Annotated in this window: 97 protein-coding genes, 7 tRNA genes, 1 other RNA gene and 1 pseudogene (2 of these 106 running past the window's edge); 46 read left to right on the top strand and 60 right to left on the bottom strand. The window is 65.0% G+C overall.

What is annotated here, in order from left to right; all coding sequences use genetic code 11:
• A protein-coding gene (locus ACX1NL_RS00975) for an adenylate/guanylate cyclase domain-containing protein (RefSeq protein WP_458898393.1) crosses the window boundary here: on the top strand, positions 1-844 show its 3' portion. Its footprint begins 680 nt before the window's first position; the window shows 844 of its 1,524 coding nt (coding positions 681-1,524); its start codon lies beyond the left edge, outside the window; its stop codon occupies positions 842-844.
• Positions 845-896: 52 nt separating this feature from the next.
• On the opposite strand, the gene ACX1NL_RS00970 is transcribed toward ACX1NL_RS00975, so the two are convergent.
• Together ACX1NL_RS00970 and topA are read right to left on the bottom strand one after the other, a co-directional pair.
• On the bottom strand, positions 897-1,934 hold the full coding sequence (locus ACX1NL_RS00970) for an HNH endonuclease signature motif containing protein (protein ID WP_458898392.1): 1,038 nt from the start codon (positions 1,932-1,934) through the stop codon (positions 897-899).
• Between the two features lie 154 nt (positions 1,935-2,088).
• Complete coding sequence (topA, locus tag ACX1NL_RS00965; RefSeq protein WP_458898391.1) at positions 2,089-4,962, bottom strand: type I DNA topoisomerase; 2,874 nt, start codon at positions 4,960-4,962, stop codon at positions 2,089-2,091.
• 136 nt (positions 4,963-5,098) lie between these two features.
• On the opposite strand from topA, the gene ACX1NL_RS00960 reads away from it, so the two are divergent.
• Positions 5,099-5,725 carry a DedA family protein gene (locus ACX1NL_RS00960; RefSeq protein ID WP_301612575.1) on the top strand — a complete coding sequence of 209 codons (627 nt, stop codon included), beginning with the start codon at positions 5,099-5,101 and terminating at the stop codon, positions 5,723-5,725.
• Between the two features lie 45 nt (positions 5,726-5,770).
• Here the strand turns inward: ACX1NL_RS00960 and ACX1NL_RS00955 are convergent, their stop codons facing one another.
• Entirely contained in the window at positions 5,771-5,974 is a 204-nt protein-coding gene (locus tag ACX1NL_RS00955) for a cold-shock protein (RefSeq protein ID WP_034996968.1), read from the bottom strand.
• 180 nt (positions 5,975-6,154) lie between these two features.
• Here ACX1NL_RS00955 and ACX1NL_RS00950 point away from each other — a divergent pair, with 180 nt between their 5' ends.
• Positions 6,155-8,500 (top strand): DEAD/DEAH box helicase, encoded by a 2,346-nt coding sequence (locus ACX1NL_RS00950; RefSeq protein WP_458898390.1) that lies wholly within the window; start codon positions 6,155-6,157, stop codon positions 8,498-8,500.
• On the opposite strand, the gene ACX1NL_RS00945 is transcribed toward ACX1NL_RS00950, so the two are convergent.
• From ACX1NL_RS00945 to ssd, 7 genes are all read right to left on the bottom strand, one after another.
• On the bottom strand, positions 8,497-8,811 hold the full coding sequence (locus tag ACX1NL_RS00945) for an Rv3654c family TadE-like protein (RefSeq protein WP_458898389.1): 315 nt from the start codon (positions 8,809-8,811) through the stop codon (positions 8,497-8,499). The two genes, ACX1NL_RS00950 and ACX1NL_RS00945, sit on opposite strands and share 4 nt — an antisense overlap.
• A complete protein-coding gene (locus tag ACX1NL_RS00940) occupies positions 8,811-9,080 on the bottom strand; it encodes a hypothetical protein (RefSeq protein ID WP_458898388.1) in 270 nt (89 codons plus the stop codon). The genes ACX1NL_RS00945 and ACX1NL_RS00940 overlap by 1 nt, the downstream gene beginning before the upstream one ends.
• Positions 9,080-9,238, bottom strand: coding sequence for a DUF4244 domain-containing protein (locus ACX1NL_RS00935; RefSeq protein ID WP_228496346.1), 159 nt, complete (start codon positions 9,236-9,238; stop codon positions 9,080-9,082). The genes ACX1NL_RS00940 and ACX1NL_RS00935 overlap by 1 nt, the downstream gene beginning before the upstream one ends.
• A gap of 76 nt (positions 9,239-9,314) precedes the next feature.
• Complete coding sequence (locus ACX1NL_RS00930; protein WP_458898387.1) at positions 9,315-9,863, bottom strand: type II secretion system F family protein; 549 nt, start codon at positions 9,861-9,863, stop codon at positions 9,315-9,317.
• On the bottom strand, positions 9,860-10,603 hold the full coding sequence (locus ACX1NL_RS00925) for a type II secretion system F family protein (protein WP_458898386.1): 744 nt from the start codon (positions 10,601-10,603) through the stop codon (positions 9,860-9,862). Before ACX1NL_RS00925 ends, ACX1NL_RS00930 begins: the two co-directional genes overlap by 4 nt.
• Complete coding sequence (locus ACX1NL_RS00920) at positions 10,600-11,721, bottom strand: TadA family conjugal transfer-associated ATPase (protein WP_269952107.1); 1,122 nt, start codon at positions 11,719-11,721, stop codon at positions 10,600-10,602. The genes ACX1NL_RS00925 and ACX1NL_RS00920 overlap by 4 nt, the downstream gene beginning before the upstream one ends.
• Positions 11,722-12,738: a septum site-determining protein Ssd gene (ssd, locus tag ACX1NL_RS00915; RefSeq protein WP_269952106.1), complete on the bottom strand. Its 1,017-nt coding sequence runs from the start codon at positions 12,736-12,738 to the stop codon at positions 11,722-11,724. It lies immediately after the preceding gene.
• Between the two features lie 179 nt (positions 12,739-12,917).
• Between ssd and ACX1NL_RS00910 the strand changes: the two genes are divergently transcribed.
• Together ACX1NL_RS00910 and ACX1NL_RS00905 are read left to right on the top strand one after the other, a co-directional pair.
• Positions 12,918-13,733 carry an HAD family hydrolase gene (locus ACX1NL_RS00910; RefSeq protein WP_458898385.1) on the top strand — a complete coding sequence of 272 codons (816 nt, stop codon included), beginning with the start codon at positions 12,918-12,920 and terminating at the stop codon, positions 13,731-13,733.
• A gap of 123 nt (positions 13,734-13,856) precedes the next feature.
• Positions 13,857-14,414 carry a phage holin family protein gene (locus tag ACX1NL_RS00905; protein ID WP_458898384.1) on the top strand — a complete coding sequence of 186 codons (558 nt, stop codon included), beginning with the start codon at positions 13,857-13,859 and terminating at the stop codon, positions 14,412-14,414.
• On the opposite strand, the gene ACX1NL_RS00900 is transcribed toward ACX1NL_RS00905, so the two are convergent.
• From ACX1NL_RS00900 to nth, 4 genes are read right to left on the bottom strand one after another with little or no spacing between them, the layout of a single operon-like run.
• Positions 14,404-15,591, bottom strand: a complete 1,188-nt coding sequence (locus tag ACX1NL_RS00900) for a MarP family serine protease (RefSeq protein ID WP_239356003.1) — start codon at positions 15,589-15,591, stop codon at positions 14,404-14,406. The genes ACX1NL_RS00905 and ACX1NL_RS00900 overlap by 11 nt on opposite strands.
• A 10-nt stretch (positions 15,592-15,601) precedes the next feature.
• Positions 15,602-16,300 carry an NUDIX hydrolase gene (locus ACX1NL_RS00895; RefSeq protein ID WP_301612590.1) on the bottom strand — a complete coding sequence of 233 codons (699 nt, stop codon included), beginning with the start codon at positions 16,298-16,300 and terminating at the stop codon, positions 15,602-15,604.
• On the bottom strand, positions 16,301-16,834 hold the full coding sequence (locus ACX1NL_RS00890; RefSeq protein ID WP_458898381.1) for a TlpA family protein disulfide reductase: 534 nt from the start codon (positions 16,832-16,834) through the stop codon (positions 16,301-16,303).
• Positions 16,831-17,604, bottom strand: coding sequence for an endonuclease III (gene nth / locus ACX1NL_RS00885; protein ID WP_181890111.1), 774 nt, complete (start codon positions 17,602-17,604; stop codon positions 16,831-16,833). The genes ACX1NL_RS00890 and nth overlap by 4 nt, the downstream gene beginning before the upstream one ends.
• A 264-nt stretch (positions 17,605-17,868) precedes the next feature.
• Here nth and glxR point away from each other — a divergent pair, with 264 nt between their 5' ends.
• Complete coding sequence (gene glxR / locus ACX1NL_RS00880) at positions 17,869-18,552, top strand: CRP-like cAMP-activated global transcriptional regulator GlxR (RefSeq protein ID WP_034996942.1); 684 nt, start codon at positions 17,869-17,871, stop codon at positions 18,550-18,552.
• Between the two features lie 106 nt (positions 18,553-18,658).
• On the opposite strand, the gene ACX1NL_RS00875 is transcribed toward glxR, so the two are convergent.
• The 9 genes from ACX1NL_RS00875 to ACX1NL_RS00835 form a co-directional block, all read right to left on the bottom strand.
• The gene (locus tag ACX1NL_RS00875; protein ID WP_458898380.1) at positions 18,659-19,195 is read right to left on the bottom strand and encodes a transposase; all 537 of its coding nucleotides are present in this window, start codon (positions 19,193-19,195) and stop codon (positions 18,659-18,661) included.
• Positions 19,196-19,327: 132 nt separating this feature from the next.
• Positions 19,328-20,086 carry an ATP-binding protein gene (locus ACX1NL_RS00870; RefSeq protein WP_092100363.1) on the bottom strand — a complete coding sequence of 253 codons (759 nt, stop codon included), beginning with the start codon at positions 20,084-20,086 and terminating at the stop codon, positions 19,328-19,330.
• A gap of 14 nt (positions 20,087-20,100) precedes the next feature.
• Positions 20,101-21,708 carry an IS21 family transposase gene (gene istA / locus ACX1NL_RS00865; protein WP_458897662.1) on the bottom strand — a complete coding sequence of 536 codons (1,608 nt, stop codon included), beginning with the start codon at positions 21,706-21,708 and terminating at the stop codon, positions 20,101-20,103.
• 62 nt (positions 21,709-21,770) lie between these two features.
• Positions 21,771-22,274 (bottom strand): hypothetical protein, encoded by a 504-nt coding sequence (locus ACX1NL_RS00860; RefSeq protein WP_458898379.1) that lies wholly within the window; start codon positions 22,272-22,274, stop codon positions 21,771-21,773.
• Between the two features lie 23 nt (positions 22,275-22,297).
• Positions 22,298-23,209 carry a hypothetical protein gene (locus tag ACX1NL_RS00855; protein WP_181890113.1) on the bottom strand — a complete coding sequence of 304 codons (912 nt, stop codon included), beginning with the start codon at positions 23,207-23,209 and terminating at the stop codon, positions 22,298-22,300.
• Positions 23,210-23,284: 75 nt separating this feature from the next.
• Positions 23,285-24,097, bottom strand: coding sequence for an MBL fold metallo-hydrolase (locus ACX1NL_RS00850; protein ID WP_269512043.1), 813 nt, complete (start codon positions 24,095-24,097; stop codon positions 23,285-23,287).
• 40 nt (positions 24,098-24,137) lie between these two features.
• The gene (locus ACX1NL_RS00845; protein WP_181890115.1) at positions 24,138-24,593 is read right to left on the bottom strand and encodes a RidA family protein; all 456 of its coding nucleotides are present in this window, start codon (positions 24,591-24,593) and stop codon (positions 24,138-24,140) included.
• The gene (locus ACX1NL_RS00840) at positions 24,594-24,749 is read right to left on the bottom strand and encodes a DUF4177 domain-containing protein (RefSeq protein ID WP_076590059.1); all 156 of its coding nucleotides are present in this window, start codon (positions 24,747-24,749) and stop codon (positions 24,594-24,596) included.
• A 15-nt stretch (positions 24,750-24,764) separates the two neighbouring features.
• Positions 24,765-25,124, bottom strand: coding sequence for a WhiB family transcriptional regulator (locus ACX1NL_RS00835; RefSeq protein ID WP_239307013.1), 360 nt, complete (start codon positions 25,122-25,124; stop codon positions 24,765-24,767).
• A gap of 180 nt (positions 25,125-25,304) precedes the next feature.
• Between ACX1NL_RS00835 and ACX1NL_RS00830 the strand changes: the two genes are divergently transcribed.
• Positions 25,305-27,731, top strand: coding sequence for a penicillin-binding protein (locus tag ACX1NL_RS00830; RefSeq protein ID WP_239307014.1), 2,427 nt, complete (start codon positions 25,305-25,307; stop codon positions 27,729-27,731).
• Here the strand turns inward: ACX1NL_RS00830 and ACX1NL_RS00825 are convergent.
• Positions 27,728-28,177, bottom strand: a complete 450-nt coding sequence (locus ACX1NL_RS00825) for a GatB/YqeY domain-containing protein (protein WP_239307015.1) — start codon at positions 28,175-28,177, stop codon at positions 27,728-27,730. The genes ACX1NL_RS00830 and ACX1NL_RS00825 overlap by 4 nt on opposite strands.
• Here ACX1NL_RS00825 and ACX1NL_RS00820 point away from each other — a divergent pair.
• Both ACX1NL_RS00820 and ACX1NL_RS00815 read left to right on the top strand, forming a co-directional pair.
• Positions 28,157-29,098, top strand: coding sequence for a metallophosphoesterase (locus ACX1NL_RS00820; protein ID WP_458898876.1), 942 nt, complete (start codon positions 28,157-28,159; stop codon positions 29,096-29,098). The two genes, ACX1NL_RS00825 and ACX1NL_RS00820, sit on opposite strands and share 21 nt — an antisense overlap.
• 84 nt (positions 29,099-29,182) lie before the next feature.
• Positions 29,183-29,259, top strand: a tRNA-Pro gene (locus ACX1NL_RS00815).
• Between the two features lie 147 nt (positions 29,260-29,406).
• Here the strand turns inward: ACX1NL_RS00815 and ACX1NL_RS00810 are convergent.
• On the bottom strand, positions 29,407-30,585 hold the full coding sequence (locus ACX1NL_RS00810; RefSeq protein ID WP_286362881.1) for an IS1249 family transposase: 1,179 nt from the start codon (positions 30,583-30,585) through the stop codon (positions 29,407-29,409).
• A 297-nt stretch (positions 30,586-30,882) separates the two neighbouring features.
• Here ACX1NL_RS00810 and ACX1NL_RS00805 point away from each other — a divergent pair, with 297 nt between their 5' ends.
• The gene (locus tag ACX1NL_RS00805; RefSeq protein ID WP_181890119.1) at positions 30,883-31,701 is read left to right on the top strand and encodes a hypothetical protein; all 819 of its coding nucleotides are present in this window, start codon (positions 30,883-30,885) and stop codon (positions 31,699-31,701) included.
• Between the two features lie 216 nt (positions 31,702-31,917).
• Here ACX1NL_RS00805 and ACX1NL_RS00800 read toward each other — a convergent pair whose 3' ends face one another.
• Positions 31,918-35,148, bottom strand: a complete 3,231-nt coding sequence (locus ACX1NL_RS00800) for an alkaline phosphatase (RefSeq protein WP_458898377.1) — start codon at positions 35,146-35,148, stop codon at positions 31,918-31,920.
• A gap of 363 nt (positions 35,149-35,511) precedes the next feature.
• Positions 35,512-36,897, bottom strand: coding sequence for an ABC-2 family transporter permease (locus ACX1NL_RS00795; protein WP_458898376.1), 1,386 nt, complete (start codon positions 36,895-36,897; stop codon positions 35,512-35,514).
• 148 nt (positions 36,898-37,045) lie between these two features.
• On the opposite strand from ACX1NL_RS00795, the gene ACX1NL_RS00790 reads away from it, so the two are divergent.
• Genes ACX1NL_RS00790 through ACX1NL_RS00750 form a run of 9 tightly spaced genes read left to right on the top strand, consistent with a single transcriptional unit; the run spans position 37,046 to position 45,669 of the window.
• The gene (locus ACX1NL_RS00790; protein ID WP_458898374.1) at positions 37,046-39,955 is read left to right on the top strand and encodes a DUF4040 family protein; all 2,910 of its coding nucleotides are present in this window, start codon (positions 37,046-37,048) and stop codon (positions 39,953-39,955) included.
• 3 nt (positions 39,956-39,958) lie between these two features.
• Entirely contained in the window at positions 39,959-40,420 is a 462-nt protein-coding gene (locus tag ACX1NL_RS00785) for a sodium:proton antiporter (protein ID WP_181890123.1), read from the top strand.
• A complete protein-coding gene (locus tag ACX1NL_RS00780; RefSeq protein ID WP_458898373.1) occupies positions 40,420-41,967 on the top strand; it encodes a monovalent cation/H+ antiporter subunit D family protein in 1,548 nt (515 codons plus the stop codon). Before ACX1NL_RS00785 ends, ACX1NL_RS00780 begins: the two co-directional genes overlap by 1 nt.
• Complete coding sequence (locus ACX1NL_RS00775) at positions 41,967-42,404, top strand: monovalent cation/H+ antiporter subunit E (RefSeq protein ID WP_458898372.1); 438 nt, start codon at positions 41,967-41,969, stop codon at positions 42,402-42,404. The genes ACX1NL_RS00780 and ACX1NL_RS00775 overlap by 1 nt, the downstream gene beginning before the upstream one ends.
• A 3-nt stretch (positions 42,405-42,407) precedes the next feature.
• Positions 42,408-42,674 (top strand): cation:proton antiporter, encoded by a 267-nt coding sequence (locus tag ACX1NL_RS00770; RefSeq protein ID WP_458898371.1) that lies wholly within the window; start codon positions 42,408-42,410, stop codon positions 42,672-42,674.
• Complete coding sequence (locus ACX1NL_RS00765) at positions 42,674-42,988, top strand: Na+/H+ antiporter subunit G (RefSeq protein ID WP_269509029.1); 315 nt, start codon at positions 42,674-42,676, stop codon at positions 42,986-42,988. The genes ACX1NL_RS00770 and ACX1NL_RS00765 overlap by 1 nt, the downstream gene beginning before the upstream one ends.
• A 7-nt stretch (positions 42,989-42,995) precedes the next feature.
• Positions 42,996-43,535, top strand: coding sequence for an RNA polymerase sigma factor (locus ACX1NL_RS00760; protein ID WP_239357533.1), 540 nt, complete (start codon positions 42,996-42,998; stop codon positions 43,533-43,535).
• Between the two features lie 24 nt (positions 43,536-43,559).
• Positions 43,560-44,117 carry a YdhK family protein gene (locus tag ACX1NL_RS00755; RefSeq protein WP_239357535.1) on the top strand — a complete coding sequence of 186 codons (558 nt, stop codon included), beginning with the start codon at positions 43,560-43,562 and terminating at the stop codon, positions 44,115-44,117.
• A 25-nt stretch (positions 44,118-44,142) separates the two neighbouring features.
• Positions 44,143-45,669, top strand: coding sequence for a YkvI family membrane protein (locus ACX1NL_RS00750; RefSeq protein ID WP_458898370.1), 1,527 nt, complete (start codon positions 44,143-44,145; stop codon positions 45,667-45,669).
• Positions 45,670-45,793: 124 nt separating this feature from the next.
• Here the strand turns inward: ACX1NL_RS00750 and ACX1NL_RS00745 are convergent, their stop codons facing one another.
• Together ACX1NL_RS00745 and ACX1NL_RS00740 are read right to left on the bottom strand one after the other, a co-directional pair.
• Complete coding sequence (locus ACX1NL_RS00745; RefSeq protein ID WP_458898369.1) at positions 45,794-46,819, bottom strand: aspartate-semialdehyde dehydrogenase; 1,026 nt, start codon at positions 46,817-46,819, stop codon at positions 45,794-45,796.
• 11 nt (positions 46,820-46,830) lie between these two features.
• On the bottom strand, positions 46,831-48,096 hold the full coding sequence (locus ACX1NL_RS00740) for an aspartate kinase (protein WP_458898368.1): 1,266 nt from the start codon (positions 48,094-48,096) through the stop codon (positions 46,831-46,833).
• A 90-nt stretch (positions 48,097-48,186) separates the two neighbouring features.
• Between ACX1NL_RS00740 and ACX1NL_RS00735 the strand changes: the two genes are divergently transcribed.
• The 8 genes from ACX1NL_RS00735 (at position 48,187) to ACX1NL_RS00700 (ending at position 56,309) form a co-directional block, all read left to right on the top strand.
• On the top strand, positions 48,187-49,038 hold the full coding sequence (locus ACX1NL_RS00735) for a DMT family transporter (protein ID WP_458898367.1): 852 nt from the start codon (positions 48,187-48,189) through the stop codon (positions 49,036-49,038).
• 36 nt (positions 49,039-49,074) lie between these two features.
• Positions 49,075-49,491, top strand: a complete 417-nt coding sequence (locus ACX1NL_RS00730; protein ID WP_458898366.1) for a helix-turn-helix domain-containing protein — start codon at positions 49,075-49,077, stop codon at positions 49,489-49,491.
• 1 nt (position 49,492) lies between these two features.
• Positions 49,493-50,053, top strand: coding sequence for a PIN domain-containing protein (locus ACX1NL_RS00725; protein WP_458898365.1), 561 nt, complete (start codon positions 49,493-49,495; stop codon positions 50,051-50,053).
• Positions 50,054-50,190: 137 nt separating this feature from the next.
• A complete protein-coding gene (gene leuA, locus ACX1NL_RS00720) occupies positions 50,191-52,002 on the top strand; it encodes a 2-isopropylmalate synthase (protein ID WP_458898364.1) in 1,812 nt (603 codons plus the stop codon).
• Positions 52,003-52,057: 55 nt separating this feature from the next.
• Positions 52,058-53,293, top strand: a complete 1,236-nt coding sequence (locus ACX1NL_RS00715; protein ID WP_458898363.1) for a hypothetical protein — start codon at positions 52,058-52,060, stop codon at positions 53,291-53,293.
• Positions 53,294-53,307: 14 nt separating this feature from the next.
• Positions 53,308-54,300, top strand: coding sequence for an exonuclease domain-containing protein (locus tag ACX1NL_RS00710; RefSeq protein WP_239357567.1), 993 nt, complete (start codon positions 53,308-53,310; stop codon positions 54,298-54,300).
• Between the two features lie 10 nt (positions 54,301-54,310).
• Positions 54,311-55,597 (top strand): DUF1727 domain-containing protein, encoded by a 1,287-nt coding sequence (locus tag ACX1NL_RS00705; protein WP_458898362.1) that lies wholly within the window; start codon positions 54,311-54,313, stop codon positions 55,595-55,597.
• On the top strand, positions 55,590-56,309 hold the full coding sequence (locus ACX1NL_RS00700) for a type 1 glutamine amidotransferase (RefSeq protein WP_239307587.1): 720 nt from the start codon (positions 55,590-55,592) through the stop codon (positions 56,307-56,309). The genes ACX1NL_RS00705 and ACX1NL_RS00700 overlap by 8 nt, the downstream gene beginning before the upstream one ends.
• A 53-nt stretch (positions 56,310-56,362) precedes the next feature.
• Here the strand turns inward: ACX1NL_RS00700 and ACX1NL_RS00695 are convergent, their stop codons facing one another.
• From ACX1NL_RS00695 to ffs, 6 genes are all read right to left on the bottom strand, one after another.
• Complete coding sequence (locus ACX1NL_RS00695; protein WP_458898360.1) at positions 56,363-57,445, bottom strand: HNH endonuclease signature motif containing protein; 1,083 nt, start codon at positions 57,443-57,445, stop codon at positions 56,363-56,365.
• Positions 57,446-57,561: 116 nt separating this feature from the next.
• Entirely contained in the window at positions 57,562-58,188 is a 627-nt protein-coding gene (gene recR, locus ACX1NL_RS00690; RefSeq protein WP_070845387.1) for a recombination mediator RecR, read from the bottom strand.
• 64 nt (positions 58,189-58,252) lie between these two features.
• Complete coding sequence (locus ACX1NL_RS00685) at positions 58,253-58,627, bottom strand: YbaB/EbfC family nucleoid-associated protein (RefSeq protein ID WP_448231605.1); 375 nt, start codon at positions 58,625-58,627, stop codon at positions 58,253-58,255.
• 39 nt (positions 58,628-58,666) lie between these two features.
• Complete coding sequence (locus ACX1NL_RS00680; protein WP_458898359.1) at positions 58,667-60,847, bottom strand: DNA polymerase III subunit gamma and tau; 2,181 nt, start codon at positions 60,845-60,847, stop codon at positions 58,667-58,669.
• A 10-nt stretch (positions 60,848-60,857) separates the two neighbouring features.
• Positions 60,858-62,138: an aminotransferase class I/II-fold pyridoxal phosphate-dependent enzyme gene (locus ACX1NL_RS00675; protein ID WP_458898358.1), complete on the bottom strand. Its 1,281-nt coding sequence runs from the start codon at positions 62,136-62,138 to the stop codon at positions 60,858-60,860.
• A gap of 19 nt (positions 62,139-62,157) precedes the next feature.
• An RNA gene (ffs, locus tag ACX1NL_RS00670) (signal recognition particle sRNA small type) lies at positions 62,158-62,255 on the bottom strand.
• A 122-nt stretch (positions 62,256-62,377) separates the two neighbouring features.
• On the opposite strand from ffs, the gene ACX1NL_RS00665 reads away from it, so the two are divergent.
• The 3 genes from ACX1NL_RS00665 to ACX1NL_RS00655 all read left to right on the top strand — a co-directional run bounded on the left by ACX1NL_RS00665 (position 62,378) and on the right by ACX1NL_RS00655 (position 64,939).
• Positions 62,378-62,463: transfer RNA gene (locus tag ACX1NL_RS00665), tRNA-Ser, on the top strand.
• A 189-nt stretch (positions 62,464-62,652) separates the two neighbouring features.
• Positions 62,653-63,156 carry a ferritin gene (locus ACX1NL_RS00660; protein ID WP_181889678.1) on the top strand — a complete coding sequence of 168 codons (504 nt, stop codon included), beginning with the start codon at positions 62,653-62,655 and terminating at the stop codon, positions 63,154-63,156.
• Positions 63,157-63,247: 91 nt separating this feature from the next.
• Positions 63,248-64,939 (top strand): alkaline phosphatase D family protein, encoded by a 1,692-nt coding sequence (locus tag ACX1NL_RS00655; protein ID WP_458898357.1) that lies wholly within the window; start codon positions 63,248-63,250, stop codon positions 64,937-64,939.
• A 69-nt stretch (positions 64,940-65,008) separates the two neighbouring features.
• On the opposite strand, the gene ACX1NL_RS00650 is transcribed toward ACX1NL_RS00655, so the two are convergent.
• Both ACX1NL_RS00650 and gluQRS read right to left on the bottom strand, forming a co-directional pair.
• Positions 65,009-68,242: a YPDG domain-containing protein gene (locus tag ACX1NL_RS00650; RefSeq protein ID WP_458898356.1), complete on the bottom strand. Its 3,234-nt coding sequence runs from the start codon at positions 68,240-68,242 to the stop codon at positions 65,009-65,011.
• A gap of 98 nt (positions 68,243-68,340) precedes the next feature.
• Positions 68,341-69,279: a tRNA glutamyl-Q(34) synthetase GluQRS gene (gluQRS, locus tag ACX1NL_RS00645; RefSeq protein ID WP_458898355.1), complete on the bottom strand. Its 939-nt coding sequence runs from the start codon at positions 69,277-69,279 to the stop codon at positions 68,341-68,343.
• Between the two features lie 19 nt (positions 69,280-69,298).
• Between gluQRS and ACX1NL_RS00640 the strand changes: the two genes are divergently transcribed.
• Both ACX1NL_RS00640 and ACX1NL_RS00635 read left to right on the top strand, forming a co-directional pair.
• Positions 69,299-69,940: a queuosine precursor transporter gene (locus tag ACX1NL_RS00640; RefSeq protein WP_458898354.1), complete on the top strand. Its 642-nt coding sequence runs from the start codon at positions 69,299-69,301 to the stop codon at positions 69,938-69,940.
• A 535-nt stretch (positions 69,941-70,475) separates the two neighbouring features.
• Positions 70,476-71,804 carry a zinc metalloprotease gene (locus ACX1NL_RS00635; protein WP_458898353.1) on the top strand — a complete coding sequence of 443 codons (1,329 nt, stop codon included), beginning with the start codon at positions 70,476-70,478 and terminating at the stop codon, positions 71,802-71,804.
• Between the two features lie 76 nt (positions 71,805-71,880).
• On the opposite strand, the gene tgt is transcribed toward ACX1NL_RS00635, so the two are convergent.
• From tgt to ACX1NL_RS00605, 6 genes are all read right to left on the bottom strand, one after another.
• Entirely contained in the window at positions 71,881-73,128 is a 1,248-nt protein-coding gene (gene tgt, locus ACX1NL_RS00630) for a tRNA guanosine(34) transglycosylase Tgt (protein WP_458898352.1), read from the bottom strand.
• Entirely contained in the window at positions 73,125-75,488 is a 2,364-nt protein-coding gene (locus ACX1NL_RS00625) for an MMPL family transporter (protein WP_458898351.1), read from the bottom strand. The genes tgt and ACX1NL_RS00625 overlap by 4 nt, the downstream gene beginning before the upstream one ends.
• Before the next feature lie 108 nt (positions 75,489-75,596).
• Positions 75,597-75,684, bottom strand: a tRNA-Ser gene (locus ACX1NL_RS00620).
• 38 nt (positions 75,685-75,722) lie between these two features.
• A complete protein-coding gene (locus ACX1NL_RS00615) occupies positions 75,723-75,950 on the bottom strand; it encodes a CsbD family protein (protein ID WP_458898350.1) in 228 nt (75 codons plus the stop codon).
• A 76-nt stretch (positions 75,951-76,026) separates the two neighbouring features.
• The gene (locus ACX1NL_RS00610) at positions 76,027-76,458 is read right to left on the bottom strand and encodes a nucleoside deaminase (protein WP_458898349.1); all 432 of its coding nucleotides are present in this window, start codon (positions 76,456-76,458) and stop codon (positions 76,027-76,029) included.
• Between the two features lie 22 nt (positions 76,459-76,480).
• The gene (locus ACX1NL_RS00605; RefSeq protein WP_458898348.1) at positions 76,481-76,963 is read right to left on the bottom strand and encodes a tRNA adenosine deaminase-associated protein; all 483 of its coding nucleotides are present in this window, start codon (positions 76,961-76,963) and stop codon (positions 76,481-76,483) included.
• A 113-nt stretch (positions 76,964-77,076) separates the two neighbouring features.
• On the opposite strand from ACX1NL_RS00605, the gene ACX1NL_RS00600 reads away from it, so the two are divergent.
• On the top strand, positions 77,077-78,018 hold the full coding sequence (locus ACX1NL_RS00600) for a prephenate dehydrogenase (protein WP_458898939.1): 942 nt from the start codon (positions 77,077-77,079) through the stop codon (positions 78,016-78,018).
• Positions 78,019-78,081: 63 nt separating this feature from the next.
• Here the strand turns inward: ACX1NL_RS00600 and ACX1NL_RS00595 are convergent, their stop codons facing one another.
• Both ACX1NL_RS00595 and ACX1NL_RS00590 read right to left on the bottom strand, forming a co-directional pair.
• Positions 78,082-80,295: a hypothetical protein gene (locus ACX1NL_RS00595; protein WP_458898347.1), complete on the bottom strand. Its 2,214-nt coding sequence runs from the start codon at positions 80,293-80,295 to the stop codon at positions 78,082-78,084.
• 183 nt (positions 80,296-80,478) lie between these two features.
• Entirely contained in the window at positions 80,479-85,572 is a 5,094-nt protein-coding gene (locus ACX1NL_RS00590; protein WP_458898346.1) for a carboxypeptidase regulatory-like domain-containing protein, read from the bottom strand.
• Between the two features lie 367 nt (positions 85,573-85,939).
• On the opposite strand from ACX1NL_RS00590, the gene ACX1NL_RS00585 reads away from it, so the two are divergent.
• Entirely contained in the window at positions 85,940-87,118 is a 1,179-nt protein-coding gene (locus ACX1NL_RS00585; RefSeq protein ID WP_458898263.1) for an IS1249 family transposase, read from the top strand.
• A 105-nt stretch (positions 87,119-87,223) separates the two neighbouring features.
• Here ACX1NL_RS00585 and ACX1NL_RS00580 read toward each other — a convergent pair.
• Both ACX1NL_RS00580 and mgtE read right to left on the bottom strand, forming a co-directional pair.
• Positions 87,224-87,299 (bottom strand) — tRNA-Arg (locus ACX1NL_RS00580).
• A gap of 98 nt (positions 87,300-87,397) precedes the next feature.
• Positions 87,398-88,759, bottom strand: a complete 1,362-nt coding sequence (gene mgtE / locus ACX1NL_RS00575; protein WP_458898345.1) for a magnesium transporter — start codon at positions 88,757-88,759, stop codon at positions 87,398-87,400.
• A gap of 137 nt (positions 88,760-88,896) precedes the next feature.
• On the opposite strand from mgtE, the gene ACX1NL_RS00570 reads away from it, so the two are divergent.
• Positions 88,897-91,356 (top strand): beta strand repeat-containing protein, encoded by a 2,460-nt coding sequence (locus ACX1NL_RS00570; protein ID WP_458898344.1) that lies wholly within the window; start codon positions 88,897-88,899, stop codon positions 91,354-91,356.
• A gap of 357 nt (positions 91,357-91,713) precedes the next feature.
• Positions 91,714-91,887, top strand: a pseudogene (locus ACX1NL_RS00565) (helix-turn-helix domain-containing protein); the annotation flags it as partial.
• Positions 91,888-92,043: 156 nt separating this feature from the next.
• On the opposite strand, the gene ACX1NL_RS00560 reads toward ACX1NL_RS00565, so the two are convergent.
• Together ACX1NL_RS00560 and ACX1NL_RS00555 are read right to left on the bottom strand one after the other, a co-directional pair.
• Positions 92,044-92,116 (bottom strand) — tRNA-Arg (locus tag ACX1NL_RS00560).
• A gap of 2 nt (positions 92,117-92,118) precedes the next feature.
• Positions 92,119-92,209 (bottom strand) — tRNA-Ser (locus tag ACX1NL_RS00555).
• Between the two features lie 85 nt (positions 92,210-92,294).
• Here ACX1NL_RS00555 and ACX1NL_RS00550 point away from each other — a divergent pair.
• Positions 92,295-92,792: a hypothetical protein gene (locus ACX1NL_RS00550; RefSeq protein ID WP_311389130.1), complete on the top strand. Its 498-nt coding sequence runs from the start codon at positions 92,295-92,297 to the stop codon at positions 92,790-92,792.
• 66 nt (positions 92,793-92,858) lie between these two features.
• Here the strand turns inward: ACX1NL_RS00550 and ACX1NL_RS00545 are convergent, their stop codons facing one another.
• Positions 92,859-97,442 carry an SdrD B-like domain-containing protein gene (locus ACX1NL_RS00545; protein WP_458898343.1) on the bottom strand — a complete coding sequence of 1,528 codons (4,584 nt, stop codon included), beginning with the start codon at positions 97,440-97,442 and terminating at the stop codon, positions 92,859-92,861.
• A 172-nt stretch (positions 97,443-97,614) separates the two neighbouring features.
• On the opposite strand from ACX1NL_RS00545, the gene ACX1NL_RS00540 reads away from it, so the two are divergent.
• Complete coding sequence (locus ACX1NL_RS00540) at positions 97,615-98,853, top strand: IS256 family transposase (RefSeq protein ID WP_239220099.1); 1,239 nt, start codon at positions 97,615-97,617, stop codon at positions 98,851-98,853.
• A gap of 15 nt (positions 98,854-98,868) precedes the next feature.
• Here ACX1NL_RS00540 and ACX1NL_RS00535 read toward each other — a convergent pair whose 3' ends face one another.
• The 4 genes from ACX1NL_RS00535 to ACX1NL_RS00520 form a co-directional block, all read right to left on the bottom strand.
• The gene (locus ACX1NL_RS00535) at positions 98,869-99,861 is read right to left on the bottom strand and encodes a hypothetical protein (RefSeq protein WP_458898342.1); all 993 of its coding nucleotides are present in this window, start codon (positions 99,859-99,861) and stop codon (positions 98,869-98,871) included.
• A 181-nt stretch (positions 99,862-100,042) separates the two neighbouring features.
• Positions 100,043-100,801, bottom strand: coding sequence for an ATP-binding protein (locus ACX1NL_RS00530; RefSeq protein ID WP_092100363.1), 759 nt, complete (start codon positions 100,799-100,801; stop codon positions 100,043-100,045).
• Positions 100,802-100,815: 14 nt separating this feature from the next.
• Entirely contained in the window at positions 100,816-102,423 is a 1,608-nt protein-coding gene (gene istA, locus ACX1NL_RS00525; protein WP_458897662.1) for an IS21 family transposase, read from the bottom strand.
• Between the two features lie 442 nt (positions 102,424-102,865).
• Positions 102,866-102,953: transfer RNA gene (locus ACX1NL_RS00520), tRNA-Ser, on the bottom strand.
• A gap of 31 nt (positions 102,954-102,984) precedes the next feature.
• On the opposite strand from ACX1NL_RS00520, the gene ACX1NL_RS00515 reads away from it, so the two are divergent.
• Entirely contained in the window at positions 102,985-103,920 is a 936-nt protein-coding gene (locus ACX1NL_RS00515; RefSeq protein WP_181889511.1) for an NAD(P)H-quinone oxidoreductase, read from the top strand.
• Here ACX1NL_RS00515 and ACX1NL_RS00510 read toward each other — a convergent pair.
• Positions 103,917-105,128 carry an aminotransferase class V-fold PLP-dependent enzyme gene (locus ACX1NL_RS00510; protein ID WP_458898341.1) on the bottom strand — a complete coding sequence of 404 codons (1,212 nt, stop codon included), beginning with the start codon at positions 105,126-105,128 and terminating at the stop codon, positions 103,917-103,919. The two genes, ACX1NL_RS00515 and ACX1NL_RS00510, sit on opposite strands and share 4 nt — an antisense overlap.
• A gap of 144 nt (positions 105,129-105,272) precedes the next feature.
• Between ACX1NL_RS00510 and wzm the strand changes: the two genes are divergently transcribed.
• Complete coding sequence (gene wzm / locus ACX1NL_RS00505) at positions 105,273-106,121, top strand: galactan export ABC transporter permease subunit Wzm/RfbD (RefSeq protein ID WP_375713377.1); 849 nt, start codon at positions 105,273-105,275, stop codon at positions 106,119-106,121.
• 17 nt (positions 106,122-106,138) lie between these two features.
• A complete protein-coding gene (gene wzt, locus ACX1NL_RS00500; RefSeq protein WP_181889509.1) occupies positions 106,139-106,945 on the top strand; it encodes a galactan export ABC transporter ATP-binding subunit Wzt/RfbE in 807 nt (268 codons plus the stop codon).
• A gap of 85 nt (positions 106,946-107,030) precedes the next feature.
• Here wzt and ACX1NL_RS00495 read toward each other — a convergent pair whose 3' ends face one another.
• Entirely contained in the window at positions 107,031-107,831 is an 801-nt protein-coding gene (locus tag ACX1NL_RS00495) for an endonuclease domain-containing protein (RefSeq protein ID WP_458898340.1), read from the bottom strand.
• Positions 107,832-108,059: 228 nt separating this feature from the next.
• Here ACX1NL_RS00495 and glfT1 point away from each other — a divergent pair, with 228 nt between their 5' ends.
• The gene (gene glfT1, locus ACX1NL_RS00490; protein WP_301614275.1) at positions 108,060-108,962 is read left to right on the top strand and encodes a galactofuranosyltransferase GlfT1; all 903 of its coding nucleotides are present in this window, start codon (positions 108,060-108,062) and stop codon (positions 108,960-108,962) included.
• Here the strand turns inward: glfT1 and ACX1NL_RS00485 are convergent.
• Both ACX1NL_RS00485 and ACX1NL_RS00480 read right to left on the bottom strand, forming a co-directional pair.
• Positions 108,949-109,377: a GtrA family protein gene (locus tag ACX1NL_RS00485; RefSeq protein WP_311389136.1), complete on the bottom strand. Its 429-nt coding sequence runs from the start codon at positions 109,375-109,377 to the stop codon at positions 108,949-108,951. The genes glfT1 and ACX1NL_RS00485 overlap by 14 nt on opposite strands.
• A gap of 11 nt (positions 109,378-109,388) precedes the next feature.
• Positions 109,389-110,171 carry a hypothetical protein gene (locus tag ACX1NL_RS00480; protein WP_458898339.1) on the bottom strand — a complete coding sequence of 261 codons (783 nt, stop codon included), beginning with the start codon at positions 110,169-110,171 and terminating at the stop codon, positions 109,389-109,391.
• Between the two features lie 25 nt (positions 110,172-110,196).
• On the opposite strand from ACX1NL_RS00480, the gene ACX1NL_RS00475 reads away from it, so the two are divergent.
• From ACX1NL_RS00475 to ACX1NL_RS00465, 3 genes are read left to right on the top strand one after another with little or no spacing between them, the layout of a single operon-like run.
• Positions 110,197-110,433: a hypothetical protein gene (locus ACX1NL_RS00475; protein ID WP_269951660.1), complete on the top strand. Its 237-nt coding sequence runs from the start codon at positions 110,197-110,199 to the stop codon at positions 110,431-110,433.
• Positions 110,434-110,452: 19 nt separating this feature from the next.
• Complete coding sequence (locus ACX1NL_RS00470; RefSeq protein ID WP_458898338.1) at positions 110,453-111,850, top strand: FAD-binding oxidoreductase; 1,398 nt, start codon at positions 110,453-110,455, stop codon at positions 111,848-111,850.
• Between the two features lie 12 nt (positions 111,851-111,862).
• Positions 111,863-112,627, top strand: coding sequence for a decaprenylphospho-beta-D-erythro-pentofuranosid-2-ulose 2-reductase (locus ACX1NL_RS00465; protein ID WP_458898337.1), 765 nt, complete (start codon positions 111,863-111,865; stop codon positions 112,625-112,627).
• Between the two features lie 117 nt (positions 112,628-112,744).
• Here ACX1NL_RS00465 and ACX1NL_RS00460 read toward each other — a convergent pair whose 3' ends face one another.
• Positions 112,745-114,136 (bottom strand): FtsX-like permease family protein, encoded by a 1,392-nt coding sequence (locus ACX1NL_RS00460; protein WP_458898336.1) that lies wholly within the window; start codon positions 114,134-114,136, stop codon positions 112,745-112,747.
• Positions 114,133-114,798, bottom strand: a complete 666-nt coding sequence (locus ACX1NL_RS00455) for an ABC transporter ATP-binding protein (protein WP_269951663.1) — start codon at positions 114,796-114,798, stop codon at positions 114,133-114,135. Before ACX1NL_RS00455 ends, ACX1NL_RS00460 begins: the two co-directional genes overlap by 4 nt.
• A gap of 92 nt (positions 114,799-114,890) precedes the next feature.
• On the opposite strand from ACX1NL_RS00455, the gene ACX1NL_RS00450 reads away from it, so the two are divergent.
• Positions 114,891-115,343, top strand: the 5' portion of a protein-coding gene (locus ACX1NL_RS00450) for a sensor histidine kinase (protein WP_458898335.1). It continues 225 nt past the right edge of the window; only the first 453 of its 678 coding nucleotides appear in the window; the start codon lies at positions 114,891-114,893; the stop codon falls past the right edge of the window.

Here is a 115,343-nt window from a genome sequence, read left to right as displayed (position 1 = left end):
GATTACCGCCGGGATGGCCACCGGTTTTGTGGGCACCGCGCTGGTGATCATGAGCGTGGTCGACCCGATCAAGGAGCTGCAGGGCGCGATCAACCGCGTGCGCCGCGGCGAGCAGAACACACAGGTGGACATCTACGACGGCTCCGAGATCGGCGTGCTGCAGGCCGGGTTCAACGAGATGATGAAGGGGCTGCGCGACCGCCAGCGCGTGCGCGACATCTTCGGCCAGTACGTCGGCGCAGAGGTGGCGCAGAAGGCGCTGGAGGAGATTCCGGAGCTCGGCGGCGAGGAGCGCAAGGTGGCGGTACTGTTCATCGACGTCGTCGGGTCCACCACCTACGCCGTGGACCACACGCCGGAGGAGGTCGTCGCGGCGCTGAACGACTTCTTCGACGTCGTGGTCGAGGTGGTGCACCGCAACAAGGGCGTGATCAACAAGTTCCAGGGCGATGCGGCCTTGGCCGTGTTCGGGGCGCCCGTTTCGCTTCACGACGCCGCCTCGCACGCCCTCCAAGCCGCCCGCGAACTCCAGCGGGATTTGGCCGGGCAAGAGCTGCGCGCCGGCATCGGTGTGGCGTCCGGGCATGTGGTGGCGGGCCATATCGGCGGCTCAGACCGCTTCGAGTACACCGTGATCGGCGACGCCGTCAACGCCGCGGCGCGACTGACCGACATGGCAAAGGACACCCCGGGCCTGGTGCTGACCAACGCCGGGACCCTGCGCGCGGCCAACGAGGTGGAGCAGCAGCGCTGGACGCTGATGAAGTCCGTGGAGCTGCGCGGCCGCGGCAAGATGACGCAACTGGCACGCCCGGTGCGCTCCACCATGGCCGACCGCTCCTAGTTTTAGGCATGCCGATGTGCCCGCCCTTTTGGGGCGGGTTTTCGGTGTGTGGTTAGTCGAAGAGCAGCTCCATGGCGCCCGGGGTGGTCATGGGCACTTTGACTCCGTTGGGCGCGACCCAGTGGATGCGGGCGTTCGGGTTGTCGATGTAGCCGAACGGGCCGTTGCGGTTGTCGGCGTTGACCCCGTTGTGGAAGGGGCAGAGTTCGGCGAGGTTGTCCATGTTGGTCATTCCCCCGTAGCGCCACGCGTTGATGTGGTGGGTTTGGGTGGTCTCTGCGGAGTGTTTGCAGTCGGGAAACGCACACGAGGGGCAAAGCAGCTTCGACATGACCTTTTGCTTGGGGTTGGCGCAGCGCTTTGCGTGGTAGAGGTTGACGGGGCCTTCTTGGGGGTGGAACGCGGCGACTTCGAGTATGTCGCCGAATTCGTGCTCCATGTATTCGGCACCGGTCATGGTGGTGCCGTCGGTGCAGATCAACGTGACCTCATCGCCGGTGCCTGATTGGATGCGGGCCCAGTCGGCGATCGGCACCAGGATGATCGGCCGGAAATTCGCCTGTGGCACGCCTTTGCCGTCGCGGAGGATCGCGATGAGGGCGTCGGCCATTTGGGCCGCGGCGGGGTCGTCGGCGTCGATGAGTTGTCGCAGCAAGTGCTCCAAGTCCGCCAGGTCGCGCTCGTTGTAGGTGAGGATCATGGTGCGCATGCCTGCCTTCGAGCGGGAAAACTTGCACGAGGGTGGGGCGGGTTTGACGGGTTGTTTGATCAGCCGTTTGATCCGTTTTGTCAGGGCCCTGTATGAGCCGCGGTGGCGCACCAGGTCTAAGCGGATGCGCCAGCGCTCGGCGGCCCCTTCGACGGCGAGCAACTTTTTCTCGATGTGCACGAGTTGGTCGACAGGCAGACCATGAGCTGCTTCGAGGGCGTCACGTTGTTTGCGGGTGAACTGGGTCGGGCCAAAGTAGGTGTGGTGCACCCGGGCCAGGTCGCGCACCCGGCCGGTGGGCAGGCCGGCGGCCATAGCTACGTCGCGGTCAAAGTCGGCGAGCACGGCCACGCCTGCGGAAACAAAGTCAGTGAAGTTCATGGCCCAGAAGCTATGGCGGCACCGCAACCCCGACAAGGCCCAAAAATAAATCTGTGGATAACCCCCGCCGATTGTTGACGCCGCAACACAGTAGTCCACAAGAACGCGAAACGCGGTGGCGCAAGCACGCCACCGCGGTATACGTTGCGAAGTTTTAGCGCTTGCGGGCCTTGACCACCCTCTTGGTGGTTTGCTTCGGCTTCGTCGCCTTTTTGGCAGCCTTCTTGGTCGCCTTCTTCTTTGCAGCCTTCTTCTTCGTGGCCTTCTTGCCGCCGCCCTCAGCCTCGCGGGCGCGGCGGGCGGAGAGCAGCTCGTTGGCGCGCTGGTCCGTCATGGTTTCCGGGGTGTCGCCGCGCTGCAGGGACGCGTTCGTCTCGCCGTCGGTGACGTACGGGCCGAAGCGGCCGTCCTTGATGGTCATGGGCTTGCCGGAGACGTCGTTGTCACCGAGCATCTTCAGCGGCGGCTTCGCGGCGGCGCGGCCGCGGCGCTTCGGCTCGGCGTAGATGCGGCGGGCCTCCTCCAGGGTGATGGAGAAGATCTGGTCCTCCGAAGCCAACGAGCGCGAATCGGAGCCCTTCTTCAGGTACGGGCCGTAGCGGCCGTTCTGGGCGGTGATCATCTCGCCGTCCGCCGGGTCCTCGCCGACTTCACGTGGCAGGGACAGCAGCTGCATCGCCTCGTCGAAGGTGACGCTCGACGGCTCCATTGAGGAGAACAGGGACGCGGTGGCGGGCTTGAGCTGCTCGTCGACAAGCTGCGCCATGCGCTTTTCCTTCTGCGCCGCCGCGGTCTTGGTCTCCCAGTTCTTCGCCCGCTTGCCTTCCTCGGCGCGCTGCTTATCCTCCTCGGCGCGCTCCGCGGCGATGACTTCCTCAGCGCGGGCTTCGGCGGTGGCGCGCTCGTCGTCACGCACGAGCTCCGTGACGTACGGTCCGAAACGGCCCTCCTTCGCCACCACGGTGCGGCCGTTGGCGGGGTTGACGCCGAGTTCGCGGCCGGACTGCGGGGTGGCGAAGAGCTTCTCAGCCATCTCCAGGGTGATCTCGTCCGGGGTGGCGGATTCGGGCAGGTTGGCGCGCTGGTACTCAGGTTCGCCGTCCTTTTCGCCGATCACGCGCTCGATGTAGGGCCCGTAGCGTCCGACGCGGACGACGACGGGGCGGCCTTCGGCATCGTCGAAAAGCTTCAGCGAGTTCGCGGCACGCGCGTCGATGGACTCGAGGTTGTCCTCGATCATGTGCTTCAGCCCGCCGCGGCGCGCGAGTGCCTGCGCCATGGATTCGCGCGCGTCGGCGTCGCCGAAGTAGAAGCCGGACAGCCACTTGGTGCGGTCCTGGTTGCCGTGGGCGATCTCGTCGAGCTCGTCTTCCATCGACGAGGTGAAGTCGTAGTCCACGAGCGCGTCGAAGTTGTTCTCCAGCAGGCCCACCACAGAGAAGGCGACCCAGGACGGCACCAGCGCGTTGCCTCGGACGAAGACGTAGCCGCGGTCCTGGATGGTCTTGATAATCGACGCGTAGGTGGACGGACGCCCGATGCCGAGCTCCTCCATCTTTTTCACCAGCGATGCCTCGGTGTAGCGCGCCGGCGGGTTGGTGGAGTGGCCATCTGCCGTGACCTTCTGCGTGGCCAACTCGTCGCCCTTGGCCAGTTGCGGCAGGCGGGTTTCGTTGGCTTGGCGGTCGGAGTAGGCGCGCAGCCAGCCGGGGAAGGTGACGGTGCGGCCGGTTGCGGCGAATTCGCACGCCTCGCCGTCGGCGTCGCCCTGAACGGTGACCTTCATCGAGGTGCCGCGGGCGTCTTGCATCTGGGAGGCGACGGTGCGCGCCCAGATGAGTTCGTAGAGTTTGAACTCCTCGGCGTCCAAAGACCCAGCCAGCTGCCCGGGGGTGGCGAAGCGTTCGCCGGCGGGGCGGATGGCTTCGTGGGCTTCCTGCGAGTTTTTCACCTTGCGGTCGTAGGTGCGCGGCGCATCCGTGACGTAATTGGCGCCGTACAGCTCGCGGGCGGCGGAGCGCGCGGCGTCGAGGCCCTGCTTGGACAGCGAGGTGGAGTCTGTACGCATGTAGGTGATGTGGCCGTTTTCGTACAGCCGTTGTGCAATGCGCATGGTGCGCGCGGAGGTGAAGTGCAGCTTGCGCCCGGCCTCCTGCTGCAGCGTGGAGGTCATAAACGGCGCGTACGGTTTGCGCGAGTACGGCTTCTCCTCCACTGCGGTGACGTGCATGGGCGCGGTGCCCAGCGCGTCGGCAAGCGAGTGCGCCTTTTGCTTATCGACGACCACCGCCTCGCCCTTCAGCCGCCCCCGGTCGTCGAAGTCGCGGCCCTGGGCGATGCGCTTGCCGTCGAGCGCGACGAGCTTCGCGTCGAACGTCTCGTCCTTGTGCAGCTCCGCCACCAGATCCCAGTACTCGGCAGAGATGAAGGCCATGCGTTCGCGCTCGCGCTCGACGATGACGCGGGTGGCCACGGACTGGACGCGGCCGGCGGACAGGCGCGGCATGACCTTCTTCCACAACACGGGCGAGACTTCGTAGCCGTAGAGGCGGTCGAGGATGCGGCGGGTCTCCTGGGCGTCGACGAGCGCCATGTCCAGCTCGCGGGTGTTTTCGGCGGCTTCGCGGATGGCGGATTCGGTGATCTCGTTGAACACCATGCGCTCCACCGGCACCTTCGGCTTGAGCGTTTCCAGAAGGTGCCAGGCGATCGCTTCGCCTTCGCGGTCCGGGTCTGTCGCGAGCAGGAGCTTGTCGGCCTGCTTGAGCTTGGATTTGAGGTCGGTGACCTTCTTTTTCTTGTCCGCGTCGACGACGTAGATGGGTGTGAAGCCGTCCTCGGGGTTGACGCCGAGTTTGGCCCACGGTTCCTTCTTGTACTTGGCGGGGATGTCGGCGGCTCGGCCGGGCAGGTCGCGGATGTGGCCGACGGAGGCTTCCACAATAAAGTCGTCGCCCAGATACTTCTGGATCTTCTTCGCCTTCGTCGCGGACTCCACAATGACTAGGGTCTTGCCACCTTCAGCCACGTTGACTGACACCTCGCTTTGCACAGAGTTATTGCCTAACAGACAACTAGCACACGATTGTGCACCCGGGTAATAGGACTACACTGCTCGGGTGCCCCGGTGCCGTCTACCGCGGGGGCGGAAAGGATGCGTCTACGTGGTCGATTCCCTCATCGATTTCCTGCACACGCTCATGGCGATGCCAGTGTTTTACCCGCTGGTGACTGTGCTTATTGTCGCGGACGCGCTGGCACCCGTGGTGCCTTCGGAGACGGTGCTGAACTTGGCGGGCGCCTTTTCCGCCTCGCGCGGGGTGCCGAATGTGTGGGGCGTGATCGTTGCGGCGACCATCGGCGGGATCATCGGCGACAACATCTGCTTCGCGCTCGGCGGCAAGCTCATTCACCGGGTGGAAGCCTTGGACCCGGAGTCGAAGGCGGGCCAGGCGATCCGCTGGGTGCGCCGGAACATGAACCGCGGCGCGGGCGCGACCATTATCGTCGCCCGCTTCATCCCCTGGGCGCGCTGGGTGGCCACGATTGTGCTGGCGTCGGTGCGCTACAACTGGTTCAAGTTCGTCTTCTTCGACACCGTCGGCGTGATCCTCTGGGCGTTTTTGAGCGTCGGCGTCGGTTACTTGGGCGGGCGCATCCTGCAGGACTACCCGCTGCTCGCGATGCTTCTGGGCGTGGTGCTCGGCTCGTCTGTCGGCTACCTGATTCAAAAGGGCCAGAACAAGCTTGCCGAGTGGCGTGACGTGCGCCAAGGCGTGAGCAACGTATAAAAAACGGGGCTCCGAGCGGTAGCCCCGTCGATAAGCAAAGTGTGCTTAGAGCGCGCGCACCTGCTGCGCCTGCGGGCCCTTGGCGCCCTCGCCGACCTCGAATTCGACCTGCTGGTTTTCTTCCAGGGTGCGGAAGCCGGAGCCCTGGATCTCGGAGTAGTGGACGAAGACGTCGGAGGAGCCGTCGTCCGGGGCGATGAAGCCGAAGCCCTTTTCGGCGTTGAACCACTTCACGGTACCGGTTGCCATGGTGAAACCTTTCAAAAATTTGCGTAGAGATGTCGTCCACCAGGGCCTAACGGGTCCTGGTGCCCGCGTGCACAATCCTCGCGAGCACCGCTTCGGGCGCACACAAAATCTGTGACCGCCACCCAGTGTGCCATGAAGTGCGGGCCTTAGCACTGGGAACTGGCATACTTTCCGGTGATTATGGTTTCCCCGTTTGGCACCGAGCTGCTCGGCGCGCTGAAGCGCCGCCACCCTGCGGCGACGATCACGCATGTCGAGCATGTCCCCGCACGTCAGGCCCGCTACAGCGAGTGGCCTGGGTGGGTGGAGCCGCGGTTGAAGCAATTGCTTATCGACGAAGGCTTCGCTTCCCCCTACCTCCACCAAGCCCTGTGCGCAGAGCATGCGTGGCGCGGTGAGGACGTGGTGGTGGCGACGGGGACGTCCTCCGGCAAGTCGTTGGGCTACCAGCTGCCGGTGCTGACCGCGCTGGCGCAGGATCCGACGGCGTGCGCGGTGTATCTGACGCCGACGAAGGCGCTGGGCTCGGACCAGCTGCAGGCCACGCTGCGGATGGTGCAAGGCGCGGGTCTGGAGGGCATCCACCCGGCGCCGTACGACGGGGACACGCCGACGGAATCGCGCGCGGGCATTCGGGAGCACGCGCGCTACGTGTTCACCAACCCGGACATGCTGCACGCGTCCGTGTTGGGCTCGCACGCGCGGTGGGCGCGGGTCTTGCGGCACTTGAAGTACGTGGTGGTGGACGAGTGCCACACCTACCGGGGCGTGTTCGGCGCGAACGTGGCCTTGGTGCTGCGGCGGCTGCTGCGCATCGCTGCCGCGTACGGGTCTTCCCCGACGCTGATCTACGCGTCGGCCACCGCGGCGGACCCGGCGGGGCAGGCCCGCCGGCTGAGCGGGCGCGAGGCTGTGGCCGTGACCGAGGACGCCGCCCCTTCCGGCGAGCGCACCATCGTGCTGTGGGAGCCCGGTTTCATCGAGGGCGCCGAGGGCGAGGGCGGCGCGCCGGTGCGCTACCCCGCCACCGCGGAGGCGGCATCGGTGTCGGCTGAGCTGTTGCTGCAGGGCGCGCGGACGTTGACGTTCGTGCGGTCCCGGCGCGCCGCGGAGACGGTGGCGATGCGCACCCAGGAGCACCTGTCGGCGGCGGGCCGCGCGGATATGGCCGAGCGTGTCGCGCCGTACCGGGCGGGGTATCTGGCGGAGGACCGCCGCGAGCTGGAGCGCCGCCTGGACGATGGTGAGCTGCTGGGGGTGGCGTCCACGAACGCGCTGGAGCTGGGCATCGACGTCGGTGGGCTGGACGCGGTGGTGATGGCGGGGTTTCCGGGCACGGTGGCGTCGTTTCGCCAGCAGGCGGGGCGCGCGGGCCGTCGCGGGCAGAGCTCGGTGGCGGTGCTGGTGGCGCGCGACGAGCCGATGGACACCTACCTGGTCCACCATCCGGAGGCGCTTCTGGGCAAGCCGGTGGAAAATTCCGTGTTCGACCCAACCAACCCGTTCATTCTGCGCGGCCACGTGTACTGCGCCGCAGTGGAACGGCCGCTGAGCGAGGCGGACGTGGAGGCCTTCGGTGCCCGCGACGTGGTGGACGACCTGACTGCTGCGGGCTTGTTGCGCCGCCGGCCGGCGGGCTGGTTCGCGGTGCCGCAGTTGGACGGCGAGATCACGCCGGAGTCGGCGCACGCTTCGGTGTCGCTGCGCGGCGGTGTGGGCGAGCAGGTGATGATCGTGGACGTCGCCGACGGTCGGCTGCTCGGCACCGTGGACGCGGCGCGCGCGATGAGCCAGGTGCACGACGGGGCGGTCTACATCCACCAGGGCGAGTACTTCGTGGTCCAGGCGCTGGATCTGGACGACTACGTGGCACTCGTGGCGCCGGAGAGGCCGGACTACTCCACGCAGGCGCGCTCGACCACGGACATCACGATCCTGGGTGAGGCCCACCAGCTGGTCAACCCCTCGCCGGGGCTGTGGGTGGCAAGCGTCGACGTGGAGGTCATCGACCGAGTCACCGGCTACGTGGTGCGGCTTTCCGACGGCACCGTCAGCGAACACATCCCCCTCGACCTGCCCGAGCAGCGTCTGGTCACCCGCGCGGTGGCGTACACGATCGACCCGATGGTGCTGGACGAGCTGGGCATTACCGCCGGCGAGATCCCGGGCGCGCTGCACGCCGCCGAGCACGCCGCGATCGGGCTGCTGCCGCTTCTGGCCACGTGCGACCGCTGGGATATCGGCGGCGTGTCCACCGCACTGCACCCGGACACGATGCTGCCGACGGTGTTCGTCTACGACGGCCACCCGGGCGGCGCGGGCTTCGCCGACGAGGGCTTCGCCCGCTTCCACGAGTGGATCGAGGCGACCTGGGAGACCGTGCATTCCTGCGGCTGCGAGGACGGCTGCCCGTCGTGCGTGCAGTCGCCGAAGTGCGGCAACGGCAACCAACCGCTGGACAAGCGCGCCGCGTTGAAGCTGCTCGGCGCGCTAGTGACCATGACGGCTGGTGAAAAGCCACGCTAGGGCCCAGCGCGGGCAGCGGCCTCCGCCCGGCGGCGGGTGGCGGCCACCACGACGTCGCCAGCTGTGACCTCGCAGGAGACCACGCGCGCGCCGTTGAGCTCCGCGGTGCGGTCCGCTGTGGCACAGGCGTCACCGCCCCGGTACATCGCGGTCGCGCCGGCCACGGCGGCTAGGTCCGCCGCGACCCGGGCCCGGTGCGTGTCGGAGGTGTGCACCCCGAGCGCCACCACCGCCAGTGCCAGCGAAACTACTGACGTGATGATGCCGGTGGCGGTGATGGTGGCGGAGCCTTCGTCGGAAAGCAGACGCATCAGAACTCCACCGGGAACACGGCCGTGGCGCGCATGGTGCCGATCGGCGCCGGGACCGAGGCCGCCGCGGTGGCCAGGCCCGCGTTTTCCGTGACGGAGACGTCGCCGCGGGGCGCGGCGTAGTCCACCCCCAAAGCGTGGGCGCGGGCCGCGGCGCCCGCGATGTCCACCGCTGTGATGTAGGCGGCAGCGGTGGCGATCCCGCCCACGATCGCGGCTGTGACCACCACGAGGGCCGACAGCGACAGCGCGGTTTCGACGGTGCTCATTAGCCCGGCGTGTTGCTCAGCGCGTCGGTGATGACGCTTTCGATGGCGTTGGTGACGGCGTCGCCGTTGACCACGAGGTAGAGCACACCGGCAAGCGCCGCGGCCGCGAGGCTGCCAAAGGCGTATTCGATGGTGGACATCCCCTGGTCAGAGCGCATTTTTTGTGCTCTGGAGGCAGCGTACAGGTAGGTAGCAGTGAGTGCGGAATTGAGGTGAGACATGGGAAAACTCCTTCTAGTTGATCAGTGAGGTGCCGAGGCTGATCACCGCGGGCGCGAGCCCGAGGACGAAAAACGCCGGCAGGAAAAACGCGGTGAGCGGGATGGCGATGAGCACGCCCGCGCGTTCCGCTTTGGCTTTGGCCCGGTCCCCCGCGCCCGCGCGCAGTTGGGCGGCGATACGCCCGCAGCCCGCGGCCAGCGAGGTCCCGGAGGTGGCGGATAGGGCAACAAGCCCGGCGAGATCCTCGCCGCCCGGCAGGTGGCGGATCTCGGCCCAGGCGCGCTGGGGTTCGACCCCCAGCGCCGTCAGCGAGGCCACGGTGTGCCACGGGCTGCGTGTCCCGTGGGTGTCGGCGACCGCAGCCGCCGCGGTGGCGGCGGGCAGGCCCGCTGAGACGCATGCCGCGAACAGTTCGATGTCGCTGGCGCAGCGCTCCGGGTCGGCCGTTTCGGGGCCGTCGCGGGGCGCCTTCGGCGTGGTTGCGGTGACGCGGCCGCCGGGTCCGGCAGGCGCGACGCACAGTGCCGCGGCGACAAGCAGCGCGGGGATAAGGCCGATCATGCGCTGGCCCCCTCGATGATGCGGCGCGAGACTGCCACGCCTGCGCACACCAGCGCGGTGCCCACCACCAACAGCGCCCCGCCGAGCCCGCCGCCGGTGAGAAACGCCAGCGGGTTCGCGCCCATCGCGGTGCTCATGAGCACCCCGGCAACAGGCAGCAGTGCGAGGACTGCGGCGGTGGTTTGCGGGCCGGCCAGGGCGGCGCGGGTGGCGTCGCGGTGTCGGTTGGTGTGGTCGATGTCGTCGCGGAGTGCGGCGACCAGCTTCGCCAGCGGCACCCCGCGCGAGGCCGACAGCGCCCAGAGCGTGCCGAGGCGTTCAAGCTCCGGCACGTGTGTCTCCAGCGGCGCGCCGGAGCGGGCGAGCTGCGTCAGGCGGGCGGCTTCCGTGTGCAGCGGGGCTGGCGCCTGCTCGGCGGCACGCGCCAGCGCGTCCGGCATGGCGGCGCCTGCCTGCAGGTTGGTGGACACTGCCCCGAGGTACGTCGCGGCCGCCGCGCTGCGCCGCCGGGCGGCCCTGTCGTCGCGGCGGGCGCGCAGCACGTGCACCAGCGTCGCGCCGGCCATGGCCGCGGCGACCACGAGGCTGACGCGGCCGAACACCACCGCGCCGATGCCCGCAACCGCCACGGTGGCCGGGATAAGCCTGGGCGCGGGGCTTAGGGTGCGCTCGACCACCCGGTACGCGGGCGACGGCGCGGCGACGGCGACAGCGCAGGCGAGCAGAATCACGGTGATCATCGGGCGAGATCCTCGTAGCCGTCCAGCTCGCCGCGCTCGGCGTCCCAAACCACCTTCGCGCGCACCGGCTCGCCCTCGAGCACGCCGATCTGCTGCAGGTAGCGGGTGCCGTCGGTGCGGCGTTTGACCACCAGCACCACGTCGATGGCGGCGGCGAGCTGGGCATGCAGCCCGGCGCGGTCCATCCCGCCGAGTGCCGCGAGCGCCTCGAAGCGGGCGGGCACCTCCTCGATGGAGTTGGCGTGCAGGGTGCCGGCCCCGCCGTCGTGGCCGGTGTTTAACGCGGCGAGCAGGTCCACCACTTCCCCGCCGCGGATCTCGCCAACGACGATGCGGTCGGGGCGCATGCGCAGCGATTGGCGCACCAGGTCCGCGATGGTGATCGCGCCGGCGCCCTCGGCGTTGGCGCCGCGGCTGGTCAGGTTCACCACGTGCGGGTGGCCCGGGGTCAGCTCGAGTGTGTCCTCGATGGCCACGATGCGCTCGGCCGGGTCCACCTCCGCCAGCAGCGCGGACAGCAACGTGGTCTTGCCGGAGCCGGTGCCGCCGACCACCACGAATGCCTTTCGCTTTGCGACGATCCCCCGCACCAGCGCCGCCCTCTTTTCGTCAAGCGCGCCACGCGCCACCAGATCGTCGAGCGTGGCCGAGGCAGTGCGCAGCACGCGCAGGGAAATGCACGTGCCCGCCTGGGCGGTCGGGGCGAGCACGGCGTGGAAGCGCAGCAGGGTGCCGTCGTCGCGGGTGACGTGCCCGTCGCAGAACGGCTGCGCGTCGTCCAACCTGCGCCCGCAGCTCACGGCCAGGCGGGTGGCGAGCCGTCGCACGGAGGCCTCCGAGTCGAACGTCAACCCCGAGCGCTCCAGCCCCTGGCCGGTGTCCACGTACACCTCGTCCGGGGCGTTGACGCAGATGTCGGTCACGGCAGGATCCGCCAGGATGGCTTCTAGGGGGCCGGCGCCCGTGGTGTCGTCGCGAAGCTTGCGCATGATGTCGAGCACCCCGATGTCGCTGATCACCACCGCTTCTTCGCGGATGATCGCGGCGATGCGCGCCGGGTCGGGCTGAGCCGGCTCGTCGGCCAGGCGGCGCTTCACGCGGGCGAGCACCTCGTCCATCTAGGCCACCTCCCCCAGCACTGCCTCGGCGGCGCGGTTGAGCGTGCGCGGCAGCTTCGCCGGCAGGCCGGCCTGGTCCAGCTGCTTGGTCAACCCGCGGACCTGCTGCACCTGCGCGATCACGGACGCTTTCGCCGTGTCCTCCACCTGAGCGGGCTCCAGCGAGGCCCACTCGCTGTGCCGCAGCACCAGCGCGTTGGCCACCCCGGCGGCGTTGCACTCGGCGACGATCCGGGCGGCGGCAGCGGCCGCGCGCAGCTCGGGCCGCAGCATCACCACGGCGAGGTCGCAGCGGTCCGGCAGCAGCGCAAGCGGGGCGTCCACCACCGTCAGCCCGTCCGTGCCGGCGGCGTGCACCACCGCGTTGAGCTCCTCCAGCGACAGCCGGAACGGGTCCGCCACGGTTGTTCGCGGAAACGTCAGCAGCGCGGTGCCGTCCTCGCCGGCGGGCAGCGCCCCGCGCAACTCCGCGCGCGAGACCGCCCCGCCGGCGGCGAAGTCGATCTCGCCCCAGCGCGCGCCGGGCGTGCTCTCTAGCCCCAGCAACAGGTCCAGGCCGCCGGAGAGCTGGTGGGCGTCCACCAGCGTGGCGTTGCCCGCCGCCCGGCACAGCGCCGCGGCGAGCACCGACGCGCCCGCCCCGCCGCACGCGCCGAGCACGGCGACCACCTTTCCGCTCGCGGCCGCCACGGCCGGGGCCAGCGCCAGCGCGCCGATGCTGCGCAGCACGTCCGCGGCCTGGGCGGGCAGGGCGAAGACGTCCTCGCGCGTCGCGGCCGGGGCGGTGTCCGCGACCACGGTGAACACGTTCGGTCCCCGTGGTTGGGTGCTTAAGGAGGGGGCCCGGTGGTCGTCGATAAGCAAGGCATGCGCCTTGGGAGCGTGGCGGGCGAGCTGGGTGTCGTCGGCGGCGTCGATGACCTTGCGGCCTGTTGCGGCGGCGATGTGGATGGCTTCGGAGTGCAGCGCCGGGTCCGCGACCGCGACGACGATGGGGCCTGTGTCTGTGTGTGTCATGGCGGTAGCGTGCAACCGCCACAACCCGGAAACAATGGGCAAAATTTTTTCTGTGGATAACCCACCCTGTTTGCGGACGCTTCAACAATTCCACTGTGGATAAGTCGCCCCACGCGTCACACTAGTTTCACAGGCCTTAGCTACGCAGCCGTAGGGTTAGGGGGCTACACTGCAGGGGTATGTCTGCTAACAAGCCGGTGGCGGCCTTCTTCGACCTGGATAAGACGATCATTGCGACGTCATCCGCGTTCGCCTTCGGCAGAGAATTCCTGAACAACGGGATGATCACCCGACAGGAAGCCTGGGAGCTCTACCTCACCAAAGCCCAGTACATGCTGGTGGGCCAGTCCAGCCAGAAGATGGACTCCACCCGCGACGCGCTCGCGCAGATGGTCGCCGGCTGGGACGTCGCAACCATCCAGCGCATCACCCGCGACACCCTGCGCGAGGTGGTCGCCCCCGCTATTTACGCCGAAGCGCGCCAGCTTATCGACGACCACAGGAACGCCGGCCACCACGTCATCATCATCTCGGCCTCGGCTGCGATCCTGGTGGAGCCGATCGCCGACGAACTCGGAGTGGACACCGTGGTCGCCACCGAAATGGCCGAGGAAAACGGCAAGCTCACCGGCGAAATCACCCGCTACCTCAAAGGCGACGCGAAGGCCGAGGCGGTGCGACAGTTCGCCGCCGAGCACGACTTCGACCTGGACCACAGCTACGCCTACTCCGACTCCGCCACCGACATCCCCATGCTGGAACTGGTGGGCAACCCGGTTGCCGTGAACCCGGACCGGGCGCTGAAGAAACACGCGCTGGCCAACGGCTGGCAGGCCCGCACCTTCAAAAACCCGGAGCCGCTGTTCCAGATGCCGAACGCGCGCGAAGTGGGCATCGGCGCGGGCGTGATCGCTGGCGTGACCGCCCTGGCAGTCGCCGGTGTCCTCATCGCCCGCGCCATGGGCGGCGGCAAGGACGACAAGCGCTCGGCGTAAAACCGCGTGACTTTTCTACCCCGATTCGGGCAAATACCTCCATACATCGCTAACATCGTGTGAAGAATTTCCAGGCACCTTCCCGGGTGCCGTATAAAAGCCACCCAGGAAGGTGAACTACAAGTGAGCAACGAAGGCCTCTACACCAGCGGCTCCACCGCCGTGAACGCCAAGGTGGACTCCATCCCGCTGCGCGACACCTACGCCACCCAGCCGGGCAACGACTCCATCGGCACCCTGATCTCCAACGCGTCCCAGCAGGTCTCCACCCTGGTCCGCGGCGAGATCGAGCTGGCCAAGGCCGAGGTCGTCGGCGAGGTGAAGAAGGGCGCCATGGGCGGCGGCCTGTTCGCCGTGGCCAGCGTGATCGCGCTGTACTCCTCCTTCTTCCTCTTCTTCGCCATCGCGGAGATGCTCGCGTCCTGGATGCACCGCGGCTGGGCGTTCCTGATTGTCTTCCTGGTCATGCTGGCGCTGGCTGGCCTGCTCGCCTTCATCGGCTTCAAGAAGATCAAGAAGATCAAGGCGCCGGAGAAGACCATCGAGTCCGTCAACGAGCTGAAGAACCTCAAGCCGGGCCAGGCGCAGAAGAACCTGGCCAAGGACGAGGCTGGCCTCTACACCTCCTCCGGCACGGGCTCCTCGCTGCCGCGCACCGGCTCCACCGCCGTTAACCGCTAACGCACGCTTGCGTATCCGCGGGGCGCGTTAAGCTCCGCACATCCCCTACGCGCTGCTGCACCTGGTGTGCAGTCAGCGCGTATCCCGTTTCTGAGGTGTCCAGGGACGCCCCGAAGATCATTCCCGCGACTTCGCCTCCCGGGGTGAGCAGCGGCCCGCCGGAGTTGCCCTGGCGGATGTTGCCGCGGATGGTGTACGCCTCGCGCTCCACGCGCCCGGTGGTGTAGATGTCCGGGCCCGCGATTTCCAGCTTGCCGCGGATGCGCACCGGCGCCGCCTCGAACGGGCCGGACTTGGGGTAGCCCATCACCACGGCGCTGTCGCTGACCGCCAGCTCGTCTTCGGCCCAGCGCAGCTCCGGCAGGCCCAGTTCCTCGGCGCGCAGCACCGCGATGTCGGTGTCCGGGTCAAACAGCACCACCTGCGCGGGCTTGACTCCCACCACAGTGTCCAGGGCCACCCGTTCGGTGCCGGCCACCACGTGCGCGTTGGTGAGCACGTAGCCGTCCTCGATGACAAAACCGGTGCCCATCAGGCGCCGCCGGCAGGTTTCCGCGTCCCCCATCACGTGCACCACGCTGGGGCGAAGCTTCTCGACGACCTCCGGCTCCACCACGGACCCATCCGGCGCCGCTACCTGCGCCCCGCCCAGCGAATGGAAGGGGGAGACCAACGGCGGCAGCCCGGATTCGTCGAGAAGCGCGGCGAACCTCGCCGGCAGCTTCGAGGCGGACTCGGGCGCGGCGGCGTTGATGGTGCCGAAGACGCGGGAGGAGCGGATGCCGTCGCCGATCTCGCCCGGCACCGAGGCCGCCAGCGGGATGGAGATGAACCACAGCACCGCAGCCACCGCCACCGATTGGAACGTCGCGCCGAGCGCGGAATCCAGCACGCGGCGGCCCCGGGAGCGCACACGCCCGCGCAGGCTGGCGCCGACGGTGACGCCGACCAGGTTGCCCAGGCCCACAAACAGCACGACCAGGGCGATGAGCAGCACAATGCGCACCGTCTGGGACTCCGACAAGTCCAGGACGAACGGTGCCAGCGCAAGCCCGATGACCAGGCCCGCCACCACGCCGATTGCGGAAAGCACCGCGGAGAGCGCCCCCTGGCGCCAGCCGCTGATGCAGGCGGCGACGACGGCGAGCGCGAGCAGGACGTCGATAACCAGGTGCATTCCGGTGATGTTACCGCTCACGGTTGGCAGAACGCGCCAGCGCAGCCCGCAAGTCGCCGGGCTTTTCGTCCCAGGGCCGCACCCAGCCGCCCAGCTTCAGCACCACGGCGAGCAGCACGCCGGTAAAGCCCCACACCAGAAACTCGCCTGCCCAAAACGCCGGCCCCGACCATTCCTTGATGCCCAGCATCGCCCGGTTCTGCGGGTCCACGAGCTCCCGCACCGGCACGAAAAACACCGCATCGGTCTCCTCCTCGCTGGCCGGATAGACCTCGCCGGGCTCCGGGGTGAACGCCACCACGGAGCGCACGCGCCGGTTGCTGCCGCCGGTGGTGGCCGCGTCCAGCATGGCCAGCGGGATCACCCGGTCCGGGTCCAGGCCGGTTTCCTCCCACGCTTCGCGCAGCGCGGCATCCACGGGCCCGCCGTCGCTGGGGTCGATGTGGCCGCCGGGAAACGCCATCTGGCCGGAGTGGCTGCGCATGCGCGGGGTGCGGTGGGTGATCAGCACCCGCGCGTCCTCCGGCAGCTCGGTCGCGCGCGGGTCGCCGGCGAACAGGATCAACACGGCGGCCTGGTCCGCGCCGTCTTGTTGCAGCACGCGCGGCGACAGCAGCCGGCGCGGGATTCCCGCACCGCCGTCTTCGATGGCCTCTAGCAGGGGTTTCAGCCACCGCGGCGCGCGGTCCGGGCGCAGCGGCGCGTCCATCTACAGCGCCCCCTCGACAGCCGCGGCGAGCTCCTCAGCCGAGGTGAACTCCTTGGCAAACACCGCCACCTGCTCGCCGCCGCGCAGCACCACCGTCACCGGCACAACCGGCGGCAGGCCCTGCTCCGCGGCGAAGGCGCCCGAGTCGTCCTGGTAGCTGGGCAGATCCACCCCGATTTCCTCCAGCAGTGCCGCGCCATTGCCCGCGTTTTGGTCCGCGTGCACGCCCACCACCGTGTATTCCGGGTGCGTGCGCGCGAACTCCTCCACTGCCGGCAGCTCCGCGCGGCACGGCTGGCACCACCAGGCCCACACGTTGACCACGGTGATTTCCTTGGCCTCGCCGGCCACGTCCCCGCCCAGGCACGGCAGGTCCAGCCCAGCCGGGCAGTCCGGCCGTTGAGGCACCTGCTTCTCGACGGCCACAGGGTCCCCCGTTGGTTGATCGTCGACAAGCAAACTGCGCGCGCCCGCCACCACGAGCAGGGTCACCGCGACGATGACCGCAACACTCACCCAGATCGCGCGCTTCATGCAAGCCCCAGGATGTGGTCGCGCTCCGGGCCCGTGACCAGGTCCGAGGCCGCCTCCGGATCGGTGGGGCCGGCGCCGAAGCTCGGGCAGTCGAACGCGATCGGGCACACGCCACACGCCGGTTTGCGGGCGTGGCAGATACGGCGGCCGTGGAAGATGATGCGGTGGGAGAACATGGTCCACTCGCGGCGCTCGATGAGCCCGGCGATGGCGTGCTCGATCTTCACCGGATCCGTTTCCTCGGTGAGCATGAGGCGCTTGACCAGCCGCTGAAAGTGCGTGTCCACCGTCAGCCCCGGCATGCCGAACGCGTTGCCGCGCACCACGTGCGCCGTCTTGCGGCCCACGCCCGGAAGCGTCACCAGATCCTCGAGTTTGGTGGGCACTTCCCCGCCGAAATCCGCCACCAGCTTCTGGCCTAAACCGATGAGGTTTTTCGCCTTCGAGCGGTAGAAACCGGTGGAACGGATAAGCTCCTCCACCTCGGTTTGATCGGCTTCCGCGTACGCGTGGGCGGTGGGGTACTTGGCAAACAACGCCGGGGTGACCATGTTGACGCGCACGTCCGTGGTCTGCGCCGAAAGCACCGTCGCCACTAGCAGCTCCAGCGGGTTGGAAAAGTCCAGCTCAGCGTGCGCGTCCGGGAACGTCTCCGCCAGCGTGCGGTTGATCCGGCGGGCCCTCCTCGTGCGGCCGATGTCCGTCTCCGCCCCCTTCGCCGCCGGATGGGATCCGGGGCGGCGGTGTTTTTTCGGCGTGGTGGAGGACATGACCGACATGCTAGTTATGCGTGGCGTAAAATGACACCTATGAATGTGATTCTCGTGCTGCTGATCCCGGTAGTGCTCGGAGCGTTCCCGCTGGCGATGGAGCGGCTCGAGGCGCGCGTGGTGGATTAACACCAACTTGGCCAACCACCTGACCAAGACCGCGCATGGGTGGTAAAGTGCAAAACGCACTGTGACGGCTGCCAAAAAGTTACGCGAAAGTGACTGCAACCACTGCCCCCTGGCCGTCCCAACCGAGGAGGATTCATGGAAGGCGTACAGGACACACTCGCCCGCGCCGGCATTTTCCAGGGCGTGGACCCGGAAGCAGTAGCCGCGCTAATCAACGAGATGGACACGGTGACCTTCCCCAAAGGCACCACCATCTTCGACGAAGGCGAACCCGGCGACCGCCTCTACATCATCGTCGACGGCAAAATTAAGCTCGCCCGCCACGCCCCGGACGGCCGCGAGAACCTGCTGTCCGTGATGGGCCCGTCGGACATGTTCGGCGAGCTGTCTATCTTCGACCCGGGTCCACGCACCTCCTCCGCAGTGTGCGTCACCGAAGTCACCTGCGCCACCATGGACTCCACCATGCTGCGCACCTGGATCGACACCCACCCGGAGATCTCCCAGCAGCTCCTCCGCGTACTGGCCCGCCGCCTGCGCCGCACAAACGCGTCGCTTGCGGACCTCATCTTCACCGACGTGCCCGGCCGCGTGGCCAAGACGCTGCTGCAGCTGGCCAACCGCTTCGGCACCCACGAAGGCGGCGCCCTGCGCGTCAACCACGACCTGACGCAGGAAGAGATCGCCCAGCTCGTCGGCGCCTCCCGCGAGACGGTGAACAAGGCGCTGGCCACCTTCGCCCACCGCGGCTGGATCCGCCTCGAGGGCAAGAGCGTGCTCATCGTCGACACCGAGCACCTCGCCCGCCGCGCCCGCTAGCGCGCCCCCGTTTGCACAAATCGACAACGCTCCGGCATTTCCCCAGGTGGGAGAAGCCGGAGCGTTGGCGTCGCTTTGTGTCAAGTGGTTGTGAACAGTTTCTGGTTCAGGCGACGGTAAGTGTGGGTGATTGTGGGCGGGTTTTGGTGGTTGTGCGGATGATGGTGACCTCTTTGGGTAGTCCGGTCGGTGTTTTGGGCATTGCGGTGATGAGTCCGGCTTCGAGTGCGGCACGTGCTGCGTTGATGCGGTTGGTTTCGTATTGCTTCCAGGTACCGTCGAGCACGCTTTGCGGGGTGTAGCCGTTGATGCCGCTGTGGGGCCGGTTGTTGTAGTGCCTGGTAAAGCGGGCTACCCATTGGGTGGCGGCGTCGATGTCGGCGAAGGCTTTCGGGTAGTACGCAAATCCCTTCATGGTGTGGAACAGTGACTCCATCTGGGGGTTGTCGTTGCTTGTTGCCGGCCGGCTAAACGATGCGTCAACGTCGTGTTTGGCGAACACTCGCTTTAAGGCGTTGCTTCGCATAGCTGCCCCGTTGTCGGAGTGCACGGTTTGCACTGTGGGGTAGCGCGTCAAGATGTCGTCGAAGAGTTTGGATACACCGCGTGCGTCTTCGCGGTGGGTGACCAACGTGCCGATCACGGCGCGTGAGTACAGGTCGATGATGGTGTCAGATGCGGGTTTTTGGTACCGGTGTTCCGGAGACCCGGTACTGCTGTGTTCCGGGTAGTTGGTACCGGGGCCGGGCCGACGGAGTTGGCCCGGCTGTTTGTCTTATTCGTCCGGTTCTATTGGGGCGGTGGCCTTGCGCATGTCGAAGTCTCCGATGCGGATTCGGTGGCCGTTGTTGAGGCGGCTAACGAGTGAATCGGCTCCGACTCTGTCGGGGAGGGCTTCGACCCAATAGGCGGCGGCCGATTGGGAGGAGATCAGTGTTGGGAGCCGACCGTCGCGGTCGAATATGATCTTGCTCAGGTCTTCTTGCCCGCGCTGGTTGATGCTCATGGTCATAAAATCGTCGATGATAAGGACATCGACATTGATCAGTTTCCGCATCTTATCGAGGTAGTTTTGGTCAGTCGGTGAGAAGACCGCCAACATGTCTACGAGTTGGTCTAGCCGGTAGTAGGCCACGGAGTATCCGGCTTGGCATGCGGCGACGCCGATGGCGCAGACTATGTATGTTTTCCCTGTTCCGGTCGGTGCGAGGATGTGAATGTTGGTCGGGTTTTCCCGCCAGTTGGTCGCCGCGATTCGTTTCAGTTGGCGCATGTTGATGCCGCGTTGTTCTGCTCGGGTGACTTCAGCAAGGCTCGCGTCCGGGTATCGGAATTGTGCCTGGGTGATGGCTTTGGCGATGTTGCGTTGTTGCCGCTGTGTGTAGGCCTCTTCGACTGCTGCGAGGAAGATGTCCTCTGGTAGCGCATCCGCGTAGGCCTCGTCGTTGACAATCTCGTAGAAGACATCAGCGAAGGTCGATACGCGAAGCTTTCGCATTTTTGCCCGTACTGTTTCGTCATTGATGTTGCTCATGGTTCACGCTCCTTCTAGTTTTCGTAGTGGTCAGCAGGACGGATGAAGACGGCGTCAGCTGCGTCGCTGGTAAGCGGGGCGCTTGGGCGTTGTTGGTTCTTCGTCGCGGGCTGTGTCTTTCGCCCTGGTGCAGCAGGGGGCTGCTGAGCGTGCGCAATGTCAGTCTGGATGCGCTTGATCACAGCCATAGTTGGAGCCAGCTTCTTTTCTAAGACCTGCTGGCACGCCGGCTCGAGGGTGGCTTTGCTGTGCTTTTTGCCCAGGTTGGCCAGCACGTTGCGAGCTTGAAGAAGTCCGCGGGGGACGGCGGCACTATTACGATCGAGGATCATCGCTATGACTGTGTGCGTTGCAGAACCGAACGACGAGGCCCAAGCCAAGAGTTCGTCGCGGGTGAGCGCCTTGTGGCCTTCGTCATCGCTGCTTGGCCCATGGTTGGGATCAGTGGAGTACCGGTATTTGAATCCGTGAAGGCGTGTGTGTTCAGCAACTAGTTGATCACCGTTGAAGATGCTCACCAGTTGCGGGGTGAGCCTGACCGTCACTGCCTCTCCTACCAGCTGAAATGGCACAGAATAGTACTGGTAGTCACAGGTGATGTGCCAATTACGGTCGACTTTGAGCCGCTTGTATGACACTTCCGTAAACGGTGTCGGCGGCAGATCGCGCATCACTGGTGCTTCTTCTTGCTCAAAGCGCATGCGCCGTGTTGTGCCATCAGCCCGTGTCATTGCGCTGTTGATATCGGCAAGCCGGTCAGCGATTGCCTCATTGAGTTCATCGAGATTGTAGAAGACCTCGTCGCTGAAATACCCGAGTATTTTGGTGTAGGCGATTTTCACAGCACGTTCTACTGCCGCTTTGTCGCGTGGCCTGCCAGGTCTTGTCGGCACAATCGTGACCCCGTAGTAGTCGGCAAACGCTGCGTAGCGGTCAGTGACCATCCGGTAGCCTGAATGCTTCCTCGGCCGGTAGGTCGCCGTAGAGGCATTATCCGGCACGATGACCGCCGGTAATTTGCCAAGATAGTTCAACGCTTTGACGTGGCATGCAATCCAAGCCGGCATCTTCTCATTCGCAGCAGCAGTGACGTACATCAGCCCTGAGTACGGGCATACCGCGACAAACAGCGACGCCTTGAATGCGGTATCACCACTGGCCTGATCCACCACCGGCACTTTGTCGCCAGCCCAGTCGACGTAAAGCTCTTGCCCCGGCTCATGGGTGACGACTTCGACAAGATCATGAGCACGGAGAAATTCATTGAGCCCACTGCAAAACTGGGAGTACTGGTACTTTGTCTTGTCCGTCGGACACGGCTGCGACAAGTAGTCCATCCACAGCTTGTGCCTGGTCACGTGCTTTTTGCTTTGGAGCTTGCGTGCAAGGGCTTGAAAATCAGGCTGGTCGTAGGACATCGTCCGCTTACTCCGGCCGTCGCTGAATCGATCATCGAACCATCCCGGTGGGAGTTGGCGGAAACGCTCTGGCGTTAGTGCCTCATCAGCGATGACTTTCTTTGCGCGGGATACTTCTCGTCGTGAACATCCCAATGCGTGTGTGATCTGCGCGTAGCTTGCACCGTCAAGGCACATCGCGATGATCTGTTTGAAGTTAGCCACAAGGACCGGCTCCTTCCAAGTAGATGTTGACGCGACACCACCGGATTGTGGTGTCGCCAACATCAACTATGAAAGAAAACCCCTTGCAGTACCGGGTACGTGGAACACCGGTACCAACTACGCGGACTCGCGGTACCAACTACCCCGAATCGACAGATGGTGTGGCAGGCGTAGTTTTCGTTGACGAACGGGCCAGGCAGGAATGTGATGTCCCAGCACAGCACTTGTGCTGGTGCAGTAGCGACGACATGTGGTGGCTGGTTGTTGCCGCGTTTCGACCTGCGTTTGGTGCGAGTGCAGTTACGGTGCTTCAACAGTCTGTTGTGCTTGCGGGCGATGCGGTAGAAGCTGCTCAAACTGGCGACGTAAACGCCGTGGTTATAGGCGTTGTAGAACACATCGTCCACGCTCGATTGCGGGTTGGCGTCCAGCTGGGCGAGGATCTTATCGACGTGTTCCTGTGTGAGCCGGGCGATGTTGCGTTCGTGGTGGGCAATCGGGTTGGCGGTTTTCGGCCGCGGGTTGGATTCGTAGTAGATCCGGCTGCGGCTGACTCCCAGCAACACACACGCCCGGGAAGTGGAGTGGCCTAATCCGACAAGGGCGTCGATGAGTCGTTGTTCTTCTTGTCGACCAGCTTCATAGCGTCGCGTTTCGTCTTCGGATAGGCGTTTTCCTCCGCGTCGTAGTCCACGCCAGGAAGATCGGGCATGGACGCTAAAGCTTTTCCCAACACATCACTGGTTTTGACCCATTTATCCAGTTCTTGTTCTTGCCGGGTGAGTTTGCGGTTGGCTTTGGCGAGTTCTTTTTTCAACCGTTCGTTTTCCCGAATCATCGCCTCAACCTGGCGACGTGACTGCGTGAGGTCATCTGAGGTGCGTTTTCCCACTGTTCCTGCCTTTCGTTTATGCGTGTAATGCGCGATCGACCCGTCTGCGACCATGGTGGCCCACCGCAGCACTGTCCGGTGGCACAGATCATGCCTGGCGATAAACGCCTCCTTTTCACCGTAAGGAAGCGAAAGGTAGCGCTGCACCAGCGACGTCACCGCCGCGGCGTCGAGCACCGCTGGCAGTTCCTCGTCGCCGACCGACGCTGCCTTTTGCTGCGCGCAGGTCAAAAGCCCAAGCTGTTGGCCCCACCGAAAGATCTTGGCTCCATACAGCCCATGGCGATCAAGCCAGATACCTTTCGCCCCATACGGCAACTGGCGATAGATCGTGACCATCTGTCGCTTCTGAGCGGCAGTAAAATCCAACCCCCGCGAATACGGCTGGCACGCTGTAAACACAACCGCGCCAGCCTGCGGCATAACCAGGTCATCCTCGTCGAGGACCTCGCCAGGAGACAGCACCGTCACCGCAAGGGACAACACATCATCAGCGCGAAGCCTCCGCCTGGGCAGGCGACCGCTTCGAACCTGTTGACCACCGACCGAAGCTGCCTCGGACAGCACGTCCGGCTCCGGGATCAACACTGGAACATCGAGCAAAGTCATGAACAAAACCTCCTACGGATCGTTGTTCACAACCAGCCTGACAGAGAGGGCGTTTTGTCGATTCGTACAAAACCCCTAGGGCGCGGCCTTCAGGTAGCGCAGGGCCACGCGGGTGGACTGCTCGGCGGCGCCGCGCAGCACCGGGTCCACATCGTCGTAGATCGCGTCGACCAGGGTGTTGATGTCGGCGTTCTCGCCGTGAGTCTTCAGCGCCTCGCGGATCTGCTCCAGGCGCTGGTTGCGGCGGTCGATGTACTTGCGGGCATAGGCCGACAGGTCCGCGCCCTCTGGGCCGTGGCCCGGCAGCAGCGGGATGTCCTTGCCCTGCTCCTCCAGAAGCTCCAGGGAATCCAGGTACTTGCCCAGGTCACCGTCGGTCTCGGAGATCATGGTGGTGTGTCGGCCGGCAATGGTGTCGCCGGTGATGATGCCCTCCAGCTCGGTGGTCTCCGGGTCGCCCGGGTAGACAAAGAAGCACACGGAATCGCTGGTGTGGCCCGGGGTGGCCACGACCTCCAGGCGTGGGGTGATGCCGTCGACGGCGACCACTTCGCCGTCCATAAGTGGATCCGCCCCCGAGCTGTACTGCGGATCCAGCGAGCGAACAGGAGCACCGGTGAGCTGGCGGAAACGCTCCGCGCCGTCAGCGTGGTCGTGGTGGCGGTGCGTGAGCAAAATGAGCGCCACCTCCCCCGCCTTGGAGCGGAGGACGTTGAGGTGGCCCTCATCCTCCGGGCCCGGATCAACGACGATGCTTCGCTGATCCCCCTCACCCCTGATCACCCAGGAGTTGGTCCCCTCGAGCGCCGCGTAGCTGGGGTTCGGCGCCAGGACCACCGCGGCGTTGGCGGTCACAGGGCGCAGTTGGCTGTAAGCGGGATGTTGCATATGCCCCAGCGTACCCGCTTAACAGCCGTGTATTGGAGTTCTAGCTCTTCAGCTCGACGACGAGTTCGACCTCGACAGGCGTGTCCATCGGCAGCGACGCCACGCCCACTGCGGAGCGGGCGTGCGCACCGGCTTCACCGAAGACCTCCTGCATGAGCTCGGAGGCGCCGTTGATCACGGCGGGCTGGCCGGTAAACGCCGGGTCGGAGGCGACGAAGCCGACGATCTTGAGCACGCGGGCGACGTTGTCGATGCCGACCAAGTCATCCACCGCGGCGATCGCGTTGAGCGCGGCCTGGCGAGCGTAGCCGTAAGCGGCCTCCTCGGTGACCTCCGCGCCGACTTTGCCGGTGGCGGGCAGTTTGCCGTCGATAAACGGCAGCTGGCCGGACGTCCACACCTGGTTTCCGGCCTCGACGGCGGGCACGTAGGCAGCAACGGGTGCAGCGACGGCGGGCAGCTCGATACCGAGCTCCTTGAGACGATCAGTCCACATCTATTCGACCTCCCGCTTCATGTAAGCGACAACGTTGTCCTGGGTCGGGCCCGGTACAACGGAGACGAGCTCCCAGCCGTCCTCGCCCCAGGTGTCCAGAATCTGCTTGGTGGCGTGCGTGAGCAACGGAACCGTTGCGTACTCCCATTTCGTCATGGCGCCCAAGACTACCTACAGGCCGACAACTTCGCCGCCGGCAGAGAGGTACTCCGCCCAGTCCGTCACGTGCGGGTTCTTGCGCAGCACCGCGCGGCGCTGACGCTCCGTGAGCCCGCCCCAGACGCCGAACTCGACCTTGTTGTCCAGTGCGTCGGCGCGGCACTCGGTGAGCACCGGGCACGCGCGGCAGATCGCGGCGGCCTTGCGCTGCTCCGCACCCCGGACGAACAGGGCGTCCGGATCCTTGCCGCGGCACTGCGCGTGGGTGACCCAATCCCCTCGGTCAAAAACGAGATGTCCGGATGCGTCGCACTTGCGGGACGTGGTCCGTTGTGCGTTTCGCTGCGCGGTGTTACCCAAAGCCGTGGTCATAGCCGTGCTCCTCTACTCGTTCACCTGCGCCGTCTCCCCGGCGCAGTTTTATACATCCGACCGTATATCTGCGGTCCTATGTAAATGTAATCACACAAAAAAGAATTCTGTCGAATGGGTCACATTTTTGGGGGGTCTTTTATATTCCCGCGCGCGGGCCGAGTCATTTAAGGTAATGGCGTGTCCGCACTGAAATCCCTAGGAAGCCTGCTTGCCGCGCTCGTCGCGACGGCGCTGGCCATTGCCCTGTGCCTCGCCCCTCTCGCAGGCCTCGGCGGCGCCGCCGTCGCCCGCACCGACGAGACGATGCAGTCGAACCTCTCCGACCTCACTCACGGCGAAGTCCCCGGCGTCACCACAATTAACGACGCCAACGGCACCCCCATGGCCTGGATCTTCAAACAGCGCCGCTACGAGGTGGCCAGCGACGGGATCTCCCAGCACGTCAAGGACGCCCTGGTGGCCACGGAGGACCGCCGCTTCTACCAGCACGAGGGCGTGGACATGCAGGGCTTCGCCCGCGCGATGGTGACCAACGTGCTCGCCGGCGGGGTGGAGCAGGGCGCGTCCACGATCAACCAGCAGTACGTGAAGAACTACCTCTGGCTCATCGACGCGGAGAACGAGGACGAGGCCAACGCCGCCACCGAACAGTCCATCCCGCGCAAGCTGCGCGAGATGCGCATGGCCTCCGACCTAGACAAGACGCTGGAGAAAGACGAGGTGCTGACCAGGTACCTCAACCTCGTCTCCTTTGGCAACCACGCCTTCGGCATTGAGGCGGCGGCGCTGACCTACTTCGACGTCCCCGCCCGCGAGCTCGACCCGGCGCAAGCGGCGCTACTGGTGGGCATCCTGCAGTCCGTGGAAGCGCTCAACCCCTACACCAACCCGGAAGGCGCCACCCAGCGCCGCAACGTGGTTCTGAATAACATGGCAGCCCAGGGCTACCTGGACCAGGCGGAAGCGGACCGCCTGGCCGGCACCCCGCTGGGCCTCCTGGAGCAGCCGAAGACGCTGCCGCAGGGCTGCATCGCCGCCGGCGACAAGGGCTTCATGTGCGACTACGCCCTCCGCTACCTCGAGGACAAGGGGCTGGACACGGAGACCATCCTCAACGGCTCCTACACCATCACCACCACCCTGGACCCGGCGGTGCAGGAGGCGGCCAACAACGCGGTGCGCAACAACGTCAGCCCGTACACCCCGGGTGTGGCCGAGGTGATGGACATCGTCCGCCCCGGCGCGGATTCCCGCGACGTGTTGGCCATGGCGTCCTCGCGTTTCTACGGCCTGGACCTGGACCAGAGCCAGACCATCCTGCCGCAGCCGGCCTCCCTGGTTGGCGCCGGTGCGGGTTCGGTGTTCAAGATCTTCACCGCCGCCGCGGCGCTGGAGCAGGGCTACGGCTTGAACACGATGCTGGAGACGCCGGCGCGCTCGGTACTCTACGGCATGGGCGACGGCGGCGCGGCCAACTGCCCGCCGGGCGCGTACTGCGTCGAAAACGCCGGCACCTACGCCCCGCGCATGACGCTGCAGGACGCGCTGGCGCAGTCGCCGAACACCACGTTTGTGGAGCTGATCCAGAAAACCGGCGTGGCGCCGGTGGTTGACCTGGCGGTGCGCTTGGGCCTGCGGTCGTACGCGGACGAGAACTCGTTCGGCGACGGCCGCTCCGTCGCACAGGCCGCGAAGGAAGAGAACATGGGCGCCTTCACCTTGGGCCCGCTGGCGGTGAACGCGCTGGAGCTGTCCAACGTGGGTGCCACCTTGGCCTCTGGCGGGCGTTGGTGCGAGCCGAACCCGATCAAGGAAGTGCTGGACGAAAACGGCAAGCAGGTCTTCATCGACCGCCCCGCCTGCGAGCAGGCGGTCGAACCGGACATCGCCGGCGCGCTGTCCCAGGGCATGTCAAAGGACATTGTCGACGGCACCGCGTCCGCTTCCGCCCGCAACAACGGCTGGTCCGCCCCGACGGCCGCGAAGACGGGCACGACGGAGTCCCACCACTCCACCGCGTTTTTGGGCTTCACCCAGACCATGGCGGCCGCGCCGTACATCTACAACGACGGTACCCAGTCCACCCCGCTGTGCACCCAGCCGGTGCGCCAGTGCCAGTACGGCACGCTGTTCGGCGGCAACGAAGCGGCCGACACCTGGTTCCAGGCGGCGGCCGGGGTGCCGGGCGCGGCGGCGGGCGGGCTGCCGCCTGCGAGCCCGGTGCACATGCGTGGAACGAAGCGCGGGGCGCTGGACGCGGTGGTCGGCCAGTACTCCTCCGCCGCGAAGTCCCAGCTTGAAGCGCAGGGCTACGCGGTCACGCTGAACACGGTCAACGGCGCCGGCGCGCCGGCCGGCACGGTGGTCTCCGCGGTCCAGGACGGCCCGAACTCGACGGTGACGCTCAACGTCTCCGACGGCACCGGCGCCGCCAGCGCCAGCCCCTCCGCGCCCCCGAGCTCAGCGGCGGCCCCCTCGCCGTCCGCGCCGCCACAACCAAGCCCCGCTCCCCCGCCGGGCATCGAGGGCCTCGAGCAATCGCTCAACGACGCCCGCGACGCCATCGCCGACGTCTTCGGCGGCGGGGCCGGAAATGGCAACTAGCTCAGGCGCGCCTTGACGGCCTCGGAGAGGCGCTTGCCGTCGGCGCGGCCCTCGGCCTTCGCCGTGGCGGCCTTCATGACCTGCCCCATCTGGGCCATGGACTCGGCGCCGGTCTCGGCGATAGCTTCGTCGATAAGCTTGGCAAGCTCGTCGTCATCCAGCTGCTTCGGCTGGTACACCTCGAGGATCGAGGCCTCGGTGAGCTCGGCCTCGGCGAGGTCGTCGCGGCCGTTGGTTTTGTAGATGTCCGCGGACTCGCGGCGCTTCTTGATCTCGCGGGCGATGATCTTCTGAATCTCCGCGTCGTCCACCTCGTGCTTGGATCCTTCGGTCTCGGCGGTCTGGATCGCGGCCAGCAGCATGCGGATCGTGCCGGTGCGCTCCTTTTCCTTCGCCTTCATGGCTTCCTTGAGGTCTGCGCGGATCTGGTCTTTCAGTGCACTCATGCTTGCGAGATTACAGTGGTGCGGGTGAAGAAGTTGACGGGAATCGGAGCACTTTGCCTATCGACGGGCGCCGCCACGCTGACGTGGGCGTACACCCAACGCAACAATTTCCAGCTGCGCGAGTACACCTTGCCCCTGCTCGAGCCGGGTGTGTTGGACGGGCGCGGGGAATTTCGGGTGCTGCACGTGTCCGACTTGCACATGATCCCGGGGCAGAGGCAGAAGGTCGAGTTTGTCTCCAGCCTGGACGCCCTCGAGCCGGATCTGGTGGTCAACACCGGCGACAACTTGTCGGATGTCGGCGGGGTGCCGTGGGTGCTGGACGCGCTGGGCCCGCTGTTGAACCGCCCGGGTGCGTTCGTGTTCGGCACCAACGACTACTGGGCGCCGCGGCCCGTCAATCCGCTGAAGTACCTGACCGGGGCGAAGCGCGAGCCGTCCTACGAGGACCTGCCGTGGGAGGGGATGCGCGCCGCGTTTGTGGAGCGCGGCTGGCAAGACGCCACCCACGCCCGTCTGGAGTTCAAGGCCTCCGGCGTGCGCCTGGCGCTCGCGGGCGTGGACGACCCGCACCACGAGCTGGACCGGTATGCCGAGGTCGCCGGCGCGCCCCATGAAGATTCGGACTTGTCCATCGGCCTGCTGCACGCGCCGTACCGCCGGGTGCTGGACGCGTTCGAGGCCGACGGCTACCAGCTCGCGCTCGCCGGCCACACCCACGGCGGGCAGATCTGCCTGCCCGGTCAGCGCGCCATTGTGACCAACGCGGACATCGACCGCGAGCGCGCCTCCGGGCTGCACAAGTACGGCAGGATGTGGATGGAAGTCTCCAACGGCCTGGGCCAATCCAAGTACGCGCCGGTGCGCCTGTTCTGCCCGCCGTCCGCGAGCCTGATCCGGGTGGTGGAGCGCGGACAATAGGTATTGCGACCTGGCGTTTTGGCTGATTCGGCGCCCGGGGGTAATGTGTTGCCAGTACCGCGGGCGAGAGCCCGAAGATACAACCGGGATATGGCGCAGCTTGGTAGCGCGCTTCGTTCGGGACGAAGAGGTCGCAGGTTCAAATCCTGTTATCCCGACCACGTACAACCCGCCTTTCGAGGCGGGTTTTCGCATTTGCCGCGCCCTTGCTCCGAGAATCCTGACAGATCACGGCAGCCGTTTGCTCCGACCTGGGGCGATGGGGGTTAAACGACAAAAAGTGTGTCTGGCTCGGCGTGTCGTGGGGGTTAGATTTGGCCTTTTTGGATGCCGATTGAGTGGGTGTAGTCGGTGTCGATAGCGTTGTCGTAGAGGGCTGGTCGTCCGGTTTCGTGGTCGGCTTGGTTCTCGTTTCGGGTCAGGGTGGATACTTTGGCGAGTTGGCCCTGGCCCCAGTTGGACTGCCTGGCGATTCGTACTGGATCGTCAGGCAGTTCCGTTTTTAAGTAGAGCCACCAATCCAGCATGCGGCGTTGTCGTTCGCCTGATCTGCCGCGGTGGGTTCTGGCGAGCAGTTTGAGCTGGGCGTTGATGCCGCCTTCCAGGCTGTTGGTGGTGGATTTGATCCGCTCGGGCGCAAGGACTCCTGCTGGCGGGTTGAGGTAGACAAACAGCATCTCGGACCGCCAAAGATGGTTGAGGCTGTTGTAGGCCTTGCGCACGTTGTGGTGTGTCCACACCCGTGTCCATGCACCGGTTTTGGGGTCCTTGATCAGGGTTTTCTCGTCCATCCATGACCGGTAGATCGTGGAGAACTCGTGCAGCTGCGCACCCCATGCGGCGGCTTCATCCAGCGTGGTGATCCGGGTCAGTTTCAGCGCAAGTCGGTAGATGGTGCGCCCGGCATCCGTACGCGGGTTGCTGGTGGTGTAGCGGCGCACCACCCGTTGGGCGTGGACGAGGCAGCGTTGGATTTTCGTGGTCGGCCAGCACTTTTTGATTGCGCTGTAGGCTCCTTGGCCGCCGTCGATGACGGCGATGAGTGGGGCTTCGATGCGTTCAAGCAGCAGCTGGTAGTCGCGGGTGGTTTCGTGTTTGCACCAGTGCCAGGCGATCACGTGGTCGATTGTCGCCGCGATGATCAGGCAGCCGCCGGCGGTGTAGGTGCCGTCGAGGAAGATTTGGTCGTAGACCCGCTTGTCGTGGCCGGCGGTGGGGTCAGGCACATCAACGAACCAGAACGGTTCGAATCGACGTTGCATCGTGCGCGGTGAGCACCCCACACGGCGGGCAACAGTATCGAGGCTGGCACCGGTGGTGAGGTGGTCGATGAAGACGGTGAACGCCGCCGCGTTGGTGATGTCGCTTCGGCGTTTCACGCTGGAGGCGCCGCATTGTTTGCAGCGCCATCTGGTGGTGCCTTTGCTAGTGGTGCCGTTGCGTTTCATTTCACCGCCGCAGTAGCAGCGAGGTTGGTTCTTTGACATTGCGACACCACACCACGCCGCGCATAGCACACCAACGCTGCCACACCGAGGATTGAACGCTCGAGACCCAGATATATGCCCCGGAAGCATATACTTTCCTGAAACCTACAGGTCAATCCCTAAAAATCCGCGATTCTGGACACACTTTTTGACCCTTAACCCGGCGATGGGATCCGCCTGACAGATTCAGCCGCGAAGAGTCGGGGTCCCTGCCCCTTAACGCTCTCGCAACATGGCCCCCATCACGCTGGTGCACGTACCGCTTCGAGTACACACCTACCCCTCAAGGAGGCCTACATGAAACGCATCATCACCAGCGCCGCCGCCTGCGCGATCGCTCTCGGCACCGTCGCCGCCCCGGCCCACGCCGCCACCGTCGGCGAGAAGGACGCGGACGGCAACTGCGCCGTCACCCTCACTGACATGGAGAAGGAGTTCATCATGGACACCTTCGACGAGTCCAAGCAGATCGGCGAGCACGAGCGCGCCCGCGATGTCGTCGCCGCTGTGGAGACGGTCTACCCGGGCGTCATGGCCGCCAACGAGTCCGACCTCAAGGGCGAGGCGCCGGACTACTCCACGATCCTGCCGGCTGACCTGGTCAAGCCCTACACCGAGGCGCTGCGGACCCTCGACGAGACCGAGCCGACCACCGCCACCACCCTCGAGGACGTGGACACCGACGCGTGGACAGTCGGTCCGTCCACCGCGCCGATGGCCGAGGCCCCGTTCACCGCGGGCACCGAGCTCTACGAGGCATGGTCCGCCACCCCCAGCGGCATGCTCTCCATGAACCAGCAGCTTATCGACGTAGCTAACGCCTCAGCCGCCACCTCCTGCGCCAAGGGCGACGCGAAGGAAATGGACTACCCCACCGGCCCCATCGCCCTGGATAAGACTAAGCCGGGCAAGGACAAGCCGGGCAAGGAAGGCATGGACAAGGACAAGCCGGGCGACATGGGTTCGTCCGACAAGGACAAGGACGGCAAGGACTCCCCGAACGTTGCCGCGATCGTCGGCGGCGTGATCGCTGCCCTGCTGGCTTTGGCGGGAATCGCGGCGGCGCTGCCGATGCTGGGCATTCACGTGCCCGGCATGAACATGCCGCGCATGTAGCCCCGCCTAGACACGCAACCAGACCTCAAGCCGACGGCCACCACAAAGCCCCAGGTCGCCAAACGCGCTGAGGTCTGGTTTCCCGCTGAGGTCTGGCTACGCCCCCGTAACCAGACCTCAAGCAGACGGCACCGAGCAAAGAAGGACGGCCCGGAGACGCGAAACGTCCCGCCCTCGGTGCTGAACCGGGGACGGGACGTGACGGGCTAGAAATATTTAACGCTTCGCGATCGGGCCAAGAACCTCATCGACCGGGAACGGGAAGAGCAGCGCCAGCAACGAGAGCAGGCCCACGATGCCGGAGATTGCCAGAACGGCGATCAGGCCGACGTTGGAGAGCGAGGAGCCCTCGGAGCTCTGGGAAGGCTGCTCGGCCGGGGCTGCCTCAACCGGCGTCATCGTGGTGTCGAAGGTGAGACCGTGGTTGATGCTCTCGATGCCGAGGGCGTTGTTGACCAGGAAGAACAGGTCAGTCTGGTCGATCTGGCCGGTCACGTTCGCCGCACCCGGGCCGGACGCCGCGACGCGCAGCTGCGCGCCGGTGTGCTGCTGGCCGCCGAGAGCGTCTTCGTCCTCGTTGGTCTTGGAGGTGGCGAAGTTGACCGCCATGGTGGAGCCATCCGCCGTGGTCAGCTGGGTCACGCGGCCGGCGGTGTTCTGGTTCTCGTAGGTGATCTGCGCGGTGTGGGCGTGGTCGGCGGTGGCGACGATGAGGGTCTCCTCGCCGGTCTCCTCGACCCACTTCTGCACGGCCTGGACTGCCTCGTCCAGCTGGCCGACCTCACCGATCAGGCCGCAGGCGTCCGCCTGGTGGTCGGCCTTGTCCGGGGACGCGGACTCGACCTGGAGCAAGAAGCCGTTGTCGTTCTGCAGCAGCTCGAGCGCCTTGGAGGTCATCGCGCCCAGGCGCGGGGTCTCCTCGGTGAACTCCGGGTTGGCCACACAGGTCGCCGGCTGCAGGTCGCCACCGTCGGTCGTCGGGATGGACTGGTTGAGCACGCGCGGCATGTTGCCCTCGGAGAACAGACCCAGCACCGGCTTGTCGGAATTGGCCTCGGCGATGGCCTCGAGCTCGGAGGCGTTGGTCACAACCTGGTAGCCGTTGTCCTTCGCGTTGTCCAACACCGACTTGCCGGCGGTCCAGGTGTTGCCGCTGGCGTTCCACTTGCCGCCCTGAACGACCTCGGTGTCGAAGTACTTGCGGCCGCCGCCGAGGGTGACGTCGGCACGCAGGTCCACGATCTGCTCCGAGATGGAGCCCAAGCCGCCGTTCTCACGCAGCTGCTCGCCCTTGGCCACCTTCTTGTCGCCGGACGGTGCGTAGTAGGAGCGGTCGAGCGCGTGCGCGGCGAAGGCAGCCGGGGTAGCGTCCTGGATCTCGGCGGTGGAGACGTTGCCGATCTTCATCCCGCGGGCCTTGGCCAGCTCACCCATGGTGGCGACCGGCTTACCAGCGTTGTCCACACCGATGGCGCCGTTGTACGACTTCACGCCGGAGTTCCACGCGGTGCCGGTGGCGGCGGAGTCTGCCACGTAGTTGGGCAGGCCGGTTTCCTTATCCAGGGAGAAAGTGGTCAGGTACCCGGTGTAGTCCAGGTTGTCCAGGCCTTCGAAGCGGCCGGCGGAGCCCTTCAGGTAGTTACGCGCTGCGGTGATCTCGGAGTCGCCGGTGCCGTCGCCGATCAGGACCACGACGTTCTTCGCCTTGGCATTGTCGATGCCCTGGCCCTCGGTGCCAAACTGGGCGCAGTCGCCCACCTTCGGAGCCTCGCCGGCAGCGACGAGGTAGCACAGCTGGTCGCCCGGCTTGGCCTTCGAACGGTTGGCCAAGGAAACGACCTTGTTGTCCTTATTGATCTTCCACGGCTTCTGGCCGCCGTCGGTGCCGCCGTTGAGGCCGAGCGCGTTGGCCATGACGTAGAACGCGTCGGTCTGGTCGATCTGGCCGTTGACGTTCTCGGAGCCCGGGCCGTAGCCGGCGATGCGTACCTGGGTGCCAGTGTGCATCATGGAGAAGTTCGGGGTGTCGAACGGGTCGCCGTTTGCCTTCTTGTCAAAGACCGGGTTGCCCTCCTCATCCAGCCACGGCTGGGTGCCGAAACCGACGGACATGACCGCACCGCCGTCCTTCGGGGACTGCAGGCGGGTCACGGCGGACACAGACGGGCGGCCGTCCGGAATGATCTCGGCGGTGTGCGCGTGGTCGGCGGTGACCACGATCAGGGTGTCCTTGTCCTTCTTGGCAAAGTCCAGGGCTTCCTTGATCACTTCGTCGATCTGATCGGTCTCGCCGATCATTCCGCAGGCGTCGGCCGCGTGGTCCGCCTTGTCGATGGATGCGGATTCGACCTGCAGGAAGAAGCCCTTGTCCGCCGACGGGTCGTCGAGAAGCTCGATGGCCTTCTTCGTCATTTCAGCTGCGGACGGCTCGTCGCCGCGATCCGCTTCCTTGCAGACCTCGGGCTCGGTGGTGCCATCGGACTTCACCGGCACGGTCTGCTCAAACTTGCGGGTCATGTTTTTGTCGTGGAACAGACCGAGCACCGGCTGGTCCTGGTTTGCGACGGTGATGCCCTCGAGGCCCTGCTTGTCGTCGACAACCTGGTAGCCCTTGGCAATCGCATTCTCACGGACCGACTTGCCGGCCTCCCAGTCGGCGCCGCCGTCGTTCTTTTCGGTCAGGAACGGGTTGCGGTTCTCGCCGCCCTCAAGCACCTCAGCGTCGAAGTACTTGCGGCCGCCGCCCAGGGTGACGTCGGCGCGGGTATCGATGATCTGCTCGGAGATGGAGCCGAGACCGCCGTTTTCACGAGCTTCAGCACCCTTGACCGGCTTCGCCTCGCCGGACGGTGCGTAGTAGCCGCGCTTGGAAATGTGCGAGTGCATCGCGCCCGGAGTCGCATCCTGGATCTCCGCGGTGGAGACGTTGCCGGTGCGCATGCCGGCGTTCTTGGCCATCTCCAAGAGGTTCTCGTGCGGCTTGCCCGTAATGTCCACGGACAGCGCGCCGTTGTAGGTCTTTCCGCCCGTGGACCAGCCGGTCGCGGACGCGGCGGAGTCGGTCACGTACTGGCGCTTGCCGTCCTTGCCCACGGCGAAGGTGGTGTACGCGCCGGACGCGGTGAGCTCGTCGAGGCCCTCGAAGCGGCCGTTCGCGCCCTTGAGGTAGTTGCGCGCCGCGGTGATCTCCTGGTGGCCCATGCCGTCGCCCAGGATGAAGATGACGTTACGGGCCTGAGCGTCGGAGTTGCCCTGGCCACCCTTGCCAAACTGGGTGCAGTCGCCCGGCAGCGGCGCGACGACGTTGCCTTCGGAATCAATGGTGATGCAGGTGTCCTTGCCGTTGAACGCCTGCTCCGCGGACTGAGCGAGAGAAACCGGCAGGTTCGCCAGTGCCAGCGCGGAGACGCTGACGACAGCTGCCACTGCCTTGGAGGAGAAACGCATAAGACTTCCTTGAGGTAAGAGGGATGGTTTTTGTAACCACGGCGCAAGCTACTCTCAGGTTGCGTACCGGAGGCTACATTCAGGTTAATTTCAGGTTACGTCCGCATCATCGCAGCTCCCGGGCCCTATATGTGCTGTAGGTAAGTGAAATCGGTGTTCAATTAGCGGCGCTTTTTCATCACGAGGGGTTTAACTACTCCCCCAGCAACCGGACCTTCAATGCAAAAAACGGCCCCCGGATCGCTCCGGGAGCCGTCTTTTTTCGCGCGGGCTAGCGCGGGTGTCACCACGTTCCAACAGAGAGGTGACAGTTAACATCACATTTTAGGGATCGGAGAAACTGCTGTCTACCTAAGCGTTTGCTTAACGACGTCCCCGCGCACCAGCGAGCCCCGCCGCCGCCACCATCGCAGAGAGCAGCACGGCGGAGACGATGCCGCGGTAGTCGCCGCCGTTACCCGCTGCGGACACCGCTGTCGACGCCCAGTGCATCGGCGCTGCTTGCGACAACGCCACCCACACAGAGTCGACCTGCGCGGTGGTCGCGGTGCGCCACACCCAGCCGACGAGCCCGGCCTGCACAAGCGCAAGCACGCCGGCTGAGCCAAGACCAACCCCAGCGCCGAACGCTCGACTTAACACGGAAGCCAGGCCCGCGCTGGCGAGCGTGCCCAGCAGCAGGCCTATAAACGCCACCCCGTATTCCTGCACACCAAACCCGGATCCGATCACCCCGGCCAAGATGGTGCCCGCGGCGGCCAAAACCACGGAACCGACGCCCAGGATCCACCAGCGCCCGCGGGACGCGAACCACGCCGCCGCCAGTGCGGTGCCTCCGAGTACGGCCATCGCCGCGAGCAGCATCGCCGCCACCGGCGCAAGGGTCGGGCCGACCGGCTCAGCCCCGGCAGCACCCGGCGCGACTGCCGGCACCGGCAGGGCCGCGCGCACCGCGCCAACCTTGTCGGCGTTCATGCCCGCCATCTGGTTGATCTTTTCCACGCCGGCGACCAACTCGTCGATGCCGCCGGTGGCCTGCCCGGTCTGCGTCTGCAGCTCACGCAGGCCCGCGGCCAGCTCGGCGGAGCCGTTCGTGGCTGTATATATACCGTCGTGGTAGCCGTAGCCCGGCACGGCGAGTTGGTTGGCCAGGTCGCGGGAGCCGTCGCGAAGCTGGTTCATCTTCGCCACCACGTCCGGCGGCAGCTGGGCGGTCTCCGCCTGGGCCCGCAGGTCCTTCAGCGACTCGCGGGCCTTGACCGCCTCCGGGTCCTTTGCGCCCTTGAGCTCCTCCAGGGAACGGTCGATCGCGCCGACCACCTGGCCGCGCACCGCCTCAAACCCGGACACCTGGCCGACCACCTCGCCGATGGAGTCCGCCAGCTGCGTCGCGCCCGCACCCAACTGGCCGGTGCCGGCCTGGAGCTCGACCATGCCGTCGGCGAGTTGCTGGGAGCCGGACTGGGCGGCCGCGAGGGCGTCGATAAGCTGCTGAGTTTGCCCCTGCGCCTCACCGATGCCCGCGGCGAGCTGGCCGGCGCCCTCCTTGAGCACCTTCGCCTGCTGCCCGGCTTCACCGGCGGCGCGGCGCGCATCGCCAAGATTGTCCGGGCCGACCTGCGGGGCGCCCGAAACCTCAGCATCGCGCCCCGCGTTCGTCCACGTTTCGGCCGGATTCATGGGCAAAAACACCCCGACAACCAGCGCCAGAAGCGCACACACCAACCGCCACGCGTTGCCCGATTTCATGGCATTGTTCTTAGCACTCGCGCCCAACTTGCTGCGGGAGGCGCACCGCCAGCACATCGCCCGAACTGCGCACCGTTAGAACCGTGTCGGCAGCCTTGATACTGTCGTAAGGGTTCTTGCCAAAACCATGGAATGAAATGGGTTCACCATGACACTTCCCCTTGTCATCGGGCTCGTCGCAGCGACGGTGGTGCTCTCACCGATCCTCGTGCGAGTCATGGACAAGAAGGCCGGGTACCCGCTCGCGGCGATACTCTTCGCCGCCGCGGCCGTGCTCGGCTCTAAGTTCACAGAAGTCTCCCGCGGTACGAACCTTGAATGGTCCAAGGAGTGGGCGCGCGACGTGATGGGCACGGGCACCTCCGTGGACTTCGCGCTGCGCGCGGACGGGCTGGGTATCTTCTTCGCGCTTTTGGCGCTGGTCATCGGCGGCGTGGTCTTTTTGTACTCCGCCGCGTACCTGCCCGAGCGCGACGGCAACACCAGCTTCTACACCATCATGACGGCGTTTACTCTGTCGGTGCTGTTGCTCGTGCTTGCCGACGATGCCGTGCTGCTGTTCATCGCCTGGGAGCTCGTCTCCATCGCGTCGTTCCTGCTCATCGCGCGCTCCGGCTCCTCCGGCGAGGCCGGGTCTTACCGCACCCTGATCCTCACCTTCTTCGGCGGCCTGACGCTGCTGGCTGGCCTGGCCGTGGCCTCCGCGCAGACCGGCACGACGCGCCTGCAGGACATCCTCGCGGCAAATGTGTGGGGCGACAACCGCGTCACCGTCGTAGTCGCGCTGCTCATCGCGTTTTCCGCGTTCACCAAGGCCGCGCAGTTCCCCTTCCACTTCTGGCTGCCCGAGGCCATGGCCGCCGCCACACCGGTGTCCGCGTTCCTGCACGCCGCGGCCGTGGTCAAGGCCGGCATCTACCTGCTGGTGCGCTTTTCCACCATCTTCTCCGACGTCGCCGCGTGGAACTACCTGCTGGTCATCGCCGGCCTGTTCACCGCGTTAATGTCCGCGTTGTTCGCCATTACCAAGACGGACTTGAAGCACCTCACGGCGTACTCCACCGTCTCCCACCTGGGCTGGATCGTCGCCGCGATCGGCATCGGCACCCCGGTCGCGCTGGCCGCGGCGCTGACGCACACGCTGGCGCACGCGCTGTTTAAGTCCTCGCTGTTCATGCTCATCGGCGTAGTCGACCACGAGGCGGGCACGCGCGACATGCGCCGCCTGGGCCCCATCTACAACAAGATGCCGTTCACGTTCGCCTCCACCATCGTCGCCGCCGCATCCATGGCCGCGATCCCGCCACTGTTCGGCTTCGTGTCCAAAGAATCCATCCTGGACGCCTTCCACGAATCCTCCCACGGCGCGCTCCTGCTCACGGTGGCCGGCATCGCCGCGTTCCTCACCTTCGTGTACTCGGCGAAGATCGTCTTCGGCGCATTTATCGACGGACCAAAGGACCTCCCCGACGTCCACGAAGCCCCCACCGCCCTCTGGCTGCCCGCCGCGCTGCCCGGCCTGACCTCTGCGGTCCTGCCGTTCCTGCTGTTCTGGGTGGACAACCCCGTCTCCGCAGGCGTGCGCGCCGTGACGGGCGACGACAGCTTTGCCACCCACCTCGCACTCTGGCACGGCGTGACCCCGCCATTTTTGGTGTCTGTGGCAGTGCTGGTCGCCGGCGTGGTGTTCGTGGTGTTCTTCCGCAAGCGCGTCTTCGCAGCGCTGGGCAACAAGGACCTTCTGCCCGCAGACGGCACCGAGGTGCTGGCCTGGCTCACCCGCAGCCTGTCCAACCTGGGTAAGCAGCTCGGCTCGCTGGCCGACGGCTTCAACCCGTCGCGCCACCTCTTCCCGCTGCTGGCGTCCGTCACCGCGATGGGCCTGTGCGTGATCGGCCTGACCGACGGCATCGACGGCGTCACCCCGGCCCCGCGCGCCGAGGGCCTGGACGTGTGGTGGGACCTCATCCCGTTCGCCATCATCGCGATGTCCGTGCTGGGCATGGTGTTCACCCGCTCCCGTCTTGCCTCCGCTGTGCTGCTCGGCACCGTCGGCGTGGGCATGACCCTGCAGATGTTCCTGCTGGGCGCCCCGGACGTGGCCATGACGCAGTTCCTGGTCGAGTCGCTGACCGTGGTGGTCATCCTGGTGGTGCTTCGCTACCAGCCGCGGATGTTCCCGGAGACGAAGGCTCGTCGCAAGGCTCTTGCCTCCATCTTCGCCCTGATCGCGGGCGTGGTCACCTTCTTCGGCGTCTACGGCCTGACCGGCCGCCGCGGCCGCTCCGAACTGGCCGAGTGGTACCTCACCGAAGGCGGCGACGTCACCGGCGCCGACAACATCGTCGCCGTGATCATCGTCGAGTTCCGTGGCTTCGATACCTTGGGCGAGCTGTCCGTCCTCGGCATGGCCGCAGTGGTCATCGCCGCAGTGGTCAGCTCCATGCCGCGCCACCTGTTCGAGGCCGGCACCCGCCCACGCCCCTTCGGCCAGTCCCAGCTCAACTCCATCCCGCTGCGCAAGGCCGCGGCCCTGGTCGCACCGGTGCTGGTGGTGCTGTCCGTGCTGATCTTTTTCCGCGGCCACACCGCCCCCGGCGGCGGCTTCGTCGCAGCGCTTGTGATGGCCACGGCGTTCGCCATCAACTACCTGTCCCGCGGCGCGGACGCGGACGTGGTGAAGAACTTCACCCCGATCCGCCTGACCGGCTGGGGCATCATCATCGCCATTTCCTCCGGCTTCCTCGGCTTCATCGAGGGCGGGTTCATGTACGCCATCCACGGCGAGATCGCTGGCGAGCACATGACCACCTCGCTGATCTTCGACTTCGGCATCTACCTCGCCGTGCTCGGCATGGTCACCGCCGCGATCAACGCGCTCGGCGGCTACCTGCGCCCCGGCATGGACCTGTCGGACCTGGACTACTCGCGCGACGAAGAAGACAACCCGCTGCCGAGCATCCCGGCCCCGCTGGCGCCCGAAAACCCCGTGGACGCGCACCCGGAGCCGATCAACCCGGCACACGACCCGCAACCGGTTATCACGAAGGAGCACTAACCCATGGTCATGGCACTTACCATCGCAGTCCTGGTCGCGGGATCGGTGTACCTGGTTCTGCAGCGCGGCCTCGTGCGGGTGATCTTCGGCATGTCCCTGTTCGGCCACGCCACCAACCTCACCCTGCTCGCCACAGGCGTCGGCGCATGGCGCGGGGAAGCCTTCCCGTCGCGTGTGCCGTTCGAGGACATGGCGGATCCACTGCCCCAGGCATTCGTGCTCACCGCCGTCGTGATCGCGATGGCCACCACGACGATCCTGCTGATGCTGTCCGCGCTGGGGCGTAACGACGACACCGCGGAGCAGCCCACCGGCACCGACGCCGGCTACTCCAAGATGCGGCTGAGCCCCTCGGCCCTGTCCACCGCCGGCCGCAACGCCCGGCTAAACCAGAAGAAGCTGGAGGAGATCCGCGCACGCGAGATCAGCCACGTTGACAACGAAAGCCTGAGGGTGACCGACTAATGGCCGTAGACGCAATCCTGCCCGTATTTGTGGCGCTGCCGCTGATCGTCTCCGCGGTCACGGCGCTCAGCCCCTGGAAGTGGCTCAACGACGCCCTGGCGATCCTCATCCCCGCCATCAACCTGGCGATGGGCGTGTGGCTCTACGGCTACACCCGCGACCACGGCACGATCAGCCACGTCATCGGCCTGTACCAGGGAGGCGTGGGCATCTCGTTTGCCGCCGACACGTTCTCCGCCGTGATGATCGTGACCACCATGATCGTGGCGCTGATGTCCAACTGGTTCGCCATCGTCGTCGGCGAAACCCAGTCGCGGTTCTACGTGCCGCTCTCGCTCGTGCTGGTCACCGGCGTCTCCGGCGCGCTGCTCACCGCCGATCTGTTCAACTTCTTCGTCATGATCGAGGTGTGCCTGCTGCCGTCCTACGGCCTGATCGCCATGACGGGCACCCGCCACCGCCTGCTGTCCGCGCGCATGTTCGTGCTGGTCAACCTGGCGGCGTCGACAATGCTCGTGCTCGGCGTGGGCTACCTCTACGCCGTCACCGGGGCGGTGAACCTCGCCTCCCTGCAGGGCGTGGCCGCAGGCAACGGGCCTGCCACGGTGGCCACCGGCATCGTCGTCATCGCCATCGCCACGAAGGCCGGCGTGTTCCCCGTCTACACCTGGCTGCCTCGCACCTACCCGTCCACCTCCGCGGCCGTGATGGGCTTGTTCTCCGGCCTGCACACCAAGGTGGCCGTGTACATGCTCTTCCGCATCTGGGTGATCATGTTCGACATGGACCCGCGCTGGAACACGCTGATCATCGTGGTCATGGTCATTTCCATGATCATCGGCGGCTTCGCCGGCCTGGCCGAGGCCACGATGCGCCGCGTGCTGGCCTACCAGATGGTCAACGGCATGCCGTTCATCCTGATCATGCTCGCATTTACTAACGACGACGCACGCTACGCCCTCGCCGCCGGCCTGCTCTACACCCTGCACCACATGATCACCATCGCCGCACTCGTGCTGAACTCCGGCGCGATCGAGGAAACCTACGGCACCGGCACCATGGCGAAACTCTCCGGCATCGCCCGGCGCGACCCGTGGACGTCCGCCGTGTTCGTCTCCGGCGCGTTTTCTATCGTGGGTTTCCCGCCGTTTTCCGGCATCTTCGGCAAGGTCACCGTCGTGCTGGCAGCCGCCTCCGCCGGGGACTGGCGCTCCTGGGTGGCCATCACCGCCATCATCATCGCCTCCTTCGGCGCGCTGCTGTCCATGATGCGCATGTGGCAGCGCGTGTTCTGGGGCAGGCCGATGCAGAACTACCCCGAGGCGCTCAACGTCCGCGCCAGCTTCATGCTGCCGTCCGCAGTGCTGATGGTGATGTCGCTGTGCATGTTCATCTTTGCCGGCCACATGTGGGACATCACCACCAACGCCGTCGACGACCTGCTCGACGTTGACGCCTACACCACCGCCGTGCTCGGCGACGACCCCATCGGCGTCCCCGCACCCGGCGACACCTTCGGCGCCGAAACCAATGGAGGCGAGAACTAATGCGAGGCTTCTTCCACGGCGTGAAATACGCCGTCTGGCTTGCCAAAGAGATCTTCGTGGCCGGCTTCGACGCCGTCGCCAAGGCGTACAACCCGGCGACGAAGTTCGATCCCATCGTCATCTACTACCCGCTGCGCGTGAACACGGACTGGGAAGTGTTCTGGTTTTCCACCTCCATCACCGCAACGCCTGGCACGCTGTCCATGGGGCTGCGCCACCCCGTCACCGACAACGGGCCGATCACCCTGCTGGTGCAGGCCGCGTTCGGCTCCGACCCGGAAGATGTCATCGCGGGCTTGGTGGATATGGAGGAACACCTTCGGCCGTCGCTAAGCAAGAGCCCCATCGACCCGAAAACCGTCGCCTGGGAACCCTACGTCGACCACGGCCCAGACCACCACGGCGACCACGTGCCGCCGGCCGAAAGGATGGTGTAAACCATGTTCACCACAATCATGCAGATCTGCCTGATCATCATGGCCGTCAGTCTGCTCATCGCGCTCGGCGCGGTGATCCTGACCAAAGACGAACTCTCCCGCGCCGTGATGGCAGACGTGATCTTCTACTCCATGATCGCCATCTTCCTCGTGTGGACGCTGTTCAACACCTCGGCCATCGCGTACGAAATCCCGCTGCTCGCCGGCCTGGTGTGCGGCGTGATCCCGACGATCTCCATGGCACGCATCATCTCGAGAGGACGCCGCTAATGACCATTGCCGAAATCATCGTCGCCGTGCTGGTTGTCCTGGCCACCATCTGCGTGGTCGCCACCACCATCCTGCAGCTGCGCGCCCCCGATGCCCTGACCCGCGTGAACGTGCTCGGGCCGCTGGTCGTGATCGCGTTTCCCATCCTCATCGTGGCCAAGCTGATCCACTCCTGGTCCACCACCGGCTTCGACCTCAACGACTTCATCCGCGCCATTTTGGCCATCGCCGCGGTGTGGATCGTCGGCTCCGTCGCGTCGTTCGTCATGGGCCGCTCCCTGTACGGCGTCACCGTCTCGGACAAAACCACCTAATGGGCTTGTGAGCACTAGCGACGACGCGTACGTCACGGACCTGGCACTGCGCGCCGGCCGTGGCGACAAACACGCGCTCACCGAATTCATCCGGCTCACCCAAAACGACGTGTGGCGCCTACTCGCCCACCTCGCCGGACCCCAACACGCCGACGACCTCACGCAAGAGACCTACCTGCGCGTCCTCGGGTCGCTTCCGCGCTTCCAAGCCCGCTCCAGCGCGCGCACCTGGCTGCTGTCGCTCGCGCGCCGCGCCTGGGTGGACTCCGTTCGCCACGACATGGCACGGCCCCGCAAATCCGCCACCGAATACGAAGACGTCGCCGCCGCCAACCCCAGCCCCGACAACCCCAACACCTGGGGCGACGTCATCGACGCGCGCTCGCTTCTCGACGAGCTGCCGCCCGAACGCCGCGAAGCCCTCGTACTCACGCAAGTGATGGGCTACACCTACGAAGAAGCCGCCCGCATCGTCGGCGTACGCGTCGGCACCATCCGCTCCCGGGTGGCCCGCGCCCGGCGAGATCTGGTTGCCGGGAGTAACTAGGCGGGTAGAGCTAGAGTTGAAGACATGCGTATCTCTCGATCTATTGCACTGACCACCCTTGCGGCGGTGACGGCTCTGTCGGTGGCTGGGTGTGCGTCGGAAAGCGACGACGCCCCCGCAGAGCACGCTGACCACACTGACCACGGTGGGCACGACCACCCGGCGGACGGCGGGCCTGCCCCGGCCGGCATCGCCGAGGCGGCCGACCCGACCTACCCCGTGGGCACCGAAGTCACGCTCACCGCGGACCATATGCCCGGCATGGACGGTGCCACCGCAACCATCTCCGGCGCCTTCGACACCACCGCCTACGCCGTGTCCTACACCCCCACGGACGGCGGCGACCCGGTGACCAACCACAAGTGGGTCGTGCAGGAAGAGCTCGACGGTGTTGGCAGCGAGAAGCTTGGTGCGGGCGACACGGCCACGATCACCGCCGAGCACATGTCCGGCATGCAGGGCGCGGAGGCGACCATCGACTCCGCCACCGACGAGACGGTCTACATGGTGGACATCGATTCGCCGGAAATGACCATGAAGCGGCACAAGTGGGTCGTCGAAAGCGAAATCCAGCCCACGTAGAACCTTCGAATAGACTGATCACACTATGTTGAAGAACGCACTCTTAATTTCATTCGCCTTCATCGGCACCGTCGTCGGCGCAGGCTTCGCATCCGGCCAGGAAGCGATGCTGTACTTCTCCGCCTTCGGCACCCAAGGCATCTGGGGCGCAGTCTTAGGCTCCGCGCTGATGCTCATCGCCGGCGTGACCATCCTCCAGCTCGGCTCCTTCTTCCAAGCCAAAGAGCACATGGAAGTCCTCGGCTCCATCTCCTCGAAGGTGATGGGCTGGATCCTGGACATCGCCACCATTGTCACCCTGTTCTCCATCGGCTTTGTCATGTTCGCCGGTGCCGGCGCCAACCTGAACCAGCAATTCGGCATCCCAGTGTGGATCGGCGCGGTGCTCATGCTCGCCGCCACCATCGGCTTCGGCATGCTCGACGTGGACAAGGTCACCGGCGCCATTGGCGCGCTCACCCCGTTCTTGCTGGTGTTTGTCATCTTCGGATGCGGCTGGACCCTGATTAACGCCCACCCGGACTGGAGCGCGCTGAATGCCGCGGCGGCGCAGGTGGATACCTCCCTGCCCAACTGGTGGATCGCCGCGCTGAACTACACCGGCCTGAACGTCATGTGCGTCGTGTCCATGGCGCTGGTCATCGGCGGCAACCACCTGGACACCCGCGCAGCCGGCCTCGGCGGTCTGTTCGGCGGCATCGGCTACCTGGTCATGCTCATGCTGCTGGCGCTGGCGCTGCTGGTCAAGATCGAGACCGTCGAAGGCCAGGACATGCCGCTTCTGACCCTGATCAGCGACATCAACCCGACCATGGGGCTGATCATGTCCCTGGTCATCTTCGGCATGATCTTCGCCACCTGCCTAGGCATGTTCTTCGCCCTGGGCAAGCGCCTCGCCCGCGGCCGCGAAGACAAGTTCCGCGTCATCTTCATCTCCGCCTGCTTGATCGGCTTCGTGCTGTCGTTCGTGGGCTTCCAGCAGCTTGTCTCCACCGTGTACCCGATCCTGGGCTACCTGGGCCTGCTGCTCATCGTCGTGATGACCATCGCGTGGGTCCGCGGCATCCCCAAGCTGCGCAAGGAAGGCGACCGCCGCCGCCGCGCCCTTGAGCTGACCCGCAAGAAGATGGACCCGGCCGAGCGCTTCACCAAGAACGACGAGCGCGAACTCGAGTACATCACTGCCAAGTCCAACGTGGACTCCGAGGAGCTGTCCGAGGCCCTCGAGGAAGAGGTCGCCCAGGAGCTGCTCGACGACGATGAGAGCGAGTTCGAGGAAGAAGACCGCGAGAACCCCTCCGACGTGGTCTACGTCTCCTACACCGACCCCGTCTCCGCCGACGAGTACCGCCGCAACCCCGACGAGCCGTGGAACGACCACACCGTCGACGACATGATCGCCGCCGAAGAAGCCGAGGAGGCGGCAGCCGGGCCGGACAACAGCCTTGGCGGCGACAAGGACGACGAAGAAGACGAAGACGAGGACACCGCGGAGGAAACCGGCGGCTCGACCGCAGTCAGCGCGAAGGACGACGGCTCGACCAAGCTGTAGCGCCCGCGAACGCTTGAAGCCCCACCGACGATTCCCGGCGGAATCTGTCAGTGGGGCTTTATCGTGCCTGGTCGACGCAAACGGGCGGCGGAATCTGTCAGGAGCGCCGCCCCGCCGCCTGGCGCTAGACCAGCAGCTCGGCGATCTGGATGGTGTTCAGCGCCGCGCCCTTGCGCAGGTTGTCGCTGGCGACGACGAGCACGAGCCCGCGTCCGCCGTCGACGCTCTGGTCCTGGCGGATGCGGCCCACCAGGGACTCGTCGATGCCGGTGGCGGCGCGAGGCGTTGGCACGTCCACCACTTTCACGCCCGGCGCGCCCGCCAGGATCTCCTCGGCCTGCTGCGGGGTGACGGCCTCGGAGAACTCGGCGTGCACCACCATCGTGTGGCCGGTGAACACCGGCACGCGCACGCAGGTGCCGGCCACCTTCAGCTCCGGGATACCCAGGATCTTGCGCGATTCGTTGCGCAGTTTCTGCTCTTCCTCGGTTTCGGCGGAGCCGTCGTCGACAAGCGAACCCGCAAACGGCAGCGCGTTGAACGCGATGGGCTCGACGTAGGGCCCGAGGTCGCTTGGCTTCTCGACGTCCTCCCGGACCAGGCCGCGCGGATCCCCCAGCGCCTCAACCTGGGTGGCCAACGCCTCGACACCAGCGAGCCCCGAGCCGGAAACTGCCTGGTAGGAGGCGACGCGGAGGGTGGTTAGACCGAAGGCGTCGTGAAGCGGCTTGAGCACCGGCATCGCCGCCATCGTGGTGCAGTTCGGGTTGGCGATGATGCCCTTGGGCAGCTCGCGCGCCGCCTCCGGGTTGACTTCGGTGACGATCAGCGGGACGTCCGGGTCCTTGCGCCACGCCGAGGAGTTGTCCACGACGGTCGCGCCCGCGGCGGCGAACACCGGCGCCCACTCGCGCGAGGTGGACCCGCCAGCGGAAAACAGCGCGATGTCCACGTCTTTGACGGACTCTTCGGTGACCTGGGTGAGGTCCTCGACGGTGATGTCCTCGCCGCGGAACTCGAGCTGCTTGCCCGCGGAGCGCGGGGAGGCGAAGAAACGGACCTTGTCGGCCGGGAAGTTGCGCTCGGTGAGGATGTCGCGCATCACGCGGCCGACCTGGCCGGTGGCGCCGACGACTGCGAGAGTGGTCATTGAGTCTCCTTCTAACGTCCGGTGCCTGCGTAGACCACGGCCGGCTCGTCGCCGCCGAGGTCGAACTTGGTGTGGATCGCGCGCGCGGCCTCGGCCACGTCCGCCTGGCGCACCACGGCGGTGATGCGGATCTCGGAGGTGGTGATCATCTCGATGTTGATGCCGGCGTCGCGCAGCGCGTCGCAGAAGTCGGCGGTGACGCCCGGGTGGGACTTCATGCCCGCGCCGACGAGCGAGACCTTGCCGATCTCGTCGTCGTAGCTCAAGTCGTCCCAGCCCTCGGCGGCCTGCAGGACGCGCAGCTTCTCCATGGTTCGCGCGCCGTCGGCCTTGGGCAGGGTGAAGGTGATGTCGGTCTTGTTGTCCTCGACGTTGGAGATGTTCTGGATCACCATGTCGATGTTGACTTCACCGTCGGAGAGTGAGCGGAAGACCTTGGCGGCCTCGCCGACCTCGTCCTGGATGCCCAGGATGGTGATCTTGGCCTCCGAGTCGTCGGTGGCCACGCCGGAAAGTACTGCTTCTTCCATGGGGATATCCTCCAATGCTCCGGCGACCAGGGTGCCGGTATCTGTGCTGTAAGACGAGCGCACCCGCATGGGCACGTTGAACGCGCGGGCGTACTCCACGCTGCGCAACACCAGGATCTTCGACCCGGACGCGGCGAGCTCGAGCATCTCCTCGAAGCAGAGGGTGTCCAGCTTGCGGGCGTCCGGCACGATTCGCGGGTCGGCGGTGTAGACGCCGTCGACGTCGGAGTAGATCTCGCATTCGTCGGCGTTCATCGCCGCGGCCAGGGCGACGGCGGTGGTGTCGGAGCCGCCGCGGCCGAGGGTGGTCACGTCCTTGGTTTCGCGGTTGACGCCCTGGAAGCCGGCGACGATGGCGATGTTGCCTTCGTCCACAGCCTCCTGCACGCGCCCCGGGGTGACTTCCAGGATGCGGGCGTTGCCGTGGCGTTCGGTGGTGATCACGCCGGCCTGGGAGCCGGTGAAGGACTGCACCTTCTCCCCCAGCGCGTGCACCGCCATGGCCACCAGCGAGTTGGAGATGCGCTCGCCGGCGGTGAGCAGCATGTCCATTTCGCGCGCGGGCGGGGTGGGGTTGACCTCTGCGGCGAGGTCGAGCAGTTCGTCGGTGGTGTCGCCCATGGCGGAGCAGACCACCACGACGTCGTTGCCGGCGCGGCGCGTGTCCACGATCCGCTGGGCGACGGCCTTGATCCGCTCCGCGCTTTCCAGGGAGGATCCCCCGTATTTCTGAACGATCAGTGCCATTCGTACCTCCGCGGATCTGCGTGCATTCCAACGGTCAAGAATAGCGTCCCAAAACTGCCGATTCAGCCACCCGCGTTAATATCATTCACTGTGCACAACAATTTTCTCGCCGTCGCGTTCGCGCTGATCTCGGCCGCGACCATGGCGGCGGGGACTGTGTGGCGCCACCGCATCATGCGCGCGGGCGCCCCCGAGGGGGAGAACAACGACTCGCCGTTACGGTCCCTGAAGCGGCCGGCGTGGTGGGCGTCGATGGGCATCGCATTTTTGGCGTACGGCTTCCAGGCCGCAGCGTTGGCGTTCGGCTCGCTGCTGGTGGTGCAGCCGATCCTCGCGCTGTCGTTGATGCTCACGCTGCTGTTTTCGGCGTGGGCGGACAAGCGACATATGCACACCACGGAGGCGTTTTGGGCGGTGCTGCTCACCGCGTCTGTGGGCGGGGTGGTCGTGCTCGGCCGCCCGCTGCCCGGCGAGCGCGACCCCGCCGCCTGGGAGTGGTGGGTTGTCGTGGGCACCGCGGTGGCCATCATTGCGGCCTCCTACGCCTTTGCTTCTCGACGTCCCCCCGCCGGCAAAGCCCTCATCTTCGGCTCCGCCTGCGGCGCCATGTACGGCTACCAAGCCGTGTTTTCCAAAGTCGCCGTCGACGGCTTCGTCCACGGCGGCGTGACCGGCCTGCTCGCCACGTGGCAGTTGTGGGCGATGCTGGCCGCGGCCACGGCCGGCACGATCGTGCAGCAGTACGCCTTCGCCGCGGGCAGGCTGGCCACATCGCTGCCGGCGTCGAAGATCATCGAGCCGCTCGTCGCGTTCTCCCTGGGCCTGCTTGTGCTCGGCGAATCCTTCCGCGTGGATTCGGTGCTGGGGTGGGCGGCCGTCGGGACGTCGATAGGCGTGATGCTCGTGGCCGCCGCAATGCTCACGCGGGTGAGCATCCGGTAGGGTGTCAGATATAACTGTCAACCTAAGGGGGTTGCGATGACACTCATACCCGCAAGCGGAAACCTGCACTTCACCCGCGACACGCAGCGGCGCGTCGCCCATTCGATAGACCGTCTAAGCGTGCTGCACGACGAAACAGGCCACCCGCTGCCCGACGATATCAACGAAGTGCTCCACGCAGTCCTGCAAGCAATTGCTGAAGGCGAACCGCTCTCCGTCTCCTCACTGCCGGAGGAAGTCACCCCCAACACCGCCGCCTCAATGTTGGGCCTGTCCCGCACTACGGTGATGAAATACGTCGACGATGGGCGCCTTCACGCCAAAAAAGTGGGCAGCCACCACCGGATTCCTGCACGTGAAGTACTTGCCCTACGCGACGAGATCGAGCGCAAAAGGTTGGACGCAGTCTTCGACGTTATGCAGCTAGAACACACGATGGGCAACAGCCACTGACATGGTCCGCAACGTGCTGCCCGACGCAAACATTTGGGCCTCCGCGACCTTGCATTCATGGTTCGGCCTGATCGCTGCGGTTTCTCCCGGAGTGTGGAAATTTCACTGGACCGAGGACATCCTCGCCGAAGCGGTACATGCGAGGCGGCGCCGATTCCCGCACGCATCGAGCACACAGATGGAACAACTCCGGGAACGACTCATGACAGTGATGGGCGACAACCAAATCCGCGACTTCCCTTTCGACGGCAGCGCTGCACTGCCGGACCCTCTGGATGCGCACGTCCACTCCGCGGCCGTTCACGGTGACATCGACGTGCTAGTGACACAGAATGTGGCCGATTTCCAAGTGGCCGAGCGCCTGCCGTACGACGTCGTCACCGCCGACCGGTGGCTCGTCGAAGCAGCCGACACCGCACCGCGCGTAGTTGATCGAGCGCTTTCCCAGCAGCTTGAATTCCGGCGACGTATTGGTGAACCGTTCGACCCCACCGCCCAGCTCCGCGCTGCGGACTGCCCAGGGTTCGCTGAAATTGTGCACACACGACTCGACCTGATGTAAGGTGTGCCACATGTCGCACAGGGCGCTTCTCCTTCTACGCCGCGGCGGGAATCAGGCCAACTAACACGGCCGGCACCCCGTCGCGGAGTTTCTGTTGGCCGGCCGTGGAACACACCCCCAGCAAAAGGAGAACTCCAATGACCGACTTTTTCGCACCCCGCGAGATCCAGACCCCTTCCGGCCCGCGTAGCGACGGCCAGCCCGCATGGAACAAGCAGCGCGGCTCGCAGATGCCGGTAGACCGCTACCTCACCTTCGCCGAAGAGGTCGAAGACATCCAGCTGCCGGACCGCACCTGGCCCGACAAGAAAATCACCCGCGCGCCGCAGTGGTGCGCCGTGGACCTGCGCGACGGCAACCAGGCGCTGATCGACCCGATGAGCCCCGAGCGCAAGCGCCGCATGTTCAACCTGCTGGTGGAGATGGGCTTCAAGGAGATCGAGGTCGGCTTCCCGTCCGCCTCCCAGACGGACTTCGACTTCGTGCGCGAGATCATCGAAAAGGACATGATCCCCGACGACGTGACCATCCAGGTCCTCGTGCAGGCGCGCGAGCACCTGATCCGCCGCACCTTCGAGGCCTGCGCCGGCGCGAAGAACGTCATCGTGCACTTCTACAACTCCACCTCGAAGCTGCAACGCCGCGTGGTGTTCCGCAAGGACCGCGACGCGATTAAGAAGCTGGCCACCGACGCCGCGGAGCTGATCAAGACCATCGCCGCGGACTACCCGGACACCAACTGGCGCTGGGAGTACTCCCCGGAGTCCTTCACCGGCACCGAGCTGGACTTTGCCAAGGAAGTCTGCGACGCCGTCGTGGACGTGATGGGGCCGACGCCGGAGAACCCGCTGATCATCAACCTGCCGTCCACGGTGGAGATGATCACCCCCAACGTCTACGCCGACTCCATCGAGTGGATGCACCGCAACCTGCAAAACCGCGAGTCCATCATCATCTCCCTGCACCCGCACAACGACCGCGGCACCGGTGTCGCGGCCGCCGAGCTGGGCTACCTGGCCGGCGGCGACCGCATCGAGGGCTGCCTGTTCGGCAACGGCGAGCGCACCGGCAACGTCGACCTGGTCACACTGGGATTGAACATGCTCACCCAGGGCGTGGACCCGCAGATCGACTTCTCCGACATCACCCGCATCCGCGAAGTGGTCGAGTACTGCAACCAGCTGCGTGTGCCGGAGCGCCACCCCTACGGCGGCGACCTGGTCTTCACCGCGTTTTCCGGCTCGCACCAGGACGCGATCAACAAGGGGTTGGATGCGCTGGCACAGAATGTGCGTCCAGAAGCAACGAGCTCCGAGGTCACCTGGGAAGAGCTGCGCGAGACCACCTGGGAGGTGCCGTACCTGCCCATCGACCCGAAGGACGTCGGCCGCACCTACGAGGCTGTGATCCGCGTGAACTCGCAGTCCGGCAAGGGTGGCGTGGCCTACATCATGAAGACGGACCACGGCATCAACATGCCGCGCGCGATGCAGCCGGAGTTTTCCGCCATCGTGCAAAACATCACCGACTCCGAAGGCGGCGAGGTCAACTCCAAGAACATGTGGGACGTCTTCGCCACCACCTACCTGGACTTGGACGAGCCGCTGGAGCTGGCGCACTACCGCATCGACGCCGCCGAGGAGGAAGGCCAGGACACCCGCGTGGAGGCGACGGTGGTCTACGAGGGCGCATCGCGCGAAGTTGCGGGCACCGGCAACGGCCCGATCGCGGCGTTCGCGAACGCGCTGGAGCAGGTCGGCATCGACTTCGAGGTGCAGGACTACTCGCAGCGCGCCCGCAGCGCGGGCGACGACGCGGACGCGGTCTGCTACATCCACGCGGACGTCGACGGCACCTCGGCGTGGGGTGTGGGTATCGCCGGGTCGACCACGCGCGCGTCGCTGGAGGCGATCGTCTCGGCGGTCAACCGCTCGACTGCCGCGAATTAGCGCCCGCGCGCTATACTTGCGTGGCTTAACCACACATTTCAGCGGGAGGTTCGCGATGGCCATGTACGAGGTGCCTTCGGGCCCCCGTCGCCTCCCCGTGGAGCATTTGCCTATCGACGTTCCTTCGGCCACCCTCACCCCGGACCTCGACGTCGTGGTGGACGGCGAGACCGTCGGTTCGGTGGAGGACGCGGAGCTGGCCCAGCTGGCCGCCGCTGGCGTGACCCCGGTGGTGGCCGCCGACGGCGGTGCGGTTGTGCTGCCGCCGGCGGGCCAGGTGCTGCCGGTGAACACTCCGCCTCGCGAGCCGTGGGCCCTGCTGCCCGCGGGCGAGCGCTACGTGGCGGACCTGACCGGTGCGCTGCCGGTGGAGGCGCCGGCGCAGGTGCTGGTGTCGCTGGGTTTCGACGATGCCGGCGAGATCGTGCTGTGCGTCGACGGCGACGTCATCGGCGAGCTGGACCCGGCCGCCGGCGAGGCGCTGACCCCGACGCTGCGGCGCTTGGAGGACCGCGGGCTGATCGCCGTGGCGCGCGGTTACACCACCGCGGTGGAGGGCGGCACGTCGCTGGCCGTGATCGCAGGCCCGATCCCGAGCGACGATATCGCGATCTCCCCGCTGCCGCCGATCGTGCGCGAAGTGGAGGTTGCGCACCCGGCCACGAACTTCTTCGCCACAGTGGACGCGGAGGCCGCGGCACGTGAGGCGGACACGCAGGAGCACCCGGACGACGGCGCACGCGAGCCGGGCAAAGCCCGCGGGCCATTGATCGCCGCCGCCGCGGCGGTCGCGGCACTCGTGCTGGCTGGTGTGGGCACCGTGGTGATGAGCACGCCGTCGGGCCTGGAGCGCGACTCCACCTCGGCGTACCAGGAAACCGCGGAGGTCTCGCAGCCGAGCAGCTCCACCGAATCCACTACGTCCGCCACGTCGACGGAGCCGACCGAACCGACCGAGTCGCCCTCGCAGTTCAGCACCGAGCTGCCGGAAGAGGCCCCGGAGCCGGTGGTGGAGGTCCAGCAGCCCGCCCCTGCCCCGCCGCAGCAGGCCCCGGTCCAGCGTGCACCCGCCCCGGCCCCTGCACCCGCGCCCGCACCGGCGCCGCGACAGCAGGCCCCCGCGCCGGCCCCGGCACCAGCCCCTGCTCCCGCGCCCGCGCCCGCGCCCGCGCCCGCGCCAGCCCCGGCACCGGCGCCGCAGCAGCAGCCGTACGAGTACTCCATCGGCGGGCTGAAGGTGCGCTCCAACACCAGGCTGGATCAGCCGCTGTACGAGGTGGCCGAGCCGTAAGCTACGTTGGAACGATGACTGAGAACGACTACCCCTACGTGGCGCTGTTTACCCAGGCCACGGGGATTCACCCGTCGACAGGGCGTCTGCTCACCATCGACGCGGTCACGTTCGACGCCGCCGGGCGCGTGGGCGAGGAGTTCCACGCCGTGGTCAACCCCGGCACCGACCCCGGCCCCGCCCACACCCACGGCCTGACCCCGCACGACTTCGCCCAAGCCCCGCGGTTCTCGCGCTTTTTGCGCACGCTGGACAAGCTTCTCGACGGCCGCGTGCTCGTCACCCACGACTCCCCCACCACCTGGGGTTTCCTCGTCTCCGAGGCGCGCCGAGCCATGAACGCCGCGGCCCGGGCGAACCGTTCGCGCCGCGGCCGCGGCAACAGGCGCCGCCAGAGGGTCGGCCACGTCCCTAAGCCAACTGCGATCGTGGACCTTTTGGCTAGTGCGCGCAGGCAGGGCCACATCCCGGTGGACACCCGCATCAACGCCGTAGCCAACCTCGTCGGCGTGGCGTCTACCCCGCCGACCGCCTCCACCGAGCGCATCGGCGAGGCCGAAGCCGACTTCTCGCGCGGCCAAACCCTGAAACTCGTCGCCATGTACCTGCAGATCGCCCCCGGCGGGCTGGTCGAGCTCAACCCCGAGGACCTGGCGCCGGACGCGTTCGGGTTGCAGCGCTCGTCGATACGCGTAGATGCGGAAAAAGCCCCCGCAGTCAGCGCGAACCCCGGTCACCTCGGCAAAGGCGGGCTTCTGCGCGGCATGGAATTCGTCGTCTCCGACGACATCGCCCTCAACCCCGACGAGCTCATCGACGCCGGCGTGCGCGCCGGCCTGACCTACCGCGAAAAAGTCACCCGCGAAACGTCCGTCACCGTCACCGACGCCATTCAACGCGGCGCCGACCTGCGAGGCAAAGCCATGCACGCGCACCGCAAAGACATCCCCATCGTCTCCGGCGACGAATTCGCGCGGCTAGTCGGACAGATGGAATCCGCGGAGTAGCCTTGTCCGCATGCAAGGACCCATCTCCCGCTTCCGCACCGCGGTAGCCGCCACCGCCGCCAACCTGGCCACGGCCGCCTCGCGGGCCACCGGCCGCGGTGCCGGCGGCATGATCGGCGGCCTCGTCGCCGCGGCGATCGACCCGAACATCATGGCCTCCCTCGGCGGCGGCCGCCCCACCGTCCTGGTCACCGGCACCAACGGCAAATCCACCACCACCCGCATGCTCGCCGGAGCCGTCGGCGCCAAGCACAAAGTGGCCACCAACGACGGCGGCGACAACATGGACGCCGGCATCATCTCCGCCCTCCTCGCCGGCAAAGACGCCGACGCGATCGTCTTAGAATGCGACGAGCTGCACGTGCCCAAAGTCGCCGAACGCCTGCAGCCGGCAGCGTTCGTGCTGCTCAACCTCACCCGCGACCAGCTCGACCGCGTCGGCGAAATCAACTCCATCGAACGCGCCCTCCGCGCCGCCGTCATGGCCCACCCGGACGCCACCGTCGTCGCCAACTGCGACGACGTGCTGATCACCTCCGTCGCCTACGACCACCCCAACGTCGTCTGGGTATCCGCCGGCGCCGGCTGGACCGGCGACTCCGTGACCAACCCCCGCTCCGGCGGGCACGTCGTGCGTTCCTCCGTCACGCACGAGGGGGAAGCGGACTGGTACGCCGTCGAACCGCTCCCCGACGGCCGCGAATTCCGCCGCCCCACCCCCACGTACAAGGTCGAGGGGGAGACGTTGGTGGGACCGGAGGGCGTCGCAAAGCTTGAGCTCAAACTCCCCGGCCGCGCCAACCGGGGCAACGCCGCCCAAGCCATCGCTGCCGCTGTCGAAGCGTTCGACGTCCCCCTCGACGCCGCCGTGCGCGCCGCCGCCGACGTGGACAACGTCGCCGGCCGCTACACCACCGTCCACCTCGGCGACCACGACGTCCACCTCCTCCTGGCCAAAAACCCCGCCGGCTGGCAAGAGGCGCTGTCCATGGTCGACCGCGACGCCGACGGCGTGGTCATCGCCGTCAACGCCCAACAAGGCGACGGCGAGGACGTCTCCTGGCTGTGGGACGTGAAGTTCGAGGACTTCGGCGACACCCACGTCGTCGCCGCCGGCGAGCGCGCCACCGACCTCGCCGTGCGCCTGACCTACGGCGGCATCGGCCACGACACTGTCCACGACCCCATCGCCGCCATCCGAGCCTGCCCGCCCGGGCGCGTCGAGGTGCTGGCCAACTACACTGCGCTACTCAACCTGCGCCGCGCGCTGACCAAGGAGGAGGACTACCGTGCCTAAACTCACCATCGGCCTCGTCCTGCCCGACGTGCTGGGCACCTACGGCGACGACGGCAACGCCCTCGTGCTGCGCGAGCGTGCGCGCCGCCGCGGCATCGACGCGTCCATCGAGCGCATCATGCTTCACGACGACGTCCCGCCCTCCCACGATCTCTACACCCTCGGCGGCGGCGAAGACTCCGCCCAGCTGCTCGCCGCGGCGCGGCTGAGCGCATCCCCCGGGCTGCAGGCCGCGGCCGCCGACGGCCGGCCCATCTTCGCCGTGTGCGCCGGGCTGCAGGTGCTCGGCCATACCTTCCGCGCCCACGGCAACGAGGTCGAGGGCGTCGGGCTTCTCGACGTCACCACCGCCCCGCTGACCCGCCGCGCCACCGGCGAACTCGCCTCCGAGCCCACCCGCGCCGGCATCACCGCCGAACTTTCCGAGCCACTGACCGGCTTTGAGAACCACATGGGCGCAACCGTCTTGGGCCCGGACGCTACCGCGCTGGGGCGCGTGACCCGCGGCGTGGGCAACGGCGCCGACGGCGAGAAAGTCGACGGCGTCGTGCAGGGCAGCGTCATCGCCACTTACATGCACGGCCCGGCGCTCGCCCGCAACCCGCAGCTGGCGGACCTGCTCATCGCCCGGGCCCTTGACATCCCGCTCGCGGAGCTGGAGCCGCTTGAGCTCGACGCGGTGACCAAGCTGCGCGAAGAGCGCCTACGTTAAAACGGCATGCGTGAGCGCCGTCGTCCGTTGTTGGGCGGCGGCGTTTCGCGTTGTTAGGGCAGGGGTGTGCTTCGGGGTCCGAAGAGTTGGTCGAGTGCTCCGCGGTCGGTGTTTCTCAGGTGGTATCCCCGCGGTGAGATCCACCAGGGTGCGCCTCTGATCATGGTGATGCGGCCGCGGCTCTTGCGCCAGGGGTCGTCGTCGTTGACCCGGTTGTGGTAGCGGCACAGCGGCACGAGGTTGTTCATGTTGGTGTAGCCGCCGTGTTTCCACGCATCCACGTGGTGGATCTCGGAGCCCAACGCCCCGTGCCTGCACCCTGGGAAGGCGCACACGGGTGAGACCATGCAGGCCATGTCTCGCTGCTTCTGGTTGGCGAAACGCTCGGTGTCGTACAGGTTCACCGCCCCTTCCTCCGGGTGGAACGCTGCAACCTCCAACACCTCGCCGAACTCTTGCTGCATGTACTCCGCCCCGGTCATGGTGGTGCCGTCAGTCAAGGTGAGGATGACGTCGTCGCCGTCGCCGGCCATAATGCGTGCGTGTTCGGTGATCGGCACCATCACGATGGGCCTGGGTGCGGCAGCGACGACCCCGCCGGTTTTGCCTTCGACGATGCGCCAGAACGCTTCCTCCATCTGGGCTGCCGCGGGCTGTGTGGTGTCGATGTCTTGCTTGAGGCGGTGCTCTAAGTCGGCTGCTTTGCGGTCGGTGGTGTCGATGGTGATGCGCGCCCGCCCGTTTTTCGGCGCGGAGAAGGCGACCTGTTTCTTCTTCGGAGCGTTATCCGCGCGGGGCACCAGTTCGCGGGCGGCGCGCTCGATCGCGCGGTACCCGCCGGTGACATCCAACAAGGCCAGGCGAAGCCGCCACCGCTCGCCGGCGTCTTTCACGCCGCCGACGCGGCGTTCGATCAACGCGAGCTCGTCCAGGGAGAACCCGCGGGCTTTCTGTACTGCCAACGCTTGCTTTCGGGTGAATTTCGTCGGCCCGTAGTACACCTTCTGCATCCCGTCCCACGCGCGCGCCCGATCCGGCGCCATCCCAGCCGAAAGCGCAACCGACAGGTCGAAGTGCCGCAGCGTCTCCATGGATGCTGCGGCCATCGCCTCGATAAACGCGTCGAACGGGTTCATGCCACGAACACTAAACAGCACACAACCCCGCACAACCCCCGAAACGAAATCTGTGGATAACTCGCCACACCAGCCCCAAAGTTGTCCACAGCCGCCCCCACCCTGGAACCGCGGCGCTACAACCGCAGTCTGCCGGTCAGTGCGCGGGAAAGCGTGAGCTCGTCGACAAACTCCAAGTCCCCGCCCAACGGCATACCGGACGCCAAACGCGAAATGGTCAGGTCCGGAAAGTCCTTCAAAAGCCGCACCAGGTACGACGCGGTCGCCTCGCCCTCGGTGTCGGGGTCGGTGGCCAGGATGACCTCGGACACCGCCGGCGCCTCGGCGCCCTCCAGGTCCGGCAGCACCCCGCCGATGCGCTGCAACAGCGGCGCGATCGCCAGGTCCTTCGGCCCGACGTTGGCCAGCGGGTCCAGCGCCCCGCCCAGCACGTGGTAGCGGCCGGAGTATTCGCCGGTGCGCTCGATGACCTGGATGTCTTTCGCGTCTTCCACCACGCACACGAGCGCCTTGTCGCGCCCCGAGTCGGCGCAGATGCGACACACGTCCTCGCGCGAGACGTTGTTGCAGATGCGGCAGAACGTCACCCCGTCGCGCACGGCGGCCAATGCGGCGCGCAGCCTATCGACGTCCTCCGGTTCCTCCTTCAAAAGGTGAAACGCAATCCGTTGCGCGGATTTCGGTCCGACGCCGGGGAGGCGCGATAGCTCGTCGATAAGGTCCTGCAGTGGTCCTTCGAACACGGCGTCCTTTCACAAAAGAAAACGCGCCCGACCGCGCAAGGGGCCGGACGCGGTTAAGCGGGTGTTAGATGATGCCGCCGAACGGGATCTCGCCCGGGCCTGCCTGCGGCGCGCCACCCTGCGGTGCGCCGCCGCCCATCGCGCCGCCGGTCAGCGGGGCGATCTTCTCTTCGGCGAGCTTGCCGGCCTGGTTGTGGGCGTCGCGGTACGCGGCGAGGATGAGGTCCTGCAGCGACTCGATGTCGTCGGTGTCGACGGCCTCCGGCTTGATCTTGATGTCGGTGATCTCGGCGCCGCCGGTCATGGTGACGGTGACGAGTTCGCCGCCGGCGGTGCCGGTGACCTCGGTCTGCAGCAGCTCCATCTGCGCCTGCTGGAGGGCGGCCTGCACCTCGGCGGCCTGGCGGATGAGTTCCTGCATGTCTTGCGGCTGGGTCATGGTTGTCCCCTTTCGTTCGCTAATAGTTCTCGCGCCAGTCTACAACGGCTTCGCGCCGAGCTCGGCGGCGAGCAGGTCCATCGCGACTTCGGTGGCGTCGCGGCGGTCGGCGGTGCCGGCTTCGTCGCGCGCCTGGTCAGCCATGTCGCGTTCTTCGTCCTCGCGGGTGTATTCGGGCACATTGCCTATCGACGCCTCCGGCTCCCCCTCGTCATAGTCATACGGCTCGGGCGGCGGCGGAATTTCGTCGCGTTCGCGCTTGGCTTTCTCGGCGGCCTTCTGGCTGGCGGCAAGGGCGGCGCTGCGCCAGTCGTCCTCGCGCTTGGCGGGCGTTGGCTGCGCCGGGGCTTGCTGCTGCGGCTGCTGCTGTGCCTGTGGTTGCGACGGGGCGGGTTGCTCCGCGGCGGGCCCGCCGATCTGGGCGGGCGCGTCCCAGCCGCTGGCAGGCGCAGGGTCGTCGGATTCGGCGCTGTCGGAACTCGAGCCGTCCTCGCTGCTGGTTTCAGCGCCCGGGTTCCACACCTCGCGCTTGGCGGGGCGGCGCAGGTTCGTGGTGGACGGGTCGGTGCCGATGACGCAGCGGACCTGGATCTTCGCCCCGAGCTTCTCGGAGAGCACGGTGGCGATGTCCGTGTTGTTCTTCTCGGCGTTGATGCGCTCGGCCAGCGCGCCGGTGTGGTGGCCGACCACGAGGACGTCGCCGTCGAAGCCGAGCGGTTTCGCCTCGGTGAGCATGATCTCGGCGACCTTGTTGCGCTCGCCGACGGACTGACGCAGCCGCGTCCAGTCCTTGTCGATGCGCTCGAACAGCTCGTCCGTATCCGGCTGGGGCTCAGGCTTGGGTTCAGGCTGCTGGGGTTCTGCCGGCTGCGGCTCCGGTTGCGCGGGTTGCGGCTTGGGCTCGGGCTGCGCAGGCGCCTCCTGCTGGCGGTTGCGCGAGCTCGCGGCTGCGGCTGCTGCGGCGGCCGCCGCGGCCGCGCCACCACCCGCGGGAGCAGAGCTGGGTTGTTGCGACGTCTGGGGCTGCTGCGGTGACGGCGCAGATGAAGGCGTGGGCTGGGGCTGCTGCGGGGAAGGCGCAGCGCCAGCACCGGCGGCCGGGGTGGGCAGGGCGGCCCCGCCGCCCGGCTGCAACGTCAGCAGGTGGGCGGCCATGATCTCCAGCAGCAGGCGGGGCGAGGTCGCGCCGCGCAGGCTCGCGATGCGGTCGTTGACCTCGGACGCCAACAACGCCAGGTGCTGCGGGAAGAACTGGTGGGCTTCTTGGGTGAGGATGTCGGCGCGGTCCGAAGGTGCGTCGACAAGCCCTTGCCCGAAGGCGTCCGGGACGGTGCGGATCAGCAGCAGGTCGCGCATGCGGTCGAGCAGGTCGAGGGCGAAGCGACGGGGCTCGTGGCCGGATTCGATGACCTGGTCGATGGTGCGGTACATCGCGCTAGCGTCGCGGTCGGCAAGGGCGTCGACGGCGGCGTCGAGAAGCGTCAGGTCCGTCACGCCGAGCAGCGGCAGCGCCAGCTCGTAGGTCAGGCCGTCCTCGCCGGCGCCGGAGAGCATCTGGTCCAGAATCGACAGGGTGTCGCGCGGCGAACCGCCGCCGGCGCGGATGACCAGCGGGTAGACGTTCTCGTCGACGTGGACGCCTTCCTCCTCCACCACGTGCTGCACCAGCTCGCGCATCGCCTGCGGGGCCAGCAGCCGGAACGGGTAGTTGTGGGTGCGCGAGCGGATGGTGCCCAGCATCTTCTCCGGCTCAGTGGTGGCGAAGATGAAAATCAGGTGGGCCGGCGGCTCCTCCACGATCTTCAGCAGAGCGTTGTTGCCCTCCTTGGTGATCATGTGGGCCTCGTCGATGATGAAGACGCGGTAGCGCGACTCCGCCGGCGCGAACAGCGCACGCTCGCGCAGCTCGCGCATGTCCTCCACGCCGCCGTGGGAAGCGGCGTCGAGCTCCATCACGTCCAGGTTGCCGGACCCGCCCGGCGCGAGCGCAACGCAGGATTCGCACACGCCGCACGGGGTGGAAGTCGGCCCCTCGGCGCAGTTCAGGGAGCGCGCCAGGATGCGCGCCGAGGACGTCTTTCCGCAGCCGCGCGGGCCGGAAAAGAGGTAGGCGTGCGAGATCCGCCCGTTGTCCAGGGCGGTCGAAAGTGGGCGGGTCACCTGCTCCTGGCCGATGACCTCGCCGAACGTTGCGGGGCGGTATTTCCTGTACAGAGCCACGCGGGCAAGTCTAGCCCGCGTTGGACTCCGCAGCTTCCACGCAGGCGAGCAGCACGCAGGTGGCTACGCCGTCCATCGCGGTGCGCACTTCGTCGAGAGGCGGCAGCGACGGCGCGAGGCGGATGTTCTGGTCCTTTTCGTCCACGCCACCAGGGAAGGAGGCGCCGGCCTTGGTCAGGGTGATGCCGGCGTCCTTGGCCAGCTCCCACACGCGGGTGGCGGAGCCGTCCAGCACGTCGAGGGAGATGAAGTAGCCGCCTTCCGGTTCGGTCCACTCGGCCACCCCAAACTCGCCGAGGCGGTCCTGCAAAATCCCGACGACGGCCTCGAACTTCGGCGCCAGCGAGTTGGCGTGCTGTTTCATGAGCGTGTGCAACCCTTGGACGTCGCCAAGCAAACGCGCATGTGCAAGCTGGTTGACCTTGTTGGGGCCGATGCCGCGGATGGAGGCGTGGGAGGCGTACCACTCCAGGTTCGCCTTCGAGGAGGCGAAGAATGCCACGCCGGAGCCGGCGAGGGTGATCTTGGAGGTGGACGACATGTACCAGAAGCGGTTCGGGTTGCCGTGCTTTTCCGCCAGTGCGATCACGTCGGGGTTGTCCGGCAGCGCGCCGGTAAGCGTGTGGATGGCGTAGGCGTTGTCCCAGATGATGCGGAAGTCTTCGGCCGCGGTTTCCATCGCGGCAAGCTTCTCGACGACCTCCGGCGCGAACGTCACCCCCGTCGGGTTACCGTAAATCGGCACCGTCCACATGCCCTTGACCTGCGGGTCTTTCACCAGTTCCTCGACGGCGTCCATGTCCGGGCCGGTCGGGGTCATGGGCACCTGGACCATCTCGAAACCGAAGTGCTCGGTGATGGCGAAGTGGCGGTCGTAGCCCGGCACCGGGCAGATCCACTTGACGCGCTCCTCGTCCTTCCACGGGCGCGGCGAGTCGTTGGTGCCCCAGATATACGCCCAGGAGATCAAGTCGAACATGATGTTCAGGCTGGAAGAATCGCCGGCGATGAGGTTGTCCGGGTCGATACCCAGCACCTCGGCCCACAGTTCGCGGATGTCGGGGATGCCGGTCAGACCCCCGTAGTTGCGCACGTCCGCGCCAGTGTTGTCGGTGTAATCGCCCTCCCCCGGCAGGGAGAGCAGGGTGTTGGAGAAATCGAGCTGCTCGCTCGACGGCTTGCCGCGAGTGAGGTCCAGGTTGAGGTTGCGGGCCTTGAGCTCGTCATACTGCTGACGGGTGCGCTGGGCCAGCTCGGAGAACTGTGCGGGATCGAGATCCGAAAGAGACATGGGTTACATCGTACAGCGCAATAAAAGGGGACCCCACGCACCTGCCAGAGCTCGCTGACCCTTGCTGCGTTCCCGCCCTGGGGGAGTTCACAAGATAACACCGCGTGGGATCCTGCCCGATACTGTAGCCATGTTGCCCCTCCAGAAACAAGCCAAGGACGCATAAGCCGGATGCGCTGCGGTTTTGGCCTTGGGCGCCGGGTGGTCTAATATATCGCAAGACGCTTTCGAGTGTCGCTGGAGGATTCGACTAGCGGCCTATGTCACACGCCTGGAACGCGTGCGGGTTTCACGACCCTCGTGGGTTCAAATCCCACATCCTCCGCAAAATCCGAAACCGGTGCCCTGCGTGGGTGCCGGTTTTCGCATATACGCGTGGGGGAATTGGGGTTAAACGACAGATCTGTCATCAATGCCGTTGCAACACACCCACTCACCGCCATAGGGCTCCTCCTAAAAATTTTTAGGCAAGGCTTACCTAGCTACAAAATTTCGCGTACGATTGCGCACCATGATCGACCAACAGCTCAAAGACGCCATCAACCAGCAAGTCACCGAAGAGTACGCAGCCGCCTACACCTACCGCCACCTGGCCAACGAGATGGACGCACTGTCCTTCCCGGGCCTGTGCCAGTGGTTCGTCGCCCAAGCAAAGGAGGAGTGCGAGCACGCACTGAAGTTCGCCCAGCACCTCATCGACCGCGGTGAGCGCGTCGTGCCGAAGACCATCGAGATCAACGCGCCGGAGATCAACACGCCGCGCCAGGCATTCGAGGCCGCGCTCGCCCACGAACGGAAGGTCTCCGAGCAGATCCGCACCATCACCCGGCTTGCCGACGAAGTCGGTGACCTCGAGTCCCGCGCCCTGCTCAACTGGTTCCTCAACGAGCAGGTCGAGGAGGAGGCCACCGTCGGTGAGATCCTCGACCAGCTCAACCTCGTCGGCGATGACGGCTCGGGCCTTCTGCGTATCGACGCCCGGCTGGGCAACCGCGACATCGCGACCCCATCCGCGTAAAGGGTAAACAGCGCGAAAATTCGAGCTGAAATCCCCGCAAAATCGCGCCACTCGGGTCGCGGGACTGCCATCCACGGCCCAAGATATGGGCGTGAACTCGCCGCACACAGTCTCCCGCCGCAACTTCCTGCGCACCGCCGCTGTGGCGACGTCGGCGGCGGGTGCGGCGGTGGCGGTGCCGAGTGCGCAGTCACAGAGCACGCTGCCCACGAAGCCGGTGCCCGTGGAGATGGAGCTGCCGCCGCTGCCGTTCGTGCACGGCGTGGCCTCCGGCGACCCGCAGCCGGACGCAGTGGTGATCTGGACGCGCATCACCCCCGACGAGCACGCGATGCCCGGCTCCGGCGGCGGCGCCAACACCCGGGTGCGCTGGCAGGTCGCCCGCGACGCCCAGCTTCGCGACGTTATCGCCGAAGGCGAGACCGAAAGCCTGGTGGAGCGCGACCACACCATCCACGTCGACGTCACCGGCCTGGAGCCGGACACCGTCTACTACTACGCGTTCACCGTGGCAGACGGCCCGCACGAAGGCGCCGCCTCCCCGCTCGGCCGCACCAAAACCGCGCCCACTGGCCACGTGGACCGGCAGCGCTGGGCCGTCGCCTCCTGCGCCAACTGGGAATCCGGCTTCTTCCCCGCCTACATGGACATGGCGGCGCGCGGCTGGGACGGCGAGCTGGACCTGACCGTGTTCCTCGGCGACTACATCTACGAATACGCCCAGTACGAATACGCCGGCTACGGGCCCGTGCGCCTGCACCAGCCCGCCCACGAAATTGTCACCCTGGCGGACTACCGCACCCGCTACGGCCGCTACCGCACCGACCCCAACCTGCGCGACGCGCATGCCGCCCTGCCGTGGGTGGTGGTGTGGGACGACCACGAGTTCGCCAACAACAACTGGCGCGACGGCGCCGAAAACCACAACGCGGACGAGGGCGACTTCCACACACGCCGCGACGCCGCCATGCGCGCCTACTACGAGTGGATGCCGGTGCGCCTGACCGCAACCTCCGACGAGGGCCACATCTACCGCTCCCTGCAATTCGGCGACCTGGTTGAGCTGACCATCATGGACCTGCGCACCTACCGCGACAAGGAGTTCTGGCGCGGCGGCGCCCGCCAGACCGGCGATGCGCGCACCATGCTCGGTTCCGAGCAGTACGACTGGCTCATCGACACCCTCGAGCGCTCCACCGCGACGTGGAACGCGCTGGGCAACTCGGTGATGTTCTCCCCGCTGCACATCGGCGCGGCGTTTAACCATGCGGCCACGCGCCCCGTCGCTAAGTCGCTCAGCGCGAACATCGTGCCGGCGCAGGCGCCGATTCCCGAGCTCAACGACATGCCACTCAACGGCGACCAGTGGGACGGCTACGACTTCGAGCGCCGCCGCCTGATCAACGCCCTGGGCCGCCTGGGCAAGAACCCGATTTTCCTCACCGGCGACATCCACTCGGAGTGGGCGCACACCATCATTCACGGCGGCGAGGAGATCGGCTGCGAGATCGTCTGCTCGTCCATCACCGCGCCGAACGTGGCGGAGTCGACGAAGATCCGCGCCGGCCACCCCATCTTCGGCGCGGCGTGCGGCTACCTGCGCACCGCGAACCCCAGCCTGCACCACGTGGCGCTGGACACGCACGGCTACACGATCGTGGACATCACGCCCGAGCAGGTGGACACGCAGTGGCTTCGCGTCCACAACATCCTCGACCCGGCCTCGCCCGTCTCCCCCGGCGCAGCCCTGACGTGGCGCAAGGGTGAGGGCTTCGGGCAATAGCTTATCGACGAAAAACCAGCCGCCCCCGGTTGGTCTCACGGGGGCGGCTGGGTGTTCTAGCGGTGGGAGTTACTTCTCCTCAGCCGGCTTGTCCTCTGCGGGCTTGTCCTCCTTGGAGGAACCCTCGCCGTCCTTCTTCGCGGACGAGCCTTCGACGTTGGCGGAGGAAGCCGCCCACTCCGGCAGCTCGCCGTCCTTGCACAGCGCGGCCAGGATGCCCAGGCTTGCTGCGAGGCCGGCCAGGGACAGGCCGATTGCGGCGGCCTGGGTGACCTGCGGGCCGAACTGCGCCTGGATGCGGTTGGCCTCAACCTGCAGCTGGGTCACCCACTCCGGCTGCGGGCGGCGGTTGATGTTGCCGCCGATGCCGAACTGCTCGAGCGGGTTCGGGATGTTCATCTGCGCCGACACGTTCGCGGCAGCCTTGCCCAGCTCCTGGCCGAGCGGGCCAGCCATCGGCGCGCCGATGGCGATGAGCAGGCCGACCGGGACCAGCCACAGCAGCGGGTTGGATTCGGACGACATGTTGGCGAAGCACTTCTGCAGGTTCTCGGAGGAACCCTGCTCGGTCACGGCCTGCTTGACCTCGACCAGCACCTTGACCTCGCCGTTCTTGCCCGGGAAAACGACCTCGTAAACGCCCGGCTTGGTGCCCTCCGGCACCTCGACGGTGAAGGAGTCGTCGCCGCGCTCGACGATGGTCCAGCCCTCAGGCAGCTTCGGGTCGGTGCCCTTGTCCGCGTCCTTCGGCACGAAGATCACCAGCGGGTTCTTCTGGCCCGGGACGTACGGGATGGTGCCCTCGGAGGTCTCGCCGACCTCGACCGGGATCTCCTGGGTCTTCTTTTCGCCGTCCGGGAAGGTGATCTCCACCGGGACCTCGATCTTGGTGCCCGGGGTGGCGTCCTTCGGTGCGGTGATGTTGACGTCGCCGGTCTTCGGGTCGACGGTGATCTTCCAGCCGTCCGGAATCTTCCAGCCGTCCGGGATCTTGTAGGTCGGGTCGCCGTTCTTGTCGCCGATGACCTCCGGATTCAGTTCCTTGGTCTCACCCGGAATGACGATGACCTTCGGGCCCTTGTTGTCCGGGTTCTCCGGGGTGCCCGGGGTCTCGGTGCCCGGGGTGCCCGGCTCGTCGTCCTTGCCCGGGGTCTTCGGATCCTTCACGGTGATTTCGGCCGGGACCTTGTCGGTCTTGCCGCCCGGGTAGGTGACGGTGACGTCGATGGTCTTCTTGTCGCCGTCCTTGGCGGTCTCGGGCACGGTGACGGTGATCTCGCCGGTCTTCGGGTCGATCTCCGGCTTCCAGTCGCCCAGGTCCTGGTCCGGGGTGATCTCGTAGGTGGACTTCGGCGGCACGCCGTCGGTCTTCGGCGGCAGGGTCACCTTGTCGCCCGGGGTCTTCTCCACTGCCGGGTACTCCGGTGCGCCGTGGACGATGACCTTCGCCGGGACGGTGTCGGTCTTGCCGGACTTCGGGTCCTTGACGTCGACGAGGATTTCCTTCTCGTCGCCAGGCTTCGCGTTCTCCGGGATGGTGACGGTGACCTTGCCGGTCTTCTCGTCCACAACCGGCTTCCAGTCGCCCAGGTCCTGCTTCGGGTTGATGGTGAAGGTGGAGCCGTCGACGACGTCGCCGGTCTGCGGCAGCTCGACCTTCTCGCCCGGCTTGTCGGTGACCTCGCCGTAGCCCGGCTCGTTGAGCACGATGACCTTGGCAGGGACCTTCTTGTCAGTGGAGCCGTCCGGGTACTTCACATCGACCAGGATGGTCTTTTCGTCGCCCGGGTTCGCGGACTTTGGGATGGTGACGGTGATCTCGCCGGTGTTCGGGTCAACCTGCGGCTTCCAGTCGCCCAGGTCCTGGTCCTCGGTGATGGTGAAGGTGGAGCCCTTCGGCAGCTTCTCGTTCTGGGTCAGGGTGACCTCGGTGCCGCGCTTGCCCTTCTCCTCGCCGTAGCCCGGCGTGGCGCCGGTGGTGTCGAAGTCCTTGACGTTGACAACGGGCTTAAGCGTATCGACGGAACCGTCCGGGTACGCCACCTCAACAGTGAACTCAGCGGTGTCGCCACCCTTCGCGCCCTTCGGTGCGGTGACCTTCAGGGTGCCGTCCTTGGCCGGCTCGGCGGTCCAGCCCTCCGGGGCGTTCTTGACGGTGTAGGTGGCGTCCACGGCCTTGCCGCGCACGTCGCCCGGCTGGGTCTTCAGCGCAACGTTGACGGTCTTGCCCGGCTTCACGGTCGCCGGGGACTTGTACTCCGGCGCGAACTTCTGCACCGGGACCTCGCCGGTGAACTCCGGCGAATCCTGGGTAACGCGGCCGAGGTCGTCCACCACGCGCAGCACCTGCGGCGAATTGTAGGCCTCGAACTTGGAGTCCTTGGTCTCCTCGCGAGGCTGGGCGAGCAGCTGCACGTCGACCTTGGCAGGCTTGTCGTTATCGACGCCGCCGGTCGCGTTCTTCGGCAAGGTGACGTAGACCTTGCCGTCGGCGTCCACGCGCACCTTCGCGTCGGCGACAGCCTTACCGCCCACGGTGACGTTGCCGGTCAGACGCTCGAAGTCGTTCTCGGCGTTGGCGACGGTGATGCCGGTGTCGTACTCGTTGCCGTCGGCGATGATCGCCTTGGACTTGGTGGACGACGCCGTAATCGGCAGGCAGTTGTCCGTCTCAATCGGCCACGGCGCAACGTCGACGGTCGCCCAGGTGTTCACACGGGTGACCGACTGACCAGAGGAGGTGGGCTGGTTGATCTTCCACGCCCACGTCTGCTTATCCAGGGAATTGTTCAGACCGAGCTTCGCGGACACTTTCTGCTCATCGCCGGGCTTCACCGAGAAGCTGTCGTTATTCACCGGGACAATGTCGGTAACGTCGAGGTTGACTTTCTTGTCCTTGAGTTCCGCATCGAACGCGAGCGTGCCCGACTGCTGCTCCTTCACCGTGAACGATTGCGTGACGTCCTTGGTCGCATTGTTCGCGATCTCGGCGTTCGCCACGGCACGCTCAAAGATGCGCTCGCCCTTGCTGTCCAGCGTGACCCACGCCAGGTACTCGGTGTTGGCCTCGTTGAGCGCGACACCAGCGGCAACGCCGTTCTGGTCTGCTTGCCTGGCTTCGCCCGGCTGGGAGGTGGAAACGTTGTCCTCCATGATGATCTGGCAGTCTTCCTGCTCAGGGTTGCCCAGGGCGCCCGGCGGGCTGACAAAATCTTCCGGCAGTGCGGTCGCCTGGGGCGCGACGATGGCAGAGGTGCCGAGAGCCAGCGCGACGGCGCTCGCGGCGATCTTCTTCGCGTTCATTGAAAACTCCTCAAAAAGGCTAACTAAAGGGTGTCGCCCAATATGAAGAAACTTCAGGCATTCTGCAACATTTTTTGATATAATTGTCAGGTTATATATTAGAAACCCTCAGGTTGTTGAGGTGTCCACAACCATGGCTCGCGCGAAAGCTGCGCCGGATCAAATTCCTCCAGTAACTCTTGGACGCTCGAAACGCCCGCGCAGCCGAGCGATTCCGCGATGTGCGCCACCACTTCTTCCGCACTGTTTTCGCGCAGCATCTCCCGCAACGTCACCGCCCCATCGCGCTTTGCTAATCGACGCCCCTCCGGCCCCACCACGAGCGGAACATGAACATACGAGGGAGTTGTGAGCCCTAAGCGGTCGGCTAAGTACGCCTGAGCCGGCGCCGAAAACAGCAGATCGTCTCCGCGCACCACCTGGTCCACGCCCTGGTAGCCGTCGTCGACCACCACGGCCAGGTTGTACGCCCAGTCCCCCGCCTGCGCCTGGTCGATGCGCCCACCCCGCTTCAGGATCACGTCGTCCACCGGACCGGTGTATTCGCCCTGGTAGAAGTCGCGCACCGTCCACTCTTTCACGTGCGCGCGCAGCCTGATTGCCGGGAGGCGGCCTTCGGCGTGGAGCTCGGAGCGTCGAAAAGCTCGCTGTTCCTCTGTGAGATCGCGGCAGGTGCCCGGGTACATGCCGGGCTGGGCGTGGGGCGCGGAAGCGGCATCGCGGATGTCGCGGCGCGTGCAGTAACACTCGTAGGTATCCAGGCGGGACAGCGCATCGGCGTACGCGTCGCCGCGGTCGTGCTGGTACATCACCGGCGGATCGAAGTCGAGGCCGAGCATCTGCAGATCCTCGATCTGGCGCTGCGCGGACTCCGCGGACGAGCGCTCCGAATCGATGTCCTCCACGCGCAGGTAGAAGTTGCGGCCCGTCTGCCGCGCGAACAACCACGCCAACACCGCGGTGCGGAGGTTGCCGAAGTGCAGATCGCCGCTGGGGCTCGGGGCGTAGCGGCCGGCGGGAGCTTGAAAATCAGGCATGTGTGCCATGATAAAGCGCATGTCACCCCACGTTTCCCGCTCCCCGTACCCCTACCTGCTCGCCCTGTTTTGCGCAGTGTTTTTGATCTCCAACATCACCGCGCAAAAAGGCGTCGCGCTCGGGCCGCTGATCACCGACGGCGCGTTCTTCCTCTTCCCCATCTCCTACGTCATCGGCGACGTGATCGCGGAGGTCTACGGGTTTCGCGCGGCGAGGCGCGCCGTGTTCACCGGCTTCGCCATCGCCGTCATTGCAGTGTTGTCCTTCTATATAGCGATCTGGCTGCCGGCCGCGGATTTCTACGACATGAACGACACCTTCGCTGCCGTCCTCGGCCTGCTTCCGCGGATCGTGGTGGCCTCGCTGACCGGCTACGTGGTGGGGCAACTGCTCAACGCGTGGGTGCTGCAGAAGATGAAGGACCGATTTGGCGCCGACCGCCTATGGGCGCGCCTGATCGGCTCCACCATCGTGGGCGAGTTCGCGGACACCTTATTGTTCTGCTCGATCGCGGCCAGCGTCATCGGCGTCGACTCCGCCGGCGCGTTCGTAAACTACGTGGCGGTCGGCTTCCTGTGGAAGACGCTGATGGAAGTGCTCCTCCTGCCGGTGACCTACCCGACCATCGCGGCAGTACGCCGCGCGGAGGCGTCCGTTTAAACCAGGCTTCTTCCGCCCGCAGCCGTTGTGGTTGCGGGCTTTTTGCTTTGCGACGGCGTCCTGCCGCCGCAGCGGGGGTAAAAAACGGGGGTAGTGGGGGTTTCCGGATTGCTGAACAATCTGTGGATCTTTGAACAATCCAGGGAGTTTCGGGGGTTCCTGAGGGAAAACCACCGAATCTGAGAGTGTATGAATTGTATGGTTAACCGGAACATGCAGGTAGATGCGGAATTGCCGAAATCCATGCTGGAAAACACCTTAAGGTGCATAACATGCGGTGATAGTGGATTGTTCAACCATCCGCGAGCGTTGCCGGATTGATCGTTGAACAATGCTGACGAAACCCCGGACCGCGCCCCCGGATTGATGAACAATCCGCAGCTAGGAACGGGTGGAAACGTTGAATAATCCGGACGGAATGTTCAACGATTTAGGGTGTTTTTCAGCCTGGGCCAAAGCGTTTTACCTGCGCATATTCGGTGCATAAACTCAGGGTTGTCACAAAGAGAAAAACGCACACCAAGGAGTCACCGAGATGCGAGCAGCATTCCGAAACACCATCGCCGCAGCAGTTGCCGCCGCCATCGCCATCTCCGGCGCCGACGTCGCACACGCCGCCCAAGAGATCGAGCTCGCACCGGTGCTGACCAACACCGCCACCCTCGTTGACTCCGACGGCGACGGCCTGCCGGACATCTGGGAAGAACAAGGCGTCGTCCTCGCAGACGGCACGGAAATCCCCCTGCCGGACTGGGGAGCAGACCCCAACCGCCCGGATGTCTTCCTCCAGCTGAACTGGATGGCATCCGAATACGACACCCTCGGCTGCGACACGTCTGCTGCCCGCGAGTGCGCCAACGCCAACCGCACTTCTTACGCCCCGTCGACGCAGAGCCTGGACGATTTAGTGGACCTGTTTGCCGACCACGGCATTAGCCTGCACATCGACGCCGGCGAGCACTACACCAACATCGCCAACTACACCGAGCACTTCGGCGGCGAGACGCTCGACTACCGCGACGTGTACTTCGACGCGAACCGCCACGAAGCGTTCCAGCTCATCGACACCATCAACAACCTTGGTGACCGCGCCAACATCTTCCGCCCCGGCGTGCTGGGTGACCGGATGCGCGCCGGCTCCAACGCCACGGGCCTGTCGCTGGTGGGCGATAACTCCTTCTACGTGGCTAACCCGGGCGGCCGCGCCAACGACGAGCAGGTGCGAAACTCCATCCTGCACGAGTTCGGCCACACCCTGGGTCTGCGCCACTGGGGCGCCGCCAAATACGTCGAGGACATCGCTGAAGGCTCCCCGATGCAGGCCGGCTACCACTCGGTGATGAACTACGACCGCCAGTTCGACTACTTCAACTACTCCGAAAAGCCGTACTTCGCCGACACCCCGGCGGGCAAGGTACTCGTCCCCGCCGACTGGGACTCCCTGGTACTCGACAACCCGCGCATCGGCGCCTACGCCGAGTCCATCGGCGCCCGCGCAAAGGCTGAAGTCGAGGAGATCGAGCAGCCGGAGGAGGTCGTCGAGGTGGAACAGCCGGAGCCCGTCGAGGTCGCCGAAGAGCACCCCCTGACCGCGCTCGTGCCGGCAGAAGAAATCGCCGACGAGCCGGCTGCCGAGGTCGAGGCTCAGCCGGGTGTCGTCCCCGCCAAGGCGGAGCAGCCGGTGAAGGACGAGCCGAAGGTCGAAACGAAAGCCGAGGCCAAGGTCAAGGTTGAGGTCAAGCCCGCCAAGGCTGAGGCTCCCAAGCAGGCTGACAGCCAGGTCAACATCGCGGCCATCATCGGCGGTGTCGTCGCAGCCCTGGCAGCCCTGGGCATCGGCGCAGCATTCCTCGCAATGCGCTAAGAGTAAGGCTGGCCGGTAGGTAGAAAACCAACAAGCGGGCCCTTCCCGAAATGGGAAGGGCCCGCTTTTGTGTCTGCTACTTCCCCGCGTAGTAGCGGCCAAGGAACTCGTCACGGTAGGCCTCGTAGTCGCCGGCGTCGATGGCGGCGCGGATGTTGTCCACCAGCCGGATCATGAACTCCAGGTTGTGCATGGTACACAGCGTGCCGGCCAAATACTCCTTGGCTTTGAACAGGTGGTGGATGTAAGCGCGGGAATAGTTTTCGGAGACGTAGCCGCCGAACTCCTCGTCCACCCCGGCGAAGTCGCGCTTGAACCGGGCGCCAGCGAGGTTCAACCGTCCGTCCAGGGTGTACACCCCGCCGCGGCGGCCCAGGCGGGTGGGCGCGACGCAGTCGAAGGTGTCGGCGCCGGCTTCGACGGCGGTGAAGATGTCGTCGGGTTCGGAGATGCCAAGCAGGTGCCGGGGCATCGAAACCGGCAGCTCGTCGGTGACCCAGCCGACGATGGTGCCCAGGTTTTCCTTCTCCAGCGCGCCGCCGATGCCGAAGCCGCCGAAGCCCCGGCGTCCCTCGTCGCGGGCTTCCTTATCCAGGTCCAACAGACCCCGTACGGCGGATCGGCGCAGGTCCTCGTATTGGGCACCTTGGACCACGCCCCAGAGGGATTGGAGGGGTTTGCTGGAACGTGCCGTCGTTAAGCGGTCATGCTCCAGCAAGCACCTGCGGGCCCAGCGGCGGGTGCGCTCGACGGAATGTTCCTGGTAGGCGCGGGTGTCCACGAGGGTGGTCAGCTCGTCGAACGCGAACATGATGTCGGCGCCGAGCTGGTGCTGGATCTGCATGGACACCTCGGGGGTGAAGCGGTGTGAGGAGCCGTCGATGACGGATTTGAAGTCCACGCCGTCGTCGTCGACACGTGCCATGCGGTCTTTGTTGGCGGCGCGGATGTCGGCGTCGGTCAGCCCGGCGGTGTCCATGGCCAGGACCTTCTTGAAGCCGACGCCGAGGCTCATCACCTGGAAGCCGCCGGAGTCGGTGTAGGTGGGCCCGTGCCAGTTTTCAAAAGCGGCCACGCCCCCGGCCTCGTCCACGATGTCGGGGCCGGGCTGGAGGTACAGGTGGTACGCGTTGGACAGGATCGCCTGCGCGCCGGTCTGTCGGATCTGCTCCGGCGTGAGCGTTTTCACCGTTGCCTTGGTGGCCACGGGGATGAACGCCGGAGTTTGGATCGAACCGTGCGGGGTGTGGATCACGCCGGTGCGGCCGTGGCGGCCCGGCGCGGGCTCGAGTTGGGTGCGGGCCTCAAACGTCACGTCGGTCATGCGTGTTCCTTTTCTAGTTCGGTGCCCTCGACGTCCACTTCGGGCAGGAGGCGGTCGAGCCATTTTGGCATCCACCAGGTGGAGCGGCCCAGGATGTACATGGTGGCGGGGACGAGCGCCATGCGGATGAAGAAGGCGTCGAAAAGCACGGCGACGCCGAGGGCGAAGCCGAAGATCTGGATGAACGGCAGCGGCTGGTCCAAAAACGCGATGAACACGGCGATCATGATGATCGCGGCGGCGGTGACCACGCGTGCGCCCTGCGCGAAGCCTTCGACGGTGGATTCGTGGACTGCGCGAAGCTTATCGACGTTTCCACGTTTCAGATACGCCTCACGAATGCGAGTGACCAGGAAGACCTGGTAGTCCATGGCCAGGCCGAAGGTCACGCCGATCATGAAGATGGGCAGGAACGACAGGATGGGTCCCGGGGTGTTGACCAGGCCGAACAGGCCCTCCTGGAAGACCAGGACGGTCACGCCGAACGCGGCGCCGACCGAGAGCAAAAAGCCCAAGCCTGCCACGAGCGGCACGAGGATGGAGCGGAACACCACCATCAGCAGCACGATGGCCAGGCCCACCACGATGGTCAAGTACAGCGGCATAGCCTCGGCGAGCTCTTCGGTGATGTCCATTTGCACCGCGGTCAGGCCGGTCAGGCCGATGTCGGTGCCGGTGGCATCCTCCACCTGGCCGACCACGTCGCGCACGCCGTGGGCGACGGCGAGGGTGCGCTGCTCCTCGGGGCCGCCGTCCGGGGTAGCCAGGATCTGCGCGGCGGTGAGGTCATCGTTGGCGCCGATGAGTTGGGCGTGGGTGATGCCGCCGACGGCACCGACCTCGCCCACGGTGTAGATGAAGCTGGCCATCGCGGCCTTCTCGGCGTCGCCGCCGGCCTCGTCCGGGATGGCGTCCATGTACGGCTGCAGGATCTCCGAATCCGGGTTGACGCTGTGTGCGTCCACCACCAACAGCAGCGGGGCGTTGACGCCGGGGCCGAAGCCCTCCGCCATCAGGTCGGCGGACTTGCGCTGGGTGGTGTCCAGGTTGGAGGTGGTGTCAGACGGCAGCGCCATCTCCAGGTTCAGCACCGGGATACTCAGGGCGCTGAGGCCCAGCACCACCACGGCCATGACCAGGCCGGGGGCCTTTTCCACGAAGCGGACCCAGCGCCGGCCCAGGGAGTTTTCGTCCAGGTCCTTGCCCGGGCGCTTGCCGGGCCCGGGATTGCCGGCAAGTCCCGGGATCTTGCCGGCGAACGCCTTCGAGCCCCACAGGCCCAGCAGCGCCGGCACGAGGGTGAGCGCCACCAGCACCGAGATCGCGACGGTGGCCGCGGCCGCCAGGCCCATCCAGGTGAGGAACTCGATGCCCGCCAGCGCCAGCGCAACCAACGCCGTAAACACGGTCGTGCCGGCGAAGACCACCGAGGAACCGGCGGTGCCCACCGCCATGCCCGCGGCCTCGTCCGGCGGCAGGTCCCGCGATTCTTGGCGGTAGCGGGAGAGGATGAACAGGGCGTAGTCGATGCCCACGGCCAGGCCGATCATCACGGCCAGCACCGGGGTGACGTTGTTCAGCTCCACCCAGTGCGTGGTCAACAGCACCAAAAGTGCGCCGATGCCCACGCCCACTACGGCGGAGATCAGCGGGATCACGGACGCGGCAAGCGAGCCGAACGTGACCACCAGCACCACAAACGCCACGCCCAGGCCCACCAGCTCGGAGGTGGTCTTCACCGCGATCGGGTCGCCGAAGCCGGCGCCGCCGGCCTCCACCTGCAGCCCGGCGTCGCGGCCCAGCTGCATGGCCTCTGTCACCACGTCGCGGTCCGCTTGGTCCACGGACATCGAAGACGGGGCATCGAAGTCGAAGGTGGTGTAGCCGATGCGTGCGTCGTCGGAAAGCATCCGCATGTTGTGCGCATCGGCCTCAGCGCGCTCGGGCGGCATGCCCATCTGCGACATCTGGTCGATGATGGTGCGCTGCAACTCATCGTTGACCTGCACCGGGTTGCCGAAGCGCTGCCCCTCCACGCCCAGGTGGTCGCGGATGTAGTCGACGGTTTTGTCCATCGCCGCCATGTGCTCCGGGGTGTCCAGCCGCTGCCCTTCCGGCGCGGCGAAGACCAGGTTCACGCTCGGCGCGGTGGCCACGTTGCCCGCGTCGGGGAAGTTCTCCGCCATGGTGTCCAGCGCGTCAATGGCCGGGGTGTTCTCGATGGCGAACTCGTCCGTGAACGGCCTCATCAGCGACAACGCGCCGGCGGCCGTCGCCCCGAGCAGCAGCAGCCAGGCGACGATCACCCGCCACTTGTGCAGGTACGACCAGCGCCCGAGTTTGTACAGCAGTTTCGCCACGTAAAAGACCCGTTCCTTCCCGCCCGCGGCCGCGCGAGCGTAACCCGGCCCATCCTAGTGGGCACCCCCGACATGCGAAAAGCCCCCGTTTCCGGGGGCTTGACACTTTGGCGGTAGCGGCGGGATTTGAACCCGCGGTGGTTTTACCCACACTCGCTTTCGAGGCGAGTACCTTCGGCCGCTCGGACACGCTACCACCGAACAGATTAACGGCAGCGCTGCCGGATAACCAAATTAGCGGTCAGCCTCGTTCTCAGCCTCGTCGCGCTTGTCCTCGACCTTTGCCGCGACCTCGTTGGCCTTGTCCTTGATAGCGTCGCCAGCCTCGGAGAGCTTCTCCTTGGCGGAGCCGATGAGCTGGTCAGCCTTGCCCTCGTTGGCGAGGTTCTCGTTGTCGGTGAGGTTGCCCAGAGCTTCCTTAGCGCCGCCCTTGAGCTGGTCTGCCTTGTCCTCAATACCCATTGTCTTACTCCTTTGTTCGTTGGGATCAGCTAGGTTCCCCACTGTAGGCCCAAAACGGCCCGCCGTGGGTAACGATTCAATTACTCCTCAGATCTTCGAAGAACTCGCTCAGCATTCTGGCAGCTTCCGCCTCCAGCACACCCGCGCGCACCTCCGGGGTGTGCAGGTGGCGCGGGTCGCGGATCGCGTCCAGCACACTGCCCACTGCGCCCGTCTTCGGCTCCCACGCGCCGAAGACCAGCGAGGACACCCGCGCGCCCAGGATCGCGCCGGCGCACATCGTGCACGGCTCCAGCGTCACCACCAGCTCGCAGCCGTCCAACCGCCACGTCCCCAACGTCCGCGCGGCGTCGCGGATCGCTTCCACCTCGGCGTGGGCTGTGGGATCGCAGTTCGCTTCTCGACGGTTCACGCCCCTGCCCACCACCCCGTCAGCATCAAACACGACAGCGCCCACCGGCACGTCACCGGCGGGAGTCTGTTTGGCGGTCTCGAGCGCGACGCGCATGCGCTCCTCGGCGCGCCGCAGGCTAGCCGACAACGTCGTCCAACTCGTCGCCGAAGCCGAGTTCGTCGGCGATTGCCTGGGCGAGGTCGGCCGGATCCGCGTCGTCGTCAAGCAAAATGCTCATCTGCTCCTCGGACAGGCCGAGATCTGCGAGGATGTCGAAGTCCCCGTCCGCCCACGCATCCACATTGTCCAGCTCGTCCGGGTCGATGTCCGGGATCTCGGTGCCCGCCTCGTCGAGGATGTCGGCGGCGAAATCGTCGTCCACCGCCATCGTCGCATCCGAGATGAGCACGCGGGTTTGCGACGGCCCCGGGCGCACGATGACCAGGTAATCCTCCTCCACATTGAGCAGCGCGAACGCCGGCCCCTCCGCGCGCAGGTTGCGCACCGCGGTGACGGAGGTGGAAAGGTCCGAAAAGTCGTCGTCGAACTCGCGCACACGCCACGTGCCGCCGGTGCGCTCGACGGTGACTGCGTACCCGTCCGGGAAATCCTGGCTCATGGTGTCGAAGCGTAGTCCGCGGGCGCGGAGGTGTCACTAGACTGTGTGCGGTGACTTCCCCTCAACTGCCCCCAGTGTGCATCGTCGGCCTCGGACTCATCGGCGGATCGCTCATGCGCGACTTACAGTCGCGCGGCGAGCGCGTCTACGGGTTCACGCTGCACGGCGCGGGTGCCGCGCGCAGGGACGGCTTCGACGTGTCCGACTCCGTGGAAGAAGTGCTGCGCCGCGCCGAGGATGACGGCGCCCTGGTGGTCGTGGCGGTGCCGATGCGTGCCGTGGCCTCGGTGCTGGACCAGGTGGCCGAGTTCGCGCCGTCGTGCGGCATCACCGACGTGGTCAGCGTGAAAAAGCCGGTCTACGACCTGGTGGTCGAACGCGGGCTGGAGTCGCGCTACGTGGGCGGGCACCCCATGGCCGGCACCGAGTTTTCCGGCTGGACCGCCTCCCAGGAGGGCCTGTTCACCAGCGCCGCATGGGCCGTGACCTTCGACTACGCCCGCGAGCACCCCGGCGACCCCGCGTGGGCCGAGCTGTTCACCGTGGTCTGCCGCATGGCCGCCGTGGTGGGCGCTGAGGCGGTGCCGGTGTCCGTGGAACGCCACGACGAAGCCGTCGCCCGCGTGTCCCACCTGCCGCACGTGATCGCCGCAGCACTCGCGCTGGTCGGCGACCGGGGCGGCACCCTGGCGCAGTCCCTGTCCGCCGGCTCCTTCCGCGGTGCCACACGCGTGGCCAGCACCGACCCGGAGCTCGTGCGCAACATGTGCGAGACCAACGCGGAATCCCTGGTGCCGGTGCTCGACGAGTTCATCAACCTCCTCCAAGGCGCCCGCGACTCCCTGTCCGGCGAGCGCCCGTCGCTCGAGGACCTGACCAAGTCTGGCCACCGCGCCCACCTGCGCATGGCGGCGCGCAAGGGGGCGCGGCGCGAGTCCGTCTCGCCCGTGGAGATCTCTTCACGCCCGATCATGCGCGTCCACCCGGGCACCCCGGGCTGGGAGAAACAGCTGGTGCAGATCGAGTCCGTGGGCGGGCGCGTCGAAGTGTTCTAGCTTTCCGGGATGACAAAAGGCGGCTCCCGAGGCTGGGAACCGCCTTTTGTGTTCTACGCGGGCTTACTGGTTCTCGCGGCGGCGGCCCAGGGCCAGGTAGGCGCCACCGATGAGCACGGACAGCACACCCAGCGCGATGATTGCGCGCATCGGGGTACCGGTATCCGCGAGATCACCGTCGCGCTCCGTGTCCTTGTCGGAGGAGGTAGCGCGAGTAGACGTGTTCGCCTTGGCCACCTTGGTGGAGTTGCCGTTGCGGGTGACCACCTTCGCGGACGGGGTCACGCTGGTGGAGCGGCCCGTGGAACGACCCGTGGTGCTGCTGGAAGTGACCTTCGTACCGCCGAACGTGGTGTTGGTGCTCTTGGTGCTCTTCGAGCCGCCCGCGCCCGCGGCACCCGCCAGTCCGCCAGCGCCGGCCAGCGCGGCCGCCGGGGCGAGGAAAGACGACGCCACCGGACGCACCTGGTCGAGGACCTTCAGCACCTGATCCGGCTTGCTCAGCGTGGAGGACGGGGTCGCGTTCGGGTCGCGCGGGAGGACGAGCTCGGCCTCAGTGTCGCCGCGGCGGATAACCACGTCAGCGTTCTTGTAGCCCTTCGGAGCTTCCTTCAGCGTGAGCTGGACGAGCTTCGCGTTGTCCTTCTTCGGGTCGATAGTGACCTTGCCGCGGCCGTTCGCGTCGGTGGTGCCGAAGACACGGCCGTCCTCGCTCTTGAACTCGGCGCCCTCGACGAGCTTGTCGTCGGCGGTCTTGACCAGGACGTCCACCTCGATGAGGCCGTCATCGCCCTGCGCAGCGGTCTTCGTAGTGGTCGAGGACGGCGTGTTCTTCGGCGCAGCAACGGTGGTGGTCGTGGAAGCGTCCTTGCCCTCCGGGAGGACAAACTTCACGGACTTGGCGCCGCGCTGCACCTCAGCGACAGCCACGCCCCAGTTTTCCGGCGCCTGGTCGATCGCCAGGTTGAAGGTGTCCTTGCCGCGGGACGCCTCGTCCAGCTTCAGGGAAACCTTGCCCTTGCCGGACTCGTCGGTCGCGCCGTCGACGGTGCCGTCTGCGCTCACAAAGCTGGCGTCCCGCACCAGGCCGCCATCCGCGGTGACAACCTCCACGTCAAGCTCGACGACCTCAGCGTCCCGCTGACCAACGCTCGGGGCCTTCTTGGACGGGGTCGGCTCAGCGGTGGTGGTCGGGGAAACGGTCGCGGAATTAGCGCCAGCAGGAGCATCAGCGGCCGTAGTGGTCGGCTCGCCGGAGGCCGGGGTCTCGCCAGCGGCGGATTCCGGCTTCGCCTCCAGGCCGGCTACGGCCTTGTAGTTGTCCTCTTCGGTGCGGTCGGTCTCAACGTCGACGATCTTGCCGTCGACAAGCTTGACAGCGTTGCCTTCGCCGTCAGCGAAGAAGGTGGCGTCGTCGGCGAGGTAGGCGTACTCGAACGCGGCGACGTCGGCCAGGTCGACGCCCTTGCTCACCTCCGCCGGAGCCTCAGCGACCTTCGCGTCCTTCACGTTCAGGGTGTAGCGCGTCGCCTTGCCGTCCTTGGTGGCCAGGGCGACCAGCTCGCCGTCGTTATCGGTCGGAGCCCACGCAAGCTCCGGCAGGTCACGCACGCCCTCGACGGGCTTCTTCACAAATTCGAGGTTTTCCGGTTTGCTCTTCGGACCGGTTTCGTCGTCGGCGAGGTCTTTGGCGTAGACGGTTTCGCCGTCGAAAAGCACGAGCGTGCCGTCCTGAGTAAAGGCTGCGGAGGTGATCTCCTTCGCCTCGACGCCCGGGATCTCGCCCAGGTCCTTCAGGTTGCCGGTCTGCGGGTGGATGCGCAGCAGGTGGCCCTCGTCGGACACGGCGTAAAGACGGCCGTTGGTCGGGTTGCTGGCCATGGCGCTGTAGGTGTGGTTGTCAGAGGTGAGCTGCACACCCGAGGTGCCAGAGCCGGCGGCCGTCGCCGAGACGATCAGGGAGGCGAAGCCCTTGAGGATGTCGGCCCACTCCTCAGACTTGTCAGCCTTGGTCGTGGGGGCAACATTGCTTGTCGACGCCTTCGGTGTCCCCTCAACCGACTTCACTGACGTCGTTACCGGCGCGGCAGCGGAGGATGATGCCGGGGCGGCGGAGCTGGTGTCCTCCGTGGAGACGACCGGAGCCTTCGACGTCGTGGACTCCGAGGACGGAGACGTGGTTTCCGCCTTCGCAACGGGCACGAGCGTCAGCGTGCCCGCGACAGCAGCGGCGAGCGACAGCCCGGCGATGCGGTTGACCTTGGAGTTTGCAGCCATTATTACCTCTCGAATGTGAAAAAGCGCGCGAAAGCCCAAAAAGCACCTACGAATGTATACGTTTCATCGCGCTGTCTCAATATTTATTGCCTGTAGAAACACAGCGCCCCGGTCTCGCCGATGCCTATCGACGAGACCGGGGCACGTTCTAGAACTCAGCCATGGACTAGAGCCCTCGGGGCCTTAGTTGGCGGCATCTTCCGGCTTTGCCTCCGGCTGGGGCTCAGAGTCAGCCTCATTCTTCTTGGAGCTGCCACCCTCGGAGCTGGAGCTGCTGGAGCCAGCAACATCTTCAGTGCCCTCAGCGTCTGCCTTGGAGGAGCTACCAGCGGAGCTGCCCTCCTCGCTCGGCTCGAACCAGCCAGCCTCACAGCCGGCGTAGAAGATACCGGTAAGCAAACCAGCAATAGCCAGCAGAGCGACGCCGCCCGCAGCAGCCGGGGCTGCGGGGTTGATCTGTGCCAGCTGACGGTTCACCTGGTCGATCTGCGCCTGCCACTGGCCCTGGATCTCAGTGACCCACTCCGGCTGCTGGAAGCCGATGCCAAGGTCGACGTTCGGCATAGCCTCGCGGATTGCCGCGTTGGCCTGAGCGGAAATCTGGTTCAGCTCGTCCTCGAACATCACACCGATGCCGCCCATGACGGCACCAAGCAGGCCGAGCGGGACCAACCACGCCACCGGGTTGGACACGGAGGACGCAGACGCCAGGCACTTGCCCAGGGAGCTGTCTTCCTCTTCGCCCTGAGCGCCGCCCTCGGAGATACCAGCGGTGCGCGGGGTCTCAAGCTGCAGGTTGATCACCTGCTCGGCCTTGTTGACCTCGAATTCCTTGGACTCGAGGACCGCACCCGGATCGAAGGAGTTGTTCTCCGGATCCTTCGGATCGACCAGGCGCAGGTTGCCCGGGCTGTCAATCTTCAGCGTGTACTTGCCGTACGGCGAGCCTTCGAACAGGACATTGCCGTCCTCATTGGACTCACCGGCGAAGGACGGGGTGCCGTCGGTCGGTGCCAGCGAGATCTTCAGGCCAGACAGGCCCTCGTCCGGGTCCTGCTTGCCGTTGCCGTTCTCGTCGACCCAAGCAACCACCTGGACATCGCTAGCGTCCAGCTCTGCACCCTCGGAGACCACAACGTGGGCGTTGCCCTTGATGTTGTCCTTCGGAGAGATGATCAGCACGGACGACGGATCCTCGCCGTACTCCGGCTCACCCGTGTAGCCGTCGCCGCGGCCCGGACGTGCCGGCAGCTCGCCACGAGCCTCAGCGGCGTTGTGGTGCTTCGCACCCGGGTTGAGGCCCTCCGGCAACTCAGCGCTGAAGACGACGCGCTCGCCCGGCAGCAGCGTGCCGGTGAAGCCTTCCGGCTCCTTCACGTCGAGCTGGTAGCACTGGCCGTCCTCTGCCTTTTCGGACGCCTTGACCGGCTTGCAGTTGTCCTCATCCACGCCGTCCTCGTAGACGATGTCGGTGAGCTTGACGTTGACCATCGGCGTGGAACCAGTGTTCTTCACCTCGTAGGTGAAGCCCAGCGGGGAGTTCGCCGATGCCTTCACCGGCTTGTCCTTATTGGTGGCGAAGCGGGCATTGACCTTCTTCTCCACAGCGCCACGCAGGAACTTGGTGTAGGCGGAATCCGGCAGGGAGCTGACCTTCTCACCCTTGGAGGTGACACCACTTGCGGTTGCGACGTTGTTGAAGTCGAACGCGTCCTCCGGCGCCTTCATCTTGGCATTGAAGACCTTCGAGTCACCCGGGGCCAGCTCAGACTCAGCGGTCCAGCCTTCCGGCATGGTCAGCTCGATGTTGCGCTTATCCAGCTCCGGATCGTCGAACGTGATGTTCTTGATCGGCTCGTCGCCATCGTTGGTGACGATCAGGGCATAGAGGAGGTCCTCACCGTCCTTGACGGTCATCACATCGTCGACGAGCTCGCCGTCCTTGTTCTTGACCTTGCCGTTGTTGTCGGCGTCACGGCCCCAAACTCGCTTCTCAAGCTTCAGGGACTTGTTCTGGGTCAGGTGGATCTCCGGCAGCTCGACATCCTCGCCAGCGCGGACCGGCACCTTGATCGGATCAACATCGTTGCCGCGACCCGGGGTGAGGATCTCCACTTCGTGGACACCCGGAATGACGTCGTCGATCGCGAAGGAGCCGTCATCCTCGACCGGAATGACGCGGGAGTTGCCGCGCGGATCGGTCACCACAACGGTGGTACCCGGCACAGCCTTGCCGTTGCCGTCGTCGATGCGGCCGACGATGGACTGCGTCTTCGGTGCCTCAACCTTGATCTCAACCGGGGTGGACTCGCCTTGCTTGACAGTCACGGTGCGGTTGATCTTGTCGCCCTTGATGTCGACATCCGGCCAGCCCTCAGGCAGGGTGACCTCAAGATCGAAGTCGGCGACACCCTCCGGGAAGTACTTGAAGTCGATCGGCGGGGTGACAAAGTAGCCATCCGCGTCGACCTCGATCGGGACCTCGTAATCGAACGTCTCACCGGTCTCCGGGTCGGTAACGCCCTTCTTCACCAGCTTGATGTCAGAGCCAGTGATAGGACGGTTGGACTCATCGACCAACCAGCCGTGGACAGAGCCCGGCTTCGCAGCCGGCTTGTTCTTATCCAGATCAGCGTTCGGCTTGGTCACCTCGATCGGCGGCAGCTTGGAGGTCTCGCCCTTCTTTACCGGCACAACCTGCGGCTTCGGATCGTTGAAGCCGTCCGGCGCGTCGACGATTACCACGTAGTCGCCGTCCTTCGGCAGCTCCGGCACCTCGAAGTTGCCGTTCTCGTCCACCTCGATCGGATCGCCGATCTGGTTGCCGTCCTGGTCCTTGATGGTCACCGTCGGCGGCTGCGGCTTGCCGTCCTTATCCTTCACCGGCGGGAGCGGGTTGCCCTCCGGGTCGGTGATGGTGCCGACGATGCTCGGCTTCTTCGGCTCCGGCTTGGAGGTAGACGACGGCGCGGTGGTCGTTGCCGGCGCGGCAGTCGGCTTGGTCGCCGAGGTGGACGTGATCTTCTGCGTCGTAGTCGCCTTGGTCGACGTCGAAGTGGTCGGCTTCGTCGTAGTCGTCGTGGTAGACGGCTGCGTCCTAGTCGTCGGGTTCACCTTGGTCGACGTCGAGGTGGCCGGCTTCGTCGTGGTCGTCTTGGTGGTAGACGTCGTCGGCTTCGGAGTAGACGGCTTCGCGGACGTGGTCGTCGGCTTCGTCGCCGTGGTGGTCGGCTTCGGAGTAGACGGCTTCGCGGACGTGGTGGCCGGCGAAGTAGTCGTCGGCTTCGGTTCCGGTTGTGGCTCCGGTTTAGGAATCGGCGTCAGCGAGATTTCCGGGAACGATGCAGACTCACCCGGCTTCACCCTGACCTTCGACTCACCCTTGGAGTAACCATCAGCCTCGACAGTCACGGTGTAGTCACCAGCCGGAAGCTTGTCCACATTCACTTTGCCGTTGTCATCGGTCGTCGTCTCGACACGGTTGCCCTTACCGTCATCAATAACAACCTTGGCACCCTTAACCGGATCGCCATCCTGATCCTTCACCGAACCAGACACAGAACCCGGCAGCTCAACAACCTGAACATCCGGGAACGAAGCAGACTTACCCGGCTTCACCCTGACCTTCGACTCACCCTTGGAGTAACCATCAGCCTCGACAGTCACGGTGTAGTCACCAGCCGGAAGCTTGTCCACATTCACTTTGCCGTTGTCATCGGTCGTCGTCTCGACACGGTTGCCCTTACCGTCATCAATAACAACCTTGGCACCCTTAACCGGATCGCCATCCTGATCCTTCACCGAACCAGACACAGAACCCGGCAGCTCAACAACCTGAACATCCGGGAACGAAGCAGACTTACCCGGCTTCACCCTGACCTTCGACTCACCCTTGGAGTAACCATCAGCCTCGACAGTCACGGTGTAGTCACCAGCCGGAAGCTTGTCCACATTCACTTTGCCGTTGTCATCGGTCGTCGTCTCGACACGGTTGCCCTTACCGTCATCAATAACAACCTTGGCACCCTTAACCGGATCGCCATCCTGATCCTTCACCGAACCAGACACAGAACCCGGCAGCTCAACAACCTTGAATGCACCCAGATCCTGTCGCGGGCTCTCTGAAATCTCTACAGAAATATTCTGCTGAGCTTCGGTTCGCGCAGTTTCCTGAATCGTGAGTGACTGCCTACCAGCCGGGACACCAACGAGTTCGAAGTAGCCTTTGTCGTCGGTGGTAGCACTGACACCATCGACCTGAACTTTCGCGTTGGCAACGCCCTTCCCGCTTTCATCCACCACTTGGCCAGTAGCCCTGATAGGAACAAGGTTGAAGGTGAATTCGCCGTCAGCGTTTGTGTCCCAACTATCAGTATTGCGGTGGGGAGTGACAAAACCGGATGGATGGACAACTTCTACTGTGTAGTTCTTACCAGTGGGAACGTTTGAAAATGAGAACGTTCCTTCAGCAGAAGTCTCAGTGGTATCGACGGCTGTATCCCCGTCGAGCAGTCGCACGTGCACCCCACCTGCGGGCGCGTTGTTCTCCTCAGCAAACTGTACCCGTCCGCTTGCCGAGACAGTCAGGGGTGAAGCCTCTTCCCTTGTAATCTGGGCACTGTTCAATTTCACTGACTCGGGGCCACCACTCCTCGGCCAATCAGTACCGATTCCGTTTGCCGCGGTCACAAGAAGCTGCGCGTTTGAGGGAATCGTAACCTGCGCGGGTTGCCAGTTTTCATCGTAAAATCGAATCGTTGCTGAGGGTTTGGCTTCGTCAGGGTTATCAACAATCCGGGCGTTGATTTTCTCTAGCGTCTTGCCGTTCAGAACAACCTTGCCGGTCAAGTCGGTTTCCTCGGCAGGGAAGTTCGTGTACTCCAAGTCATCACCGTCGATCTGAACGAACTTCATTTCGCTCATTTTGACCTCAGCCGTAGACCCTCCCGGCACGAGCGCCCCCTGCATCTGAGCTAGCCAGGTATCATCTTCGGTCATTTCGTCATCCACGCCCGACCAGAAACGCAGCGCGTCGCCCTCTGCTGCCGACGCAAGAGGCACCGGGTTTACCGAACTTTCGGGCCCAACAACGCTCGGCACCGTCAGCCCGGCCAGCGCCAGGGAGACAGACGTCATGCCGGCGATGACGGAGCGCTTGCCGGAGTGGCGGCGCGGGGTGTGGCCCGCGGAGGACATTGCGTTGTAGCGCGCAGGGTTCGAAGGTCCCTGGGCGGCAGCGTCCGAGTTGAACTCGAACGGGGAGGAAGCGTTCTTCAAGATGGCTCCAATGGTTGGTTTTGTTAATGGGAGAAATTCGAGGAAGAAGTACATAGAACACACTTCTCCCGCGGAACTTCCGTAGAACCTACCAACTTGGACAGGCGCTTTCAAGCAAGCGTCAACCCTGAAAGGGCAGTTAATCAGGGCTTTTTCAGCTTTAAACGGTTTTCTAAAGTTCCTAACAAAGAACACTCAGGCCTAAGGGTTAAACGACAAAAAGTGTGTCCGGAATCGGCGATTTCTGAGGCTTGACCTGTAGGTTTCAGGGAAATATATGCTCCGGGGGCATATATCTGGGTCTCGAGCGTTCAATCCTCGGTGTGGCTGCCGTGGTGTGCTATGTGCGGCGTGGTGTGGTGTCGCAATGTCAAAGAACCAACCACGCTGCTACTGCGGCGGTGAAATGAAACGCAACGGCACCACCAGCAAAGGCACCACCAGATGGCGCTGCAAACAATGCGGCGCCTCCAGCGTGAAACGCCGAAGCGACATCACCAACGCGGCGGCGTTCACCGCCTTCATCGACCACCTCACCACCGGCGCCAGCCTCGATACTGTTGCCCGCCGCGTGGGGTGCTCGCCGCGCACGCTGCAACGTCGATTCGAACCATTCTGGCTCGTTGATGTGCCAGACCCCACCGCAGGCCACGACAAGCGGGCCTACGACCAGATCTTCCTCGACGGCACCTACACCGCCGGCGGCTGCCTGATCATCGCGGCGACAATCGACCACGTGATCGCCTGGCACTGGTGCAAACACGAAACCACCCGCGACTACCAACTCCTGCTTGAACGCATCGAAGCCCCACTCATCGCCGTCATCGACGGCGGCCAAGGCGCATACAGCGCAATCAAAAAGTGCTGGCCGACCACGAAAATCCAACGCTGCCTCGTCCACGCCCAACGGGTGGTGCGCCGCTACACCACCAGCAACCCGCGTACGGATGCCGGGCGCACCATCTACCGACTTGCGCTGAAACTGACCCGGATCACCACGCTGGATGAAGCCGCCGCATGGGGTGCGCAGCTGCACGAGTTCTCCACGATCTACCGGTCATGGATGGACGAGAAAACCCTGATCAAGGACCCCAAAACCGGTGCATGGACACGGGTGTGGACACACCACAACGTGCGCAAGGCCTACAACAGCCTCAACCATCTTTGGCGGTCCGAGATGCTGTTTGTCTACCTCAACCCGCCAGCAGGAGTCCTTGCGCCCGAGCGGATCAAATCCACCACCAACAGCCTGGAAGGCGGCATCAACGCCCAGCTCAAACTGCTCGCCAGAACCCACCGCGGCAGATCAGGCGAACGACAACGCCGCATGCTGGATTGGTGGCTCTACTTAAAAACGGAACTGCCTGACGATCCAGTACGAATCGCCAGGCAGTCCAACTGGGGCCAGGGCCAACTCGCCAAAGTATCCACCCTGACCCGAAACGAGAACCAAGCCGACCACGAAACAGGACGACCAGCCCTCTACGACAACGCTATCGACACCGACTACACCCACTCAATCGGCATCCAAAAAGGCCAAATCTAACCCCCACGACACGCCGAGCCAGACACACTTTTTGTCGTTTAACCCCCGCCTAAACCTGAGAGAAATGAAAACACCCCGAGCGGCATGCTCGGGGTGTTAAAAAATTGGTGCGCCCGGAGGGATTCGAACCCCCAACCTTCTGATCCGTAGTCAGATGCTCTATCCGTTGAGCTACGGGCGCGTATTCAGTTCGTTGCCGTGCGGACAACGAAGAAGAACATTACACCCGGGTGAACTCACCACCAAAACCGCAGGTCAAACCGGCGAACTACATCCCACCTACAAGCCGAGTACCGCCTTGGCAATGGCGAAGTAAATCACCAGACCGGTCGCGTCGCAGAAGGTTGAGATGAACGGGTTGGAAAACACGGCGGGGTCCGCGCCGACGGTCTTCGCGACGATCGGCATCATGCCGCCAACGGTCGCGGACATGGCGCAGACACAAAATAGTGTGCTTCCTATCACTATTCCGATGTCTTGGCCGAAAACGGCCCACGCGATGGCCAATCCGAGCACGCCCAGCACTGCTCCGAGGGTCGCGCCGACGCGCAGTTCGCGCCACATGACTTTCAGGATGTCGCCTTTGGTGACGTCGTGAAGCGCAAGTGCCCTTGTCACCGTCGTTGCCGCCTGGTTGCCGGTGTTGCCGCCGGTGCCGGTGAGCAGCGGAATGAACAGCGACAACACGGTCACCTGCGCGAGCGTGCCTTCGAACACCCCGAGGACCTGCACGGTCAGGATCGCGGAGAGCGCCAGGACCAGCAGCCACACGATGCGCGAGCGCACCAGCTTCAGCACCGGGGTGGACAGGTACGGCTGCTTCAGCGACTCGGAGCCGCCCTGACGCGCGGTGTCCTCGCTGTCGGCGTGCTCGACAATGTCGGCGGCCTCGTCGTAAGTGAAGATGCCCACTACGCGATTGCCGTCGTCGACCACCGGAAACGCCAGCAGACCAGAGGAGAGCAGGCGGCGCGCGGCGTCCTCGGCATCGTCGCTGACTTGCACCGACGGGCGCTCGCGCATCACGTCGACGACGCGCGCGTCCGGCGCCGCCTTGAACAGGTCGCGAAGCCCCACCACGCCGCACAGCGTGCGCTCCGGGTCCACCACGGCAATGGTGTACACCGTCTCAAAGCGGTCCGCATTCGCACGAAGCTTCTCGACGACCTCCCGCACCCCCTCACCAGGACCAACCACCGCCACATTGGGGCTCATCGCGCGGCCGACCGACCCCTTCTCGTAGCCGAGGATGAGGTCGGTGTCCGCGCGGGCGTCCTCGTCCAGATCCCCCAGGAACCGCTCCGCGATCTCCGCGGGCAGGTTGTCCAGCATGCGCACGCGGTCCTCGGCACCCAGTGCACTGAACAGGCCGGCGACGTCCTCGCGCCCGAGCGCCTCCACAATCTCCGCCTGGTGGGCGGGATCCAGCGCGTCGAACGCCGCGGCCGCGCGCTCCGGCGGCAGCAGGCGGATCAGCACAGCACCGCGTTTCGACGGCTGCCGCTCCATCACATGCACCACATCGTGCAACGGGATTTCTGCCAGCTCCTCGTGGAGCCCGTCTAGGTCGCCGGAGTCCAACCGGTGCCGGTTCAGTTGCTTTTCCAGGTGCGCGATCGCCGCCGCGTTGGCCGTAGTCACACGGCGAGCGTACCCAGGCTGAAAATTTTTGCGCGAGAAAGGGCAGATTCTTGGCGGTTGTATGTAAAGATCTACGCGTATTCTGCGATAGATGTCATACATCGCTGACAATCCGCTGAATCCTAAAAGGAGCCACCATGGCAAAGTCCGTTCGTTCCCGCCGCACCGCCATCGCGGCGGGCGCCCTATCCCTTGCCCTCGTGGCCCCGTTCATCTCCCCGGTTCAGGCCCAGGAGACCACCACGCCGACGAGTGAAGCTGAACCGGAACCGGCGGAGCAGCCGTCGACAAGCGAAGGCACCACAGCCGCCACATTCGAGCCGCGCTTCGACACCGCAAACTTCTGGAACACCGATGAAGCTGTAGTTGAAGGGCTGCAGCTTCAGCCCGGCGACACCGTCGCCCCGCGCGCGAAAACCATCTTCAACTGGAACTTCCGCAACGACGACGGCACGCTGACCCTGATCCGCCCGAAGTCCGCCGCCGCCTTTGGCACAGGTAAGAAGGACATCCCGGTGCGCGTGACCACCGCCGCGGGCAAGACCTTTGAGACGACGCTGCGCGTCAACATCATCGACGAGCGTCCGGGCGCCGAATGGGAAAAGCAGCTGGATTCCCGCTACCCGATGGACTTTGGAAAGTCCACGTCCGCGCAGTCCGTCGAGGGAATCACCCTGCCGGAAGGCGTCACCGTGTCCAAGAACGGAGCCGCGCTGCCGACTGGCTGGACCGTCTCCAACGACGGCGCCACCATCCGCGTCACCCCGCCGACCACGTTCAAGGAGGGCGACTTCGACCTTCCAATTGAGGTGAACGACGGAACTGACACGTTCAAGACCACCCTGAAGATTGCGGCTAAGAACCCGTCAAAGACACCTGCAGAAACTGCAGGCACCGTCGCTAGCATCCTCGGGCCAATCCTGGGCAGCCTGATCGGTGCCGGTACCGGTGGCTCCCTGCTCGGCGGCCTGGGCGACATCATCGGTGGCCTCACTGGCGGCGGAACCGGCGGTAGCGAGGGCGGAACCGGCGGCGGTGAGGGTGGAACCAGCGGCGGTGAGGGTGGAATCAGCGGCGGCGGTGCCGGACGCTTGATCAACGTTGTGATCACCAACAACGCGAACCCGTCCAACATCGGCAACAACAACGGCAGCCCGAACGTGGTCATCACCGACAACGTCAACCCGCGGGACAACCTGTCCAACAACGGCAACCCGTCCGTGGTGATCACAAACAACGCCAACCCGACGGTTGAGATCAAGGACAACCTGTCCAACAACGCCAACCCGACGGTGGTCATCACCGGCAATGCCAACCCGGTGATCACTGGCAATGCCAACCCGTCCGTAGTCATCACGGGCAACGTGAACGACAACCTGCGCGAGAACGGTTCCAACAACTCCGTTGTGGTGACTGACAACGCGAACCCTGTTGTCACGGGTAACGCCAATCCGGTCATCACGGGCAACGCGAACCCGGTCATTACCGGCAACGCGAACCCTGTCGTCACCGGTAACGCGAACGACAACGGGTCTAACAACTCCGCCGTCGTCACCGACAACGCCAACCCGACTGTGGTCATCACTGGCAACGCGAACGACAACGGGTCCAACAACAGCGCCGTCGTCACCGGCAATGCGAACCCGGTCATCACTGGCAACGCGAACGACAACGGGTCCAACAACAGCGCCGTCGTCACCGACAACGCCAACCCGACTGTGGTCATCACTGGCAACGCGAACGACAACGGCTCCAACAACAGCGCCGTCGTCACCAACAACGCCAACCCGACCGTGGTCATCACTGACAATGCGAACCCGTCGAACATCGGCAACAACAACGGGTCGAACAACAGCGCCGTGGTGACCAACAACGCCAACCCGACGGTGGTTGTCACCGGCAACGCCAACGACAACGGCTCGAACAACAGCGCCGTCGTCACCAACAACGCCAACCCGACTGTGGTCGTCACCGGCAACGCCAACGACAACGGCTCCAACAACAGCGCCGTCGTCACCAACAACGCCAACCCGACTGTGGTCATCACTGACAATGCGAACCCGTCGAACATCGGCAACAACAACGGGTCGAACAACAGCGTGGTCGCAACCGGCAACGCAAATCCGGAGGTGCTCGTCACTGGCAACGCCAACGGCGGCTTGGTGGGCTTCGGCTCCTCTCGCAAGGGCCAGGACGAAAACGGCGATCACCTCATCGACGCGAACGTCGGCGTTGACGGCGGTTCCTCCGACCCGCGCTGCATCGCTTCCCTGGTGGGCCTTGGTCTCCCGCTGATCGCGATGATCCCGCTTGCGCTGGCAGGCCAGGTTAACGTCCCGGTCCTCAACGACACTGCCAAGCGGGCTGAGCGCGCATTCAACGACGCTGCCCGTCAGTTCAACGTCGAGCCCGCACAGCTCACCGCCGCTGGTGGCGCGGCCGTAGGCGTCGTCGCTGCCCTGCTTGTCACCGCAGCCGTCCGCACCTGCATCCCGCGCGTCAACGGCGTCGATGTCAGCGTCGGCGGCAGCAGCAACGGCAACGACAAGCCGGCCGAGACCGTCGCGGCCCCGGTGGTGGAAACCCGCCAGAGCTAGCACGGTCGCACCCCCAGCCCCGCCCTCGCCTGCGGGGCTTTCTGTTTACATTCCGACACATCGCGGCGGAATCTGTCAGAGCGCCCCTATCGCCCCAGGTCGACGCAAACGCCCGCCGTGATCTGTCAGGAACCGCCCCCAAACCCCACAAACGCCGAAAACCCCCGCCAAGCAGGGGTTTCCGCACGAAAAACACGAGTGCGCCCGGAGGTGCCTGAGGTCACGACATATTTGACGGGGTGTGCCTGCGGAAGGCGTTGTGATCCTTGACAGGTGAGTCGCGTCATTGTTGACACTTAGGGTTACCTCAGCCGTGTCGGTGACGCTTGACTGATGAGTCGGGACATGTTTGACACCATGAACAGTCCCAACCGCAACCTCGCCATCGACAGAGCCGTCAGAGACCAAGGCGGCACACCCACCAACGTCGCCAAGCGCTTTGGCATCTCACGGCAACGCGTCCATCAGATCCTCAACGCCTACGACGCAGGCGGCGCCGAGGCAATCGCACCGAAATCGCGTGCCCCTCACGCCCGCGACTACCAAAAGGCCTACTGGAAACACGGCGACCCACCACTTCGCCCCAAATGAACAAAACCGGCACCCCAGAATAAAAACAACTGGGATGCCGGTCCGTCCAGCATGTCGCGACTCATGCGTCAAGCATGACGCGACTCATGACACGAGTGCGCCCGGAGGGATTCGAACCCCCAACCTTCTGATCCGTAGTCAGATGCTCTATCCGTTGAGCTACGGGCGCGGTGGCGGAGATGACAGGATTTGAACCTGCGGCCCCCGTCAAGGGGGCAACTCCTTAGCAGGGAGCCCCATTCGGCCACTCTGGCACATCTCCAGACCTTGCTCCACATTACTCTGTCGGCCCCGCGCGTCCAAATACACCCCGGATCGCCCTGCGTGAAATCCGTATACTCGGCCGTATGAAAATCCACACTTGGCTCACCTCCGGCCTCGCCGCCCGCGACACTTCAAATGACCCGTCTGATTACTTAGTTTGGTTCCCTGCCAAGCTGGATTCGCTCACTGTTGGCCCGTTGGCCGGCGAGAGCGCGTCCGTGCCGTTCTATTTCACCCCGAAGACCTCCGCGCTGGCTAAGACCGCGGACGGCATTGTCCTTCTCGGCGTCCCCCTCGGCGATCTCGAGGGCTCGTGGCGCGCGGACAATCTGGGCAGCTCCACCGAGTCCGTCTCGGAGGTCGCCGGCCTGCTCGGCGAGAACTTCGCGTACCGCAACGACGGTTCCGCGGTGGTGCAGCTGCGCGGCGAGTTCCCGATTGAGAAGGTGCAGGTCGTCGCCGGCCAGAATCGCCCGGATACGAAGCGAGCGAAGGATTTGCTTATCGACGTCCCTTCGGACTTCCCCGGCACCCGCCAATTCCACACCATGCCAGAGCTTTTCCCGGACGAGATCGTCTAGCCGACATCAGCAATAGAAAAACCGGCCAGGCGGGTAGCCTGGCCGGTTTTCGCTGTTACTTAGCGGTTACGCCGTCTCCTCGTTGGAGGACTGGCGGCCTTCCGCATCGGACTCCTTGGCGGAGGAGCCACCGATGGAGGTGAAAGCCTCGCCCTTCTCGTTGGAGCACCAGTCGTAGAGCACGCCGCCCGCGGCGATCAGCCCGATGATGCCAGCGGCGACGGTGCCGAAGCGCTGGACGTTCGGGTCCTGACCAAGCTCCGCGATACGACGGTTCGCCGCATCGATCTGGCCACGCAGCTCAGCGAACTGGTCATTGTCGCGACCGCCACGGCCGCCATGGCCCCAGTCCGGGCTGTTGCGGCGCATGGCCTCCTGGAACTGCGTGTTGATCTGGTTGACCTGCTCGTTGATCGCGCCCATGTACGGACGGGCAATCTCACCGCCGAAGGCACCCAACAGCGCCACCGGCACCAAGTACAGCAGCGGCGAACGCACCGCGTTAGCCACACAGCGATCCAGGGTCTCAGTCGACGAGCCCTTCTCCGGATCCGGCTCCGGCTCACCGGTCGGCGGGGTCGGCTCACCCGGCTTCGGCTTCTGCACGCCGAGGTCGAGGTCCAGGTACTCCTTGCCCTCTTCCACCGTGACCTTCTGGGTCACGCGCTTCGGATCGGTCGGCTTCCAGTCGCGCGGACGGTACTCAATCTCGTAGTCGCCCGGCTCGACGTTGACCTTCCAGTTGCCGTCCTCGTCGGTGACAGTGCGGGTGACTTCATTGCCATCCTTGTCACGGACGATCACGGTGACGTCAGGCACGCCCTCAGTCTCGTTCGGGTCCTGCTTGCCGTTGCCGTTGAGGTCGATCCACACACGGTCGCCGATGCGACCCGGCTTGACCGGGTCGCAGTCGCAACCCGGATCAACCTTCTTCAGACCCAGGTCGTAGGAGTCGTTGTACTCGTTCGGCTTCACCGTCACCTTCGAGACCCGACCAGACTCATCCGAACCCGGAACCTTACCGGTGACATCCCAGCCCTCAGGCTTGATAAAGCGGATGTCATACTCAGCGTCCGGGGTCAGACCCTCAATCTTCCAGTCGCCGTTCTCGTCGGTCACTGCAGAACGCGTCGGCTCACCCTCACGGGACACCAGGACCACGACATTCTCGAGGCCCTTCTCGTTCTCACCCTGCTTACCGTCGCCGTCCTCGTCGTTCCACACACGATCGCCGACAGAACCAGACGGCAGAACACCGAGGTCAACATCGAAGTTGTCCTCGCCAGGCTCAATGACGATCGTGCGCTCGACCAGCTCCGGATCACTTGGAATATGATCGCCCGGCTCGTAGCGGACGGTGTACTCGCCCGGCTCAACGTCAACCTTCCAGTTGCCGTCCTTATCCGTGACAGTTCGGGTGACCTCGTTGCCATCCTTATCGACGATCACCACCGGCACATTCGGAATACCAGTCTTCTCGTCCGGATCTTCCTTGCCATCACCGTTGGTGTCCTCCCAGACCTTGTCACCGACGGTCCCGCGCTTCGGCGCCTCAGCAGTGGTCGTGGAGTGGACCGTAGTCGGAACCGGCACCGGCTTCTCAACCGTCGTCGGCACTGCCTGGGTAGTGGTCGTCGGCACCGTGGTCGGGACCGGAACCTCGGAAGTCACTGTCGTCGGCACCGGAACCTCAGTTGTCAGCGTGGTCGGCACGGGAACCTGAGTCGTCAGCGTCGTCGGCACTGCCTGGGTCTTCGTGGTCGGCACCGGAACCTGAGTCGTCAGTGTCGTCGGCACCGGCTGGGTCTTCGTCGTCGACATGACCTGGGTAGTGGTCGTCGGCACCGTGGTCGGCACCGGAACCTCAGTCGTCAGTGTCGTCGGCACCGACTGGGTCTTCGTCGTCGGCACAGGCACCTTGGAAGTCACCGTTTTCGGCACCGTCGTCGGCGAGCAATCACACGGAGTTGGCACCGTAGTCGTCTCCACTGTGGGAACCGGGGTTGTCACGGTCGTCGTCTCTGGTACTTCAATGAACAGCCCGAGGTCGTACGTGTCGTTGAATTCACCGGACTTCAGAGCTGCAACCTTGTCGGACAGACCGTTGGAGTCCACAGCGGCGTCGCCCGCCTTCGTCGGCGAAATGCGGAAACCGTCTGGAGCATCAAACTCCACGCGGTAGTCATCCACTCCAGGTGTAAGGCCCTCGATCTTCCATGTACCGCCTGCGCCGGTCTTCGTCTCGCGGACTTCCTCACCCGGGCGGGAGACTCGCACTACGACATCTGGAATGCCGCCCTCGCCGTCATCCTGGATGCCGTCGGCTCTGCCGACCTTTTCTTCGTCGCCTTCATCCAGCCACACGCGGTCGCCGATCGATGCGGGGACCACACCGAGGTCGATGGTCGGGTCGTGCTGGCCAGACTCGAGGGTGATCTTGGTCGAAAGCTCGTTGGAATCCACGCCGCGATCATCGCCAACCAGTGACTTGGTGGCCGATACGCCCTCGGGGAGCTCGAACGTGACTGTGTACTCGACACCCGGTGTCAGCCCGTCGATACGCCAGTTACCCTTGTCATCCGTGGTGGTTGTGCGCGGTTGCTCATCGACGCCCTCCGGCGCGGTCACCGTGACCTTGGCGTTCGGCACGCCGTTCTTTTCATTCTCGTCTTGGATACCGTCTGCGTTTTCGTCGACCCAGACGCGGTCGCCGACGGAGGCAGGCTTGATGAGCCCGAGATCATAGGTGGTGTTGTTCTCGCCCGGCTTCAGCGAAACCGTCGAACTCAGCGGGTTCGAGTCCTTGCCGCGATCCTCACCCTGCTCCGCCTTCGTGACCTTGTACCCAGCCGGCGGGGTGAACTCCACGGTGTACTCCACACCCGGAGTCAACCCATCAACACTCCACTTACCGTCCTTGTCGGTCGCGGTCGTGTGCGTCTCACCATTCGGGCCAGTCACTCGAACGATAGTGTTCGGCACCGGCGGTTCGCCTTCATCCTGGATGCCGTCGCCGTTGGTGTCCTCCCACACGAAGTCACCAATCGATGCTGGTTGGTAAACACCCAAGTCGTAGGTGTCGTTGTACTCACCCGGCTTGAGCGTCACCGTCGAACGCAAACCGTTGGAATCAACCCCGCGGTCTTCGCCAACCAACGCATCCGTGGCCTTGTACCCCTCGGGCAATTCGAACGAAACAGTGTACTCCACACCCGGAGTCAGTTCGTCAATGCGCCACTTGCCGTCCGCATCCGTCGTCGCAGTACGCGGCTGCTCGTCCGAACCAGCAGGCGGGGTGACGGTGACAGTCACACCAGCGAGATTCTCCTCGCCCTCATCCTGCACACCATTGCGGTTCGCATCGATCCATACGCGATCACCAACAGAAGCGGGCTTTCCGACGAGCCCAAGGTCATACGTCTCGTTGTACTCCCCAGTCGTCAGAGTCACTGTGGACGAAAGCGGGTTGGAGTCCGTAGCCTCATCGCCCTGCCCCGTCTTCGTGACCTGGTACCCAGCCGGAGGGGTGAACTCCACGGTGTATTCCACCCCCGGAGTCAGACCATCAACACGCCACTGGCCGTTGGAATCCGTTGTGGCAGTGTGAGTTTCTCCATTGCCGGTCACCGTCACGGTCACTCCAGCGACGTTCGTCTCGCCCTCGTCCTGTACACCGTTATTGTTCGAATCGAGCCACACCCGATCGCCAACAGACGCTGCCTTCACAAGTCCGAGGTCGTAGCTGGTGTTGTTCTCGCCCGGTTCCAACGTGACCTTCGAAGACTGCGGGTTCGAGTCCTTGCCGCGATCCTCACCTTGCTCAGTCTTAGTCACCTGGTACCCAGCCGGCGGGGTGAACTCCACGGTGTACTCCACACCCGGAGTCAACCCGTCCACACTCCACTTACCGTCCTCGTCAGTCGAGGTCGTGTGCTCCTCACCGTTCGGACCATTCACTCGAACGGTTGTGTTCGGCACCGGCGGCTCACCATCGTCCTGGATACCGTTGCCGTTGGTGTCCTCCCACACGAAATCACCAACCGAGGCCGGCGGCGTAATGCCGAGGTCGTAGGTGAGATCGCCTGTCGCGGGCACCGGATCCGTCGTAAAGCTCAAGCCATTCGAGTCGACGTCACCGTCACCCGTACCAGTCTTGGTGACCAAGTAATCCTTGTAGTCACCACCTGCAGGCAAGACGAAACGCACGTTGTACTGGGCGTCAGGAGTCAAGTCCTGCACAAGCCATTTGCCATCAGCGTCCGTGGTAGCGGTGCGATCCGGTTCGCCCTCGCGAGAAACGATCACCTTGACATTGGGGACGCCGGTGGTCTCATCCTCGTTTTGAATGCCGTCGCCGTTGGTGTCGACCCAGACGCGGTCGCCGATGAACGGGGAACCAAATTGAATTTCGTCCTCAATTTCTCGCTCCACATCTTTGCGATAGCTGACGATGTGCGTGAGTGAGCGGTTGGCCCATGCCTGCGCTTCGTCCTTGCTGCCCAGGCTGCATTCGCCGTTTTCATCCGGTTGGATCAGGTTGAGTTGGTGGAACTCGATCGTAGTTCCAGAACGGAGCCAAACTTCGCTTTCATCGATCTGATCGGAGTCCGCGATGCTTGTCGCATTAAAATTCCACTCCCATGCCTGCAACCAGTTCTGGTTGACGGAATAGGGGTAAGGGTCCCGTGGATCTTGTTTGGGATGGTTGCGTCCCTTAGTGTGGTGTAACGCTTGCTGATGGTGGGCCCTGGAAAATGTAGGGGCGGCCACCGCCAGTAACCTTTCGACTCAACTACCACATCTCACCGAAAGGCACATGACGATGACCGCTGCACCGCATTCTATCGACCCGACAACCTATCTGGATGATCTGCTCGCCCAAGCCTCCCCTGATCTGATGCGCCAGATGCTGCAAGGGTTTATCAACCAGATCCTCTCCGCCCAGGCCGACACCGTCTGCGGCGCCGAATACGGCGTCGCTTCCACCGAGCGGGTCAACCACCGCAACGGGTATCGCCACCGCGACCTCGACACCCGTGTCGGCACCATCGACGTGGCAGTGCCAAAGCTGCGCCACGGCGCGTTCTTCCCAGACTGGCTGCTAGAGCGCCGCTCACGGGCTGAACGGGCACTATCGACTGTGATCGCGACGTGCTATCTCAAAGGGGTCTCCACCCGCAGGATGAACGATCTGGTGGCAACCCTTGGCATTTCCAACCTGTCGAAATCCCAAGTCTCGCGCATGTCGGAAGAACTCGACGAGATGGTCGCCGACTTCAGAAACCGCCCACTCGACCCCGGCGGGTACGCCTACCTGTCATGCGACGCGTTGACAATCAAAGTGCGCGAAGGCGGCCGGGTGGTCAAATGCTCCGTGCTGCTTGCCACCGGGGTCAACGCCGACGGGTACCGCGAAATGCTCGGCATGCACGTCGCCACCGCGGAATCCAACGCATCGTGGAAAGGCTTCTTCCAAGACCTAAAAGCCCGCGGGCTTCGCGGGGTCTTCCTGATCACCAGTGACGCCCATGAGGGCATCCAGCACGCAATTTCCGAGGTGCTGCCTGACGCGTCGTGGCAGCGGTGCCGCACCCACTTCGCGAAAAACCTCTACGAAAAAGTCCCGAAAACCCAGTGGCCGATGGTCTCTGCGATGTTCCAGACGATCTTCCAACAACCCGACGCCCAATCCACTTGGGCTCAAGCCCGCGAAGTCGTTGACCTGTTGGAGCCGAAGTTCCCCCAGGTTGCGGCCTATCTGGAGGAATCGCTCGATGAGGTGTTGGCGTTTACCGCAGCCCCGAAACCAGTCTGGACGAAGGTGTGGTCAAACAACCCCACCGAGCGGCTAAACCGGGAAATCCGCCGGCGCACCGATGTCGTGGGTATCTTCCCGAACCGCGAATCGATCATCCGGCTTGTCGGCGCGGTCCTCGCAGAGCAGCACGACGATTGGATCCAGCAAAAACGCTACATGTCACTGTCCGCACTCGAACAGACCAAACACCTCATGCACCAAACAGGAGGTGATCATGGCAACCACCACCAGCTAACCGCCTAACAAAAACCCCGAACTTCATACCGAGCCGAAAGCACAAACGGCTACACCACTACACAGGACTTGACCTTTGGGATCGCCGGCGGAAGCTTTATCCATCACCTCTTCAGTGATGACATTTCCGTTCGGATCCGTAATTCGGATACTGTAGCCAGGCCCAAAAAAGAATCCTTGCTGCTCGAGCTCTTGCCTTTTATCTGCGGCAAGGTTCGTCTGCTCTGCCCCTAGAGCCATCCACGGCAATTCTGTACCCACATATAACTGGACCAACTGCTGACCGTAACCGTCACCGTGGAGCGTATACTTGCTCCAGTTTTCCGACCTGCAGGCATCCGGGTAAGTGTGGAACTGGGAGTCTTTCTCCGGCTCTCGGAGCAGGTAAGTAAAGTCTTTTTGCCAACCCACCTTCGGTCGAAGCTGCGCATACATTCCAGCGAACGCGTGGAAAGGCACGGAACTGCCCTCCGAAACTCGCGCAGGCAGTTTTGCGCTAATCGGGTAATCACCATCTGGAATCTCCAGGATGGTATTCCCATCTCCATCTACTCCGGCGGGCTCACCGAAAAGGATCAGCGTTTCCTTACCTATGTGTTGGATGTCGTAGATAGGGTGTGTTTGCCTGCTCGCCCATTTGAAGTCCGTCGGTTCTGGATCTCGCCTCAGTTCCGTCTTCCCGTCATCGGGAATAACCCAGACCTTAAGGTTGCGAAGATTGGACTGCCCTGCTTCGCCGGGGCGCGATGTGGGCCTCGGCGGAACAGCGTCGAAAGTTAACAGGTAATTAAAATCCCCAGTTGGATTTGTTTCATCGACGGTTACTTCAATCTTCGGGTTGTAGCTCGGGGCCTCGACCGAATCCCAATTCACACTCGTATCAGCCGCACGCGCCACCGGCGCGTACTCCGGTGCCACCACTGGCACCGCGACGCTCCCGCACGCTAGCGATACTGCTCCAATAACCGCCGCAATGTTGCGGCGCAAACTGTTTTTCCTGGTCAAATTTTCGCTCATATGTACCTCCGCGTGGAGAGCGTTGATAAAGGGAAATCCCGCCTTCAGCATCCAGGAAAAGCAACGCTACGACGGTGTCAGATGCGGGTTTTTGGTACCGGTGTTCCGGAGACCCGGTACTGCTGTGTTCCGGGTAGTTGGTACCGGGGCCGGGCCGACGGAGTTGGCCCGGCTGTTTGTCTTATTCGTCCGGTTCTATTGGGGCGGTGGCCTTGCGCATGTCGAAGTCTCCGATGCGGATTCGGTGGCCGTTGTTGAGGCGGCTAACGAGTGAATCGGCTCCGACTCTGTCGGGGAGGGCTTCGACCCAATAGGCGGCGGCCGATTGGGAGGAGATCAGTGTTGGGAGCCGACCGTCGCGGTCGAATATGATCTTGCTCAGGTCTTCTTGCCCGCGCTGGTTGATGCTCATGGTCATAAAATCGTCGATGATAAGGACATCGACATTGATCAGTTTCCGCATCTTATCGAGGTAGTTTTGGTCAGTCGGTGAGAAGACCGCCAACATGTCTACGAGTTGGTCTAGCCGGTAGTAGGCCACGGAGTATCCGGCTTGGCATGCGGCGACGCCGATGGCGCAGACTATGTATGTTTTCCCTGTTCCGGTCGGTGCGAGGATGTGAATGTTGGTCGGGTTTTCCCGCCAGTTGGTCGCCGCGATTCGTTTCAGTTGGCGCATGTTGATGCCGCGTTGTTCTGCTCGGGTGACTTCAGCAAGGCTCGCGTCCGGGTATCGGAATTGTGCCTGGGTGATGGCTTTGGCGATGTTGCGTTGTTGCCGCTGTGTGTAGGCCTCTTCGACTGCTGCGAGGAAGATGTCCTCTGGTAGCGCATCCGCGTAGGCCTCGTCGTTGACAATCTCGTAGAAGACATCAGCGAAGGTCGATACGCGAAGCTTTCGCATTTTTGCCCGTACTGTTTCGTCATTGATGTTGCTCATGGTTCACGCTCCTTCTAGTTTTCGTAGTGGTCAGCAGGACGGATGAAGACGGCGTCAGCTGCGTCGCTGGTAAGCGGGGCGCTTGGGCGTTGTTGGTTCTTCGTCGCGGGCTGTGTCTTTCGCCCTGGTGCAGCAGGGGGCTGCTGAGCGTGCGCAATGTCAGTCTGGATGCGCTTGATCACAGCCATAGTTGGAGCCAGCTTCTTTTCTAAGACCTGCTGGCACGCCGGCTCGAGGGTGGCTTTGCTGTGCTTTTTGCCCAGGTTGGCCAGCACGTTGCGAGCTTGAAGAAGTCCGCGGGGGACGGCGGCACTATTACGATCGAGGATCATCGCTATGACTGTGTGCGTTGCAGAACCGAACGACGAGGCCCAAGCCAAGAGTTCGTCGCGGGTGAGCGCCTTGTGGCCTTCGTCATCGCTGCTTGGCCCATGGTTGGGATCAGTGGAGTACCGGTATTTGAATCCGTGAAGGCGTGTGTGTTCAGCAACTAGTTGATCACCGTTGAAGATGCTCACCAGTTGCGGGGTGAGCCTGACCGTCACTGCCTCTCCTACCAGCTGAAATGGCACAGAATAGTACTGGTAGTCACAGGTGATGTGCCAATTACGGTCGACTTTGAGCCGCTTGTATGACACTTCCGTAAACGGTGTCGGCGGCAGATCGCGCATCACTGGTGCTTCTTCTTGCTCAAAGCGCATGCGCCGTGTTGTGCCATCAGCCCGTGTCATTGCGCTGTTGATATCGGCAAGCCGGTCAGCGATTGCCTCATTGAGTTCATCGAGATTGTAGAAGACCTCGTCGCTGAAATACCCGAGTATTTTGGTGTAGGCGATTTTCACAGCACGTTCTACTGCCGCTTTGTCGCGTGGCCTGCCAGGTCTTGTCGGCACAATCGTGACCCCGTAGTAGTCGGCAAACGCTGCGTAGCGGTCAGTGACCATCCGGTAGCCTGAATGCTTCCTCGGCCGGTAGGTCGCCGTAGAGGCATTATCCGGCACGATGACCGCCGGTAATTTGCCAAGATAGTTCAACGCTTTGACGTGGCATGCAATCCAAGCCGGCATCTTCTCATTCGCAGCAGCAGTGACGTACATCAGCCCTGAGTACGGGCATACCGCGACAAACAGCGACGCCTTGAATGCGGTATCACCACTGGCCTGATCCACCACCGGCACTTTGTCGCCAGCCCAGTCGACGTAAAGCTCTTGCCCCGGCTCATGGGTGACGACTTCGACAAGATCATGAGCACGGAGAAATTCATTGAGCCCACTGCAAAACTGGGAGTACTGGTACTTTGTCTTGTCCGTCGGACACGGCTGCGACAAGTAGTCCATCCACAGCTTGTGCCTGGTCACGTGCTTTTTGCTTTGGAGCTTGCGTGCAAGGGCTTGAAAATCAGGCTGGTCGTAGGACATCGTCCGCTTACTCCGGCCGTCGCTGAATCGATCATCGAACCATCCCGGTGGGAGTTGGCGGAAACGCTCTGGCGTTAGTGCCTCATCAGCGATGACTTTCTTTGCGCGGGATACTTCTCGTCGTGAACATCCCAATGCGTGTGTGATCTGCGCGTAGCTTGCACCGTCAAGGCACATCGCGATGATCTGTTTGAAGTTAGCCACAAGGACCGGCTCCTTCCAAGTAGATGTTGACGCGACACCACCGGATTGTGGTGTCGCCAACATCAACTATGAAAGAAAACCCCTTGCAGTACCGGGTACGTGGAACACCGGTACCAACTACGCGGACTCGCGGTACCAACTACCCCGAATCGACAGACGGCAGGGATGGTTCGCACACTACACGCGTCAATAAGCTTGCTGTCAGAGTTTTTGATTTATTTACCAAAGTTTCAGCAGCTGTTTGGACTTATCAGAAATCGGCCGTACGACATCCGCAACGCAAAACCGACCAGATGGATAACCTGACCGGTTTTTCGTGTGTCACCTAGCTGTTACGCCGCCTCACGACCCAGCCCAAACCCCCTCCCAATAAATTCACCGAGATTTAAAGGAAGGGAGGGAAACCGGAGGCGTCGATAAGCAAATGCCCCCGAAAAGAAGTTGGCGGAGACGAGGGGATTTGAACCCCTGGAGGGATTAACCTCGCCGGTTTTCAAGACCGGTGCATTCGGCCGCTCTGCCACGTCTCCAACTCAGAGCAGTCTAACGTAGCCTTGCCGCATGAAAGCAATCAATGATGAGCTCATGCTTTACGACGCCCAAAGGCCCACCCCGCAAGACGGCGAAGTCCTGGTCAAGGTTGTGGCCGCCGGCGTGAACCGAGGCGACCTGATGCAGGCCGCCGGGAAGTACCCGCCGCCGAAGGGCGAGTCCGAGATTATGGGGCTGGAGTGCGCGGGGGTGATCGTGGATCCGGGCACGACTGGCCGCAAGGAGGGCGATGAGGTCGGCTGCCTGCTCGCCGGCGGCGGCTACGCGGAGTACGTGGCGGTGCCGGAAGGCCAGCTCACGCCGATCCCGTCGGGCCTGACCGTGGAGGAGACCGCGGGCGTGGTCGAGGTGGCGTGCACGGTGTGGTCGAACCTGGGCATGATCGCCGGGATCTCTGAGGGCGACAAAGTGCTCATCCACGGCGGCGCGGGCGGCATCGGCTCCTTCGCCATCCAGATGTGCAAGGCGCTCGGCTGCGAGGTGGCGGTGACCGCCGGAAGCCAGGAGAAGCTCGAGTACTGCCGCGAGCTCGGCGCGGACATCCTGATCAACTACAAGGAGCAGAACTTCGCCGAGGAGCTGCCCGGGTGGGCGGACGCGATCCTGGACGTGGTTGGCGGGCCGTACCTGGAGCAGAACATCAAGACGCTGAACACGGACGGGCACCTCATCGTCATCGCGGTGCAGGGCGGGCCGAAGGGCACCCTGTCGCTGGGCCGGATGATGCCGCGGCGCCTGTCCGTCACCGCCACCACCCTGCGCGCACGCCCCCGGCCGATGAAGGCGGCGATTGTCGCCTCCACGGTGGAAAATGTGTGGCCGCTGATCGAGTCCGGCAAGATCGCCCCGAACATCTCCGCGCGCTTCCCGCTCGCAGACGCCAAGAAGGCCCACGAGCACCTGGATTCCGGCGACAACACCGGGAAGATCCTTTTGGTGGTTTAAGCCAGCGACGCCACGGTGCGCACCAGCTGCTCGATGTCGTTCTGGGTGTTGAACGGCGACATGGCGATGGTCACGGCGCCGCCCATGTCGGCGACGCCCATGTCGTCGAGAAGCGGTGTGGCGCACGTCTGGGTGGCCACGATGCCGTTGGCCAACAGGCGGCGCAGCACGGTTTCGGACGGCACGCCGGTCACGCCGAACGCCAGGCGCGGGATGCGCTCCACGCGCGCGTCCTCGGCCGCCTCGCCGCTGACGCCGACGATGTGCACGGCGGGCAGGGTGCCCAAGAACGTGTGCAGGTCATCCCGCAGGCCGTTGAGGTAGGCGGTGGTCGCGTCCAGGGAGTACTTCAGGCGGTTGCGGCGGGTAGCGCGGCCGGTAAAGCCCTCGACCAGGGAGGCGTAGTGGTCCACCACCGCCGGCACCGCACCCGCCAGCCCCTGGGAAACCTCCAGGTCCAGCGCCTCCATGTCCAGGCGCTTGAACATGGCGGAATCGCGGAAGATCAGCGCGGCGATGTCCGGCCCGCCCAGCTGGGCGATGTCCACCGCGGCCACGTCCGCGCCCCAGGCCTCCAGGTCTACGGGCCGGTAGGGGGCGTACGCGGTGGCGTCCACAAGCACCCACGCCCTCGACTTCGCGCGCACAGCCTCCGCGATGTCGGCCACCCGCACCACGTTGCCCAGCTCCGCGTGCGCCGCCGGCACGGACACCAGGCGGGTCGAGCCATCCGCGATCTCGCTGTACTGCCACGCCGGCAGGTCGCCGGTGGCCAGGTCCGCCTGCGCCCAGACCTCATCCAGCCCGGCGCGCTGCAGGCGCTTAGTCAGGTGCGGGCGGTCCAGCGGGTTCAGCACCACAGAGGAGTTGCGGCGCAGCATCGGCTTCATCGCGTTGACCAGCGCCGAATACAACGCAGGCACGCTCGGGCCCAGCACCACCTGGTCCGCCGCCACCCCGGTCAGGTCCGCGATGGCCACCCGCGCCGCCTCCGGGTACTGCACGCCCTCCGGCTGGCCCAGCGCCTCCTTGGAGTGCGAGCCCAGCACCGGCTCCGGCGGCGGCACCAGCGCCGCGCTGCGGAAACTTCTCGAGACCGCCGTGGCCACCTTCTCCGGCACCTGCGGCTGCGTGTGGGCGTTCAGGTACGTCCAGCCGCTACCGAGCGATGTGTAGAGTCCACGCACTCCCCACACGTCATATGCCACGGCCGACCTCCCTTCAGGCAAGAATGTCCTAATTATGCACGCCCGTCCGACACGGCGCACACCGCCAGCTCGGGTGCGCAAATACAGTGCACTAGGGTGATCTGCGTGCACAACGTAGAACAGCTGCGCCAAGACGTCGCCCGCATGACCAGCCCACCGGGCGAAGACACGCCGCCGTCGAAGTCCAAGACCTTCCGGCGCGCGTTCGACGACCTCATCCGCGGCTGGGGCCAGCACGAGCTCTGGCTGCAACTGGGATGGCAGGACATCAAACAGCGGTACCGGAGGTCCACCCTCGGCCCGCTGTGGATCACCATCGCCACCGGCGTGATGTCGCTGGCGCTGGGCCTGCTCTACTCCATGCTGTTCCAAATCGACGTCGCGGAGTTCCTCCCGCACGTCACCGTCGGCTTCATCGTCTGGGGCTTCATCTCCGGCTGCATCAAGGACGGCGCGAACGTCTTCATCGAAAACGAAGGCCTGATCAAGCAGCTCCCATCTGCTCTGTCGGTGCACGTGTACCGCCTGGTGTGGCGCCAACTACTGTTTTTGGCCCACAACATGGTGATCTGGCTTTTGCTGGTGCTGATTTTCCGCATCCCGCTGACCCTGCACACCCTGCTGTTCATCCCCGGCCTGGCGCTGCTCGTGGTCAACGGCGTGTGGGTGGCCATGTTCTTCGGCATGGTGGCCACCCGCTTCCGCGACGTCGCCCCGCTGCTGGAAGCGCTGGTGCAGCTGCTCTTCTACGTCACCCCGATCGTCTGGACCACCCGCACCCTCAAGGACCAGGGCGGCGAGATCGCGCAGCGCGCCATGCTCGCCGAGGTCAATCCCCTCTACCACTACCTCGAGATCGTGAGGGCCCCGCTTATCGACGAACCGTTGGCCGCCTACCACTGGGGCATCGTCCTTGCCTGCACCGTCGCCGGCGTCCTGATCACCCTGCTTGCCATGAAGCGCTGGCGCTTCCGCGTGCCGTACTGGGTTTAGGAGTTTAGGAGTTTCACATGGTTTCCATCGACACCTACAACGCCTGCGTCGACTTCCCCATCTTCGACGCCAAGTCCCGCTCCCTGAAGAAGGCCGTGATGTCGTCCGCCGGCGGCAAGATCGGCCAGAACGCCTCCAACACCGTGGTCGTGGAGGCGCTGCGCGACATCAACCTGCACCTGCGGGAAGGCGACCGCGTCGGCCTGGTCGGCCACAACGGCGCCGGCAAGTCCACCCTGCTGCGCCTGCTCTCGGGCATTTACGAGCCGACCCGCGGCGTCGCCGACGTCCGCGGCCGCGTCGCCCCCGTATTCGACCTGGGTGTGGGCATGGACCCGGAGATCTCCGGCTACGAAAACATCATCATCCGCGGCCTGTTCTTGGGCCAGACCCGCAAACAGATGAAGGCGAAGATGGACGAGATCGCCGAGTTTTCCGAGCTCGGCGACTACCTCAGCATGCCCCTTCGCACCTACTCCACCGGCATGCGAGTCAGGTTGGCACTCGGCGTGGTCACCTCCATCGAGCCGGAGATCCTGCTGCTCGACGAGGGCATCGGCGCCGTCGACGCCGCCTTCATGGCCAAAGCCCGCGTGAGGCTCGCCGAGATGGTGGAGCGCTCCGGCATCCTGGTCTTCGCCTCCCACTCCAACGACTTCTTGGCACAGCTCTGCAACACCGCCCTGTGGGTGGACAAGGGCGAAATTAGAGAGGCCGGCCTGGTCGCCGACGTCGTGGGCGCCTACGAGGGCCCCGAGACCGGCGAGTACGTCGCGGAGCTGGTCGAGCGCTTCCACGGCGACGCTGACGTCGAAAAGCCCTAGCCCCCTCCCCTCCCGACACATCGCGGCTGAATCTGTCAGGCCGGACCTAACCCCCCAGGTCGGCACAAACGGCCGCCGTAATCTGTCAGGACTGGAGCTTGTGGATCAGCGCCACGAGCTTCTCCACAAACTTGTGCAACGACGCCGAGGTGAAGCGCAGCACCCGCCACCCACAAATGGTGAGGTCGGTGTTGATCTCCGTGTCTTTGTGCCACTGCTTCGCCTCGCCGTGGTGGGCACCGTCGTACATGATCCCGATCCCGAGCTCCGGAATGGCCAGGTCAAACGTGGTCACGATCTTGCCGCCGTCCCGGACAACGACCTGCTCCTCCAGCCGCAACCCAAACTTGTCGCACACCATCTGGGCGAGCAGGCGCATTTCGGTCTCTTTCGGCGAGTCCGCCAGCTTGCTCGACTTCGCAAGCGCGCGGGTGAGCCACCGCTGGCACACCGTCCCTGAGCTCGCTTGCAGGATGTCCACCGGGTCAATGCCCAGGTGGCGCCGCACGCAGTCGATGAGCGTGACCGCTTCCACAAGGTCCATGCTGTGGCCGGCGAAGGTGGCGCCATTGCTTTGCGACGTCCTCCGGATCTCCCTCAGCACCTGCGCCGTCGCCGCCGCCGGGCTAGCAACCTGAAACGCATGCCCGTAGTGCCGGACCTGCCAAACGTGCTCAGGCTTGCATCCGCGGCGCACGATCGACGGCTTGTAGATGTTGCCGTGTGAGTTGCGTTCCGCCGATGGGTCCATGAGCACGGTGTCTTTGCCCTCGACTCGGTACTTGAGCCCGTACAGCGCAAGCGCGCCATGGGCGAGGACCACGTTGGAGGGGTTCTCTATCCCGAAGGCGGCGGCACGGTACGCGGCGGGGACTTGGTAGATCACTCCCCGCGGGTGGCTTCGCGAGTCCGCCCGGGCTAGCTCGTAGGATCTCTGTTCCCGCGCGAGCATGTGGAATCGCGCGCTCACCTGCACCGTTTGCATCCCCTGGGGCAGGTTCCCGGCGGGGAGCAGGCTGTTCTCTGGACCGACATTCATCCCGTCATACAAATTCACCATGCCTACTTAGACGTGAAGAATGCGCGTTTGGATCCCTCGGGCACAATAAAAGGCATGACTGCGTTGAATCCGAACGGCACGACCGCCGCCGTGATTGTCACCCACCGCCGCGTTGACCTGCTGAAACATTCGCTTGAGCAGGTTGTCAACCAGACGCATCCGGTGGATTGGGTGATTGTGGTGGACAACGGGGCGCAACAAGAGGTGCAGGAGCTTCTCGACGACCTCGCGGCCGACCGCGCCGTCTACCTCCCATCCAAAACCAACCTGGGCGGAGCGGGCGGGTTCGCCTACGGATTCCTGCACGCGCTTGCCCTGGGCGCGGACGCGATCTGGTGCGCGGACGACGACGGCCGCCCCAAGGATGAGCACGTGCTCAAAGAGCTGTATCGGGTCGCAGAAAAGCACCAGTTGGCGGAGGTCTCCCCGGTGGTGGCGAACATCGACGACCCTGAGAAGCTGGCGTTCCCGCTACGCCAGGGAACGACCTGGCACCGCCGCGTAGATGAGCTCGAAGGCGATTTTTTGCCTCAGTACGCCAGCCTGTTCAACGGCGCGCTGATCTCGGCAAAGGCGATGGAGCGCATCGGCGTGCCGGATTACCGTCTGTTTATCCGGGGCGACGAGGTGGAGTACCACCGTCGTCTGGCACAATCCGGACTTCCCTACGGCACGGCGCTGACCACGTTCTACCTGCACCCGGACGGCTCGGGCGAGTTCCACCCGATCATGGGCGGCCGCGCCCACGCCCAGTTCCCGGACAACCCCACCAAGCGGTATTTCACGTACCGGAACCGCGGCTACATCATTAACCAGCGCGGCATGAAGAAGATGCAGCTGCAGGAGGTGGTGCGCTTCGGCTGGTTCTTCCTGCTGGAGAAGAAGGACCCGAAGGCGTTCATCGAGTGGCTGAAGCTACTTCGGCGGGGAGCCAAAGAGGACTTTAGGCGGCCATAGTTTTCTTGGCTTCGCGGAAGATCAGGTGCCGCTGCAGCTCGAAGTTGGTCACGGTGGCCACGCCCTGGGCAATCACGAACGAGACCAGGTTCTTCCACGGGTTGACCAGCCCCAGGTTGGTCAGCGGCGAGTCCGTGATGCGCCACAGCACCATCTGCACCGCAAACGTCACGGCGTAGAGCACGAACACGGCGCTGGCCTTCTTCGCGTTGATTTTGGCGTCGAAGGAGAACTTGGAGTTGAGCACGTACGCGGCGAGCGTGCCGAAGACCCAGCCCACCGCCTTGGCAAGGTCGCGCTGCACCCCCATGAACTCGATGAGGCTGTGGGTGATGCCGAAGTCGATGACTGCGCAGCCCACGCCGATAACAAGGAACGGGATGAGCTGCTGTTTCAGGGTAGAACTTGAGGCCACGGGCGAATACCCTACCCGCGGATGAGCTGGCGGTAGATATCCAACATCTCCGCCGCGCTCCGTTCGCCGCCGATCTCATCCAGCTCAGCGAGCGACTTGGCGCACAGCTCCCGGATCTCCCCGATCGGCAACTCGCCGTGCCCCAGGGAGGCGAAGATGCTCTCCGCGATGTGCGCGGTCTCCGCGCCCGCGCAGCAGGTCAGCGCGAAGACCAGGGACCAGAAGGCGTCCCTCCCTACGCGCCCGGTCTCCACCGGCAGCGCCTCGATCCGCTCCCCCGCACCGACATCCAGGGCCTGCAGCAGCGGGGCGAAGTCGTGGCCGCGCGCCCGCGCCATGAATTCGCGCACCTCGGCGCGCAGCCCCGGCACCTCGACCTCCCCCATCAGCCGGGCGTTGACCTTCCCAATATCGAACCCGTGGGGCCCGAACGCTCCCGAACCCGCCACGCACACGGACGGCGGCGTGGACTCGTCGCGCGGATACACGTTGGCCAACTGCATCTCGAAGGACCACAGGCCGTGGGAAAAGTGGGTGGAATCGCCGGGGGACTTTAGGACGTCGCAAAGCAAACGCTCCTGGGGCGCATCCGCACCCACCTCCTCGACGCCGAACACCTCCCCCACGATCTCGCAGCAGTCCGCGATGGTCGCGTCCTCGTCGATGCCCACCCACCGGTACACAACCTCATCCGACACCAGGCCGACGCGCACAAGCAGCGTCGCACCAGCCCGGCGCTCGGTGAGGCGGATCACCGGCGCGAGGTGGTCTGAGCGGTAGAGGGTGCTGGACATGGCGCCCAATATAGGCTTTCTTTCCATGAGGAAGCATTACAAAGGCAACGACCCCCACGCGATCCACGAGGCAGCACAGCGTATCGACGCCCCGTTGTCCGACTTCATGGTCCGCCTCATGGCAGAAGAACTGCCCTTCGTGGACTCCAAAGGCCGCACCCGGATCTACGAGATCCTGCGCGAGCACAAGGCAGCCGGCAAACCTGTGATTTCCAGTCAGGAGGAGCTGCCCGCGGAGATTCGCGCGATTATGGACCTTTAGTATGACTATGGTTGAGGGCATGGAACTGACAACCCAATCCCTCTACGGATGGGGCCGCACCGCCCCCTCAACCGCGCAGGTCCTCTCCACCGCAGACGTTGACACCATCGCCCAGGCAGTCAAGCAGGTGGCAGACGAAAACTCCGAGCTTCCAGAACACAAGCGCCGCGGCATCATCGCCCGCGGCATGGGCCGCTCCTACGGCGACCCCGCCCAAAACGGCGGCGGCCTCGTCGTCGACATGACCCCGCTGAACCGCATCCACTCCATCGACCCTGACACCGGCATCGTCGACGTGGACGCCGGCGTCACCCTCGACCAGCTGATGAAGGCCGCGCTGCCCTACGGCCTGTGGGTCCCGGTGCTGCCCGGCACCCGCCAGGTGACCATCGGCGGCGCCATCGGCCCGGACATCCACGGCAAAAACCACCACTCCGCAGGCTCCTTCGGCAACCACGTGCTCTCTATGGAGCTTTTGGTCGCGGACGGCCGCGTGCTGCACCTGGAGCCGACGGGCGAAACTGCCGAGCTGTTCTGGGCCACCGTCGGCGGCATGGGCCTGACCGGCATCATCCTGCGCGCCCGCATCCAGATGACGTTCACGGAGACCGCCTACTTCATCGCGGACACCGACCGCACCGACACCCTCGACGAGACGATCGCGGCCCACTCCGACGGCTCCGAGGTGAATTACACCTACTCCTCGGCCTGGTTCGACGCGATCTCCGCCCCGCCGAAGACCGGCCGCTCCACCATCTCCCGCGGCTCTTTGGCCACCCTGGACCAGCTCAAGGAGTTCGCGCCGAAGCTGGCCAAGGACCCGCTGAAGTTCAACGCCCCGCAGCTGATGACGGTGCCGGACATCTTCCCGTCCTGGACCATGAACAAGCTGTCGCTGATGGCCATCGGCGAGGCGTACTACCTGATGGGTTCGCCTTCCCGCAACGACGTGAAAAACCTCACGCAGTTCTACCAGCCGCTGGATCTCATCGGCGAGTGGAACCGCGGCTACGGCAAGGCCGGCTTCCTGCAGTACCAGTTCGTCGTGCCCACCGACGCCGTGGAGCCGTTCAAGGACATCATCTACGACATCCAGTCTTCCGGCCACTACACCGCCCTGAACGTGTTCAAGCTGTTCGGCGAGGGCAACCAGGCGCCGCTGTCCTACCCGATGAAGGGCTGGAACGTGTGCGTGGACTTCCCGATCCGCCCGGGCCTCAACGAGTTCCTGGACCGCCTGGACGACCAGGTCATGCAGTTCGGCGGCCGCCTCTACCTGGCTAAGGAGTCCCGCACCTCCGCCGAGAAGTTCCACAAGATGTACCCGGAGCTGCCCGGCTGGCTGAAGACCCGCCGCGACATCGACCCGACCGGCGTGTTCGCGTCCGACATGTCCCGCCGACTCGAGCTGAACTAAGGAGAACCGACCATGTTGAATGCAGTAGGCCAAGCCCAGCACATCCTGCTCCTTGGCGGCACCAGCGAGATCGGCCTCGCCATCGTCGCCGAGCTCGCCTCCCGCGGCGGCAACCCCACCGTCACCCTGTGTGCGCGCAAGGACTCCCCGCGTATCGACGGCGCGATCTCGGCCGTCCAACAAGCCGGCGCAGGCCACGTGCGCCTGATCGACTTCGACGCGCTCGATTTCGCCGCCCACCCGGCCGTCATCGACGCCGCGTTTGCAGACGGCGACGTCGACGTTGCCGTGGTCGCCTTTGGCACCCTCGGTGACCAGGAGCAGCTCTGGCAGGACCAGGCGGCGGCAGTGGCATCCGCGCAGACCAACTTCACCGCCCCGATGTCCGTGGGCGTGCTTTTGGGCCAGCACATGAAGCGCCAGGGCCACGGCACGATCATCGCCCTGTCGTCCGTGGCGGGCCAGCGCGTGCGCCGCTCCAACTTCGTCTACGGCGCCTCCAAGGCGGGCATCGACGGGTTCTACCTGCAGCTCGGCGAGGCCCTGAAGGACGACGGCGTCACCGTCACCGTCGTGCGCCCGGGCCAGGTGCGCACCAAGATGACCGACGGCTTGGATGAAGCCCCGCTCACCGTGAACAAGGAAGATGTCGCCGAGGCCGCCGTCGAGGCCGCCCTGGCCGGCAAGTCCTCCGTGTTCGTGCACAAGCTCTTCGGCCCCATCTCCCTGGTGCTGAAGGCCATCCCGGCGCCGATCATGAGCAAGCTGAACTTCTAGTACTGCCCGCATAATTCAGCCGCGATCCGTCCCCGCTGACGGATCGCGGCTGAATTTGTCAGACCGGCCCTATATCCCCAGGACCCTGACTTTTCTGTCTGAAAGTATCAGGACCACCTAGTCCTTGGCGCGGCCCATGCCGAGCAGCACCTGCTCGCGAAGCCGACCGGTCCCCACCACCGCCAGGACACAGCCAACCAGCGCGACCGCAACAAGCCCGCCGAACAGGGCCACCTTGTCCAGCACGTTGACGTGGATCATGACCATGATGGTGCCCATCAGGCTGCCCATGCCGAACCCGAGCAGCGACACCACCAGCATTGGAACCCCAACCTCGCGCACGGCCACCTTGGTGTGGAACGCGGCCGGCGCGCCAATGAAGTAGAGCGATTTGGTCAGTTGCTTCTGCTCCACCACGGCCAGTGCCTGAGTGAGCAGGGTGGATGACACCAGCAAGACCGCCGCGAAGACGGCGGTGATAGCCACACCGGGGGGAGTATCACCCGTGATCATTTTCAGGACGGGCTCTTCCTCGACTTCCGGTACTGCGGAGATCCAGGCGCCAATACCGCCAATGAACGCCACGAAGTACAGGGCGGTCACTCGCTTCCAGGTGGTTTTCGCGCCTCGGCCGACCCGACGCGTGGCAACGTAGTTTGCGGCCCCGGGGACCCGGTAGCTCAGGCGTGCGAGGAGTTGGATCACGCCGACGGCGATCAGTGCGTTGACGTTGAGAATGCCGCCGGCTACGACCAGCACCACCACGAACTCCAACGCGTCTGCCTTCGGAGCGATGCTCAGCGAGCTTAGGTAGCGGTACAGCACCACCGCACCAACCAGTGAGAGCACCAGCGTGATCATGTTCTGTCCCTTTGGTGGGATTTTCTTGGTGACGCCGAGTGGGGTGACGGAGACTCGTCGCAAAGCAAGCCACACTGAGCACGCAGCCAACACCAGCACGACGATCCAGGCGATGGGGATGACCCACCAGGTGAGCATTTCCCAGGTGTCGACGCGCTTTTCCTGGAACGTCAGCAAACTCCACGCCGGGCACGTAACTATGTACAGCACCGAGCCCAGCACCAACCCGACAAGCGCCTGGCGCAGCGATTCCAGGATCATCATCCCGCGTACCTCGCCGGCGGTCGCGCCGATGAGGCGAAGCACCGCCAGGTGCTCCTCGCGCCCGCCCAGGTTCGCGCGCGCGGCCTGGGTGAGCAGACCCAACAGGCTCGGCACGAGCAGCACGCACGCGAATAGCGCGAGGAAGATATACGTGATGGAGATCGGCCCGCCCAGGTCTTTCGAGACTTCCACGAGCGCCTCGTGCGGGTGTCTGTCGCGCGCCACGAACATCCAGGTGCCGCCCATAAGGGTGCACAGCATCCAGGTCGCCACCGTCACCGCAACCAGCGACAGCGCACGAACCCAGCGCTCGCCGATCTGCCGCTGCGAGCGCCCTTCGCTTGTCTGCGACACCGCCGACCGCATCAACGTCACTGCGCTCATCGCGCCACCTCCGAGTGGATCAGGCCGTCGCGGATTTCAACGCGCCGGCTGCACCAGTCAGCGATCTTCGGGTCGTGCGTGACCACGACGAGTGTCACGCCGAACTTTTGGCACACGGCCACGATCTGCTGCATGACTTCGTGGCCGGTGGCCTGGTCCAACGCCGCCGTCGGCTCGTCAGCGAAGACCACAGACGGCGGCCCGGCCAAAGCACGCGCGATGGCTACGCGCTGCCCTTGGCCGCCGGAAAGCTGCCCCGGGTACCGGTCCACATAGGCACCCAAGCCCAGGCGTGTGAGCATGTCAATGGCTTCGTCGTGTGCTTGCGACCGCGGCACCCCGCGCATGATCTGCGGCAGGGCGACGTTTTCGGTGGCGGTCAGCTCCGGCAGCAACTGGCCGTCTTGGAAGATGAAGCCGAAGTGCTCCAGGCGCAGGCGCGAGCGTTCGGCGTCGCTCATTGCGGCCACATCGTGGCCGTCGAAAAGCACCTCGCCCTGGTCGGGCACGAGCACGCCGGACATGCAGTGCAGCAGGGTCGACTTGCCGGAGCCCGAGGGCCCCATGATGGCCACGGATTCGCCGTTGCTCACCGAAAGGCTGATGCCTTCGAGGACCCGCTGCTGGGGGAATGACTTTGTGATGTCTCTGAGTTCAAGCATGGTTTCTATTTCACAGGTGGTCGCGGCTAAGCACTATGGTCCTGACTCCCGAATATGGGTAGTGCTAGCTCTACCCCGCTACGCTTTCGGACATGCGGCGAAGAAGAAACCACGAGCAGCGGGCGGCGGCGAAGATCCACCAGCTCACCGCGTCGCGACGCAAGATTGCGGAGGCCTACGAGGTGGAACGCCTGCGCATCGAGCGCGACCTGCACGACGGTGCGCAGCAGTACTTCGTGGCCGCGGCGATGAAACTTGGCGAGGCCAGGCTGGATGTCGATTCGCCGCTTCTCGACGACGCCGCCCGCGACCTCCACAACGGCCTCGACGCACTCAGGAGAACCGTGCGCGGCATCCACCCGCGGGAGTTGTCGGATCACGGACTCATCGCCGCAATCGAGACGGCCGCCGCCCAGTACGGCCCGCACGTCACGGTCCGTGCGCCGCACGAGCTGCCGCGTATCGACGGCTCCGTCACCGCCGCCGCCTACTTCTTCACCGCCGAAGCGCTCACCAACGCCGCGAAGCACGCACCCCAAGAACCT

Source organism: Corynebacterium sp. CQ3829_602738 (assembly GCF_054478435.1).
Note: the sequence above shows the minus strand (reverse complement) of the source record. Positions and strands in the feature narration are given on the sequence as shown.

Bases quoted from the DNA above. Each gene is read 5' to 3' on its own strand.
- ACX1NL_RS00770 (WP_458898371.1), top strand. From the start codon at position 42,408: ATGTTCACCACAATCATGCAGATCTGCCTGATCATCATGGCCGTCAGT.
- ACX1NL_RS00775 (WP_458898372.1), top strand. From the start codon at position 41,967: ATGCGAGGCTTCTTCCACGGCGTGAAATACGCCGTCTGGCTTGCCAAA.
- ACX1NL_RS00945 (WP_458898389.1), bottom strand. From the start codon at position 8,811: ATGCGTCTGCTTTCCGACGAAGGCTCCGCCACCATCACCGCCACCGGC.
- ACX1NL_RS00805 (WP_181890119.1), top strand. From the start codon at position 30,883: ATGAAACGCATCATCACCAGCGCCGCCGCCTGCGCGATCGCTCTCGGC.
- ACX1NL_RS00940 (WP_458898388.1), bottom strand. From the start codon at position 9,080: ATGAGCACCGTCGAAACCGCGCTGTCGCTGTCGGCCCTCGTGGTGGTC.
- ACX1NL_RS00835 (WP_239307013.1), bottom strand. From the start codon at position 25,124: ATGACCACGGCTTTGGGTAACACCGCGCAGCGAAACGCACAACGGACC.
- ACX1NL_RS00790 (WP_458898374.1), top strand. From the start codon at position 37,046: ATGACACTTCCCCTTGTCATCGGGCTCGTCGCAGCGACGGTGGTGCTC.
- ACX1NL_RS00845 (WP_181890115.1), bottom strand. From the start codon at position 24,593: ATGTGGACTGATCGTCTCAAGGAGCTCGGTATCGAGCTGCCCGCCGTC.
- ACX1NL_RS00715 (WP_458898363.1), top strand. From the start codon at position 52,058: ATGGCCATGTACGAGGTGCCTTCGGGCCCCCGTCGCCTCCCCGTGGAG.
- ACX1NL_RS00480 (WP_458898339.1), bottom strand. From the start codon at position 110,171: ATGTCCAGCACCCTCTACCGCTCAGACCACCTCGCGCCGGTGATCCGC.
- ACX1NL_RS00800 (WP_458898377.1), bottom strand. From the start codon at position 35,148: ATGCGTTTCTCCTCCAAGGCAGTGGCAGCTGTCGTCAGCGTCTCCGCG.
- ACX1NL_RS00640 (WP_458898354.1), top strand. From the start codon at position 69,299: ATGTCACCCCACGTTTCCCGCTCCCCGTACCCCTACCTGCTCGCCCTG.
- ACX1NL_RS00855 (WP_181890113.1), bottom strand. From the start codon at position 23,209: ATGACTTTGCTCGATGTTCCAGTGTTGATCCCGGAGCCGGACGTGCTG.
- ACX1NL_RS00970 (WP_458898392.1), bottom strand. From the start codon at position 1,934: ATGAACTTCACTGACTTTGTTTCCGCAGGCGTGGCCGTGCTCGCCGAC.
- ACX1NL_RS00850 (WP_269512043.1), bottom strand. From the start codon at position 24,097: ATGCAACATCCCGCTTACAGCCAACTGCGCCCTGTGACCGCCAACGCC.
- ACX1NL_RS00920 (WP_269952107.1), bottom strand. From the start codon at position 11,721: ATGGACGAGGTGCTCGCCCGCGTGAAGCGCCGCCTGGCCGACGAGCCG.
- ACX1NL_RS00955 (WP_034996968.1), bottom strand. From the start codon at position 5,974: ATGGCAACCGGTACCGTGAAGTGGTTCAACGCCGAAAAGGGCTTCGGC.
- ACX1NL_RS00695 (WP_458898360.1), bottom strand. From the start codon at position 57,445: ATGAACCCGTTCGACGCGTTTATCGAGGCGATGGCCGCAGCATCCATG.
- ACX1NL_RS00460 (WP_458898336.1), bottom strand. From the start codon at position 114,136: ATGAGCGCAGTGACGTTGATGCGGTCGGCGGTGTCGCAGACAAGCGAA.
- wzt (WP_181889509.1), top strand. From the start codon at position 106,139: ATGGTTTCCATCGACACCTACAACGCCTGCGTCGACTTCCCCATCTTC.
- ssd (WP_269952106.1), bottom strand. From the start codon at position 12,738: ATGACACACACAGACACAGGCCCCATCGTCGTCGCGGTCGCGGACCCG.
- nth (WP_181890111.1), bottom strand. From the start codon at position 17,604: ATGTCCTCCACCACGCCGAAAAAACACCGCCGCCCCGGATCCCATCCG.
- ACX1NL_RS00610 (WP_458898349.1), bottom strand. From the start codon at position 76,458: ATGCGCGTCGCGCTCGAGACCGCCAAACAGACTCCCGCCGGTGACGTG.
- ACX1NL_RS00765 (WP_269509029.1), top strand. From the start codon at position 42,674: ATGACCATTGCCGAAATCATCGTCGCCGTGCTGGTTGTCCTGGCCACC.
- ACX1NL_RS00935 (WP_228496346.1), bottom strand. From the start codon at position 9,238: ATGCGCTCTGACCAGGGGATGTCCACCATCGAATACGCCTTTGGCAGC.
- leuA (WP_458898364.1), top strand. From the start codon at position 50,191: ATGACCGACTTTTTCGCACCCCGCGAGATCCAGACCCCTTCCGGCCCG.
- ACX1NL_RS00585 (WP_458898263.1), top strand. From the start codon at position 85,940: ATGTCAAAGAACCAACCACGCTGCTACTGCGGCGGTGAAATGAAACGC.
- ACX1NL_RS00615 (WP_458898350.1), bottom strand. From the start codon at position 75,950: ATGGGTATTGAGGACAAGGCAGACCAGCTCAAGGGCGGCGCTAAGGAA.
- ACX1NL_RS00685 (WP_448231605.1), bottom strand. From the start codon at position 58,627: ATGACCCAGCCGCAAGACATGCAGGAACTCATCCGCCAGGCCGCCGAG.
- ACX1NL_RS00455 (WP_269951663.1), bottom strand. From the start codon at position 114,798: ATGCTTGAACTCAGAGACATCACAAAGTCATTCCCCCAGCAGCGGGTC.
- ACX1NL_RS00755 (WP_239357535.1), top strand. From the start codon at position 43,560: ATGCGTATCTCTCGATCTATTGCACTGACCACCCTTGCGGCGGTGACG.
- ACX1NL_RS00740 (WP_458898368.1), bottom strand. From the start codon at position 48,096: ATGGCACTGATCGTTCAGAAATACGGGGGATCCTCCCTGGAAAGCGCG.
- ACX1NL_RS00785 (WP_181890123.1), top strand. From the start codon at position 39,959: ATGGTCATGGCACTTACCATCGCAGTCCTGGTCGCGGGATCGGTGTAC.
- ACX1NL_RS00780 (WP_458898373.1), top strand. From the start codon at position 40,420: ATGGCCGTAGACGCAATCCTGCCCGTATTTGTGGCGCTGCCGCTGATC.
- glfT1 (WP_301614275.1), top strand. From the start codon at position 108,060: ATGACTGCGTTGAATCCGAACGGCACGACCGCCGCCGTGATTGTCACC.
- ACX1NL_RS00750 (WP_458898370.1), top strand. From the start codon at position 44,143: ATGTTGAAGAACGCACTCTTAATTTCATTCGCCTTCATCGGCACCGTC.
- ACX1NL_RS00475 (WP_269951660.1), top strand. From the start codon at position 110,197: ATGAGGAAGCATTACAAAGGCAACGACCCCCACGCGATCCACGAGGCA.
- ACX1NL_RS00950 (WP_458898390.1), top strand. From the start codon at position 6,155: ATGGTTTCCCCGTTTGGCACCGAGCTGCTCGGCGCGCTGAAGCGCCGC.
- ACX1NL_RS00910 (WP_458898385.1), top strand. From the start codon at position 12,918: ATGTCTGCTAACAAGCCGGTGGCGGCCTTCTTCGACCTGGATAAGACG.
- ACX1NL_RS00600 (WP_458898939.1), top strand. From the start codon at position 77,077: ATGCGCGACTTACAGTCGCGCGGCGAGCGCGTCTACGGGTTCACGCTG.
- gluQRS (WP_458898355.1), bottom strand. From the start codon at position 69,279: ATGCCTGATTTTCAAGCTCCCGCCGGCCGCTACGCCCCGAGCCCCAGC.
- ACX1NL_RS00890 (WP_458898381.1), bottom strand. From the start codon at position 16,834: ATGAAGCGCGCGATCTGGGTGAGTGTTGCGGTCATCGTCGCGGTGACC.
- ACX1NL_RS00795 (WP_458898376.1), bottom strand. From the start codon at position 36,897: ATGAAATCGGGCAACGCGTGGCGGTTGGTGTGTGCGCTTCTGGCGCTG.
- ACX1NL_RS00635 (WP_458898353.1), top strand. From the start codon at position 70,476: ATGCGAGCAGCATTCCGAAACACCATCGCCGCAGCAGTTGCCGCCGCC.
- ACX1NL_RS00650 (WP_458898356.1), bottom strand. From the start codon at position 68,242: ATGAACGCGAAGAAGATCGCCGCGAGCGCCGTCGCGCTGGCTCTCGGC.
- ACX1NL_RS00570 (WP_458898344.1), top strand. From the start codon at position 88,897: ATGGCAAAGTCCGTTCGTTCCCGCCGCACCGCCATCGCGGCGGGCGCC.
- ACX1NL_RS00515 (WP_181889511.1), top strand. From the start codon at position 102,985: ATGAAAGCAATCAATGATGAGCTCATGCTTTACGACGCCCAAAGGCCC.
- ACX1NL_RS00550 (WP_311389130.1), top strand. From the start codon at position 92,295: ATGAAAATCCACACTTGGCTCACCTCCGGCCTCGCCGCCCGCGACACT.
- ACX1NL_RS00595 (WP_458898347.1), bottom strand. From the start codon at position 80,295: ATGGCTGCAAACTCCAAGGTCAACCGCATCGCCGGGCTGTCGCTCGCC.
- ACX1NL_RS00540 (WP_239220099.1), top strand. From the start codon at position 97,615: ATGACCGCTGCACCGCATTCTATCGACCCGACAACCTATCTGGATGAT.
- ACX1NL_RS00470 (WP_458898338.1), top strand. From the start codon at position 110,453: ATGGAACTGACAACCCAATCCCTCTACGGATGGGGCCGCACCGCCCCC.
- ACX1NL_RS00895 (WP_301612590.1), bottom strand. From the start codon at position 16,300: ATGGACGCGCCGCTGCGCCCGGACCGCGCGCCGCGGTGGCTGAAACCC.
- ACX1NL_RS00870 (WP_092100363.1), bottom strand. From the start codon at position 20,086: ATGAGCAACATCAATGACGAAACAGTACGGGCAAAAATGCGAAAGCTT.
- ACX1NL_RS00925 (WP_458898386.1), bottom strand. From the start codon at position 10,603: ATGATCACCGTGATTCTGCTCGCCTGCGCTGTCGCCGTCGCCGCGCCG.
- glxR (WP_034996942.1), top strand. From the start codon at position 17,869: ATGGAAGGCGTACAGGACACACTCGCCCGCGCCGGCATTTTCCAGGGC.
- ACX1NL_RS00730 (WP_458898366.1), top strand. From the start codon at position 49,075: ATGACACTCATACCCGCAAGCGGAAACCTGCACTTCACCCGCGACACG.
- ACX1NL_RS00725 (WP_458898365.1), top strand. From the start codon at position 49,493: ATGGTCCGCAACGTGCTGCCCGACGCAAACATTTGGGCCTCCGCGACC.
- ACX1NL_RS00710 (WP_239357567.1), top strand. From the start codon at position 53,308: ATGACTGAGAACGACTACCCCTACGTGGCGCTGTTTACCCAGGCCACG.
- ACX1NL_RS00675 (WP_458898358.1), bottom strand. From the start codon at position 62,138: ATGTCTCTTTCGGATCTCGATCCCGCACAGTTCTCCGAGCTGGCCCAG.
- ACX1NL_RS00465 (WP_458898337.1), top strand. From the start codon at position 111,863: ATGTTGAATGCAGTAGGCCAAGCCCAGCACATCCTGCTCCTTGGCGGC.
- ACX1NL_RS00825 (WP_239307015.1), bottom strand. From the start codon at position 28,177: ATGAGTGCACTGAAAGACCAGATCCGCGCAGACCTCAAGGAAGCCATG.
- ACX1NL_RS00900 (WP_239356003.1), bottom strand. From the start codon at position 15,591: ATGCACCTGGTTATCGACGTCCTGCTCGCGCTCGCCGTCGTCGCCGCC.
- tgt (WP_458898352.1), bottom strand. From the start codon at position 73,128: ATGACCGACGTGACGTTTGAGGCCCGCACCCAACTCGAGCCCGCGCCG.
- ACX1NL_RS00535 (WP_458898342.1), bottom strand. From the start codon at position 99,861: ATGAGCGAAAATTTGACCAGGAAAAACAGTTTGCGCCGCAACATTGCG.
- ACX1NL_RS00840 (WP_076590059.1), bottom strand. From the start codon at position 24,749: ATGACGAAATGGGAGTACGCAACGGTTCCGTTGCTCACGCACGCCACC.
- ACX1NL_RS00605 (WP_458898348.1), bottom strand. From the start codon at position 76,963: ATGAGCCAGGATTTCCCGGACGGGTACGCAGTCACCGTCGAGCGCACC.
- ACX1NL_RS00745 (WP_458898369.1), bottom strand. From the start codon at position 46,819: ATGACCACTCTCGCAGTCGTCGGCGCCACCGGCCAGGTCGGCCGCGTG.
- ACX1NL_RS00530 (WP_092100363.1), bottom strand. From the start codon at position 100,801: ATGAGCAACATCAATGACGAAACAGTACGGGCAAAAATGCGAAAGCTT.
- ACX1NL_RS00810 (WP_286362881.1), bottom strand. From the start codon at position 30,585: ATGTCAAAGAACCAACCTCGCTGCTACTGCGGCGGTGAAATGAAACGC.
- ACX1NL_RS00930 (WP_458898387.1), bottom strand. From the start codon at position 9,863: ATGATCGGCCTTATCCCCGCGCTGCTTGTCGCCGCGGCACTGTGCGTC.
- wzm (WP_375713377.1), top strand. From the start codon at position 105,273: ATGACCAGCCCACCGGGCGAAGACACGCCGCCGTCGAAGTCCAAGACC.
- ACX1NL_RS00705 (WP_458898362.1), top strand. From the start codon at position 54,311: ATGCAAGGACCCATCTCCCGCTTCCGCACCGCGGTAGCCGCCACCGCC.